The following is a 115,343-nucleotide window of genomic DNA, read 5'->3' on the forward strand; positions in this document are numbered from 1 at the left end:
TTACCGCTAACACTCTGGTAACCTAAAACCAAACCCAAGCCTAAAACCGGTAATGTCGCGATTTTTAGAATACGACTCATGGCCATAATCTAGTTCGTGTCAGCGCGAGAAGCAACTGATTTTGTGCTTTATTTAATTTCGCGATGAACGGTGCGACGACGCAAAAAAGGATTATATTTTTTCTTTTCAATCCTTTCGGTTGTCGTCTTTTTATTGCGTTTGCTTTGATAGCGCGAAACAGGTTTTCCCTCTTTTTTCGCTTCCGTGCATTCTAAAGTAATAATTTCTTGCGGCATAACTTTTCCTAAAAACAGGTTAATGTGAAGTTTCTTGAGAATATTTCAATAAAAAATATTCCACACTATCCACCAAAGCCTGCCAAGATGCTTCCACCAAATTCTCGGAAACACCCAAAGTGGCCCACTCTTTTTCACTAGCGCTGCTGCGAATCAGCACCCGAGTTCGCGCCTCAGTGCCTTGATTGGAATCGATAATACGAACTTTATAATCTTGAAGCTGAATCTCTTGGATTGAAGGATAAAACTTAACCAAAGCCGCACGCAACGCATTGTCCAAAGCGTTCACCGGCCCGTCACCTTCCGCTACGGTATAACATTGCTGCCCTTTGATCTTTAATTTCACAGTCGCCTCAGCCACTTCATAATGGTGTAAAGGACTTTTGCGAATGGAGACATGATACTCTTCCAATTCAAACCAGGGTTGATGATGTTGGATCGCTTTGCGCACCAACAACTCGAACGAAGCATCGGCCGATTCAAATTCATAGCCACGCGCTTCAAGCGCTTTAATCTGTTGCAAAATCGCTTTGGTTTCAGACGCTTTTTCTTCCAACGTGATTCCCATTTCACGCGCTTTCATGAAAATATTAGTGCGTCCCGACAACTCACCCACCAAAATGCGTTGATGATTACCCACACGACCGGGTTCAATATGTTCAAACGAACGCGCCACTTTATTGACCGCATTCACGTGCATGCCACCTTTGTGCGCAAAAGAAGTCTCACCCACAAATGGCGCTCGGATATTGTGATGCTGATTAGCAATATCATCCACAAATAATGATAACTCTCGCAAACGCGCTAAATTTTCGTCACTGACTACGTCCTTATTTAATTTCAATTTCAAGTTGGGAATCACACTGGTTAAATTACAATTTCCGGTGCGCTCTCCATAGCCATTCATCGTGCCCTGCACCTGCTCAGCGCCCTCTTCAATGGCCGCTAAAGCATTGGCCACTCCCAAATCACTATCATTATGGGTATGAATGCCCACACGGGTTTTTAATTGCGTTTTCACCTCACGCGTCATTCTGGCTACTTCCGATGGTAAAGAGCCTCCATTTGTATCACATAAAACAAGAAAATCCGCACCGCCTCGTTCCGCAGCCTTTAAACAAGCCAAAGCATAATCTGATCGATCTTTGTAACCGTCAAAAAAATGTTCCGCATCATAAATCACTTCCCGACCCGCTGCTTTCAAAAAACGGACAGTGTCCTCAATCATAGCTAAATTTTCTTCAGGCGTGGTTTTTAAAATTTCTTCCACATGCAACAACCACGATTTTCCAAAAATAGTCACAACCGGCGTGTTCGCATCTAACAAAAGTTTGACTTGCTCATCATTTTCCACAGGCGTTTTAACACGACGCGTGCTACCAAAAGCAGCAATCTTGGCGTGATGCCAACGATGATTTTGCGCCACCTTAAAAAACTCAATATCCTTTTCGTTTGATCCCGGCCAACCGCCCTCGATATAATCCATGCCAAACAAATCCAAACGTTCGGCAATCGCCAATTTATCGGCTACCGAGAAATTGATACCCTCGCCCTGCGTGCCATCGCGCAAAGTCGTATCATATAAATAAACTGCTTTTTTCATGACTCCAAGCATCCTATGCCAAAAATCGAAACTCGTAAAGAGAGACGCGTTTAAACGCTTGATAAATTTTATTCCACCCTTTTACCAATTTTTCTTTGCCCTTTTTCTCACTTAATCTACGTTAACTCCGTGGCTGTGACCTCTTCCAACTATCTTGTTTTAGCGCGAAAATATCGTCCGCAAACGTTTGACCAAATTTTAGGTCAAGATCATATCGTTCGCGCGCTGAAAAATGCCATTCAACTCAAACGCATTGCGCATGCCTACCTCTTTGTCGGACCACGCGGAACAGGCAAAACCTCTACCGCTCGCATTATGGCAATGGCTCTAAATTGCGCTGACGGACCTAAAATCGATTTTGATCCTAACGACTCCCACTGCCGAGAAATTGCTGAAGGCCGAAGTTTAGATGTGCGAGAAATTGACGGTGCCAGCAATAATGGCGTAGAACAAGTGCGAGAATTGCGCGATGATGTGCGATATTTGCCGCAGAACAGTCGTTACAAAATTTATATCATTGATGAAGTGCACATGCTGACTGCTGCAGCCTTCAACGCGCTACTCAAAACGCTGGAAGAACCTCCAGAACACGTAAAATTTATATTTGCCACAACCGAAGTGCAAAAAGTGTTGCCCACGATTCTTTCGCGTTGTCAACGGTTCGATCTTCGTCGCATCCCTTCTGAACTCATTGCTCACCACTTACAATGGATTTGTGAACAAGAAAAAATCCAAGCCGAACCAGCTGCCTTAGATGCCCTAGCCCGATTTGCGGAAGGTGGCATGCGCGATGCCCAATCCGCTTTAGATCAACTCATCGCCTTTTGCGGCAAAACCATCAAAGAGTCTGACGTATTGGAGGTTTTCGGCCTTCCACCACAAAGTGCAGTTATCGCATTAGCAGAAAATCTTTTAAAAGGCGAGGCGGAACCCGCTTGGCGTTTGATTGCAGAACTCGAACAACAAGGCAAAGATCTCACACGTATTTTAAACGATTGCGTTTCGCATTTACGTTCTTTGCTCATTTATCAACGCGCCCCGACACTCAATGAAAAAGAGTTAAACGACGAACAAAAGAAAGTTTTTGAAAAGCAGAAAAAACTACTTTCATCCGCCAAATTGTTGCGGCTTGTTGAATTTTTATCCAATCTGGAACCTAAACTTCGTTATGCGCTCACTCCCAAAATTCAGCTAGAAGTGGCGATTGCCTCTGCGTGTGAAATTCCTAGCGAAATTGAAATCGATCATTTGATTGCCCAACTCAAAAACAATAATTTCTCTGCTTTGCCTGAATCCCATTTACCGCTTACTACGAACTCAGCTTCTACCACTCCTCAAGCAATCTCTTTAGAGGAAGCCTGGAAACAGGTTGCTCAAGAGTTAACACCCTTAGTGCGAAACAGCTTGTCCATTACCTCTTCTCAAGATCAATTGCTGATTGAAGCACCAGCTTCTACTTTAAGTTTATTAAAAGGTTCCAAACAAGATCAACATTTGCAAGCGCGTCTCAACGAACTCACTAATAAAACCATTGTTGTAGAATTAAAAGAAAGTGTGCCCGCTCTGCGCCCAACTTCGCCTGCGCCTCAAAAAATTTTATCTCCCGAACCTCAACCTCAAATTTTAACTGAAGAAGAATTTAAAAATGATGCTCTCATAAAAGAAGCGCTCGAACGGTTCGGCGCTCGAATTATAGAAATCAAGAAAGGAAAAACATCATGAACATCGCCAAAATGATGAAACAAGCCCGCGATATGCAGGATAAAATGCAAAAAATTCAGGAAGAAATCGCCGCCCAACATTTCGAAGCCGATAGCGGCGGGGGCGCAGTAAAAGCCAAAGCCAATGGCGAAGGACAGCTTCTGGAAATTAAAGTGTCGCCCGATGTGTTATCGCAAAATGATCCCGAAATTTTGGAAGATCTTATTCTGACTGCGGCCAATTCGGCCATTAAAAAAGGAAAAGATCATGCCGCTCAACGTATGTCATCCTTAACTGCAGGACTTGGTTTGCCAGGATTTTAAACATTAGCCATAGAGGACACAGAAAGAAAAAAACTTCTGTTTCTCACCTCTTCCTTCACGTGATCGACCTACCGCCAACTTTAAAACAGTTAATCCATGCATTGCGACATTTACCGGGAATCGGCACGAAAAGCGCAGAACGCATGGCGTTGACTTTGTTGCAAACCTCGCAAACTTGGCCAGAAACTTTGGCAGAAAATTTAATATCGGCGCGTCAAAAAATAAAACCTTGCAAACAATGCGGCTTTTTTTCGGAAGAACATGATTTATGCGAAATCTGTCGCGACCCTCAACGCGATACGACATTATTATGTATCGTTGAAACGCCTCATGATATTTTACCTATCGAACGATCCAATATTTATCGCGGCCTTTATCATTGTTTGGGCGGAAAACTTTCCCCTATTGAAGGAAGAGGGCCAGAAACCTTGCATTTCGACACGTTATTTCAACGCTTAAAAAAAACGTCACCGCAAGAAATTATCTTAGCCTTAGGCACCGATGTCGAAGGAGAAATGACCGCACTATATTTGCTCGAACAACTTCGCGATCACTCTATCACTATTACTCAACCCGCGCATGGTCTGCCTTTAGGCAGTTCACTCGATTTGGCTGATAGTTTAACCCTTAAACGCGCTTTGCAAGATCGCAAAAAAGTAAATCCTTAACTTTATGACACCGCTCACAATTTGGTGTAACGCAACTCTGAAGGATGAAGCGACTCGACTCTTAACTCAATCGCTTGGCGAACATCAGCTATTGCTTTCACAACATCACGCAGCAACCGTAGTGGAGGCCACACCGGCAGACGCTAATTTTTATCAAGCGCAAATTCTTTTTGGCCAACCTGATCCCGATGCCGTCCTAAAAACGACTCAGTTGCAATGGATTCATCTCAGCACCGCAAGTTACACACGTTACGATAACCCAACTTTTAAAAATTTTTTACGAGATAATCATATTCTTTTTACCAACAGCTCTCACGTTTACTCAGAACCTTGCGCACAGCACGTTCTGGCCATGATGCTTTCCCTCACTCGACAATTACCCACAGCTCACGAAAATCAACGCAGCGCACATGGTTGGCCGTTTCACCAAATTCGCGCTAACTCTCATTTACTAAATGGACAAAGCGTTCTTTTTTTAGGATTCGGCGCCATTCCCAAACGTCTCGTTGAACTATTAACACCGCTTCACGTTAAATTCATAGCTTTTAAACGAAATGCTATGACTTATCCATTCGTTACCTTTACCACTTTAGAAAATTTACCTTTTGCTTTGAAACAAGCCGATCATGTAATCAACGCATTACCCGATAGCGCATCCACCTACCATTTCATGAATGCAGACCGTTTTTCGCAAATGAAAAAAGGCGCGCGTTTTTACAATATCGGACGCGGCCCCACAGTAGATCAAGAAGCGCTGGTGCACACATTAAAAAGCGACCATTTGAACGCAGCTTTTATTGATGTCACAGAACCCGAACCCTTGCCGCCTAATCATCCCCTGTGGCAAACTCCGAACCTTTTTATCACTCCTCACACCGGAGGCGGTCATTCCAACGAAGAGGAGCGATTAGTTAAACATTTTATTAATAATGTGAGAGCCTTTGAAGCCAGTCGTCCTCTCCAAGATATTGTCCCCTTAATTTGATACAGTTAAAAATGCTAAGCTGGCAATTTCGCAAAAGTTTGCTTCATTACTTTTATGTCCTTAAACATTGTTGAACTCCAAAAACTCGATCAGTCAAATTACATTCATCCCTTTACCGATCATTTGCCTATGCACCAAATGGGCACTCATCTCATCCAATCCGGTGAAGGTTGTTTTTTGATCGATCAAAATAATCATCGTCTCTTAGACGGGCTCGCAGGGCTATGGTGCGTCAACGTCGGCTACGGCTGTAAAGAAATTATTGAAGCGGTAAACCAGCAAATGCAAAAACTGGCTTATTATCCTTCCTTTTTTAATACCGCAACCGAATCAGCCATTCAATTAGCCAATCGCATTGCTCAACTGGCCCCTACCCCTCGCTTAAAACACACGATCTTTTCTGAATCGGGATCAGAAGCTAATGAAACTGCTTTAAAAATTATTTTAAATTATCAACGTTTGCGCGGACACCCGAAGAAAACAAAAATTCTCACACGCACTTTTGCTTATCATGGCGTCACTCTCGCGACCACTAGCATGACAGGCCTTGCCTCTTGTTTAGACCCTTTCGGTTTACCTTTGGCAGGTTTCATTCATGCGCCAGGCCCCTATCATTACCTCGCCAACACGCCACTTGATCCCGAAGCATATGGCCAATGGTGTCTGGAGGAAACGGAAAAAATTATCCTTAAAGAAAATCCTGAAACGATTGCCGCTTGTTTTGCAGAGCCTATTCAAGGCGCGGGCGGAGTTATTGTGCCTCCACCTGGTTATTTAAAAGGGTTGCGAGAATTATGCCGCAAATATGATATTCTTTTTATTGCGGATGAAGTTATTACCGCTTTCGGTCGCATGGGCTGCTGGTTTCTTAGCAAAATTTGGAATTTGGATCCTGACATGATCACCATGGCCAAAGGCATCACGAGCGGTTATTTGCCCTTAGGAGCCACACTGGTAAGCGATGAAATCATTAACCTCATTTATCGCAACGGCTACTTCGCTCATGGTTATACTTATAGCGGTCACACCACTTCCTGCGCGGCGGCTTTAGCCAATTTAGATGTATTAGATAAAGAAAAAATTATCCCACGCGTCGAACAAGAAACGGGCCCTTATTTCCAAAAACGTTTATCGGAATTCACAGAGCATAAAGCCATTGGCGAAGCGCGAGGTTACGGTCTCATCGCAGCCTTGGAAATCATCCCTAAAGAAGGCAAAGCTGCTCTTTCGCCAACTGCCAATTTAGGGGTTAAAGTTGCCGCATTGGCACGTGAAGAAGGGGTCATTGTCCGCGGTATTCGCAATTTAGTAGCCATTGCACCGCCCTTGATTATTTCAAAAGAAGAAATTGATTATTTATTTGATGGCGTTAAACGTGCACTTAATCGTTTATATTAATTTTTAGTTTTTTGTTTTATGAATTTACCGTTTTCTTTTTCTGTTAATCCCAAACTTCCCGAAAAGCTCGAGCCTCTTCGCCAACTTGCTTACAATATGTGGTGGTCTTGGAATACCGATGCACGCGCGCTATTCGAAGAATTAGATCCGGAACTTTGGAAAAATTCTGGTCATAGCCCCGCTACATTATTACGAAAAATTAAGCAAAATAAATTATTGCGATTTGCCAAGGACGAGGGTTACTTGCAACAACTCAATGCTGTTTCGGAACGATTGCAAAATTACTTAGCGCGTCAAGACCGCTGGTTTACGCAAACTTATCCAGAGCAAAAAGATTTTTTGGTGGCTTATTTTTCAGCAGAATTCGGTTTCCATGAGTCCTTACAAAACTATTCTGGCGGTCTAGGCATCCTCGCTGGCGACCATTGCAAATCCGCTTCGGATTTAGGAGTGCCGCTCGTTGGCGTAGGACTGATGTATCGTCAGGGTTACTTCGTTCAGCAACTTAATAAAGAGGGTTGGCAAGAAGCGTTTTATAAAAATTTGGATTTTCACGATCTTCCTGTTGTGGAAGCTACCGACGCAGAAGGAAAACCAACACGCGTAACCGTAGACTTGCCAGGTCGCCAAGTGCAAATCGGCGCATGGCAAGCGACGATTGGGAATGTGCGCGTTTTCTTCCTCGACACTGATCTCCCAGAAAATACTGATGCGGATCGCAAAATCACCAATCAACTTTATGGCGGTGACCATGAAATGCGAATCCAACAAGAAATCGTTCTCGGCATCGGCGGCAGACGTTTTTTAAAAGCAATGGGACTTCGTCCTACCGTCTTTCATATGAACGAAGGTCATGCCGCTTTTTTGGCACTCGAACGCATCCGCCAACGCATGCTCGATGATCAAATAGATTTTTATACCGCGCTTCAAACCGTAGCCGCTAGCACCCTCTTTACCACCCACACTCCAGTTCCAGCAGGGAATGATGCTTTTTCCCCGCAACTCATGCAGATTTACTTTGCCGATTATGCGCGAGATTTGAAAATTGATTTTGAAGAATTTTTAAAATTCGGTCGTCCTTGGTTAGCGGAATCGCACCAACCTTTCAGCATGACCATTCTCGCCCTGCGCCTTTCGCGATTCTGCAATGGCGTGAGCAAAATTCATGGCGGCGTTTCCCGAGAAATGTGGCAAAATGTTTGGTTTGGCGTACCTGTGAATGAAATCCCTATTGGCCATATCACCAATGGCATTCATACTCAAACCTGGATTGCGCACGAATTAAAAGAGTTGATCCAAAAACAACTGGGCGATTGCTGGGAATGCAACCTCTCCAATCCTGAAATTTGGAATCCGATTTATCAAATTCCTGATGAAACGCTTTGGAAAACCCACTTGCAACTTAAACAACGATTCGTCGAATTTGCGCGTAAAAATATACGCAACCAAAAAATTCGAATTCAAGAAAATGCGCGTTCTGTTCGCGAAGTTTCCACGTTCCTCGATCCGAACCGTCTCACCATAGGTTTTGCACGTCGATTTGCCACTTACAAACGCGCTACCCTTCTTTTCCGTGACACAGAACGTTTAGCGCGCCTCGTTAATCACCCCGATTATCCCATTCAATTTGTTTTTGCCGGCAAAGCGCATCCCGCTGATGACGGAGGCAAACGTTTGATCCAAGCCATTTATCAAATTGCTAATCGCCCCGAGTTTCGCGGTCGCATTGTATTTTTAGAAAATTACGACATCAACGTCGCGCGCCACATCTACCACGGTGTCGATGTTTGGTTAAACAATCCTGTTCCTCCTTTAGAAGCCAGTGGAACAAGCGGCGAAAAAGTGGCGCCCAACGGCGTCGTTAATTGCAGCGTTCTCGACGGTTGGTGGGCCGAAGCCTGGCAACGTTACGTGAACGGCTGGGCCATTGGCGAACCCCTCCACACGCACGATCCCGAAGTGCAAAACGATTCCGACGTCGAAGCGTTATACGCCTTGCTCGAACACGAAATCGCGCCGCTTTATTACCAGCGTCAAAATGATATTCCCAAAACATGGTTACAATTGATGAAAAATTCCATCGCCACTATCACTCCCACCTATAGCACATTCCGACAAGTCCAGGATTACACCAACCTTTACTATGTTCCTTCTCATCAAAAAGGAGTTGCTTTTGAAGCCAATCATTACGAAGGCGCCAAAGCTTTAGCTGAATGGAAAGCGCAAATACGAAATGCCTGGCCGCAAATTAAAATTACACAAATCAAACTTTCCACTCCCTCGCCCGTTCAAAACTTCACAGTTGGCGAAAATTTCACTCTCAGCGCCAAAGTGGAACTCGGTCCACTAACTCACGACAACGTAATAGTGGAAGCTTATGTGGAATCCATCGACGGTTATCATACCTACGTTTTTGCTATGATGCACCAAGGCGATAACCGTTATGAAGGAGTGATCGAAGCCAAAGAAAGCGGACAATACCGTTACAACATTCGCGTCCTGCCTTATCATCCGCTCCTGGTGCAAAAACATGAACTGCGCCTGATCAAATGGGCTGCTTAAGTGAAATTTCAAATTTCAAATTTCAAATTTCAAATTGCGACTCCTGGTTACTGCTATCTCATTGGTGCTGGTCCGGGCGACCCCGAATTACTAACCCTTCGCGGCCAAGCTATTTTACAAAAAGCAGACGTCATTGTTTACGACTACCTTTGTCATCCTTCCTTACTACGTTGGTCAAAACCCGATGCAGAACTTATTTTTGCTGGAAAACTTTCCGGAAATCCAACACTGAAACAAGAAGAAACCAATCAACTTCTGATCGAAAAAGCCAAAGCGGGAAAAATCGTTGCACGCTTAAAGGGTGGTGATCCCTATATCTTTGGGCGCGGCGGAGAAGAAGCAACAGAACTCATCCAAGCGCAAGTTCCGTTTGAAGTCGTTCCCGGCGTTTCTTCCATTAACGCTGTGCCCGCTTACGCAGGCATTCCCATCACCCATCGCGATTACTGCTCTTCATTTCTTGTCGCAACTGGTCATGTCGATCCCAAAAAAGGAGAAACCCTTTTGGATTACTCCCTAATCGCTAACTTCACAGGCACTCGCATTCTTTTGATGGGCGTTGGCAAATTGCGAGAAATCACCAATAAACTTATGGAAGCAGGCGCTAATCCTAAAACCCCTTCCGCCGTGATCCAATGGGGCACGCTTGGTCGCCAAAAAACCGTTTGTGCAACTTTAAAAAAACTCGCTGATCAAGTCGAAGCCCAACAACTCACCGCTCCTGCCGTCATTATCCTGGGCGATGTCGTGAACCTCAGAGAAACATTAAACTGGTTTGAAAAAAAGCCCCTTTTCGGAAAAAAAATCCTTATCACCCGCGCACGAACTCAAGCCGGAGAATTAGCCCAAAAACTACGCCTACTTGGCGCCGACGTTTTGGAATTGCCCCTAATCAAAATCACTCCTCTTATTGACTCCGAACCCCTACAAAACGCCGCCACTACATGCACGCATTATGATTGGCTAGTTTTTACCAGCCTCAATGGCATCGAAACTTTCTTTCAACAATTTCAAAAACTTTCTTTAGATATTCGACAATTAGCTCCTCTGAAAATTGCTGTGGTAGGAAAAGAATCAGCCAAAATTTTAGCTCAATACTATCATTTGCAAGCCGATCTCATCGCGCCACAATCCACTTCGCAAAGCTTAAGCCATGCATTGACCCAACTCGATCTTCGCGACAAAAAAATTCTTCTCATACAAGGCAATCGCGCCTCGCCCGAACTTCAAAATAATCTCACTCAACACAGCGCTCAAGTTAATCAAGTGGAAGCCTATCGCACCGAATTAGAAATGCGCGACATTTTTCAAACCCGTCCGCGTTTAGAAACCGAAGGTGTCGACTGCATCGTATTTACTAGCGCCTCAACCGTGGAACATTGGCATCAACTCAAACTCAAACTTCCCAAACCTTGGCAAGCCATCAGCATCGGCCCTATCACAACCCAAAAACTCCAACAACTGAGTTACACTTCCATTCTTCAAAGCCAAGAACCCTCACTGGATGGAATAATTTCAACGATTTTAAATCAAACGATTTCCGCTAAAGCTTGAAGTTTTGTTAATTAAGCGACATCTTACTTTTATGCCTCTTGTCAATGAGTTGCTGACGTTGGCGCAACAAGCCAATTGCCGGAGCACGGAAGAATGCGAAAAAGCATTAAAGCTTGCCGCAGAACAACAGCGTTCTTTGGTGGGAGCAGTTTTGGATGAAAACTTGGTGGAGGAAAACAAATTTCTTCAAGCGATTTGCGAGTGGTTGGGATTAACTTACTGGCAAACTCCGGTAACAGCCATCGCGGCACCGTTGCGCGAAAAAGTGCCAGCTCGCATTGCGTTGCGACATCAAGTATTGCCCGTGGAATCGCATGACAACACGCTTTCCATTCTCACTTTTGATCCGTTTAATTTTATTGCGCGACAAGCCGTCAATCAAGCCGTGCCTGAAAAAGTGAATTGGTCCATTGCGCCGCGCAAATTAATTCAACAAGCGCTTCGTCAAGGCTACGGGATTGGCGCCGATGTGTTTGAGCAATTGTTAGAAGGCCGCATTAATGATGATGCGCTGGATAATTTAAAACAGGAAACCAACGTGTTGGATGCGGAAGATCCCGAGGCGTCTGTGGTCAAATTTGTAAACCAAATTATGCGCGAAGCATTAGAGCAACGCGCTACGGATATTCATGTTGAGCCTTTAGAAGATGATCTTCGTATTCGTTATCGTATTGACGGCGTTTTACATGATGTGCCAGTTCCGCCCCAGATTAAACTTTTGCAAGCATCGGTAATTTCTCGATTAAAAATTATGGCTCATTTAGATATTGCCGAACGACGCATGCCGCAGGACGGTCGCATTAATTTAGAGTTGGAAGGCAAACCGATCGACGTGCGCGTCGCGACAATTCCATCTGTTACAGGAGAATCGGTAAGCCTGCGTTTGTTGGGACAGATGCATTTTGATTTTCAAGGCTTAGGTTTAGAAGAAGAAGATGAAACAAAAGTAAAAAGTCTTCTAAAATTGCCAAATGGCATTATTCTCGTAACAGGGCCAACTGGCGCGGGTAAATCGACAACGCTCTATACATTCCTCTCGAGTTTGAATACGACAGATCGTCGTATTGTTACTATCGAAGATCCGGTAGAACATAAAATTCCGGGCGTCATTCAAATTGCGGTAAAACCGGAAATCGATCTCACTTTTGCTCGCGGACTGCGCAGTATCCTTCGTGGCGATCCGAATGTGGTGATGGTGGGAGAAATGCGCGATTTGGAAACGGCAGAAATTGCGATTCGTGCAGCGCTCACGGGTCACCTGGTTTTAAGCACTTTGCACACCAACGACGCGATTGGGGCCATCACGCGTCTCATTGATATGGGCATCGAACCTTTTCTCGTTGCCTCGTCAGTGCGCGCGTTTATTGCACAACGTCTCGTGCGCGTACTTTGTCCGATGTGTCGAACTTCTGGCGATTATGATGAAAATTATTTGCATCAAATTGGTTTCCCTAAAGAGCATGTTTCAAAAATTCGAAAAGCTGCGGGTTGCGAACATTGTCATAACACCGGTTATGTGGGGCGCACTGCTATTATGGAGGTTTGCACGATGTCCACTCGCATGCAGGATCTCGTAGTGGGACGACGTCCTACTTCGGAATTGGTGGAAACCGCCTTGCAAGAAGGCATGCAAACGTTGCGCGCGGCAGGTTGGAAAAAAGTGATTCATGGCAAAACCACCATTGAAGAAGTATTGCGAGTCACAACAGCGGATGTCGAAGCTCAGGATGAGTAAAAATTTTTGTGAATGAACACCTTTACCTATCGCGCTCTGGATAAAAGCGGCAAAACGCGCACGGGCGAATTAGTGGCCGCCACCAAAACCGAAGCTTATCGCCAACTCGATAAAGAACAGCTTCAACCTCTTTCTTTGACTTTAAAAAGTGGCGCGGTTTCTCTGTCAGCAGCCGATGCAAAAACGGTTCCTTTGGGTTCGCTGAAATTAAAACGCTCTCAAATTATTACTTTCACAGAAGAGTTAAGTGATTTGTTGGATGCCGGCTTGCAATTAGAGCCAGCGCTTCGGATCATGGAACAACGCGACGAATTATCTTCCTTAAAAGATTTGACGATTGCTTTGCGTCAACAGTTGCGCGAGGGCATTAGCTTTTCCAAAGCATTGCGTGCTTCGAGCAAAAGTTTTGACGATCTTTATTGCAACTTAGCACAAGCCGGCGAGTTGAGCGGCGCGCTGCCGCAAATTTTACGGCGTGAACACATGCATCTCATCGCTATGCAAGAATTGCAAGGACGCGTAGCACAATCTTTAATTTATCCGGCATTTATTTTTGTGGCAGGTGTAGGTTTGCTTTTTGTTTTCATGACTTTTTTAGTTCCACAACTCACTTCACTTTTTCAAAGAACACAAAAAAAACTGCCTTTAACTACTCAGCTACTCATTAGCACAAGCGATTTTCTCGCTCATTATTGGTGGGCTATTGGGGCGCTAGTTTTTTTGCTAGGACTGGCATTTTGGCAAACAATTCAAAAACCCGCCGGGAAACGATGGTGGGACGAGTTTCGTTTGAAAACTCCTGTCATCGGCGATGTGTTGCGTGCCAAATTTTACACGCAATTTTCTCAAACCCTGGCAACTATGGTTAGCAACGGCATCCCGCTTTTGAATGGATTGCGTCTCATGCGCGACGCCACGCCCAATGTTTTTTTGAATAATTTATTGGGAAATATTATCGAAATCGTAGGCGAAGGTGGGAGCTTGTCTCGCGCGATGCGAAAGGTAGGACATTTCCCGCCCATGATGATTGATATGATCGTGGTGGGCGAACAAACGGGAGATTTAGGTGTGGCATTGAATAAAGTGGGATCGCGCTACGATAAAGAACTCAAAAAAAATACTGAACGCATTGCAGCCATCATTCCTCCGGTCATTATCATCGTGCTCGCGTTGGTAGTTGGCGCAGTAGCCGTGTCAATGATCACAGGCATTTTTGATGCGGTTTCCGGAATGCGTGGCGGACGATAAATGTCTAAGTGTGGACTATTTTGATAAGCCTTTTACTCATTTACACTCGAACTTGATTTTGATAATGATTTTGACATGAAATTTAAGGTAATGGGGTTACTTTTACTTGGTGCAAGTCTGGCAAGTTTTGCGCACGCCGATCGTTATGCAAAAAGTTATACCTTAGATTTTCCTTATCGAGGGGATCGTAATATTCCTCGTTGGCTTAGTGTGGTGAAGGAACCTAAATCGCCACGTTATCTGACATCGCAAAGTTTTGGAATTCGTCCTCAGGCTAATGCCGATACCGATTTAGCGATCACGATTTTTTTTAATGAAGGATCAGGCGGTTTTTTACGCGTATTTTGGGAGGGCCTCAATAACAATACCGAGATGCTGGCACCCAATCTTTATGACAACATTGGCATGCCCAACCAAAAAATGTTGCTAGTCCGACGTTCCACACTTTCTGGCCCTGGAAAATTGGTTTTTCAAACCACCGAATCCACAATGAATATCCGACGCATTCATTGGGAATGGGTTAAAAGCCAGACCATTCCCATGAGTCATGATTTGTCTTTGGGCGTGGCTTATGTAGACGGCTTTGGACGTTCTTATAGTGATGCTGAAGTTTATCAGTTTGAAACAGGCGCAACCGGCGATTTCTGGCGAAGTTCCATTATTAACGCGATGCTCGTCGAAAAAGCGGAGCGAATCGAAGAAGGGGCTGCATTAGATTTCGAAATTCAATCTCCTGCTGACATTGCTCGCCTCGAAACTCAAATCGCTGGACTCGCTCCGGAAGAAAAAATAGGAGTTTGGCTTAATCGCCGTTATTTGGGCGAAATGGCAACTCAAGTTCCAGACTTGGCCGATCCTGGCTATCAACGCGATGAGGCTGGAGATTTAACTTATATTGGTTGGCGAAAAGGCAGTTTTTTCTTTCCTCCCGATCAATTAATCGTCGGCGCAAATCAACTGCAATTGGTGCGCTGGGCTAATTCACCATTAAAAATTTCACAGCCGCTAGCAATAAAAAACACAATTTTACAAATAAAATATAAAGTCGCGACGTCTAATCCCACAACGATGCAAACAACAACACAACCCATCCAAGCGCCAACGACGGAGCCAACCCCACCGTCTTTTCAGATTAATCCTCAATTGACTCGATAACTTTTATGAAAATTCATTCTATCAACCGATTCGCTCATCAAGCCGCTTTCACTCTCGTGGAAATTATGGTGGTTATGGGCATCATCGCTGTTCTCGCGGGATTAGCAATTAATAAAATTGTGGGAAACGTCGAGGCCGCTAAATTGCAACGAGCTGATGCAGATATTACCACGATTAGCACACAGCTAAAAACTTACGAAATGCTTAATTTATTTTATCCCACCTCACAACAAGGACTTCAAGCTTTAGTCACGCGGCCAACTGCCGAACCTGTGCCGCGCCGATGGCAACAGTTGCTTCAAGAAGTCCCCATGGATCCTTGGGGCAGGCTCTATCAATATCGCTATCCTGGCGCAAAAAATCCTTCTAGTTTTGATCTCTACTCCCAAGGCCCTAATCCCGAAGATCCCTCGGACGATATCGGAAATTGGAAATAAATTTGTTAAAATCAATTTCATGTTTATCTAAGTCGAAAAATTCACAAGGGTTCACCCTCATCGAAATCCTTGTCGTTCTTTTCCTTGCTTCACTTATTTTCGCCGCAGTGCTTCCCACCGCCAGTAATTTATTATTGCAAGAACAAGTGCGAGGCACCGCCAGAAAAATCTCTCTATTTGCTAAAACCGCAAGAACTCAGGCTCTCACCGAACAACAACCTTACCACATCATTTTTGCAAAAAATACTTTCACCATTAGCCCTTTAACACCCCCTAAAAAAGGGGATCCTCATCAAGGTATCACAGAAAGCTATCAACTATCTAAAGAAATCCTTTGCCAAATTCGCTCCTGGGAAGAAGTAAAATGGAGCAAAACGGAAAAATTTGAGTGGATATTTCAACCCACCGGTTTATGCGAGCCGATCCGAATTCGTTTCAGTAAAGACAATGCTTGGTATGAAATGGAGTTCAACCCTCTCACCGCCAACACGCAAAATGAATCTTACTATTTTCCTTAATGAAACCTTTCGCTCACTCCAAAATAATAACGCCTCAAAAAGAAAAGGGATTTATGCTTTTCGAGGTTATGGTTGCGGTGACTGTCTTTGCTTTTGCCGCATTGGGATTAGCTAACACTATCAATAAAACGATCGATTCTGCCATCGCCTTACAACGAGAAGCTGAGGTGCGCTTAGGTCTGGAAAGTAAACTGGCTGAGCTTAAAGCTAAACCCTTACAAGTCGCTAAAATTACCGATCCACCCGATGCCCGAGGCATCGTTTACGAAACTGAAGTGCAAACCATGCAAGTTCGCAATGAAAAGGATCTTCTCTTGAGCGGTTTTTATCGTCTTACCGTGCGTGCGCGCTGGAAAGATAACGAACAAGAACAGGAAGCTTTTGCCGAAATCTATGCGCTACAATAAAAAAATAAAAATAGCCAAGCACGCGGGCGATCGGGCTTTTACCCTGGTTGAAATCATGGCAGCTCTTCTGATCCTAGCTTTGATTACAAGCGCGGTTTTTGCTATTACTCGCGCTGCTTTGCAAGCCAGCGCAAATTTGGCCGAAACCCAAGCTCATCGTCAGCAAATCATGGGCTTAATTGAGTTGTGCAACGAAAATTTTCGCAGCCTTCCCGGTAACGCTTTTTTTGAAACACGTCGCTCACAAGAAGGTCAACTCGAACTCCTATTTGTCGATGCGCCGCGCGCCTTTGCCTGGGGAAATAAAAGTGTGTATGGCAATAGCATCCTTTCTATCCAACCTCAACCCGGCGGACTTTTTTCTTTAGTTTTAATTCGAGAAAAAACGCAGAAATCCAAACTTAGCGTCAATCCTAATGAAAAACCCGAACAACAAAGCCTTATCTTAATTCGCGATCTTTCAGAAATTGCCTGGCGCTTTTTCTACGCGCCAACTAGTCAATGGATTAATGAATGGACCTATCGCGACCTGCGTCCAAGCTTAGTAGAATTAAGTGTGACACCCGCCGGTGAGGAAACTCCCATTCGCGCTGTCTTTTGGGTGCCATCTGTAAAACGACAAGTCGCGATATGAAATTATTGAAACAGAACTCATCTCAACGAGGCATCGCTTTATTGCTAGTGATTTGGGCTATTGTTACCATGTCGGTTGCGATTTTGGGCGTTGTGGAATTTGTAAAACTGGATCTTAACGAAGGCTCAGTGCGCAGCAAAGATTTTCGTGCCCGACAACTTGCCGAAAGCGGATTAGCCTTTGCGATGCATCCTCAAATTCGACGCAATGACCCGCTTTTAAGACAGAAAGTAGGATTTTTAGAGAGATTTGAAGTTCAAGTAAGCACAGAAGAAAGCAAACTCAACATCAATCGTTTACTCAAAGAAAAAAATGACAGCGGCATTCTTCAGCGACTTTTTGAAAACTGGGGATTGAGCGATAAAGAAAGTGTCGCTGTTATCGATTGCTTAAAAGATTGGGTTGATAAAGATGACTTGCGCCAAATAAACGGAGCGGAAAAAGATTATTATGAAGAATTAGGCTACGACAGCTATCCACCCAATCGAAGTTTTCTCTCTATTTCTGAAATGGAATTAGTTAAAGGCATGGATTTAGTTGCAAAAGCAAAACCCGATTGGGCTTCTTACTTTACGATCTGGGGTGCTGGCAAGTTGGACGTCAACGAAGCTTCCGAGGAACTGCTACGGATCGTGTGTGAAGTTTCCGCAACCCAAGCTAACACTCTTATCAAATTTCGAAGTGGTGCCGACCGCAAACTTAACACTTTGGATGACGTGGAAATCAAAGATGGCAAACAGGCTTGTATCATTATGGGAGTGCCAGAAATTCTGCGTAAAACGGTGGCCGATCGCCTTACCGCGCGCGGCTCCACAAAACGCATCATGAGTAAAGGTTACGTAGGCGACTATTTGCGATCGATCGAAGTGGTATGGCGCACTTCGGATGGTCCTCGCCAATTTTTAGAGTGGCAGGAATATTAGTTACTGATAAAACCAAGAGCGACTCAGGCAGTATGAAGCGACAAAAAACATCAAAAAAAGCAGAGAGTAAAATTTTGCTTTTACCAGCGGTAGAAGGCTGGACACTTTGGGAAGTTCTTCCCAATCATCTTCCTGTTTTAAAACAAAACCTCGCTGAACTGAGCAACTTCGTCAAACAAGAAAAAGCAGAAAAAATCATTTTAGGTTTTCCTGTAAGACAAGTTTTCTGTTTTTCACTTTGGCTGAGCACCGAAGATAAAACTTTATTACCCGATTTGATTTTCACCCAACTCGAACGTCGTGGTTTAGTAACTCGATCACGCGAAGAAACCATTTTTGATTATCGAGTCATCGCTACGGAAGCAGGAAAATCGTTAACGCTCGTGGCTATTTTACCCAGCCAACTGCCAGAAGTTTACCTTCAAAATATCGCAGAAACTTACGATGTTTCCGCACGTTTTTATCCTTTGGAAAATAATCAGCTAACTCTCTGGCGAGAGATCGGGCAACTTGTGATTGCCATCACTCGCAATGATGAACTGGTTCACTTCCAAACCCTGAGCGCTTCGGAAATTAATGCTGCGACCATTCAAGAAATGCTTTGTCTTTATTTAGAACTGGAGTCGCAACAGATCATATCAGAAATGCACGGTGTCACATTGTGGGGCAATTTCTCCAACGACGAAATTCAAAAGATTCAAAATACGTTTCATATCACACCGAAAGCTGAGGAAATGCCGACCCCTTGTCTTCCCAAGCAGTTTTTTTCCCTAACCCCGCATACCGTTCGAGAAATTCAAACACTTCATGCTAAAGAAGAGAGAAATCAAAAAATTCTCAAAATGGCGCTGGCAGGTTACGGGCTTTTTTTAGGATTATGGATTTTGCAATTACTCTTTTTTTATGGTCGCGTCTATTTGATTCATCGCGAAGTCAAAAAAGATGCTTCTTTAGTGCAATCGCTAAAAGAAACAGCTACTCGTTGGAATGCATTAGGAACTGCACTGCAACCCGATCATTACGCGGCGGAAGTCTTATATCAATGTGCGCGACTTTTACCACAAGAAGGCGTGCGCTTTACCTTATTCGAAGTCAATGAATCCGGAGTCGTCTTGCGAGGAGAAGCTACCAGTGTAGCAGCCGCTTCAGATTTCTTTGAAAAATTAAACAAGAACGATCAACTACTCGCTTATCAATGGCAAATGCCGACTCCAGCCATTTTGCCAAATGATACTGCTCAATTTCAAATTACTGGAAATTCTTTCAATGCGCCCACTCAACCCCAATGAACAAAAATTAATCGCCGTGGCCTCCCTCGCTCTTGTGATCGTGGCCAATGGACTCCTACTGTCTTTCCTTTTCAAAAAACAAAAAGGTTCACACATCGCATTGGCTCAGGCCCAAGCAGAACAAAAAGATGCTCAACTTTGGTTAAAGGAAAAAGAGCTCTGGCAAACGCGACAGCAATGGCTCGACAAAAATCAACCCATAGCTGCGGCCCAGGAAGACACTAAATTATTAACTCAAATCGTTTCCAGTGCGCGTGAAAAAAATCTGGAAATTCAAGAACAACAACTCATCGGCATCACTCCCACCGCTTATTATAAAGAGGCCACTGTTCGTCTGAAAGTTGTGGGGACTTTACAAAATTTAGTCGACTGGCTCGTAAAACTCCAGCAACCAACCAATTTCCAAGCCATTTCCAGTTTCAATCTTCGCAGTGATTCTGACACTACGAAAGTCCGTTGCGAACTTCAATTATCTCGTCGTTATGCGCCATAAATCGAATTCACCATTTATCAGAACAAATTTCATCGAAAGTGTGAAATTAAGTTTTCTATTTTTGATCGGTATTTTTATTTTCATTTCGACTCACGCCACTTTATCAGAATCCGCCATTCCTCAGGGGTTTGAAGTCAAACGTTATGAAAGCATCTGGAAACGTTCCCCTTTCACCCTGGAATCGGTTGTTCCCGAATTACAAAAGGGGTTTGCTACCGATCTCTCTTTGGTTGGCACCTCAGTGGTTGGCACGAATAATTATGTGATGTTGCTCGACAAAAAAACTTCAGATCGCTTTCTAGTGTCCGAGACCTTGAATCACAAAGGCATTTCTCTCGTCTCAATTCAGCGAGATGATGATCCTACCAAGGTTAGCGCAACGTTAAAAAAAGGAGCCGAAACTTCGATTATTAAATTTGATCCAACCGCCTTAAACAATATGCCAAAACCACCGCCCATGATGACTAATCGTCCACTTAACATGCTCAATATGCCTCCTAACATGACCAACACAACACCCAATGTCATTCCATCCATGAATCCGGTCGATCCTAAAAAATTTATTCGCAAACGATTCCCAATTCCAGGAGAATCGCCTGATGGTTCAGACGAAAATCTTAAAACGAAAGAAGCTCAGGAAAGACAAAAAGAGGAATAATTAATTATGAAACAAATTGCTTTTATTTTTTTTCTGTCCCTAGCCGTTTCGCTAAAGGCCCAAACCAACACCAACGCAGAAACCAATTCGGCAGAAACTCAGCCGGCCACAGAAACGAATCTTTTTCCTAACGCGGAAGAAATTCCTGCTTTAGATCAAGGCGAATCGACCATACCCGATTTTCCTATTAACGAACCCCTAGTCGATTTGCAATATCCCAATAATCCCATTCAAGATATCATTGCGATTTACGAGCAGCTTACCGGTAAACGCGTTATTAAAGATCCTAATCTTGCTGGCCTTAATTTCAGCATTATGGCCAATCAAATTCCAAAAAGCGAAGCCATTCGATTGATCGAATCAGCCATGCTACTCAATAATTACGCGATTGTTCCTGCGCCTGATAACAGTATTAAAATATTAAACTTAGCGGGCAAACAACCGCGCAATGAAGGAGCTCCGATTTATGCCAATGCCAATGATCTTCCTTTAGGCGAAAAAGTTGTCAGTTATTTCATGCCTCTTGATCATTTAACTCCGGCAGAAGTCGTGCCCATTTTTCAACAAGCCATCCCTCCCCATGCCTATGGCGTTTATGTGCCCGTCCCTAATGCACAAGCCGTTATTATTACAGAAAGCTCTGCTGTGATCCGCCAACTCATTGCTATGAAGGAATTGATTGATGTTCCGCCCACAAAAATGGTTTCTAAATTCGTCACATTAACACGCACGGATGCAACGACAGTGGCCGAAGCCATCACAAAATTATTAGAAACTCGTAAAACGGGAGCCGCTCAACCTGGCGCGCCCACTGCTGGCACACCTGCTGTTGTAGAAGCGCTTTTTGATCAAAAAGCTCAATCCGAAAAAAATCCCACATTAACAGATGGCGACGCAAAGCTTGTTCCCGATCCTCGAACCAATCGAATCCTCGTCATCACGAAAGTTTCCAACTTTGCTTATATCAAAAACCTTATTGAAGAATTTGATAGCGCAACAGAGCTAGCCGATCCTCTTGAACTGCAACTGAAATATATTTCCGCCTCAGAACTCCTCCCTATTTTGCAAGATCTTTTGAAAGAAGACGAAAAACAAAATGCCACTCAAACTACCAGCGCAGGCAATCGTAATACACCCGATCGACAACAGCAAAATCCCACATCCATCGGCTCTTCCGGAGAGGGCAGCCTCAATCTCAGCGACCGCCTATCCGCCCCCACAGAAAATCAAGCGCCAGAAGCTATCACTGTGGGTAAAACCCGAATCATCGCTGACAATCGCCAAAACACTTTGCTCGTGCTAGGACCTCCCGGAAGCCTCGACAAAATCCAAAGCGTCGTAGAAAAATTGGATCGTCGACCTTTGCAGGTTTATTTAGCCACGGTGATTGGTCAACTTGCTTTGAACGATACTATGGAACTCGGCTTCGATATTTTACAAAAATTTGAATCATTCGGAAAAGAAAGTGGTGGCTTAGCGGCAAGTTCATTAGATCGAACGGTGCCCACTCTTGAACGTCCTTTATCTTCTATTGCGAACCCTTTGAGCCTAGTAAATAATGGCGCATTTTCTGCTTTAGCCGGTCTTAATGTGTATGCGGCCATTGGCTCAAGTTTAAATGCTTATGTGAAAGCTTTACAGGGCACAGGTCGTTTTAAGGTTATTCAACGTCCTTTCATTTTCACTTCAAATAATAAAAAAGCGACAATTCTCTCAGGTGAAGAAGTGCCCGTTCCTACCGCCACGGTTGGCTCTTTGGTAGACTCCACGAATAACCAAGCATTAAATGCGTCCATTCAATTCAAAGATGTCGCATTGAAACTTGAAGTCATTCCATTAATTAATTCCGAAAAAGAGGTAACCCTTCAAATTGCTCAAATTAACAACGTTCGCAGTGGCTCTGCTAACGTCGCGGGCATTCAAGTGCCAACTATTGCCAAGCAGGAACTGAACACTTCTGTTACTGTTTCTAACAAATCGGTAATCGTTTTGGGTGGTTTAATCCGCGAAGAAGCAAGACGAGATACAACAGGTATTCCATTGTTGAGCAAAATTCCTGTGCTGGGAGCGCTTTTTCGCGAAACCCGAAAAGAAAATGTTCGTTCCGAGCTAATTATCCTTATCCAACCCACCGTCATCCAAGATGGACAAGATCTCGCCGAAGCTAACCAGGAAGAAAAAGCTCGTGCGCCCTTTATCAGCCCTGAAACTTATCAAATGGCTGAGCCCGAGGCATTGCGTCTCCGCATTGATGAAGAAAAATTGAAACTTAAAAAGAAAAAAGAAAAATCGCGAAATCGCGAATAAAATCCACTTGCAAGCCAAAGCTGACGCGATACGTTGATAGCATGGTTCACAATAGAGAAAATCAGGTCATCGGCTACAATTCCAAAATAGAAGGCAATGTCGTCATAACCACATTGGATGCGGCAATTAACTGGATCCATAAAAATTCTCTTTGGCCGATGCCGATGGGTTTGGCTTGTTGCGCGATTGAATTAATGGCTGCGGCTTCTTCCCGATTTGACATTTCTCGATTTGGCGCGGAAGTCATGCGATTTTCGCCCCGCCAATCTGATCTTTTGGTCGTCGCTGGCACGGTAACCTATAAAATGGCGCTTGCGGTTAAACGGATTTACGATCAAATGCCTAACCCCAAATGGGTCATCGCTATGGGCGCTTGCGCTTCTTCGGGCGGCATGTATCGCAGTTATGCCGTCTTGCAAGGCATCGACCGTTTATTGCCTGTGGATGTTTATATTTCAGGTTGTCCACCGCGACCTGAGGCATTATTGGACGGGCTCATGCGTTTACAAAACAAAATCGGATCGGAACGTTCTTTTCTCGCTCAGAAAAAATAGCTGATTTAAAATCCATGACCTTAAAAAATGTTTTAGAAACTTTAAGCACTCAATTTTCTGATTGTCTTACGTTATTGCCCGAATTTCGTGGAGAAACCACATTGATTCTTACCGACAAAAATCGGATCGCAGATTTAGCTACGCAATTAAAAATGCAACACGGCTTTGATTATTTAGTCGATATTTCGAGTATTGACAACTTCGGCCAAGAACCTCGCTATGAAATCGTTTACGAATTTTATTCCTATAAAAATGGTTATTACCTTCGAATAAAAACTGTCGTAAGCGAAGAAGACATTCAATTACCCACATTAACTTCCGTTTATGCAACAGCCAATTGGCATGAACGCGAAATTTATGACATGATGGGAATTCAATTTACAGGTCATCCCGATTTGCGTCGCATCTTAATGTGGGAGGGTTATCCTTACTTTCCTTTGCGCAAAGATTTTCCTCTGGAAGGTTTATCGAGCGAAATTCCCGACGGCCCTTTTACCGCCCCTGCCCCAATGGAAGGCGGCCCCTTTGTTACGGAACCCGCCACTCATATTTCAGAACGCGAACCCCGCTCAAAATCGCCTTTACCTCAATCGTAATTTCCCATGAAAACATCATTCGAAACCTCTGATCTTGCTTCGCGTTACGCGCTTCATGCGGAAACTTACAATCAAACTGCGCCTGAAGGTGAAAAATTGATTTTGAACATGGGTCCCTCCCATCCCAGCACACACGGAGTTTTGCGATTGGTAGTGGAGTTAGATGGAGAAGTGCTCACTAAAGCCGTGCCCGATGTAGGCTTTTTGCATCGCGGCGATGAAAAAATTGCTGAAAACATGAATTATAATCAATTCGTGCCCTACACGGATCGTTTGGATTATATCGCTCCTTTATCTAATAACGTTGCCTACGCCTGTGCTGTCGAAAAATTGTTAGATTGGACTTTACCAGCGCGAGGCCAGGCCATCCGCGTATTGTGTTGTGAAATGGCACGAATTTCCTCCCACCTTTTGGGTGTAGGCGTTTTTGCGATGGATTGCGGTGCGATGACAATTTTTCTCTACACCTTCACCGAACGCGAAAAACTTTATACCCTGATTGAAAAGTTAACTGGCGCTCGCTTTACCACGAGCTACACGCGCATTGGCGGCATGACACGCGATCTACCGGACGGATTTATCGGCGAACTGAAAAAGTTTCTCGATGAACTTCCCAAGCGCATTGACGACATTGATAAATTAATTTCGCGCAATCGTATTTTTGTGGATCGCACAAAAGACATTGGTGTGATTTCGAAAAAAGATGCTATTGATTTTGGTTTAACTGGACCCAATTTACGCGCTTCCGGTTTTAATTTTGATTTAAGAAAAAAACAACCTTATCTGGGCTATGAACAATATGAGTTTGATGTGCCAATTGGTTCCGTCGGCGATTGTTACGATCGCTATTTTTGTCGACTGCAAGAGATTCGCGAAAGCATCAAAATTTTACAGCAGGTAATTAAAAAACTGCCATCTGGCCCAATTAATGTGGAAAATTATAAAAGCGCGCTTCCTACTAAAGAAAAAGTGCTCACGAAAATGGAAGAACTCATTCATCATTTTATCGTGGTAACGGAAGGACCCAATGCACCGCCTGGAGAAATTTATTTTGCTGCAGAAAATCCTAAAGGCGAGCTCGGTTTTTATATTAATAGCCGCGGCGGAGGCGTTCCCTATCGACTTAAAATTCGCGCACCTTCGTTTGTGAATCTAAGCATCTTATCAAAGTTGCTTCCAGGCAATATGATTAGTGACGTTTCGGCTATTTTAGGTTCTTTAGACTTTGTGATGGGCGAATGCGACCGTTGAGGTTATAATATAAATATGAAAAAAATAAAATCTCTTATCACAATTAGTTTTGCGATTGTCATGATGTTCGGCTTAGTGGCTTGCTCTAAATTGACTGCTGAAAATTATGCGAAAATTGAAAACAATCAGACTGAAGAAGAAGTTATTAAGATTTTAGGCAAACCCACCAAAGTTGAATCCGGCAGTTTTTTAGGAGTAACAGGGACCACTTACCTTTATAAGAAAAAGGATAAAGAGGTGAAAATTTCTTTTGTAAATGGCAAAGTTTTTGCAAAAGAAGGTAGTTTATAATATATGCCTCAATTTCGTCCTGAGTTTCTAGCTAAAGTGGATGAAGCCATTGCGCATTATCCTGCATTTAAACGGAGCGCTTCGTTGCCGCTACTGCATCTTTGGCAAGAAGAGTTCGGTTATATTTCTAATGAAGGCATTCATTGGATAGCGGAAAAGTTGGGTTTGCAACCCATTCAGATTTTGGAGCTAGTAACTTTTTATCCGATGTTTCGTCAAAAACCGTTTGGCAAGTATCATATTAAAGTTTGTCGCACGCTATCCTGCGCTTTGGGCGGCAGTTCTGAATTGCATGAGCGCTTTAAAAAAACGTTGCGAGTAGAGGGCGATCCTCATGGTCCGATTCATTCACCTGATGGAAAATATACTTTGGAATTTGTAGAGTGTTTAGCAAGTTGCGGAACAGCGCCGGTTTGCATGATTAACGACGATTTTCATGAGAAGGTGGATTCTCAAGAAAAGATAAATGCTCTCCTTGCGAAATGTAATTAATATGGCAGTGGAAGAAAAAAGATTAATTTTTAAGCATATCGATCAACCGGGTTACACGATTGATATCGACTGTTATTTACGCAATGGCGGTTACGAAATTGCTAAAAAAGCGTTAACCTTAAAACAAGCCGATATTATTAACGAAGTAAAAGCTTCAGGTTTGCGAGGTCGTGGGGGAGCGGGTTTTGGTTGCGGATTAAAATGGAGTTTTATTCCTCCTACCAACACAAAACCGGTTTATTTGATTTGTAATGCCGACGAATCCGAGCCTGGCACCTTTAAGGATCGTCAGATTATTTATAAAGATCCGCATCAACTTTTAGAGGGCATGCTGATTTCGTGTTATGCCAATCGCGTTTCGTTGGCTTATATTTATATTAGAGGCGAATTTCCTGATGGCGCAAAAATTTTAGAGCGCGCCATTGAAGAGGCGAAAAAGCACAATTTTTTAGGCAAAAATATTTTGGGCAGCGATTACTCGCTGGAAATTTATGTGCATCGCGGTGCAGGCGCTTATATTTGCGGCGAAGAAACGGGCCTCATTGAATCGTTGGAAGGAAAGCGTGCTTACCCGCGCATTAAACCACCCTATTTTCCTGCGGTGCTAGGACTCTATCAATGCCCAACCATCGTTAATAATGTCGAAACGCTTTGTCATGTAAAACATATCATGGCCATAGGCGGTGCAGAATATGCCAAACTCGGCACGCCGAATAACACTGGCACACGCATTCTTTGTGTCAGTGGAGATGTTAATAAACCAGGTTATTATGAATTTGAAGTCGGTAAAATTACCTTGGGCGAATTGATTTATGATGTCTGCGCTGGCATTCGAAATGGCAATCAACTCAAAGCAATCATTCCTGGCGGATCTTCAGCTAAAGTTTTGCGCGCGGATGAAACGTTTAAAATCAAACAAAAACAGGCGGATGGCTCGATGATAGAAAAATCTATCACCATCAACGACATTCCCATGGATTTTGATACCATGGCTGCGGCGGGTTCCATGGCGGGTTCTGGCGGTGTAATTGTGATGGATCACACACGCGACATGGTCGAGGCGCTAGCTAATATTAACGAATTTTACGCTCACGAATCCTGCGGCCAATGCACACCGTGTCGTGAGGGTTCGCTCTGGATGAAAAAAATCACCACGCGCATGACACATGGCGGTGCTCGGAAGGAAGATTTGGGCTTACTCAAAAATGTCGCTGACAACATTGCAGGCCGAACAATTTGCGCTTTCGGTGAAGCTTGTTCTTGGCCAACTCAAAGTTTCATTGCAAAATTTCCTGAAGAATTTGAAAACAAGACCAAAACTGAAACTTTATCAGAACCGATTCGAACTGCTGCTTGATTTATGATCGCCCCAACTGAAACTGCTAAAGAATTTGTTAACATCCAATTGGATGGCCAGTGGGTGCAAGTGCCCAAGGGCATGAATGTGATCGAAGTGGCGAAAGCGTTTGGGAAGTTGATTCCGCATTATTGTTATCATCCAAAATTGCAAGTGGTGGGAAATTGTCGAATGTGTTTGATCGAAATGGGCACGCCCAAGATGGGACCCGATCGCAAACCAATTCTTGGCGCGGATGGCAGACCGGAAATTGCTTGGATGCCACGGCCACAAATTGGTTGCGCGACCAATGCGACGGAAGGCATGGCGTTTCGCACAGACAGTCCTTTGATTCAAGAATGTCGCAAAGGTGTGATGGAGTTTTTATTAATTAATCATCCGCTTGATTGTCCGATTTGCGATCAAGCGGGAGAATGCCAGTTACAAGAATTTTCTGTGGAGTTTGGAGGCGAGAAAAGTCGATTTGTCGAAAATAAAGTTAAGAAACCGAAGCGCGTGGATTTAGGTGAACGCATTGTTTTAGATGATGAACGTTGTGTTTTATGTTCACGATGCATTCGTTTTACACGCGATGTGGTAGGTGATGATTGTTTGGGGTTTGTTTCACGAGGTAGCCATACCGTTCTCACAGCGCATCCTGACAAGCCGTTTAACAATAATTATTCGCTCAACACGGTTGATATTTGCCCTGTCGGCGCGCTAACGAGTAAAGATTTTCGCTTTAAAATGCGTGTGTGGTTTCTGAAAGAAACGCCTAGTATTTGCACCAGTTGTGGCACAGGTTGTAACACAGTCATTGGCTCACGGGAGGGGGTTGTTTATCGCCAAACACCTCGGGAGAATGAAGCGGTAAATCAATGTTGGATGTGCGATTATGGTCGATTAAATTTTCATTATTTGAATGATGAGAAACGTTTGACTCAACCACAAGTCCGCGTGAAACAGGATTTTTTTCCAACGGATTGGGATGATGTTTTATCGCAAGTTGCCTCCAGTTTAAAAAATGTTTCCCCCAATGAAATTGCGATTTTAGCTTCCGCACGCATGACGAATGAAGAGTTGTTTTTGGTAAAGCAATTACAAAAACAGTTGGGCGGCGATGCAGTTCTGTTGGATATTTTGCCACGGCCTCAAAAGACGGATCATCTTTTGGTGTGTGATGATGGCAATCCGAATTCTCAAGGCGCCCAATTATTTGGAGTTTCTCAAAAAGGGAAGAAGCTGGAAACTTTGCGCCAAGGAATCGCATCTGGTAAATATCGCTTGGTTCTGGCTCTTCATGAAGATTTAACGAAGCTTGGAGTTTCTTCGGAAAATCTGAGTAAAATCGAATCTTTAATCAGTTTAAGTCTTTTATCGAATGCCACAACCGAAGCATCCCATTTTATTTTGCCAGGCGCAGGATTTGCTGAAAAACGGGGTTCGATGATTAATGTGAAAGGTCGATTGCAAAGGTTAAATAAAGCCACTGCAACGCCAGTTGACGCCAAGGAAGATTGGGAAATTTTTAATTCGCTCATTGCTCGATTGGGTGGCAATTCATTTTCTTCGATTGAAGAGGTTTTTAAAGAAATCGCCGCGACTTGTCCTGCTTTAGCAAATTTGTCGTTAAGCAAAATCGGGGATCAAGGCATTGCTTTGAATTTCAATTCTTAAGAACGCCACACTTGTTGTCTTACACTGACTACTGACAAAAACTTTTGTCCAACGCCAATTTTTAAGTATACTTTTTAGTTCATGATAAGGAAATTAAAGCTGGACTTGCATGTCCATTCTTACTTCAGCGCCGATAGCGTGGCGGATCCTGAAGAGATTATCGCTGTTGCCAAAGGAAAAGGGTTAAATGGCATTGCCATCACAGATCATAATACAAGTGAATGCGTCGATTATCTCTTGCAAAAAGGCTTGATGCGAACAGATGGGCTTCCGGTAGATGATTTCTTAATTTTGCCCGGTCAGGAAATTACCACTTCAGAAGGACATCTCCTGGCACTTGGGGTAGCCTTGCCTAATAATCTTAAGGGCATCACACCTCAAGAGGCTATTAAGTTGATTCATTTTAATGGCGGTTTGGCAGTTCCTCCCCATCCTTACGATCTTTTTCGTGCCGGGATCCGAGAAAATGTTTTGGAAATATTGCATTTTGATGCTTTGGAAGTTTTTAACGCCGCTACCACTTTTAAGCGCTATAATCGTCGCGCCTTTGATTACGCAAAAAAAAGAGGGCTTCCCATGACTGCCGCTAGTGACGCACATCATCCTGAAGCTGTGGGCACAGCTTATAGTAGTTTTGAAACTAATGATTTTTCTGTTGCAGGCATTTTACAAGCGTTGAAACAAGGTGGCGAACTCAATCAAAATTATTTAACGCCCAAGGAAGCCTTCAAAAAAACTTGGAGCAATTGGTTTCGTTTGAAAAGAAAACCAAAACCCTTGGTCAGAGCTTAATCCGAACCCACTCGTTCATTCATTTTTCGGCAAATAATAATAAATTATTTGCATTTCTTGAAATCTATTTTCTATTACTAAGACAAACTTATGAAAAAATATTGCTATTTTCTTGTTTGTTTTCTCATTATTATTTCGTCCTTTGCATCCCCCCAATGGTATTGGTCTAAAACACTCAGCTGTTCGAATTGGACAATGGGACAAGCCGTATGTGTCGATAAATTAGGCAACGCCTATGTTGCAGGGAATTATACAGCCCCTATTACTTTTGGAAATTTTATTTTACCCTTAAATGGTCCTCAAGATTTCTTTATCGCAAAATATAACTCTCAAGGAAAATTATTGTCTCTTCAAAGAGGGTCTTTGGGCAAAGGCAGCGAAAAGGTAACTTCCATTGCCGTAGATGATATGGGTCACAATCTTTATGTCACAGGCTCTTTTGCCGGCCAGGGAAAATTTATTGATAAAGTTTTTAATGCAAACGGCAACAGCGATATTTTTATCGCGAAATATGATATCACCAGCAATTTGAAATCGATCTGGGTTCGGCAAATTGGTGATTCAACAATGAATAATAATACCGATCAATGGAGCCAACTTGGCATTGATGCTAAAGGCAATTGCTACATCACAGGAACCTATCGTAATGATATTTTATTTAATTCAAATCCCTTCATTTTATTAACAAGTTCAGGCGAAACAGACGTCTGGGTAGCAAAATTTAGTGGTGAGAATGGTGCTTGCCAATGGGCGCAACGAATTCAGGGCAATGCTAATGCCTTCGATCGTTCCCACGACATTTGTGTTTCGCCCCAGGGAAACAGTTACGTCGTAGCTCGTTGCACGGGCAACGCAATCGAAGTGGACAATTTAAAAATCAATACCCTTCAATCCCAAAGTCTTGCGATTGTTAAATATAATCCTCAAGGCATTCCTCAATGGACCATTCCGATCGGGGCGGGCGATGCAGGCTCTATAGAAAATTTTTTCGAAGCAAATATTGCTATCGATTCTTCCGAAGAAAATTTATATGTTTCTGGAACTTTCATCGATACATTGAACATAGGCAATAAAACCATCTCTATCCCATGCGAACTATTTTCTTGCTCGCAAAACACATTTCTCGCAAAATTTTCTCCTCAAAATGGAAACTTCGAATGGGTCCGCACAGCTCAACCTAACGATGGTATAGCCAGAAACGATGGACTCGCGGTTGATGACATAGGCAATGGTGTTCTAGGAGGATGGTTTTTAACCTTTAGCAACAATCCTAAAACGCTTGTTTTCGAAAATACGATCTCCGAACAAAATAAGGATATTGATATTACCCCATTCATTGAACGCATTTTTATTGCGAAATATAGCTCCACGGGATCCCTGTTATGGGTCAACGCCACAAGCGGAGGCACACCCGATGCCTTAGCTCAAGTTACAGGCAGCTTCTTAAGAGACATCGCAGTCAATCCTCAAGGCAACGTTTTTTCTACAGGCGAATTTACTAACACCGACATTCAATTTGGCAATTTACCCCCCCTTCCTCTTTCTGAACCTCAAAGCAGTCAGCAAATTAGTTATTGGATAGGCCAATTATCCGACTCTATTATTTTCGAATCTTTCCCTTAAATCAAAACCCACTCATTCTTCTTACTCCAAAAAGCGTTTCTTTTCGCTATTTTTTATTTCCCTCTCACAAAAGGAAGTTTTACCAAACCAAACATAACGATTTTTAACTATTATATCGTAAATCTTATCACGCCACAGATGAGGAATCACTCTTATTAACCAAGCCATCGTTTTCCAAAAACCTCCTAAAATAAAAAAGGCTTTAACAACGGCGTCGGATTTTCGAAAAATTTTTTCTTCGGGCGCATTATAATTTTCAACCCAAACCATAGAACTTAATTCTTCGCCCCAATCACTCCTATGCCTTTCTCTAACTTTTCGAGCCGTTTCCCCATGCAGCGGCGCAAAATAAAACTGCTGGCGCTTATCTCGTGAAATAAAAAAATGCACACCACGATCACACAATCCACACTCCCCATCAAAAAGTAAAAGAAAGGAAGGCAAAGTTGCTTTCATATCTAAAAGAATATGGCTGGGGCCGGGATTGAACCGGCGACACGCGGATTTTCAGTCCGCTGCTCTACCAACTGAGCTACCCAGCCTTGAAATGGTGAAAATCAAACTAAAAAAGTGTTAGCCATGGAGCAAGCTAATTATAGTCAAAATCTTAAACAACCCAAAACTTCACCAGCCAAATAGAGCGAACCAGTAATTAAAACAGGCTCACCTTGAAATCTTAACCAAGCCTGCTGGAAATTAGAAAAGATGGCCGTGTCACAATCTTTAACAGCAAAACAAGAAGCCGCGATAACAGGCTTCAAAGCACGAGAACTCATGGGAGCAACTAACGCCACTTTTTTAATAATGGGCAATAATTGATTAACCATGGCATCAATATTTTTATCAGCTAATACTCCAAAAATAAGATTAATCTTCGCCTCACCAAACAAAGAACGATATTGTTGAACCAAACCTTCAATCCCTGCTTCGTTGTGAGCTCCATCTAAAATAGCTAAAGGATCTTTCTGTAAAAACTGAAAGCGAGCAGGCCAAGTGACTGTTTTTAACCCATTCACCACAGCTTCCTCAGAAATATTAACCCCTGACTCGCGCAATTGGCACACCATTTCCAAAACCACAGCCGCATTTTGTCGCTGATGAGACCCCAACAAACTCAGAGAGTAAGATGTGCTTCGATAAGAAAATTGCTGCCCCTCACACGTTTCACTTTCTAAAAAAATATTTTTCTGATTAACAAAAAAACAAAGAGCCTCTTGTTCCTCAGCACGCTGTTGAATGACTTGCTTAACCTCTTCGACCTGTGGCGCACAAATCACCGGAACTTTCTTTTTAATAATACCAGCTTTTTCTGTAGCGATTTGACTTAATGTTGTGCCCAACCATTGGGTGTGATCAAAAGAAATCGCAGTTAAAATGGAAAATTTAGGTTGCACAATATTGGTAGAATCCAATCTACCACCCAAGCCTGTTTCCCAAATTACCCAATCTACCTGAGCCTCCCGAAAAGCCAACAACGCTAAAGCCGTCGTAATCTCAAAAAAAGTTGGAGTATGCAAAGAGGCATTCGCCTCAACCTCAAAAAGAGCGGGCTGCAACGCTTCATAAAGTTCCATTATTTTTTCTTCTGATAAAGGAACTCGATTAATTTGAATTCTCTCTCCAAAAGAAATCAAATGCGGTGAAGTAAAAAGACCCACTTTATAGCCCGCCTTTTGTAAAATCGCTGCCAACATCGCTGCCGTAGAGCCCTTGCCATTCGTGCCAGCAATATGAATGAAATTTAAATCTTTCTCTGGGTTGCCTATTTCACGGGCTAGGGCATGCATGGTTTCCAAACCCAATTTCACTCCCAATTGTTTTCGGGCAAAAAGCTCTTTCAAGAGTGAGGCTGACATGAATGAAAAGAAAAAAGTAAAGTTAAGCGCGAGCCGAAAAATAACGCAAAAATTTCGCTAACATATTACGCATCTGTTTTCGAGACACAATTTTATCAATCAACCCGTGCGCTAAAAGAAATTCAGCCGTTTGAAACCCCTTCGGCAAATCTTGTCTCGTTGTTTCCTTAATCACACGTGGCCCGGCAAAACCAATCATCGCGCCCGGTTCTGAAATAATCAAATCTCCCAACGTAGCATAGCTCGCCGTCACCCCACCTGTAGTTGGATTCAACAAAACGGAAATATACGGTAATTGAGCCTGCGACAACTTCAACAAAGCTCCACTCACCTTTGCCATCTGCATCAGACTAAAACAACCTTCATGCATTCGCGCTCCACCTGAACATGAAAAAATAATAACCGGCGCCTCCTTTTCCAATCCTCGCTCCACAGCGCGCGTCAATTTTTCACCTGCCACCACACCCATGCTTCCTCCCAAAAAAGAAAAATCCATCACCGCCACCGAAACCTCCTGATTCTCCAACATCCCAACTCCCGCAATCACCGAATCCGAACGCTTCCCCTTTTTAAGTTCCGCAGCCAACCGCTCAGAATAATTGGGAAACTCCAATGCATTCGCAGCACGCAAATTACTATCGCACTCTTCAAACGTTCCCGGATCCAACAAACTTTCCAAACGCAAATAAGGATCCATCGCAAAATGATAATCACACTTCGGACAAACAAAAAAATTCTCTTCCAACTGCTGATTAAAAATCATTTCTCCGCACGAAGAACATTTCGTGCAAAGCCCCTCTGGGATCTCTTTCTTCTTCGCAACTGTTACCAATGGCGTTTGATACGTGGGTTTTTTAAAAATAGTGGAAGTTTTCATCCGCGTGCTATTGTTAATACATCTACCTTTCTTGCGCCATGCTCTTTTAGCACTCGCGCACATTCATTGACCGTGCTACCGGTTGTAAACACGTCATCAATCATCAGATAATCATTATCGCGAACTTCATAGCCTTTTGCCAAGCGAAAAGCATTATGCACGTTTTTTTGACGTTCACGTCGATCCAAATGCGTCTGCGTTTCCGTCTCTCGAATTCTTCGCAAACAATTCCAAACAGGCAATTTAACACTTTTAGCAAGTTCTTGAGCCAAAATTTCAGCCTGATTAAATCCTCGCCACCGTTTACGCCGGCCAAACAAAGGCACCGGCACCAAAGCTTGATAGTGAGAATCTTTAAAAAACCGAAAAAAACCTTCCTCCAACCATTCCATCAAAGCAACTCTTAACCAAAACCGACTTTCATACTTAAAATGATGAATGACCTCACGAACCGAGCCACGACTTAAATAAAAAGCGCGTGCCCGATCAAAATAACAAACCATCGACGCACAATTCGAACACGCCCAACCACTTATTTCGGCACAAGCAAACGGCTGACCACAACAATCGCAAAAAGGCGCCTGCAAAACATAGCAGCCCTCTCGCACTTGCGGCCTAGGAAAAAACAGGTCAACAATCGGCTCCCAAAGTATTTCGAGTTTTTTTGCCATATAACAATAAACCCAGAAACAAAATAACTAACAAAACCAAACAATCCACACCATCTAATAAATTTTTAGGAAGCCACCCCTTCCAAGGACCCTTTATATAATTTACCAAATCCGGCGCACTTTTGATTGATAACACCCAACCCGCATGCAACCCAACCCCCCACCAAATCGAACGAAACAACACAACCCCCATCGCCAAAATAATTCCAATCACAAAAAGAATCATCCAACGCAACCCATTTCGAGAATCGGAAAAAAAATAACCTGGCACACTCAACACATAATCCCAACCCGAATGCCAGCTCACCTGATAACCCTCACCAAATCCCTGCGCCGACAGAAAATGCAAAGAAGCAAAAACCAAAGCGCTAATAACTACTGCTTTTTTAAGCGATAATCGCAAGCGCAACTCCTTTAAAAAAACGCCTCGAAACAAAGGCTCCTCTAAAAAAGCCACCATCACCGCTGAAAAGAAAAACCCCAAAAACCGACTCCATTTCAAATCAAAATCCCATTCTCGAATTCCAAAAGCCATCTGCCATCCCAACAAAACCCCCACACATCCCAGACCCAACAAAAATCCGAAAAACAATTTCCGAGCCCCACTCTGAAAACCAAAATCCTCCCCACGCCGATAACCTTTTTTAATCAAAAGAGGAACCAAAATAAAAAGCGTTGAAATTAAAAAAATCCGATTAAAAACTCGTCGAAACGAAACCTCCTCCAACCATTGTGGACCTTCCCATATAGCATTAACTCCTTGCACCCCTTGATAAATCCAAGGTGACAAAACAATTGCCAGCACTGGAGCTAACCCCAACCACCACCACGAACAAACACGTTGCGACATGCACCTACTATGACACGAAATTCATCGCCATTTGGCAAACTGTTTTTTTAAAAGCAAGATCGGAATAGAGATCCCCGGGTCAAACCCGAGGATGACATCGATCGGAATGAATTTCTTAATCCGTCTCCTCCTTTCATGGTATCTGCGAGTTTGCGATAAATGTCAAAGCTCTCATAGTTTAAGATGTTGATTGCACCCATTGTCATCCTCGGGTTTGACCCGGGGATCCAATCTTTTTGAATTCTTATTTTCGTTAACAATATACCCTGTTGCCAGTTTTTAGTCGCTCGCAAGCTATTTTTCGTATGCTAAAAAACTTTTTCTCATTGCAGGTCGTCTCAACTAATCTTAAAATTAGAAAGTGCGTTACTTCCATCGACTCGCTTGTTTCATTGGCTTATGGCTTAGCCTAGGAATCAGCACGCTTATGGCAGCCGACCCAGGCGATCTTTATCTTCAATTCTATTTCCAATTGCAAGAAGCTCAGAAATCCGAAAAAAGTGGCGACGCCTCCAACGCCCTGCGTCTTTACCAACTTTCTTACAGCCTACTCAATCGCATTAAAGAAGATTACCCTGACTGGCGGCCAGACTTAATCAATTATCGTGGCCGATTTTGTCGCGAACGAATCAATGCTCTGCGTGGAAAATCTAACGCCCTTACCCCTAGTTTGGTGCCCTCCAACGGTTCCTCAGAAGAAGTCAGAAACTTAAGAGAAACCCTCATGAGCCAGGAAAATCAACTTGCGGAAACACGTAAAACTCTTGAGCAAACACGTATTTCTCTAGCCGATTTACAAAAAGAGCTTAATGAAAGCCGAACTAACCAAGCCACTTTACAAAAACAGCTTCAAGACAATCAAGCCGAACGAGAAACCCTACAAAGCCAACTCGCCACGGCTCAAAAAGATTTCCAGGAACTTTCCTCACAAACCACCGATTCGCGCGTGGAAAAATTAACCACTCAACTCGAAGAAGCGAAAAAAGAAAATCAACAGAATCAAGAAGAACAAGCCAAACTTTTGGAAAAAATTTCTCTAACTGAAAAAGAAATCGCCGCGCTTAAAACAGGCTCTCAAGTTAGCAAGGAAGCGGATCAAAACGATCTCACCGCCCTAAAAGAAACTCTAAACGAAAAAGAAAAACAACTCGCCGAACTTCAAGAACAACTCGAAGCTACGAAAAAAAATCTAGAAACATCACAACAAGAAATCGCCGCGTTGCGTGCGGGAGAAATGGATCAACGCGTCACCCAACTCTTGGAAGAAAATGCGCAACTCAATGAAAAACTAAAAATTGCTGCTGCTCAGCTGACGCCCGACACCAACACCCTTTCCAATCCCGACATTGAAACGTTAAAAAACCAACTCGAAAGCATAAAACAACAATTAATCAGCGCCGAAACACAAAATGCTGAATACGAAAAAACAGTTTCTTCCTTGCGCGAACAGCTCAACGCTCAAAAAGAAAAATTCTTATCTATGGAGCTCACCCTCCAACAAACTAGCAGCAATAGCACCTTATCCGCTCAAGCCAATTCGCTCCAACAAGAAAATGAAGTCTTACGCAACATTATCGATCGCCAAATGAAAGAAGAAGCTCGTCGTGAAGCTGCTAAAAAAATCGCTCTCGAAGAATTAAAACAACTCAAAGTGCAATCCCAAGTTCTCACTAAACAAATAGAAATTTTGGCCTCTCCCACCCTGATGCTTTCAGAAAATGAACTCGCTCTACTTCAACAACCTGCCCCCACACCTATTGCTAGCCATCAATCGACTGATCTCGATGACGAAATTCATCCCACACTGCTTCCTCCTCGCACCATGGAAGCCACTGCTAAAGAAGCCAAAGCCTTTTTCAACACTAAAAACTACGAAAAAGCGGAAGAAAAATTTCAAGAAATTCTCGATCGCTATCCCGACAACGTTTACGCGCTTTCCAATCTTGGCGTCGTTTATTTTCAACAAGCAAAATATAAAGAAGCAGAAGCCACTTTAAGCAAAGCCGTGAAATATGAACCCAATGACGGTTTTTCTCACTCCATTCTTGGCATCGTTTATTACATGACTCAACGTTATGATGATGCCATCAACACCTTAACACGCGCCGTCACCTTGGATCCGAAAGATCCTCAAACTCGCAACTATCTAGGCATCGCTTGCTCCCAAAAAGGCTGGCTATCCGTTGCGGAACAAGAAATTCGCAAGGCGCTAGAGATTAATCCCAATTATGGCGAAGCCCATTTTAACCTTGCCGTCATTTACGCTTCGCAAAAACCGCCTGCTAAAGAAATCGCTAATCAACATTACCAACAAGCCATGAACTTAGGCGTCAAAGCCGATAAAAATCTGGAAAAAATGTTGCAATAATTAGGCGCTCCTTGATTTAAATGAACTCGCCAACCTCAATCCAAGACACCCTTTGGATGCGTCGTGCCATTACCTTAGCCCAAAAAGGCATAGGTCTCACCAGCCCGAACCCTTGTGTGGGCGCTATTTTAGTTAAAAACAATCGAGAAATTGGGAAAGGCTTCCACCAACAAGCAGGAAAAGATCACGCTGAAATCGTAGCGATTGCCAATGCTCGAAAACGAAACAAAAGCGTTCGACATAGCACGCTCTATGTCACCTTGGAACCTTGCTCAACCCACGGCAAAACTCCACCTTGTGTCGATGCCATTATTCAAAGTGGCATCGCTCGAGTCGTGATCGGCGCCACCGATCCTAATCCGCTTCATGCCGGTCGCGCCTTTCGAAAACTTCGAGCACATGGCATTTCAGTTACTTGTGGCATTTTAACTGAAGAATGCGAAGAATTGAATCGCGCCTTCAATCATTGGATCACCACTGGACAACCCTGGGTCATCGCTAAAATTGCAATGAGTTTAGATGGTAGAATTGCTCCACATCCCAAACACAACTCTCGTCGCATTACTTCCCCAGAAGCCATTCGCCGCTCTCATTTTTATCGTCTCAGAGCCGATGCTATTGTGATCGGCGCTGAAACCGTGCGCACCGACAATCCCCGACTCACCGTGCGCTTGGGAAAGCTTTCACACAAAAAAAAACAACCCTGGCGCGTGATCATTACCCGCACGGGTCGCATTCCAACTCAAGCCCATCTTCTTACTGACCGCTATCGCAATCGCACGCTTATTTTTGCGAATCAGCCTTTGCAACATAGCCTCAAACAACTTGGAAAAAACGGAGTCACATGCATTTTGCTCGAAGGCGGAGGACAACTTCTCGCGAGCGCTTTCGAAGCCAATCTGGTTCATGAAATCGCTTTTTTTATCGCACCCAAACTAATAGGCGGCAGAACACTAGCTTTCTTCACACATCAATATTTCGGGAAAAAAGGCCTCGCATTAAAAAATTTTTCCTTCGAAAAAACTGGATCTGATCTATTATTGAAAGGTTATGTTCACCGGACTCGTTGAAGAAGTTGGCCAAGTTATCGCCTTTAAAAAAGAAGCTGCGCAAATTCATTTTGTGATTCAAGCCCCCAAAATTGCTCCTTTACTTCATATCGGTGACAGTATTGCTGTTAACGGTTGTTGTTTGACCGCAATAAAAATTCAAGATCATCAACAAATCATTTTTGATTTACTAAACGAAACCTTAGTTCGCACCAATTTTTCGCAATTAGAAACAGGTCACCGCGTTAATCTAGAAACTGCAGTTAAACCTACCACTCATCTCGGAGGACACTTTGTCAGCGGCCATGTGGACACAACGGCTTACATTCTAGCGCTAGAAAAACAGGCCACCGAATGGAGTCTGGAAATTGCGATTCCTCAAAATTACGAACGCTACACGGCTAACCAAGGTTGCATCGCCATAGACGGCATCAGCCTCACCATCGCCGAAACATTGCCAGGAAAAATTCGATTAGGCATTGTGCCTCACACCTGGAATCACACGAATTTAGCTTATCGAAAAATAAAAGATCAGGTAAATTTGGAATTTGATCTTTTAGCAAAATATACGGAAAAAATATTAACCTCACACACTGCATGCTCGAAACCCTAAACCATCTTCTTCTCCTACAACAACACGACAAAAAAATTCGTGCGTTGCAACGTCAAAAACAAAATTTACCTTTGGAACAAACTCGCCTCCAACAACAACTCACCCATCAACAACAAAGCCTGCAATCTCAAAAATTAGAAGCGCAAAAAATCGAATCAAATCGAAAAAAACTCGACCTCGATGCGCAAACTCAACAGCAACATATTTTCAAATTACGCAGCCAACTGCAACAAACCCGAAAAAATGAGGAATACAGCGCTCTGTTGCACGAAATCGAGCAAGCCGAAAAATCCATTGTTACTTTAGAGGACGAAGAACTCGTTCTGATGGAACAATACGAACAAGCTATGGCGCATTGGAATGAAGAAGCGAAAAAAAATAGCTCCAAAGAAAAGGTTTTTCAGGAACAAATGAGTCAAATGAAAGTTCAGTTGGAAAGCGTGGAAAAAGAGCTAAATCAATTGCTCGCCGAAAGAAGCGCTTATCTTAAAAATATTCCTGAAGATATTTTGAATCGTTATGAACGATTACTCCAAAGCAAGGACGACGCCATTGTGCCTATAGAACATCGAACCGTTTGCGGTGGGTGTCATTTAACTCTCATGAGCCAAACATTGCTCGACTGCAAAACGCAAAACAAAATGGTAAGTTGCGAAAACTGTGGTCGTTTTCTTTATTGGCCTAACTAAAATAACGCAAAACTTTCTGTCGACCCAAAGTTGCTAGAGAATTCTTACACCTTTGGCGCTTCGTAAGTCATGCCGAATGCTTCGGCAACCGGTTTACAGGTCACTTTGCCATCTTGCACATTAATGCCACCCACTAACTGAGGCTGGCGCTGACAGGCTTTGGCCAATCCATTATCGGCTAAATTTTCGATGTAAGGATAAGTGGCATTGGTCAAAGCTTGAGTCGCCGTGCGCGCATAAGCGCCCGGCATGTTGGCGACGCAGTAATGCACTACGCCTTCTTCCATATAAACTGGTTCTTCGTGTGTTGTCGGTCGCGAAGTTTCAACGCAACCCCCTTGATCAATCGCAATATCCACCAGCACAGTGCCCGGTTTCATAAGTTTCAACATATTACGAGTAATCAACTTGGGCGCGCGCGCGCCCGGCACCAAAACTGCACCCACTAACAAATCTACCGTAGGCAATAATTCCTCCACATGCGCTTCACTCGAATAAAGCGTGTGAGCCGTGTGAAGTGTGATATCTAAAAAACGCATGCGTTCGGCGTCTACTTCCAAAATTGTAACATCCGCACCCAATCCGGTTGCCATACGCGCTGCGTTAATCCCCGAGCTGCCACCACCAATCACCACGACTTTGCCCGGTAATACACCCGGGACACCACCAAGCAAAACACCTTTTCCACTCTGATGCTTGGCCAAAAAATAACCTCCCACAATAATCGACATGCGTCCGGCAATTTCGCTCATCGGTTCCAACAAAGGCAAACGACGATTTACTTCAATCGTTTCATAAGCTACTGCCGTGCATCCCGATTTTATTAACGCTTCGGTCAACGGTCGCGCAGCCGCTAAATGTAAATACGTAAAAAGCAACTGACCTTTTCTTAGCAAGTTATATTCGGAAATGAGCGGTTCTTTCACCTTAACAATCATCTCTGCCTTTTCAAAAACAGTGGCATGCTCCTCGATGATTTGGGCGCCAGCTCGCACGTATTCTTCATCCGGATAGCCTGAGCCAGCGCCGGCATTGCGCTCAACCAAAACTTGATGACCGCGTTTAATGAGTTGATAGGCCGCTGAGGGAAGTAATGCGACTCGATTTTCTTGTGCTTTAATTTCTTTAGGGACACCGATAATCATAAGTGTCAGCAGATTGACGAGAATTTTTAGAACGTAAAGGCAAATTAATCAGAAGTCACCAACCCTAAGCCAACTTCGCTAAAACTTCATCAGCAATTTCACTATTGGCGTAAACAGCTTGTACATCGTCATGATCTTCCAATGCTTCGACCAATAGTAAAACTTGTTGGGCAACTTGTTCATCGCTCACCGTCATCGGATTGGTAGAAAGATAAGTGAATTGACTTTTTTCCACAGGCAAATTGGCTTTTCTCAACTCGGCTTCCACCGCATACAATTTTTCCGGCAATGTTGTCACTTCGAAATTTTCATCGCCCAGTTGCACATCCTCAGCGCCCGCCTCCAGCGCGGCATTCATGATCTGTTCTTCGGTTGTAGATTTTTGGGGAATTAGGATCAGGCCTTTACGCTGAAACATCCAAGCCACACTTCCTGGAGCGCTCATGTTTCCCGCATTTTTTGTGAAAAGGCTGCGAATTTCGGCAGCGGTTCGATTTTTATTATCCGTAGTCGCTTCCACAAGCAAAGCAACGCCGCTAGGACCATAACCTTCATAGGTCATTTCCTCATAACTTTCCCCACCTAACTCACCTGAGCCTTTTTTAATCGCGCGATTAATGGTGTCATTGGTCATCGACTCAGCTTTGGCATTGGCAATTGCTTGTCGCAATCGCGGATTAAAACCCGGATCGGCCCCGCCCAATTTGGTTGCCATCGAAATTTCTCGCGCTAATCGGCCAAATAGTTTTCCTTTCTTCGCGTCCGATGCGCCTTTCGCTCGCTTGATTTTTGCCCAATGTGAATGTCCTGCCATGACACTAGTGTAATCGAAAATAGGAACATCCGTCAACTGACAGACTCAATTGGCTTATTTTAAAAATATCTTAGGATCGAGCTAATGAACTCTGCGAATCTACATTCCCCAACCTGAATTATTTATAATAGAATTCTCTACTTTTCTAAAACCGCTTTGTGTTTCTTTTCCCAATTGATCAAAAGCTCGATCCAGTTTTACAGCGCCTGCCTCCACAGCGTTTTCTAAGTTGGCTCGCGAATCAACGGATTGACCAACAACAGTTGCTCCCAAATCAACAGCGCCAAAAACCAAAGTATCAACCTTATCGGCTACTTCAGCCCCACCATTAATAATAGGCCTAAAATAAGGGTGCAAAGGATGTTCAGGAAGACGACCTTGCACAGGATCACTACCTGTAATCCCAGATGCCACTATAAAGCCACCCCCAACTATCACATCTTTACCCACCTCAGCTTCAAAAGCTACCGCTGCATTCTCAAATTCTGCCATAAGTGAAGCCAATTCTTCACTGGCATTAGTAAATTGGCCAAGCACTTGAGCAATAGCCTCTTTGCTGACACCCTCTCCTGTTCTTGCGGCAAACTCCATTGCCCTTATGTAGGCAGCAGCAGTAGCATCATTGATCTTTTGGGCAATAGTAACTAGCTTTTTCGCTGAAGCCGCACAAGAGCTTCCCTCTGAAGCGGCAACAATGGCTTGAGTAGCTCTAAGTAGATTAGCCGCATTATTATTTGCAAGACCAGCTCTTGTTACAATAGAAGAAAATGTTACTGCAGATCTACTCCCACTATTAATAAGGCCATTAGTCAGACTCATTTCTTCATAAATGCCTCTAATAGCTACATTCACGTCAGCTATTGCCGCTAAACGCACTCCTCTTGCAGCTTCTGCCACTTCAGCAACACGCGCCAATTTTGCCGCCTCAGCTGCGGTATCAACTTCAGGAGCTATTCCAAACAAACGACCCAAAAGTCGCATAACTTTACCTTTAGCCATATTGGATCCTTCTGTTGAAGTTTAAATTTATATTTTCCCTATAACTAGGTTAACTAGTTTTAACTCATTAATAAGAGTGCTGTCAAATTTTATATCGAATCGTCTATCCTATTCAAACCAACAGTAATTTGAGGCTAATATTTTATCGCCAGTTCCCATATTCGAGCTGTTTAGGGAGAAATTTTGGGCACAGGATCGGAAGCTACCGGCGAATTCGGAGTCGCGACATTCGGTGTTTGTTTCGCAGCATCTTGTTGAGCCTCTAGAACCTTCCATGCCGCTTCCACATTGGCTCGCATCCTGGCAATTTCGGCTCGTGTCGAAGCTTGAGGAATCGGATCATCACATTTCGGTTGATTGGGCATGTTAGCATACTGAACACCTACCACTCCCAATTCTGTCATCGCTCCAGCTCCTGACCAATCCAAAACATCCGGCGATAAACCCATCATTCCTGTATCGGGCCCTTCTTTTAAACTAGCCCACACCTTTTGTCCAAAGGAAGGTTCTTTTCGTCTCGCTTTTTTCTCAACTTCACAATCTACTTTGAGACGAAATTCCAGGTCATCTATTAAATCCTCAGCAGCTTGAACTTCCTCTGGTTTCAAAGCCACAAGTGTTGCTCCTGTTCCACCCACGATTGCTACAATGCGAGCTGCTTGTTGCTCAAATAGCGCGTTAGCTATTTCTAACGCGGCTACAGCATGTTCCGTAGCGCGGATTATGTCATCGCAATCTTTAACCGCTTGCTCTAATAATTTCGGAAGATCATCAATTTTTTTATTTTTAATGGCTTGCATGACTCCCTCATACGAATCCACCCCACGCATTGCACCGTTTTGATATTTATGAATCACATCGGCAACAGCTTCAAAAGTGGCAAGCTCTTTCTTTATAATTTCATAAACTTCGTCAGGTATCCCAGATATTTTAGAAACCTTATCCAAAAATAACGAAAATTCACCATGTCCAGCTTGCATGGCTTCTAAAAGAGCTCCAAATGCCTCTCCTCCTTCCAAAATACCAGATTCTGCATTTGTCGAAAATTGCACTAATTTATCAAAATTTTGGCTCTGCAACCTCAAATTTGCAGGATCTCTAGAAAGTAGTCTGGCAGCATCTAACGTTTCTTGTCCCTTCTTAAATGTTTCAAGTGCAGCTCTGGCATCGCGCGCGAAATCCTTAGCTATAAGCACGCGGCCTGCCGCGCGTTCTGCAATAACTCGAGCTAACAATCTAGCTGCTGGCGTCATAAATTCACATTCCTTTTCTACTGCTTACTATTGTCTCAAACTTCCTAACAATAAATGAAAGGCAATTAAACACCGATGTTTCCCTGTGTCAAATGCTACTTGGCTTTCGGCTCTTCAGCTATTCAGTTGAACTTGTCATTTATTACTTGTCACTAATCTCACCATTGACACCTTCCCTTGCTTCTCTATAATCACCCCCAATTATGGCAGTACCTCTCTCACAAATGTGGGCGGTAAGTTCTTATGTGATCAAGCAAAAGCTTAAGCGCAATAAGCATTACCCCCTGGTTCTAATGTTAGAACCGCTTTTTCGCTGCAACCTGTCCTGTGCCGGTTGCGGAAAGATTCAATATCCCGATCACATTCTCAACAAACGTCTCACGCCCGAACAATGCTGGGCAGCCGCTGAAGAATGCGGAGCACCAATGGTTTCCATCCCGGGCGGTGAACCGCTCATTCATCCAGAAATCGATAAAATCGTCGAAGGCCTTATCGAACGCAAAAAATATATCTATCTTTGCACTAATGCGCTGCTTTTGAAGCGTAAACTTGACCTTTTCAAGCCCAGCAAATATCTCACCTTCAGCGTTCACATGGACGGTCTCAAGGAAGAACATGACATGGCCGTCTGTCGCGATGGCACTTATGAAACAGCCTATGAAGCCATGAAAGAAGCGCTCAAACGCGGGTTTCGTGTTACCACCAACACCACCTTATTTGATGGGGCCAATCCCGAACATGTGCAAAAATTCTTCGATGAAATGATGAAGCTGAATGTCGAAGGCATGATGCTTTCTCCCGGTTACAGCTACCAAAAAGCGCCCGATCAAGAACATTTCTTGCATCGTGACAAAACCAAAAAACTTTTTAGCGAAATTTTCAAGGGTCGTAAACGCTCCTGGCGTTTTAATCTATCACCTAATTTCATTGAATTTTTACAGGGCAAAATCGACTACGATTGCACACCTTGGGGCAACCCAACCTACAACATTTTCGGTTGGCAACGACCTTGCTATCTCTTGCAGGAAGGTTACGTAAAAACCTTTAAAGAACTCATCGAAAAGACCGATTGGAGCCAATATGGTCAACACAGTGGCAACGCAAAATGTCGCGATTGTATGGTGCATTGCGGTTACGAAGCCACTTCAGTCAATGACACCTTTGGATCACTTTCCGGTTTCATTCGCACGGTGAAATCAACCATCGCTTATAGCTAGCGCTTTTCATCCATTTTCTTTTATTGAGTTTATGCCACAAGACATTAAAACCCATGGCCATCGCGAAGCATCCCTTCAAGGCAGAAATTTTCAACCCGCCTCTCCTCAAGAAACTGCAGAGGCTATCGATCAAGCCTTTGATTATCGTGGCGATGTCACTTTGACCTTGAAAGACAATCAGGTAATAGAAGGTTATCTTTTCAATCGAGACGCTAATCAACAGCAGGTTGAGATTTTTGTAAAAGGCAACGCTTCACCACTTGTTTTGAATTACTTCCAAATCGCAGGCATCGCTTTTACAGGTGAAGACACCGCGAATGGAAAATCCTGGGAAGCCTGGATGGCCAAAAAAGCCTCGGAACGCACTACGGAAGCCGAACAAGCGCGTCAAGCGGCCATCGCACGGGGTGAACTTTAGGAAAAGCTGTAAAGCTATTAGCTAATGGCTAATCGCTACTTTGCGAAGTACCATTATAACTTCTAGTCCACTTTTCCCAATAAACTCAATCTCGATAGGAAAATCGTAATCCTGCTTCATTCGCAAAAACATTTCTAAAATTTCGCGCTGGGTCCAAACGTGAAAATGAATATTAACCTTTTTTTCGATATATTTTCCAATACGACGCTGTAATTTTTCGGGATCTTTAACTTGTTCGATCACTCGCAACCATTCTTCATAATGTTCACGATCCGAAACCTCTGGCCCCACTTCATAATCCCGTTTCAAATGTTCAAAGGGCGTAATTTTTCGATCTTTATCAAACGTGAAACGTTTATCGGGAATCGCTAAATATAAAACGCCTTCCAGCTTTAAAACACGCAACATGTGAAAAATGGCGCCAATCGGATTGCGACAATGTTCGATCATATGGTTCGCAATCACAAAATCGCAACTTTCATCCGCTACTTTCGCCAAACGCTCGCCATCATCCACCAAATCCACAGTCACCTTAGGTTTGTCAGCCACATCGGAATAAAATTTATGCACTTCCTCCGTGCTAAGCCGATCGACATAACGCACTTTGGCATTGTGATAAACTTTTAAGGGCTGATGAAGTCCGCCAATCTCAATGCCTTCTCCTTGAATGTAATGATAAGAAGCAAAATATCGCTTTTTTTTGACGATCTCCCTCCAAGCCTCTTCCTTCGATTCTTTTTTCTGATGAGTTTTAGAGTTTTTGCCGAAAAACAATCGCTTGATGTTTCGTAGCACGAAACAAGATTAACTTTGGATGGAAAATTTAGTCAACCCCCAAACTTTTTATTTCCAAAAAAGCTAAGGAGTTGGAGAACTAGGCTGAGGCCCTGGTGAGGTCACAAGAGCTGAAGATCCATTAGCAGCCGCTTTCCAGATTCCTTCCATGTTTCCACGATTTAACCCCGCATCAATTTCTGCGTTATCCATCGCCTGATTTTCTGCGTCACTTAAAACGGTTGCTGCACGTGATTGAGTGGTAGACATAACGCTATCCCTATTATCGCTAATCGCATTAATAACTGCCGCACTACCCGTAATACCCGCAGCAATTGAGTAACCTGCTGCGGAAATCGCCTTTTCCCTAGCAATGTTTCCCATTCGTAGCGTTCCCACAGCCAAATTAGAAGGCTCCCCTCCGCGGGCTGCTACTTCCAACATTTTCGTTCGAGTTGCCGCACCTAAGCGAAATGCATGCCAAGCTCCTCGAACTCCCACCGCTCCTCGAATTGCTGTTGCAACCGCCGTAACCCCCGCAACAACTGTTAAGGGAGAAATCATAACCATTTCTTTTCTTTGATGCTTAGGAACAGACATAAGTTTAAGTAAATATCATTTTCAAAAATTTAAAATAATAATATTAAAGATTAAAAATTATTATTAATTATCACATTGTCAAAATTTAACTTTCTAGAATAGGCACCTGCGACCAAGGCCTGCATTGCTCTAAACGTCTTTCCCCGGCGGCCAGCTCCCATACCGAAGGTTCTTCTGGCCTAACTTCTCCTGATCGGATTCTTTCTTGCGCTTTTTTCGCGACGTCACTCGTCTCTTTTATCAAAGAAGCCTTAGGACACCAAAATTTATCAGCTGTCGCCACCTCAGGCGCAAGCGGTTTCACTACCTCAGCGGCATCCGCCTCTCTACTAGCTAGAAAAACTGTTGCACCGACCCCTGGAACGCCCGCTAATTTCGCAATTTTTTCAACATCGCTAATCGCAGCATCTACAAAACCGTGATATTCATTAGAAAGTTTCAAAGCATAAGCTTGAATTTTCTCAGCCATTTTTTCGGCAAGCTCAACAGCTTCAGGACTCGCTCCAGTGCTTTTAAGATTATTCACGTGAGTACGAGCCAATATTGCCAATTCTTCCACCCCTTCAATAGCATTTCGATAATTAGCCGATAAGGCTTGTGCTTCGGTTATAGCCGCTCGAACCCCAGCCATGGAATAACTTCCATTAATAAATTGATCACTAAGGCTTCTGGTAATTGCCCTGATATGTAAAAAAGCTTTATCCGCCTCTTGAGTCAATTTTGCTAAACCTCGAGCCAACATTTTAACATGAACAACAACCGCCATACAGCTTCAACATCCTTAAAATTAATTTTAATGATAAAACTGATTTTAAAATCAATTTAAAGGCAATGAACCACACAATTGAGATTTGTCAAATTTGAGAATGAATATTATTTCAAAACCCGTCCTAGCTTTAAATAATGATCTTAACCCGCTCGTATTTTTCTAAGCTTCTCTCACTAACACTCGCCACTATTTTTCGCCGGCAAATTTCTTATATTCCTGGAGAAACTTTGTTCTGGGAAAGCGTTGATTGATTAACAGAGGGCGCATTGCCACCCGCAGAGGCCCAAACACCATTCATATTTCTTTCACGAAGCGCAGCATCAATCGCTTCATCGTCTGTTTCACGGAGTTCTTTAAGAATGGATGCTACTTCTTGATGATTTGTTAACATTTCGCTGGCTGTTCCAGAACCCGGAACCATAGCTAAAGCAGCAGGAATTAAAATGCTATCAATAGCAGGTTCAATAACCTTTTCCTCAAGAGCATCCCAACCCGGTAGAGGGACAAAAGCAATAACTCCTCCAACAAGATGGGCAGGTGATAAAGAACTCTCAACCGCCCCCTCTGCAGCAATTTCAACGATTCTCTCCTGATGTTTCTTCAGTAATTCTAGCGGCACCGACTCTGCGGTATTATTGGTAATAAAAGTATTAGCTTCCTGGAACGCCTTGATCGCTGCCTCTCTCGTAACACGAGCTATCTCCTGGATTTCTGCGTAATTAGCACCTCGAGCGACAGCTTGATTAGAAGCATTCGTCACTATTCTATCAATTATTGCAGATCTTTGGGCTAATATTTTAACCATCTCCTTTCTACTACCCGAAGTTATTAATTTTCCTACCACTTCATTCGCTGCTGAAGCAGCAACGGTTGCCGTTCTTTGAGCAGTCACACGAGCTGCCTCATTTACTACAACTTCCGCCGCAACTCTCCTCGCAACCGCTTTTTCAAAAACTTTTTCTACTATCCTAGCAATGATAGAAGCACTCATACCCAATAATTTTAATTACAAAAAAAAATTTATTAAAGTTTATTTTATAACAAAGCATAGAACTGCCATTGACCTTATTATTTTACTCCAATAAATTAATCTTCGGTGAAATTCATTGCCCGTCATTATCAAACTCAGCAGTTGCTTAAAATTGAAATTGAGCAAGATATTTATTCTCAAATACAAGTTTTAAACAGCTCGGAAACTGCGCCCTGGATCGCACCGAGTTTGGTTGATATTCAAATCAATGGATTTGGCAGAGTCGATTTTAATCAAACGATTTCTGCACAAGAATGGCAACAAGCTTGTCAATCGCTTTACTCTCAAGGCTGCACCCATTTCCTAGCCACTTTTATCACGACCCATATCGACAACTTAGAAAAATTATTAAAAAATGTAGAAAAGTTGCGACAAGAAAATCCGTTAAATTGCGTAGGATTCCATTTGGAAGGTCCGTTTCTCAATCCTGAACCCGGCTATCATGGTGTTCACGATCCTCAAGAGATGATTCCCTGCGATCTGGAACTTTTTAAAAAATGGCAATCACTTGCCCCTCACGCCATTCGTTTAATCACACTCGCGCCTGAGATCGAACCCAAAAAATCGCTCCCTTTTATTCGAAGCGTGACTCAACAAAACATTCGTGTGGCCATCGGTCACTCATCTGCCACCGGCACTCTTTTACAACAAGCCGTCGAAGCTGGCGCAACAGGCTGGACTCATTTAGGAAACGGTTTACCTCAAGAAATTCACAAATTTGAAAATCCCATTTTTCACGCCTTGGCGCAACCCGAATTGTTTTGCTCTTTGATTCCTGACGGCGTCCACTTGCCAGCACACGCTTTTTCCGTCTTCGCGAAAGCGCTAAAGAACCGTTTACTCCTTACCACTGATGCCACAGCCGCAGCCGGCGCCGCGGCAGGTCATTATACTCTGGGTAAAATTTCCATCACTCGCGATAAAGGAGTTCATTCTCGAGAAACCGAAACTCAAAAACTCGCTGGTTCCACTTTAACTCCGTTTGAAACAGTTTTTCGTGCGGCAAAATTATCAGATAAGCCCTGGCAAGAAATGTGGGACGCTTATTCCACACGGCCCGCACAATGGTTAGGATTCCACTCTCACACCATTGAAAAAAATAATGAGGCCAGCTTTTGCCTTTTTACCGACCAACCCCGCCCCCATTTATTAGCCACCGTGCATCAAGGAAAATGTGTTGGGGGGAAAATAAAAAATTAAACTAATTGTGAAATATCTCTTGCTTTTTCTAAAAAATGGCGGAAATTTTCTCCATTATGAGTATCTCAAAGGGAGACCCCCAGGGCAAAACAAGCGGCATTATAAATCCCCAAACCGGTTTACCGATTGAACCAGATTTCGCTCTTCAGCAGAGAGATATATTAGAAACATTATTAGAGCCTTATTGCCAAGATTCAGAACTAATTTGCGATCCAGAAGGTGAATATGGCAAAGAATTTAGAGAACAAGAAAGACTTGATCAAGCGGCGGCGGCTTCAAAACAAACTCCAAACCGTGCTATCTCACCCGACGGCTTAGAGTCAAAAGGAACCGGCATTATAGTTCCACCTATAAGTTTTTAATAAATTCTCAGCATCGACTGACAGCAATTTTCCACCAAAGGAAAATGTGTTTTTGGTAAAATTACCGCTTAACGTGCCACCAGTTGCACTTCGACATTTTGTTGAACTAAAACTGATCCTTGCTTGATCGGCTTTGCTACCACTAGAGAAATAGGATTTCCCGGTTTAATAAAAGTGATTTCCTGAGGAATTGCATGAACTGCTGGCGTCAAATAACGCCCCACTCCCTGCAAGACCATTCCTTTAGTTATGCCTTCTTTTTCGGCCGGACTTTCTTTTTGCACATTAGTAATTAAAACCCCATCAATCTTAGTAAACCCTAAATTCTTAGCTAAGTCCGGCGTTAAATCTTGCACCTCCAAGCCAAACCTTTCCTTCAAAACTTCTTGAGGGCTCACTGGTTGAGCCGGTTTTTTCTCGCCTCTAGCAATCGCCAAAGCATTTTTTGCCCAACCAGCCACCACATCCCCGGGAATAGCAAAACTTCGATTTTCCGCTAAACTATTTTGCGTATAACCAATTTTCATTGAACTAATACCCACTAGCTTTCCAGCAATATCCACCAATGGCCCACCACTATTTCCTGGATTAATGATGGCTTCCGTTTGCAACAATCCCGAAATCGAGCCCACCGCACGACCTTTTCCACTCAAAATGCCAGATCGAATGGAACTTTGATCGCCCAACGGATTTCCTAAAGCAATCACCGTCTGTCCCAAATAATTCGAAGATAACTGTTGCAAATCAAAAAAAGAAAATTTTTCTTTTTCCGCTTTTTCTTCGCGAACTATTTTAATCAAAGCCAAATCACGATCCGCATCGCCATAAATATATTTCCCATCATAAGTTTTCCCATCAGCCGTGGTCACTTTCACTTTCAAATCCGCCGCTCGTTCCACCACCTTCTCATTCGTCAACAAATAACCCTCTTCATCAATCAAAAAACCGCTGCCCAAAATTTTAATAGTGGACGGATTCTTTCGATTAAAAGCGGGACCATTAAAAAATTGATTAAAAACATCATCCAACGGATCCACAAACGCGCGCACCACCAATTTTTCTGTGCTCAGATTAACCACCACCGGAATCATTTTCTTAACCACTTGCACAATCGGTTCGTTAGCGGGATCAGGCAAACCTCCAGCGTTCTCAGGCGTTGAAACTTTCTTGACCTCCGTCGCTCCCGCCAAGCTCGTCGCTGTTAAAAATAAAAGAAACTCACAAAATCGCATAATACTTTATTATTGTTAAATCATTTTTCTTTTCACTACAATCATCAATGGCGAAAAAATATTCGCTTCTTAACTCGACACCTTTTTTCTTTTCTCGCTGTCTTCATCATTTCCTTGAAGAAAAAATGATTACCGAACTGCAGCTACAACATCTGTGGTTCGAACATCAACTACCTCACCGACTTGCTACTTCAGACGGTCAATCCATCCAAATCCTTCAAACCGGATGGTGGAATCATGAGCCGGGCCCCGATTTTCGCGATGCCGCTTTCCAAGATTCAACCGGAACTATTCATCATGGCGATATTGAATTTCATATCAACGCCTCCGATTGGAAACAACATCGACACCATCTTGACCCGCGTTACAACCAGCTGATCCTTCACATCGCCTGGCACGGAAAAGAATCGATTCAGCTAGAGAGCGGTCGTCGCTTACCCACTCTCTGTCTCAGCGATCAACTCCCTGTTCCCTTGGCTGCTTTAATTCATCAACTTCCCGAAACTACAAATTCTCTTTTACCCCTAGCAACCTCAGGTATCTGCTCCAAAACACTAAAAAATCTTTCCTCACCCCAAATCACTCAACTCCTTCAAGAAGCTGGTTGGCATCGACTTCATCTGAAAGCCAATAAAATTTCTTCTCAAATTCAGCGCGACGGTTTTTCTCAAACCTTATGGGAATCGCTTGCTGAAACTTTGGGTTATAAAGAAAATAAAATTCCTTTTCGACTTCTGGCACGCCTTTGTCCCATTGCAAAATTAAAAAAATTGTCACCTCGCGACCGAGAAGCCATGCTCTTTGGCACAGCCGGTTTTTTGCCAACGATCGAAACCACCTCCTGGAAAAATGAAAACAAACGCTACATCCAATCACTTTGGCGACGTTGGTGGGCTTTAAAAATCAACACCCTGCCTCTTCATCTTTGGCACTTTCAAAAAACGCGACCCATCAACCACCCTCAACGACGCTTAGCCGCTTTGACTCAAATCGCTCAGCACTTTAACCTACTAAAAATCGCTCTAGAAAACCAATCTCCAGATTCATTCGCAAAAATTTTAGCATCCCTTCAACATCCCTTCTTTTCTTGTCACGCCACTTTAAAATCAAAAGCACTAAGCTCACCGATTGTGCTGATTGGAAAAGATCGCATTCACGAAATTTTAATCAATCTTGTCTTCCCCTGGCTCATAGCCCATAATTACGAAGACACCACTCGTATTGAAAAATTAAAAACCTCCTCTTCCAATCTACTCGTTCGCTTGACTACTCAAAGACTTTTCTCCAACAACTCTTTCAAACCTCACACTGCTTTGGAACAACAAGGTTTGCTACAAATTTTTCATTCATTTTGCGCACAAGATCGCAGCAATTGTCAAAGCTGCCGATTTCCGCAATTAGTTGAAAAATGGAGCATGATAAAAAAATAAAATTCAATTAAACTGAAAATGATAAACGTATTAAACTTAAACAAAAAATTGTTGATCGGCGTGATTCATCTAGGCCCCTTGCCAGGATCACCCGATTGGTCGCATAATCTTCCCATCCTCATCGCTCACGCCATTCGCGATGCTAAAGCCTACGAAAAAGGCGGCGCGCACGCACTCATTATGGAAAATTTTGGCGATGCCCCTTTCACTAAAAACTCTGTCGCACCCGAAACAGTTGCCGCCATGTCCACTATCGCTTATGCCATTCGACAGGAAACCTCGCTTCCTCTCGGCATCAATGTCCTTCGCAACGACGCCCACGCAGCACTCGCCATCGCCACCGCATGCGGAGGAAGTTTCATCCGTGTCAACGTCCACACAGGCGCCATGCTCACCGATCAAGGCATTATCGAAGGCAATGCCTACTACACCTTGCGATTGAAAAAAATGTTAAATCCCAAAATCCACATTTGGGCCGATGTCCATGTCAAACACGCTCTACCCTTAGCGCCTTTCCCAATCGAAGAAACCGCTCATGACACACTCGAACGCGGCAAAGTCGATGCCATAATCCTTTCTGGTCATAGCACCGGAGATCCTGTTAATTTAGATGAACTCCAACGCGTGCGAAAAAGTTGTCCTAAAGCTTCTATCGCTTTGGGCAGCGGCGTCACATTGCAAAACATCAAAACCTATCTTCCTTACGCGAACGGTTTTATTGTTGGCTCTTCATTAAAAAAACAAGGGAAACTATTCAATCCCGTCGACCCCAAACGAGTTAGCCAATTAGTTCAAGCTATCTGGAATGCTAATTAAAAATAAGCCTTGTTAATAGATTTTCCAAAATAACAGCTGTTAACAAAATTTTTAAGAAAAAATTATTGATAAAAATTTGTTTTTTTAAAAAAAGTAATTTATATATAAAACAAATTATATAAAATTAACTAGAAGGAAAAAGTTATGAAAAAAATATTATTTCTATGCTTTTTATTAAATATAAGCCATTTTGGATCAGCTCAAAATTTTGTTAATGCTGGATTAACCAATGTCGCCGAAAATGGCGATTGGGTGCAAGCTGTCGTTATGGCAGTAGCCACTGATAATAATAACAATTGTTTTGTAACAGGAGTTTACGGCAGTGGTGATTTTTCGGCTAAAAGCACTTTGGATTTTGAACCCAGTCCTCTGAAAAAAGTGGAACTACAAGGATTGGGCGATCAAATGTTTATTGCCAAATACTCCCCTTCAGGAGCACTAATATGGATAAAACAAATTCCCGCCTTTGAAGATTGCCTGCCTCGCTCAATCGCGGTCGATCCCAAGACTCAGGACATTGTTATTATTGGACAATTCATCTTTAAAATTGATTTCGATCCAGGTCCTGGCGAGTTTTTTCTTAATAACGAAGAAGAAAGCAAACAGACTTTCGTTTTAAAATTAAATAACCAGGGAAATTTTGTCTGGGCAAAACAGTTGCGAGGCAACACCAAAGCCACCGAAGAAGGAGGTGTTGATTACTCGAGACCTTTTGATCTTGTTATCAATTCTAATGGCAATATTTTTATTACAGGAGAATTTTCTAACAGCGTTGATTTTGATCCTAGTGATAAGGAATTTTTTTTGGAAACAAAACTCTTTGAAGGCAGTAACGTTTTTGTCTGGGCTTTGAATGCTTCTGGCAATTTTTTGTGGGCTAAAGAATGGGGATGGCAAGGCGGTGGAAGCACTAATTCCGGCGTGGAACGTGGTACTGCCGTGGCTGTGGATAACATAGGTCATCTTTATGTCGGTGGAACTTTTGGAAAAACCATTTTTTTTGAAATCAACAATGGAGTGCTTGCCCTTCCAAGCGCCGGTGAATCGGATAGTTTCGTTCTTAAATTAGACGCAAGCAATGGGAAAGAAATATGGGCCAAGCGCATCGGCGGTCCCGCCAATGATCTTATTAATTCCATCGAAGTGAATCGCGCCCAACAAGTAATCATCGCAGGAAATTTTTCGCAAACATGCGACTTTAATCCCGGCCCTGCTTTTTTTCCCCTTACTAGCGCAGGAGATGTCGATGGTTTTGTTGCCACACTTGATCACAATGGTGAGCTGGTTTGGGCCAAAAAGATTGGTGGTGCCAAATTTGACCAAATCGATGCTATGGCTTTAGATCGCAAACAAATTACCGAACCTTTTAGTCCTGAAGATATCGTTATTACAGGCACCTTCACCGAGAACGTCGATTTTGATCTAGGCCCAGGTGAATTTTTTATGAAAGGGTTAAGCGAAAGCACTATTTTCTACGAGAAAATGAATAGTTCGGGCAATCTTATATGGGCCCAAAAGCTAAATGGAGGCGGCGCAATTATACCACAACTGGGCCGAGGAACACGTGCAGAAGGTGTCGCCATAGACAATCTGGGTGATGTCATTTTAGGTGGCGGCTACGATGTTTCCGCTGACTTAGATCCAGGCCCCGGCTTAGCTCTCTTTACCACTCCAGGTGTGGCAAAAGTTCATTACTTTTGTGCTAAATATAATGGCGACAATGGATTGTTACGGGCCATTACCCCGCAATTCAATGAAGACATAAAAACCGACATCATTTTTCAAAATACTCTCACTGGCACTAATGAAGTCTGGTTGATGAATGGTCACCTCAAACTCCAAAGCTCCCAAATCCAAAAGGAAAACTTTTCCCCTTCACCAGAATGGCGCATTGCCGCTGTGGGAGATTTTAATCGAGACGTTAAATCAGATCTCATCATGGAAAACACCCTCACCGGTCAAAGACAAATTTGGCTAATGAACCGATTTGCCCCTGGCCAAATAAAGTCTACCGTTTCCCTTCCAGGTGTTGGCACGCAATGGCGTATTGCTGCCACAGGCGAATTTAATAATGATGGCTGCACCGACATCGTTTGGGAAAATAAAGAAACCGGGGATAGAGCCGTCTGGTTGCTCTACAACACCTCTGTCTTTTCAGGCGCATTTATCGCAACTGTTCCCACCGATTGGAAAATTGTTGGCACAGGTTTCTTCGATGATAACGAAAGAACTGATTTATTATGGCAAAATAGCAGAACCAAAGAGCGCGTGATCTGGACGATGGACGGAACAATCATCCAATCTTTTTTCTCTTTTGGAAAGTCTGGCAATTGGGAATTTGTTGGAAGCGGATTTTTTAATAACGACGATCGTTCTGACATTATTCTCGAAAACAAAGGCACATCGCAACGAGTCATCTGGTTATTAGACGACGCCAATAATTTTATCGCGCAAAAAAATGCGATCGTCCTACCCAATTTTTCAGCCGATTGGGAAGTAAGAAATCGTTAATAGATAACTCTTGTCTCAAAAACTCTCCGCACTCTCGCTGTCAAAAAAATTTGGCAGCGAGATTTTGTTATTTTCATACCCTCTTAAAAACCAAACATTGCATAATAGGTCTGCCCTCTTATAATAAAGAATCTAAAATTGTTAATTCTTATTTTTAATGAAACTTAATCTAGAAAGCACTCATATGAAGTTAAGCATCATCAAATTTTTTCTCGTTTTAACCCTAACATCGGGAATCATTACAATTAATGCAAGTAACGCCGAAAGAGTCAAAACAAGTAAAGGTTATCGCTTAGACACTACCCAATGGAAAACTGTTCCTCTCAAAGATGTTGAGGATTTTAAAACACTACGAAAAGGCGATAAAATCGCTGTTTATTGTCCCATGAAAAAGCGATACATGGTCACAACCTTACGCAATGCCGATTCAAAAGGACGCGTAAAAATTAGAGAGGCCAGATCAAGTTGGGATATGGAAGAGTGCGGCGTTGTTTTAAAACGCAAACCAGGAAAAAGAGAAGTTCAACCTATGATTGTGTGTCCTGATGGCACGCTGAATCCGACCACTTGTAAAAAGTTAGTTCCGATTAAAGAATCAAAGAAATAACAATACGATCTACATCAAACAGTTTTAAAAAAGCTTGGCTAGCAAAGGTTAGTGCCACAACTCATTATTAACTAATGCACTCCCATTCTTCAGAACATAGCTGTTGTCATTCCCATGGAGAAAAACCAAAGTTTCAACCAACTTCTGGGCGACAAATCTGGACTTGCCCCATGCATACTGAAATTCGGCAAGCACACCCAGGTTCTTGCCCAATATGCGGAATGGCTTTAGAACCGGTTTCCGCTTCGGTCGAAACCGAGGAAAAAAATCATGAACTGCAAACTATGCAAAAAAGATTTGGGATGGCTGGGCTACTTACTTTACCTGTTCTTCTATTGACAATGGGAGAAAAATTGCCCTTCATTCGAAATCTTAATCCGACTCTTTCAATTTGGATTCAATTTCTTCTAAGCACACCCGTTGTTTTATGGGCGGGCTGGCCTTTTTTTGTTCGCGCCTGGCAGTCCCTCCTTCATCGCCGCTTAAATATGTTTACTCTAATCACGTTAGGCGTCGGAGCGGCTTATCTTTATAGTATAATAGCACTTTTTTTCCCAAATTTATTTCCGCCGTCTTTTAAACATCACGGAATATTAAGTGTTTATTTTGAAGCTGCGGCTGTCATTACAGTTTTAGTATTACTAGGCCAAGTGCTAGAATTAAAAGCTCGTGCTGGAACCAGTGCAGCCATCAGAGCGCTGCTTAATTTAGCGCCCAAAACTGCGCGACGAATTCGAAATGGGCAAGAAGAAGAAGAAGTTCCTTTGGATAAAATCGTCAAAGGCGATCTGTTGCGAATCAAGCCAGGCGATAAAATTCCGGTTGATGGAGTCGTTGAAGAAGGAAAAAGTGCAGTCGATGAATCCATGATTACGGGCGAGCCTATTCCTGTGGCAAAAGAAACGGAAAGTCGTGTAACAGGTGGAACAGTAAATGGCACGGGGAGTTTTGTCATGCGCGCAGAACGCGTAGGTGAAGAAACGCTATTAGCCCAAATTGTGGAGATGGTAGCTAAAGCACAACGCAGTCGTGCGCCTATTCAACGTTTAGCCGATATTGTTTCAAGTTGGTTTGTGCCTGCGGTGGTTGTCGTGGCTTTGATCACTTTTTTAGTTTGGTTCAATTGGGGACCTGAACCACGTTTTGTCTATGGGCTAATCAATGCAGTTGCCGTGCTTATTATTGCTTGCCCCTGCGCTTTGGGTTTGGCCACCCCGATGTCAATTATGGTGGGAGTCGGTCGAGGCGCCCAAATGGGAATTTTGATTAAAAATGCCGAAGCTTTAGAAACACTTGAAAAAGTCAAAGTGCTAGTTGTAGATAAAACAGGAACCCTGACAGAAGGAAAACCCAGAGTGACAAAAGTCCATTCAATTCCGAGCATTAATGAAAATGAATTTTTAAAATGGACAGCTTCTGTAGAATCTCGAAGCGAACACCCTCTGGCTGCAGCAATAGTTCGAGAAGCCAAAGAACGAAATTTAGAACTTACAACGGTAGAACAATTTGAATCCATTACCGGAGGAGGTGTGACTGGAACAGTTTTAGGAAAAAAAATATTAATTGGTCAGGTTTCGTTTCTGAAACAGCAAAATATTACACTCCCTTCCGATTTCGAATCAGAAACCGATCAATTACGTCAACAAGGAAACACAGTTATTTTTGTGGCCGCCGACAGCAAAGTGACAGGATTTATTGCGCTTTCCGATCCTCTGAAGAAAACAACCGCAGAAGCAATCGCAGTATTGCATAAACAAAAATTAAAAATCGTGATGCTCACCGGTGATAATCCTAAAACAGCCAAGCATATTGCAGATCAGCTTGGCATTGATGAAGTGATGGCGGAGGTGAGCCCTAAAGACAAAAACGAAAAAATATTAACTTTAAAAGTGAAAGGAAATCGGGTCGCGATGGCCGGCGATGGCGTGAATGATGCCCCAGCACTCGCCGCAGCCGATGTCGGAATTGCCATGGGCAGTGGAACTGACGTGGCTATTGAAAGCGCGGGAATTACTTTGGTAAAAGGTGATTTAAGAGGAATTGCCCAATCCATTGCGCTTAGTCGAGCCACCATGCACAATATCCGACAAAATCTAATCTTTGCTTTTCTTTATAATGCTCTTGGTATTCCACTCGCAGCAGGCGTGCTTTATCCAAATTTTGGATTATTGCTTAACCCTATGTTTGCCAGCGCTGCCATGGCGCTCAGTAGCGTGTCGGTTATTGCCAACAGTTTGCGTTTAAAGCGATTTGATGCATGTTGAGAAAAAAGAAACAAAACATCATCAATTATGAATAACTCTAGGAAAAATTCTATGAAAATCTCCCTAACTGTTGTCAGTTTGTCTTTGTTCATGTTTTTATTCACGCCTTACTTCGTTTTAGGCAATCCCGAGGAGCACGAAAAACCCGATTCTTCAGCCACATCTACCAATCGAGTGATAATATATCCTGCGATCTACGAAGCTTGGCAATCCATACAAAATGCTGCGGATGAAATTGGAGATTTTATCACTTCCACCAATTTCACTCCCATTAAAGATTTACATAAAAAAATCAGCTCTGGAATAGAATATGTTCGCACGAACAGCGCTCAATTTACAGAAGAACAAGGTGAAAATTTGGAAGAAGCGTGGAATGATGTTGAAAAAGCCGCAATTAATTTGCAAAAAGCTGCGGATGAAAATTTGGTGGAACCCACCAAACGCGAATACGAAGAGCTAAAAAAAGCTTTAAAATCGGTTGAAATAAAATATCCCAAAGGTTTTCTCCATGACACGAATGGTCATGTGGCACGAGTGGTGGTTTCTGAAGTAACGACAGTACCGTCTGATTTTGCGGTAGCTGCCCAATCTTTGGAGGGAGCTCTGAAAGTCGATGACGAGGCCGAAATCCTTATTCAGTTTAAACAAAGAGATGGTTCTCCGATTTCGGTTGACGATTTAAAAAGATTTGAAAATCAAAAAATCCCTATCTTAACAGTAGATCCTAGTTTAACGGATTACCATCATAAGCAGCTTATTCCCACCAAAAATCCCGGTGAATACCAATTTAGTTTTACACCTAAAAAACCAGGCCCTTATCGTGTGTGGATCGACACCTCGCTTTTGGAGAAGAGGGAGCAAAAGTTTTTGATGATTGATTTACCCGCAGAAAGCCGAGGTGAACTCATTACCGATCGTGATTCTAACTATTTAAGCAAAACAGACGGTCTTACATTTGCTCTTACTTTAGGCAAAAATCTTAAAGTTAATGAATCAGTTTTGGGCAAAATAAAAATTACGAATGATAAAAATGAAGTCGTTAACGACCTAGAAGCCGTTATGGATGAGTATGCTCATATTGTAGCTTTTCATGAGGACTATCAAACCGTTGTGCATACCCATCCGATAGGTATTGAGCCCATCAAAGATTTGGAGAAAACGGGTGAATTGAGTTTTTACTTCACCCCCAAAAAATCTGGCCTTATGCGAATCTTCGTACAAGCACGAATCGATGGCGAAGATCAATTTGCTCGGTTTACCGTTTTAGTGCCATAATTACTTTTAAATCATTAAGCTTAAAAAATAAAGGCGCGTTAGTTGAACGCGCTTTTTTTGTTAAACACGCGTGACTAATCACATCAATAACGGTAATAAGTCGATGATCAATCAAAAGGAAAATTTATGGAATACACTCAAAATCAAAATAGCAGTGCTAAATTTATTATAATTACTATTTTTTCAATTATTGTATTGCTAGCGGCTCTTGGCTTTTTATTAGGTTGTTGGGCAATTATTCCTCCAGGCCATCGCGGGGTTTCGGTTATTTTAGGTAAAGTGAATCCTAGCGCTCTACCTGAGGGATTTACTTTTAAACGACCGTTTGTTGAAACGATTATCAAGGTGCCCATTCAACAACTTACTGTGAGCGGAACAACAAGCTGTTTTTCTTCCGATTTGCAAACGGTTAACATTGCTTACTCAGTTCTTTATCGCTTGCCTGAAAGTAAAGTCGTAGAACTCTACCAACAATTCGCGGGCGATCCTTATCACACACTGGTGGAACCTCGGTTGCAAGAAGCCATCAAACAAGTCACGGCACAATTTCGCGCAGAAGATGTCGTAAAAAATCGTGAAAAAATAAAGCAAACCGCCTTAATCAAATTACAACAAGAATTGGCCGGATTGGTCGACGTGAGAGATGTTCCCATTACTAACATTGATCTTACTGATGAATTAGAACGTGCCATCGAATTAAAACAAGTCACCGAACAACAAGCGCTCGCCAAAGTTTACGAACTTCAAAAAGCGCAACGTGATGCTGAAATTACCATTGTTAACGCCAAAGCTGAGGCCGAAGCCGTTCGTATCAAAGGCGAAGCATTAGCAAATAGCCCTCGCGTTGTTGATCTAGAAATTGCCAAACGCTGGAACGGCCAGTCGCCTCAAAGCGTTGTGGTTTCTCAAGGTGGCGCCAATGTATTACTACCCTTGAGATAAAATAACAATTTTTAAAACCATGAAAACATTTCTATTTTGTTTACTTGGCCTAACCCTTAGTGCTTTGGCCGATCCTCCTCAATCTCCCATTCCTTCGGAAGTCCTTGTGGCAACGGATCTCGTCCCGGCAAAAGATTTTAAATTATGGAAAGAAAACGATCGAAAAAAATATAATGGCACCTATTCCGGTGATGTAGGCGGCGACACAGAAGGAGTTTTAACCGTTAATTTCGAACAAAAAGTAACCGATCTTTCACTAAAAACATCTGATTTTCTTGCCGCAGGCATTTACCGACAAAAAACACCCAACACACCCGAAACTGTCGTGCTCTATAAAAATGCTCCCTCGTACGAAGACAGCGTCATCAATACAGGCCCCTTTTCTATCATTTTTGTAATTTTCGAAAAGCAAAAAGGCGCGATCATCGGCAACATTTTTTTACCTAGAAAAAAATAGTCATTTTTTTCTCATTCCACTAAATTTTGCAAAGAGATTGGATTTTAAAAATGATTTCAAATATAGTTAAACTATGATGGAAAATGTTAAACCGGTTCCAACTTACGGACGTTGGGTAATTCTTCTCACTTTAATTATTAATGGTGCAGTAGCCTACCTCTTCTTTACTGAAGGTTATCAAGGAAAGATTGGCTTTGATCTTCGAATTCTTCCTAAAATTAATGCTATCCTTAATAGCTTCACCACCGTTTTTTTACTCGCTGCTTTATTTGCTATCCTAAAAAAACAAGTCCGACTTCACTTCTACTTTATCATCAGCGCTTTCATCACCACCGCACTTTTCCTCATCACTTATTTAGTCTACCATTTTTTAGCGGAAACCACTCGCTACGGCGGTACGGGTATCATGGCAGCCCTTTACTACTTTATTCTCATTACCCATGTCTTTCTCGCCATGGTGATTGTCCCTCTTGCTCTCGTTACCTTCTTTCGCGGCATTCACAACCAAGTTCAAAAACATCGCGCCATCGCTCACTGGACCATGCCCCTTTGGCTCTACGTCAGCATCACCGGCGTCATCGTTTATCTGATGATCTCGCCTTACTATTAATCAAATAGCCAAATTAGCAACGAATCTATTTTCACCTACTAAAGGTAAGCTGAAATCAAAAACCTATCATCGTCTTCAATTATGCGAATGCGTTTCATGATTCCGTTTTCCCAAAGTAAATAATTCCAGGGTTGTTTACTTTCTTCATCAGGCATGGCGATTCGAACATTCTCCATTGCAGCTTCTGCTAAACGTTGAAATAAGGTGGTTTCATCAATATCAAATAAATATAAATCCATCGATTTCATAAAATCTCCCGAAACAGTTCCAGCCAAAGCACCATTGCGCCGAGCTTCAAGAAACGAATACCTGCCTCCCCAAAAAAGCACATCTCGAATATTAATATTGAGGCTTGCAAAAAATTGTCTTTCGGACTCTGCAGAGCCATTAAAAAGAATAGAGCAAGAAATCATTATATTTTTCCAATCAAGGTTCAAACTGCGCGTTAAAAGCAACCGCTTCATTCCACTGCTGATGAAGTGTTTCTAATTTTTCGGTTATCGCAACCAGTTCACGATTGAGTTTCATGAACTCGTTTTTATCGGCGTAAGTTTCAGATTTCTCTAAAAGGGCGGTGATTTCTTTTTGCCGAATTTCGTGCTGGGCGATTTCTTGTTCTAAGCGCGTAAAATCGGCTTGCGCTTTTTTCTTTTTGGTAGCGCGAGCTTGTCGTTCTTGGGCTTCTTGACGCTTTTGTTCTTTGGTTTTGAAAATAGAGGTTTTGGGTCTGGTTTCTTCAAGCGCTTCAGAAGGACGTTCATCACTCAATCTTTCGCCTGCGACTAGGGCATGACGCTCTGAAATAGCGTTGGTTTTTTCTAAAAAATAATCGTAATTACCCGTGTAAAAAGTGGGCACGCCCGCGCTGATATGAAGGACAGTTTTAGCGATGGAGCGAATAAAATGAACATCGTGGCTGATAAAGAGTAGCGTGCCTTGAAACTGATGAAGAGCGTCGATTAAAGCATCAATACTCGACATATCTAAATGGGTGGTCGGTTCATCCATCAATAAAAGATTGGGTGGATTCAACAAAAGTTTCACCAAAGCAAGACGCGATTTTTCTCCACCCGATAACACGCTAGTTTTTTTATAAACATCATCACCGGAAAAGAGAAAAGACCCGAGCACCGTGCGAGCTTGAACTTCGGGCACAGGATGAGGAATGCTCATCACTTCTTCCAAAACCGTTTTTTTAGGATTCAACATTTCAACGCGATTTTGTGAAAAATAACCAACATGAGTGTTGTGTCCTAATTTGCGTGTGCCTTGTTGAGGCGTCAGTTGACCACCTAAAATTTTGAGTAAAGTCGATTTGCCTGCTCCATTTGGACCGACAAATACAGTGCGTTGACCGCGTTCCGCCTCAAAATGAATGCCTTGATAAACTTTTAAATCATCGTAAGCAAAATGAATATTTTCCAAAGTAATAACATGTTGACCACTACGTGTAGGCTGTGGAAATTTGATTTTGACGCGTCTATCGGCTGATTCAGGTGCTTCAATTTTTTCCATCCGCTCAATTTGTTTGAGTTTGCTTTGAGCTTGAGAGGCTTTGCTGGCTTTAGCGCGAAACCGATCGGCAAATTCTTGTAAACGCTGAATTTCGTCTTGTTGATTTTTATAAGCCGCTAGCTGTTGGGCTTCGCGCGCGGCGCGTTCGGTTAAGTAATCGTCGTAGTTCCCGCGATATTTATTTAGTTTGCGATTTCGCAGTTCAAGAATGCCATCCACCAAAGCATTAATAAAAGCGCGATCATGCGAAATCATAAGAATAGCGCCGGGATAAGTTTGAAGATAGTTTTGAAACCAACCGAGCGATTCAAGATCGAGATGGTTAGTTGGTTCATCGAGCATAAGCAAACTTGGTTCCATCACTAATAAACGAGCCAAATGCGCCCTCATCACCCACCCTCCGCTCATTGTGCGCGCAAGCCGATTAAAATCACTCTCCCGAAAGGCCAAGCCTTTCAAAATACGTTTAGCTTTAGGATCTAGTTGAAATCCGCCTATTTCGGCGTAAGCACCCTGTGCATCATGATACACCTCTGTGTCAGTCTGTCCCGTGCGATCGCCTTCATTTAAAATTCTCCGCAAACGGCCATGCTCTGGTGTAATAGCCGTGGCGAGTTCTAAAACCGTTTCATCCGTCGCCACTGCAGTTTCTTGCGGAAGGTAACCCAAATTAGCATCACGATCTAAAATAACGGACCCCGAGTCAGGCTCTTGATTTTGTAGAATAATAGAAAAAAGTGTGGATTTCCCAGCGCCATTTGCGCCCACTAACGCAAAGCGATCCCCATCATTTACTGTCAAAGAAACCTCTTCAAACAGAGTGCGCGCGCCAAAAGACTTAGAAACTTGAGAAAGCGTGAGCATGGATAAACAAATTAAATTGATAAATTGGAGCGGGCGACGAGATTCGAACTCGCGACATCAACCTTGGCAAGGTTGCACTCTACCAACTGAGTTACGCCCGCGAATGATTATTTATTTTGCGCGCTTTTAATTGAGAAACAAGCGAATTTTTAATTTTAAGCGTAACGTTTAACAATCAACGAACAATTATGACCGCCAAATCCAAACGAATTGCTCATCGCCACATCGATTTTAGCCTCTCTAGCTTTGTGTGGCACATAATCCAAATCGCATTCAGGATCGGGATCATCCAAATTAATTGTAGGAGGAATGATTCCTGTTTCAATCGCTTTAACGCAAATCGCTAACTCTACTGCTCCTGCAGCACCCAAAAGATGACCTGTCATCGATTTAGTAGAAGACACCATCACTTTTTTTGCATGGGCGCCAAATACTTTTTTGACTGCCATGGTTTCACAAACATCGCCTTGCGGCGTCGATGTGCCATGAGCATTAATATAATCCACTGCTTCGGGATTAATCTGAGCGCGTTTCAAAGCATTTTGCATGGCTAACGCCGCGCCCGCACCTTCTGGCGAAGGAGCTGTCATATGGTGGGCATCAGCGCTTTGCCCATAACCAATAATTTCACCATAAATTTTTGCTCCACGCCGTTTGGCATGTTCTAACTCTTCTAAAACCATTACCCCTGCTCCCTCAGCCATGACAAAACCATCGCGCGCTTTATCAAAAGGTCGCGAAGCTCGTTGCGGCTCATCATTGCGAGTGCTTAATGCGCGCATCGCACCAAATCCGCCTACCGCCATGGGACAAATGGTGGATTCGCTGCCACCTGCTACAATCACATCCGCATCATCATCTCGAATCACACGCCATGCTTCACCGACTGACTGACCCGAAGTTGCGCAGGCCGTGACAACGGCAAAATTAGGACCGCGAAATCCGTATTCCATGGAGATCAATCCGGAAGCGATGTTACTAATAAGCATCGGTATCAAAAAAGGCGATAATCGGCCAGGCCCCTTTTGCATAAGCACGGTATGCTGAGCCTCTAAAGTTCCTAAGCCACCAATACCAGAGCCTACCAAAACACCGATGCGATCCAAATTTAAATTGCCGCTTAGCAAACCTGCTTCTTGCACCGCTTCTTTGGCCGCGGCCATCGCCACTTGCGTGTAGCGATCGGTGCGCTTGACCTCTTTAGGATTTTTAAAAGCAGTAACAGGATTAAATCCTTTTATCTCACCAGCGATTTGACAATCATAAGCAGAAACATCAAAAGCCTGGATTTTATCAATCCCACTTTTACCTTGAGCTAATGCAGACCAAAACTCAGGCACGGTATTGCCCAAAGGCGTTACCGCACCAAGTCCCGTCACAACAACACGTCTTCCGCTCATGATGAGAGCCTAACGGATAAAGGGTTAAAATTTAGAATTACTAAGGGTAATTATTTTTCAGCTTTATCTCGCAAATAATCAACCACATTACCTACGGTTTGCAATTTTTCAGCGTCTTCATCGGGAACTTCCACGCCAAACTCTTCTTCGAACGCCATTACTAATTCAACAGTGTCCAAAGAATCCGCGCCCAAATCCTCAATGAACTTCGCTTCGGGAACGACCTGCTCAGCATTCACGCCAAGCTGTTCTACAATAATTTCTTTAACTCTTTCTTCGAGTGTCTTATCTGCCATAGTTATCTCCTAGTTTTTACTTAGCGGGTTATTGCGTCTTTTCAATGGATTTGGCAATCGTTTTTTTCATTTTTTTTAAAAAAAGTTTTTACATCACCATGCCACCATCCACCGTTAACACCTGGCCCGTCACATATCGACCTGCTTCGGAAGCCAAATAAAGCGCCGCTTCTGCGATGTCTTTTGGCTCTCCGAAAAATCCAAGCGGAATGGTTTCCTTAATTTTATTGCGAATCCCTTCGGGTAAGGCATCTGTCATATCGCTCACAATAAAGCCAGGCGCAATTACATTACACGTAATGCTGCGTCCCGCAAATTCGCGAGCCACCGATTTCGAAAAACCAATCAAACCCGCTTTGGATGCGGCGTAATTTGCCTGCCCAGCATTTCCTCGCAAAGCAATCACGGATGAAATATGAATCAATCGACCGGAACGTTGCTTTGCCATAACCTGACTAATCGCGCGGGTCCAATAAAAAGCGCCTTTAAGATTAGTATTAAGCACGGTGTCCCAATCCTCCTCACTCATTCGCATCAAAAGCTTATCTCGTGTAACTCCTGCATTATTAACCAAAATATCCACCTTAGGAAAATCTTTAAGAATCTTTTCAATCACCGCTTCCGACTCCGCCAGATTTGCAATATCCACCCCATAAGCAATCGCTTTGCGTCCTAGAGCGCGAATTTCATCCGCCGATTTTTCAGCATTGGCCAACGTGCGACTCACACAAGCGACATCTGCCCCTTCTTGAGCAAAAATTTTCGCAATCGCCGCGCCAATACCTCGTCCCGCTCCGGTTACAATCGCTGTCTTTCCTGCTAATCTCATGATTTCTCCTAAACTTTTTCCAATTTTTCTACATTTTCTTTTACCCAAACGATTCCTTTTTCAAGCGACACGGCATCCGAAATGCTAGTGATTTGAAGCTCGGGATCAATGCGCTTTAACAATCCTGCTATGACCTCACCAGGCCCCAATTCAATAAAATGAGACACCCCTTGTGCTTTCAAATAGCGAATGCTTTCCTCCCAACGCACGCTTCCTGTCACTTGTTCTAAGAGCAACGAGGCAATCGCTTGAGAATCGGAAACCGATTGTGCGGTGTAGTTCGCTACCACAGGAAACTGTAGCTCTTCCCAAGACACACCCGCCAAAGCTTGGGCTAATTCTTCACGAGCCGGTTTCATCAAACGAGAGTGGTAAGCGCCCGCTACTTTTAAGGGTAATGCTCGTTTAATCCCCATTTCCTTGGCTAAAGCTGGAACAACTTCCAAATTCGAACTTAATCCAGATAAAACAATTTGGCCGGGACAATTATAATTCGCAACATCCACATCCGATTTTTTAGCCATCTCCTGAGCTTGTTCCGAAGTCGCTCCAATTAAAGAAACCATGCCTCCTGCACTTTGTTCACACGCTTTTTGCATCGCCGCACCGCGAATAGAAACTAATTTCAACCCTTCCGAAAAACTAAAACTGCCCGCAGCCGCATGCGCAGTAAATTCACCCAAAGATAATCCCGCAGCAAAACTTGGAGTTATCTCGACTTTCGACCGAAGCGCCGCCCAACAAGCCAAGCCATGAACATATAGTGCGGGCTGACAATAACGCGTTTCGGTGAGTTTAGTTTCTGGTCCTTGGAAACAAACTTCAGTCAATTCATAACCCAAAATTCGATTCGCCTCTTCAAAAATCTCGCGACAAATCGGTTGATCCATCAAGTCCGCGCCCATGCCCACCTTTTGCGCGCCCTGTCCAGAAAACAGCAAAGCAATTTTTTGACTCATAATGCAATGATCTGACTCTTGGCAAGACCTTCTCATTTGGCAAGCTTCTTTTCCATTGCCTAAAAATCAACTTCTTTTAAAGAAAGGAAAAGATTATGTTAACTCGAGAATGGATGATCCAAGCTCCGAATTCGGAGTGCTCTCTTACTCAGCAACCTTTTGCTGAAGGCGAAATGGTTTATTCCATTTTGGAACGAGTGGGTCAAGTTTTTCAGCGACGCGATTTTAGCGAAAAAACCTGGATCGAACATGCTCCCGATTTCAAACCGCTTTGCTTTTGGAAAACAGCTTTTAAACCCCCCGCACCAGTTCAGGAAGAGACGCTTAAAAAGAATGATGCAGAGTCTCTATTGCGCAATCTCGTAAAAAAAGATGAGCCAACAACTTTAAACACTCGTTATATTTTAGCCGCCATGCTGGAACGCAAACGCATTCTCAAACAAATCGAAAAAATTCAGGAAAACGACAAAAAAGTTTTGGTTTACGAGCATGCTACCACTGGAGAAACATTTCTTATTATTGATCCTCAACTGCAGCTCGATCACCTCTTTGAAGTGCAAACGGAAGTGGCACAGCTTTTAACCCAAGCCACCAGCTAATTCCTGAAATTTTCAAACGATAACGCCACACCAAAATCTTTGGATCGCACCAAAGCAATCACGGATTGTAATTCATCACGCGATTTTCCTGTCACACGAATCTTCTTTTCTTGCTGTTGAGTCGTCACTTTTAATTTGGAGTCGCGAATAGCTTGATTAATTTCTTTAGCTTTTTCATGTTCAATGCCGCGTTTCACGGTCAATTCCATAGCCGCATGACCCGTAGAAGAGATTTGCACTTCGCCACGATCAATATTTTGCAAGGGAACATTGCGACGTGCTAATTTATTAATCACAATTTCTTGTAAGCTTCGCATCAACGTCGCGTTATCGGCGCGTAATTTAATTTTTTCTTTCTCTGTAAGAATTTCACATAAGGAATTTTTAAAATCAAATCGGGTTGCAATTTCCTTACGCGCTTGATTTAAAGCATTGTCCACTTCTTGAGCATCGACTTCTGAAACAATATCAAAGGAGGGCATATTTTTAAATAGTAACACTCTGCCCCTCCCGAGCAAGTTTCACTTCAGCAGTTAATCGACTTTTTTGGGCTAAATCTTGCAACTGATCTTCTTGTTCAGCCCAATTATCGCCATGATGAATCAACCACACTTTTTTAAGAGGCTTGGCAGCTAAATATTCGAACAAAGACTCAGGTGAAAAATGGGCCATCTCACAAATCAATCCATCCACCGGTTGACTCCAAATTTTTTCCAAATCTTCGGGTTTAGCCATATCCGCGGAATAAGCCAGTCGCTTCCCTTCACTCTCAAAAGTAACGCCATAACAATCAAAACAAACCTCAGGATAATCTCGTAAAAATCTTTCGCGCAATCGATCCAGATGGGTGGTAGCAAAACCTTTTAATCGCAATGATCGACAGGCTAAAATTTCTCCTTCTACAATCTCATGCCATTGCAAAGAAAAGCCCAATAATTCAGAAAATAATAAACGATTTTCCAATTCTTTTTTCAAAATCTTTACCAACCCAGATGACGCATAAATGGCGAGTTCGCGTTTACGTTTTTGCAACCAAAGCGCTTGAATCCAATGACTGAAATTGCCCACATGATCACTATGTGCATGACTCAACCATACTCCATCCACAATATCTGCAGATAATCCTTGTTGTTTCAAAAACCGATTCACTTCAGCGCCACAATCCAAAAGCAACGTGCCCAACTCGCTCTTAACCAACACCGCAGTATGCTGGCGGGAAGAAGAAGGATGTCCAGAAGCTGTGCCTAAAAAGCTGAGTTTCATTCTTTTCCAAATTACGCTATTTTTTTTTAATCGTCACAACTTTTTTCGTCATTGACAGTTTATTACAGTTGTCGAGATTCTTTTCCTGCATGAAAATGGTGGCAGGCTTCTGCTTTTTTCTGGTCACATTTCTTTGGGGCACTTTTTATTCCGTAACCAAGGAAGCCCTAGAACGAATCGACCCCATCATTTTTGCCTTTCTGGAAACCAGCATGACTTTGCCTTTTGCCATGGGTGTTTTAATATGGCATCGTAAAAAACTTTTTTATGAACTCTGGAAAAGTGGCATTGTTTTAGGTTTTCTTCTTTATCTTAATCTTCTCACTGCAGCGATTGCATTAACTCACACTACTGCAACCAACACCGCTTTTTTCCCTTCGATTAATGGCATTCTTGTTACCCTTATGGCATGGTTGATGCGAAAAAGTTATATTTCTCCGATGACTTGGGTTGCAGGAACCCTTTCGCTTTTGGGAACGATTTTATTGATTATAAGCCATTCCAGTTTTCATGGACAATGGCGCGGCGATTTGATCGCTCTTCTGGCACCCTTTTTTTATGCCTGCTATATTTTTCGAATCGATTACGACACCCGTGGCTTTACCCAAACACTATGGCCTCTCATTGGCATTGAATTAATTACTCTTTGCTTTCTTTGCGGAATTACCGCTTTTTTCTTTAGTGATTGGTCACATTTTCATCCCGATCTTCCTAAAGATTTTTATGTCATTGGCTATGTGGGTCTTTTAACGACTTTATTCCCCGTAATTGTTTCGACTCTGCTACAAAAATATCTTTCTCCCATTTCAGTCGCTTTTATCTTTATTTTGGAACCACTCTGGGGCGCGATGATTGCCGCCATTTATTTGGGGGAAAAGTTGAATTTCATAGGTTACTTAGGAGGAGGTTTGATTATATTAGCCAGCATGCTTAACACACTATCAAGCAGCGGACGTCAACAAACTGAAACTTAAAACTAACTCTTATTATTTGTATTATTAAGGAACCAGAACCGGTTGAGACGCTGGCGTCCTAATCGATTCTGCTATTTGAGGATTTTCCATAAGTGGATGATGAATGACCTGAAGTTGCGCTGGACTCTTGGATGCATCAAATTCTATAGAAGCATCCGGTGTTTTATCTCCAGAAGCAATTTCTAAAATATGAAATGTTAAAGCCGATGCGGCATTTTTATCGTTAGTATCTGAAACAAAAAAACCATTGCCAGCATTTTTGGGAAAATCGTTTCCCTTCGTTGTAAAATATTTTTCATGATTTCCTGCCCCCATAATCATGGTAATACCCTTAGGATTAGAAAACTGTTTTCGAGCATGGATTGCTAAAGTTTCTGGGTTAGCAAACTCCAGATCGCCTGTCTTATCAATTAATTTTGTGACAACTCTAACTTCAATACCTGCAGCAGCCGAATCTTCTTTAAGAACCGCTATTTGAGCTTTAGCCGCCTCTAAGTTTGCTTTTTCATTACCGTCTTTATAAATAACGATATCAATTTCAACTACTCCTCGTGAAGAAACTTTGCCCATTGAAACTCTTTCCATACTACCACTAATTGTTGGGTAGGTAATTTGAAGCTCGCTTCCTGGAAAAGCCTTAATCTGATCACTGACAACGCGATTTGCGGTTGTATCTTTTAACGCGTTGAAAATTAAAGGCTCTGAGCGAAATGTTGCTGGATTTTTCCCATCTTCCACACGACGAAATTCGATTTCAACCACATCCATAGGCTCATGAGTCACGGGATCATAGCTCGTTAGGAAATGCTTGCGTATTTTTACGTTATCTGGCCAATTTTCTTCCGTAAACTGAATATAAAAAGCTCTTTCAGATTGCGTGACTTCCATAGATAAATCTGAAGGAAAAGAAATATAGGTTAATTCTTTAGCACTGCCCCATTTTTTTATCGGAAAATGTTCATGAATAAACGGATTTTTAAGAGGATGAAGAGGTTGGCCATCTTGATTATAAACTTTGTTTCGATCCCAAAAATCGTAAATATAATCGCCTTTGGCTTCATAAATTTCTCCATCGGCAGTGATAAGTCCCGTAGTGGAATCAGTTTCTACTTTTTTAGGGTTTAATTTTTTATCTTTTGGGTTAATATAATAAAATTGTTCGCCTATTTTTATAATATCTTTTTGTGCAACAATTAAATAACCTTGCTTGTCATAGTAATTACCTTTTTCATCCTTCGTAAAACCTTTTTCCTCAATAACATATTTCATCTGACCCAAAGCTATTCTTCTGCGAATTTCATCTGGCATAATTCGTTGTTCGGGATCATAATTTACAAAATATGCATCTTTATATTGTCCATCGACATAGGCAACGTAACGTTCTATGCCTGGTTCAAAAGTAGGACTAGTGACTTGTAAATTTGAAATTTGCCTAAAATTTTTATCAACAAACTGGTATCGAGAATTTTGAGAAGAAATTTGTCCAAAGGCCCTAGTCGCATGTTGAGCTTTATTTTTTGGATCGTCTTTTTCTTTAGTCATAATTTTAAAATAAAACACAAGTTCTTAAAATTGCAATTTATTATGTTTTATTAATAATTTTTATATTATGGGTAATAAATCTTTATTCAATATATTGACGAACCAAAGATTAATGAACAGTTGGCACAACATTAGGCTGAGCGGGTGATTGCTGATTGCTAGGTGATGCCGCTTTATCCCAAATAATGTCCATGCGTGTTCGTCCCCCCATCTCATTTTTAATATCTACTAATAGATGATTATGACCTAATTTAATATTATCTAAATTTTGATCGGGTTTTGGGAAAACACAACTTATTTTGGAAGTTTTATCTGTTTCTTGCACGACACATTCAGGTTTAGTTATCTTTGCTGGTGAAGGAGGCGTATTCGATGTAGTTGGCAAAGCAGCCTTTTCCCAAATCAATGTCATGTCGTTTTTTTGGCCATTGCTTCTGGCTTCAACTTTCATTCCAGGAATATTTAAATCCCAATTACCTAAATTTAGTGCTTCAGAATTTTTTGGGTCTATATCATTTCCAACCATCGCTGTAACTTTTCCATTTCCATTTTCAGTTTTTATAACCTCCCATTTTCCAAGACGTTCTTCGGTAGTTGCTGGTTCTAGTGATGTGGTTTCAGTTTTCTCTGGAGTGTCGGGCTCCTCAGCGTTATCAGGCTCTTCAGTATCATGATCTGAAGAAGCGTTTAATGCTTCTCGAGCCTCTTGCTGCTCTCTCTCGAGAATGGCGCGTTCCTCAGGAGTAAGCTCTATAAGTTTTTTTGTTTCGTCATCCAACTCTATGAGAGATGGAGATGGTCCCAAAGGTTGAATATTTTGACCTGGTAAGGTAACCATAGGTTGAGCAGGCATTGGTGAGGGCATTAAGGGCGAAATTTGATCCAACGAATTTTGAATATCCGACACATCTGAATCAACAGCTTTAGAGTTGGCGAGATCAGGCTCAACGGGATTTTCAATTTCCACATTTTCAGCCAGTTCATCTTCGGCTATTGATTCATCTGGCTCAATAATATCAATCGATTGCTCGCTCTGTTGCTCTTCTCCCATAAAGTTTTTACATCTAAAAATTAAAAACTGCCCGAAATCTTAATTCCTGCTTGTTGTAAATGTCCTTCTTTAAATTGGCCAGACACACTGATTTGCGGATCAACTTGGCCCCAATTAAACTTTCCTCTCACACCCAATTCTTTAATCTCAGGTTTACCGTGATTCAAGCCCGGCTTAATGATAGGCTCAATTTCTGCATCTTTTCCTACTTTAAAAGATAATGGATTTTTAAATTTATTTTGTTGGGAAGTTTGAAATGCGTCCGAAATTCCTTTCATGTTATTCACAGCATTGGCTTGGAGGGGATTATCAGGCTGCGGTTGCATAAAAGCTTGTCGAAATTCGGCTTCTGTAGTTGGCACACCAGGCTTCGGTCCAGAAGATCCATTAAGAATTTCTGCAATGGACTTTTCAAACGGACTATTATCTTTGGGATGATAAGTTAAATCTAACCCTTGAGCGCCTGACTGCTGTTTTTCTTCTTCCATAAATTAAAATCCTCCTGAAACTGTGACGCTAGCTTTTTGGAATTCACTATTTTTGAATTCGCCTTTAGCTTCAATTTGCCCCCAATCAAATTTTCCCTTTACACCTAATTCTTTGATTCCGGGCTTACCTCCAGTAAGTTCAGGTTTAACGATAGGCTCTACCTTAACACCATCACCCACTTCGAATGACAAAGGATTTTTAAATTCAGATTTAGGAGGAGTCTGATCTTTTCCATCCTTTAACCTTTTATCCCAATAGTCATAGCTCTCAAAAGGTAAACGCCCCTTAAAGGCTTCGTCAATTCCTTGACGTCGCAGTTGCTCATTAGAAGGCAAATTAGGATTTAAATCCTGCGTAAGCTTAAATTTTTGCTCAAAAAAAGTTAAATCTTGATTCGTTTTTTCTTTAAATTGATCGGCAACTCCGAAAGAAAACGCAGATTCTTGTTTTTGATTTTGCTCATTTTCTTCCATGATCGCAAATTTATCCCTAAAAGGTAAAAGATCAAGTTGAAAAGTAAAAAGTTGAGTTTAATGGTCAGAAATGCGCATTTCGCTAAACGAAACCGTCAAATCATCAATAGCCAATCCGTGATCGTTGATGCCCTCATCATCACGATCGAACCAACGAATCCAAAAGCTTTCACCTGGCGGAATTTTAAGGTTTTGGATTTGATAGTAAACGCTCACTTGATTAGCAGGATCGTTACCATCGATTGACCCACCTTTAACGGATTGCGGACCCGTAAAACCTAGGTAATCATAACCATAAGACCATCCCATATTTTCGGTATCGGCTGTAAAGTCTTCACTGCCAACCCGATAATAACATTGAAGAAAAGTTTTTTGCGTGTCGTTATCGCGCCATTGTTCGCCTGTGTAAGAAATGGTAACAGAAGTAATAGTTTTTGAAGTACGATTGATAAAATAAACACCAAAAAAATGCTCTTCTTGATCACCCAAAACATTTCCCGCAATACTACCTAATGCTCGATCTGAAGAATCCCTTTTACCAAAATGGTAGGGAAAAGGTGTAGCCAACGATCCATCGGAAGCTGCAATAAAGCGCGGTGTTTTGGTTTTGGCACGATTTTCAGCCATTACATAATACCAACCCGGCAAAGTTTTGTTATTGATCCAAGGATTCACATCGCGATTACCAAGACTATCAAAATTTTGGGTGTAAGGTTCGGCCAAATTCGTAATTAAAATCTGGGCATTCCCCCGAAAATAAAGTCCCATCCATGCGAGAAAAAAGAGTGCTTTGAAATAATGGCTCATGGCAAGTTCTGTAACTTTTTAATCGGTTTTAATCTTGCCGCCCCAGGAAAGGATTTTAGCTTTGGCGCCTGCGGCTTCGGCTTCGGCAATTTGGTTGTTCCGAACATAGGCTAGGGAAAGGCTGGTCCAAAGAATTTGATCGTTAGGATTAAGTTCCGTAGCATTTTTGCCAGCTTGAATCGCTTCCTCATAACGCCCTAATTTCATAAGCGCCATACCCAGCGCATGCCAACCATCCACAAATTTCGGATCTTGATCGACGCATTGCTGATAAAGCTCCACCGCTTTTTCCAACTCGCCAATAGCCAGTTCACTGTTGGCAGCTTCAAAGAGTTCGTCAAGATTGGGCATGGAATTAAAAGAACGACCCTAACGGGATTCGAACCCGTGTTACTGCCGTGAAAGGGCGGTGTCCTAGGCCTCTAGACGATAGGGTCTCAGTTACAACTTTATTTATATGCCTAATTTTAGCTTAGAGCGCAAATGGTTTTTATTGTATTGAGAAAATAAAAAAATCCGATCGAGCTAAACTGATCGGATTTTTAAATAGCTCAAAGGGTCAACTATTTTACTGTCACTTCATTAAAAACATTGGTGAAAAAGGCAAAGCCAGGCGTGTTGCTTACTGTTCCTTCCACTTTGATAATCAATGTCACAGGAGAAGCTCCAGCAGCAATACCAACACCTGCTCGGGTGTCCTTGGTGCTTTGGAAAGTAAAATCAACCCCTTTCTTCGCTAACTTACCTTTAGCGACTTTAAATTTTCCGGCCGTTGTAAAAACTAAATTGGTCGGTTCATTAGTCCCTCCAAAAGCCTTATAAAAAACTTTAGTCACAGGATTGATATCTGATGACACAAACCCTTTGAGATTAAAGCCCTTAGCGCCTTGAAATTTAAGCCTTTTATCTTTCTTGGGCTTCTTGAGATCCACTGCAACTCCTGGCAACGGCGCGCTGAAAGTGATAGCGACATCGTCTATCCCTAGAAGATGATCTTCAACATTAAAACCAGCGTCATCAACATCAAACCAGCGAATGGCAAAACTTTCTCCTGGGGGAATGTTTAACCCTTCAATAGAATTTTGTATGATTTTTTGATTAGCTGGATCGTTTCCATCAAGCTGACCAATTCCTGAATTCTTAGGAGAAACAAAATTGAATTTAGGAGCCGGAGTCCAACCTACATGGACAGGATCTGCTATGAAATTAGTCCCTCCTCCCACGCGATAAAAGAATTGCAAAGATTGGATCAGATTTGTACTATCTCTCCATTGCTCACCTTTATAAGAAAGATCAACCTTTGTAATAGTATTACTAGAGTCATTGCTAAATATAGCGCCATAGTAGTCTTCTGTTAAAAAAACAAAGATAAGGCCAGCACTACTCCCTAAAGCTCTATCTGGTGAGTTATTGCTACCAAGGTTAAAAAAACCAGCAAACAATGCAGTGGCCCCATCATTAGTGGATAGTCCTGAAATAGGAAAATCATTCGTTCCATTAATCCCAACATTGTAAAACCAACCGGGTAAAGTTAAATTATTAGACCAATTCACATTGGTTGTTCCTAGACCATCAAAATTTTGAGTATAAGTCTGCGGCAAGTCACCACTAATTAAGATTTGCGAGCGTCCCAAATAAATAAAACTCAAAAAAGCTATAATAGAAAGAGTTTGTGTTATTCTTTTCATAATAATTTCCTTTGTTAAGCAGCCTTTAATAACAGAAATTAAAAATCACACAATACAAAAAAGGTTAAAAAAAACAAAAGCCGACCATTTAAATGGTCGGCCTCAGGAATTGTTAGCTAAAAATTTATTATTTCACCTTAACATCAGTGAATACGTTGGTAAAAATAACTTCATTATTATGTGCGCCACCTGTTATTTTGACAAGCAACGTCACAGGACTAGCTCCCGAAGCAATACCAACACCAGCTTTTGTTGTCTTGGTGCTTTGGAAAATATTTTTAACATTCTTTTTCTTAGCCAACTTACCTTTGGCTGCCTTAAATTTACCCGCATCAATAAAGGTCAAGTTAGTCGGGCTGTTTGTCCCACCAAATGCCGCATACGATGCTTTGGTAACTGTGTTGCTTTCCGAAAAAATAAAACCTTTAACTTTAAAACCTTTTTGCCCTTTGAACTTCAACTTTTTACCCACTTTAGGCCTCTTAAGCTCAATCGTTACGCCACTCAAAGCAGGTTTGTTGAAAGTCACCGATACATCATCAATTCCCACACCTTGATTGGTAGTGAATAAATCATCTAAATCCGACCAACGAATCCAAAAACTTTCTCCCGGAGGGATATTCAAGCCGCCAATCGAAGAGGTTAGCACAACACGATTAGCCGGATTATTACCATCCAGCGCGCCCGAGCCAAAGTTCTGTAATGTAGTAAAATCCAATGCATCTTGAGAAGTCCAACCCACATTACTAACATCAGCTATAAAATCGGTTCCCCCCACGCGATATAAAAATTGAAGCGTATGAGGAAATAGCGTGTTATCCTCCCACTGTTCTCCCGCATAGGAAATACTCACTTGATTTACCGCTTCACTGCTATTGTTAATGAACTGAGCGCCGTAAAAATGCTCTAAAACCACAACACCGGCAAATAATCCAGAAATACTACCCATGGCACGATCTGACGAGTTAGCAGAACCAAAATTATAAGTAAATGCCGTTGGAGTCACTGACCCATCCGTAGCAAACAATTGAAAAGCTTCAATATTACCTCCACCATTAGTAGAAATTTGATAAAACCAACCCGTTAGGGTACTATTATTGGTCCAATTCACACTGTTAGTACCAAAACTGTCAAAATTTTGGGTATAGCTCTGGGGCAAATCACCGCTAATTGAAATTTGCGAATGTCCCAAATGAATAAAACTCAAAAAAGCTGCAGTAGAAAGAATTTGTGTTATTTTTTTCATAGTAATTTCCTTTTAACACTCTTTATAACAAAACTAAAAAATATTCAACAAAAAAGTTCAAAACAAATAAAAAGGCCGATCCAAATCTAATTGGATCGGCTTTGCAATAATCTGAAAAATGCTAATTATTTTATCTTAACATCACTAAATGTATTAGTGAAAGTCACTTCACTAGCATCATTACTACCACCAAAAACTCTCACTAACAACGTCACTGGCGATTCAGTCACCCCTACACCAGGTTTTGTTGTTTTTGTGCTCTGAATAATGGCTTTAACTCCTTTTTTCTTAAACAGTTTGCCTTTAGTCAAAATCTTAAATTTACCCGCATTGATAAAGGTCAAGTTGGTCGGACTATTGGTCCCTCCAAATGCCGCATACGATGCTTTAGTAACTGCATTACTTTCAGAAAAAACAAAGGCTTTCAATTTGAAACCTTTGCTGCTCTTGAATTTTAATTTCTTGCCCACCTTCGGTTTCTTCAACTCAATGCTTACTCCACCCAATACGGGTGCCGGATTAATACCATTGAAGGTAATATTCACATCGTCAATCGCCAAATGATCCCCTACACCAGCATCAAAAAGGTCCGCCCAACGAATCCAAAATGTTTCACCGGGAGCAATATTTAATGAAATATTAGCATTAAGCGCCGTACGATTACCGGGAGCATTACCATCTACAGTAACATTCATCCCTGCATTATTAGGGCTGGTAAAATCAAGCGCGGGGAAAGCCGTCCATCCTATATTATTCGTATCACCCAAAAAATCACTTCCTCCAAGACGATAGAAAAAATTAATGACATGAGGCGTAGCATTATTATCTCGCCACTGTTCGCCATTGTAACTTACATTAACATTAGTAATAGTTCCTAACGAGTTATTAACAAACCTAGCACCATAAAAAAATTCATTTGTAATTTGATCCAAGATGAAAAACCCAGGTCGCGATCCCAAAGCCCTATCTGCATCGGCGGTTGTTCCCAAATTAAGAGCCGCAGGCGTAAAAAGAAATGGAAAAGTTCCATCGGATTCCACCAATTGAGAGACTACTCCAGCATCAAGGCCGTTCGTACTACGAACATACGACCATCCTGCAATAGTAGATTCATTCGCCCAAGGAACTGTATTCGTTCCCAAGCTATCAAAATCTTGAGTGTAATTTTGCGGCAAACTGCCCGTGATTGAAATTTGTGATTGTCCTAAGTGCGCAAAGCCAACCAAGCTTGCAACACAAAGAAATTGTGTGATTTTTTTCATAATTCAATTTCTCCTTTAATTTCTTTTTATTACTCCATCGAGTTAAACAATTAAACAAAAAAATGCAACAACTATAATAATAAAAGAGCCGATCCATGGATCGGCTCTTGAAATTTTTAGAAGTAAATCTTTAACTACTTTATCTTAACATCACTAAATGTATTAGTGAAAGTCACTTCACTAGCATCATTACTACCACCAAAAACTCTCACTAACAACGTCACTGGCGATTCAGTCACCCCTACACCAGGTTTTGTTGTTTTTGTGCTCTGAATAATGGCTTTAACTCCTTTTTTCTTAAACAGTTTGCCTTTAGTCAAAATCTTAAATTTACCCGCATTGATAAAGGTCAAGTTGGTCGGACTATTGGTCCCTCCAAATGCCGCATACGATGCTTTAGTAACTGCATTACTTTCAGAAAAAACAAAGGCTTTCAATTTGAAACCTTTGCTGCTCTTGAATTTTAATTTCTTGCCCACCTTCGGTTTCTTCAACTCAATGCTTACTCCACCCAATACGGGTGCCGGATTAATACCATTGAAGGTAATATTCACATCGTCGATGCCTAAGAAATGATCAGCATTTACTGTATTAAATAAGTCTGCCCATCGAATCCAAAATTCCTGACCCGGGGCAACGTTAACATTGACTGAACCATTAACAGGTGTTTGATTAGCAGGCAGATTACCATCTAAAACTCCTGCCGCTGCATTCTGAGGACTAGTAAAATCAAGCGCTGGTGTTGCGGTCCATCCTATATTACTAGGATCGCCTAGGAAATCAGACCCTCCCACACGATAAAAAAAACTAATAGTTTGCGGATTGGCGTCTGCATCTCTCCATTGTTCTCCCACATAGGAGATAGAAACATTAGTAATAGTTCCTGCAGTATTGTTAATAAAGCGTGCGCCATAAAATAATTCATTAGTATTAGCAACAGCTAAAGCTCGCGAACCTAGGGCACGATCAAGATCAGCTGAGCTACCAAAGTTAAAACCAAGCGAAAAAATTGCGTTCCCATCAGAGGCCAGAAGACTAGGCACTGTTCCTGCATTGGTTGAATTAGCCGAAATGACATATAGCCAACCAAGAATAGTGGAATTATCCGTCCAAGTAACATTGTTCGTTCCCAAGCTATCAAAATCTTGAGTGTAATTTTGCGGCAAACTGCCTGTAATTGAAATTTGTGATTGTCCTAAGTGAGCAAAACCTACCAGGCTTGCAACACAAAGAAATTGTGTAATTTTTTTCATAAAAACTAATTCTCCTTTTTTTCTTATTAATTTTGAAGTTGATTTTTTTAGAAAGTAAAAAAAACTTTGCAAGTCAAATCAATTAATTCGCCCAAATTTTTTCTCTAATTCGTTATGATTCAACAAAATAAGCGTCGGCCGACCGTGAGGACAAGTATAAGGTAAATCGCAAGCCAACAAATCTTCAATCAACCGATCCACTTCCTCATTGCGAATTTTGTCATTGGCTTTAATCGCTTTTCGACAAACCGCGCGAACGATGACTTCTTCACTGAAATGACGTTTTGCCTTCGTTTCATTGCCTTGGATTTGCAGCTCATCCAAAATATCCTGAGTCAAAGAGGCAATTTTTTCGTGAGGAAAAAAAGGAGGCACAGCTTCAATAATAAAACTATTTTTACCAAACTCCTGAATCACTAACCCTGCTTTTTCCAAAAAATCTCGGATCGATTTCAAAAAAGCAGTTTGCGAAGGTGAAAGTTCTAATGAAATAGGAACTAACAACCGCTGGCTTACCGCCACACCGGCGATTTTCTGTTTCAGCACTCGTTCGAATAGAACCCGCTCGTGAGCCGCATGTTGATCAATAATCACCAACCCTTGCTCCGATTCAGCAATAATATAAAGCCTCTGAACAATACCCAAAAGCCGCAATCTCAAAGGCCCATAATTTTCGTAACCCTTACTTTGCGTCTGAGGTTGAACCCGCGACAAAGGTAAAGGCAGATCCAAAGGCATCACCTCGGGTTGAGGCAAAGGACTTGGCACAACAATATGATTATTATTAAAAGACTGTTCAACTGCTTGGGAAAAAGCATAACCCTTATCAACAACAGGAGCCAATGGGGCAGGCACTCCATTACTCAAAGAAACCGTTAAAGGCGCAGGTTGAGGGGCTTGAAGCGCGTTTCGAATAGCAGCCACTAAAAATTGGCGAATCTGAAAATCTTCGCGAAACCGAATCTCACGTTTAGCAGGATGCACATTCACATCGACCGTTTCCGCAGGAACTTTCAAAAAAAGAACCGCAATAGGGTGTCGCCCTTTCATCAAAGCATTTTGATAGCCCTCGCGAATCGCATAATACAACGTGCGACTCTCCACAGGACGCGCATTCACAAACCAATACTCATCCGTTTTCGCACTGCGACTCACACCCGCTCGCCCAATCCAACCCTCTAAACACAAACCATGCTCCTGCGCCTTCACCAGCACTAACTGTTTCACCCATTCGCCCCCCAACACATCCTCCAAACGCCGCTCTCCCGAAGAAGTCGCAGGCAATTGATAAAGCGTTTTGTTATCGACTCGATAAGTCCATCCCACACCAGGATGCGCCAAAGCATAAGTTCGAAACAACTGCTCCAAATGTCCCGCCTCCGTTTCCACCGAACGCAAAAACTTTCGGCGACCGGGCACATTAAAAAAAAGATTTTTTACTTCGATCTGCGTCCCAACAGGCACGCCAACCTCCTTCACCGTCTCAATTTTTCCACCAGCAATAAAAACCTCTGTGCCGCCAGCCGCGCCCGTTTCTGCTGTGCGCAACCGAAACCTCGAAATCGAAGCAATACTCGGAATCGCCTCACCTCGAAAACCCAAAGTATGAATCGCTTGAATATCTTGCGTGGTTCGCACCTTGCTCGTAGCGTGCCGCTCCAGACAAAGCAATGCATCATGACGATCCATTCCTTGACCATCATCCGTCACACGAACAAGTTGACGCCCACCAACTTCCACTTCGATATCAATTTTTTTTGCGCCCGCATCAATACTATTTTCAATCAACTCTTTTAAAACCGACGCAGGCCGCTCAATCACTTCCCCCGCAGCAATCTGATTCGCCACTAATTCATCGAGAAGCTGAATGCGATTAGGCATGAAATTTGTGCTTCAACTATTTTTGAGACCGATTAATTCCAACAGCCTCGTCAAATCATCTGCATTATAATAATCCATCTCAAGCCGGCCTTTGCCCTTTTTGTCGGGATGTTGAACAATACGCACATTCGTTGTCAGATGCTGACGAAGTCGCGCTTCCAAATCGCGAAGATAAGCGGGCTGCGAAAAAGCTGAAGAAGCGCTGGAACGCACTCGCGAGCGTTTCGTTTTTGCCACCCCTTGGATCAAAATCTCCACCTGTCGCACCGAAAGATTTTCTTTTATGATGCGATCTGCAATCTGTCGCTGCAAAGAAGCTTCTTTCACTCCCAACAAAACTTTAGCATGCCCTGGAGATAAAAGATCTTGTGCCACGAAATTTTTGACGCCTGCTTCCAATTCCAAAAGTCGCAACGCATTCGCCACACTCGCGCGCGCTTTCCCCACTTTTTGCGCGATTTGGTCTTGAGTGAGATCATATTGAGTTTGCAACTGAGCATAACCTTCTGCTTCCTCAATCGCATTGAGATCTTGTCGTTGCAAATTTTCGATAAGCGCAATTTCCAACAATTCTTCATCATTCGGTGAACGCACAATCACGGGAATTTCCTGCAGTTGAGCCAACTGCGCTGCGCGCCAGCGACGTTCCCCAGCAATAATTTCGTAATGATCGCCCTTCCTACGAACCAATAAAGGTTGTAAAATGCCTTGGGTGCGAATGCTAGCAGCCAGCTCTTCCAGACTTTCTGTAGAAAAATTTTTGCGCGGTTGAAAAGGACAAGGTTGCAATAAATGATGAGAAATTTTTTGAACCGTGTCTTGCGAAGGCAACGCGCGAACCGGATTGGAATTGGCATTCAAGAGCGCGTCCAAGCCACGTCCCAGCGGCCCAGAAGATTTGGAAGATTTAGCAGGTTGAGTTGACATTGCAGAAGATTAAACTTTTGTTAAGATCACGTCAATCATGAGCCGCTGGTTATTTGTAAGTATCTTTATTTTTTGGACCATCACAGGTTGTTCATCTCACCAAGAAGAACTGCAAATTTTAAAGATTGATCAAAAAGAGTTAAAAATCGAGCTCGCCGATTCACCACAAGAATGGGCCAAAGGGCTCATGTATCGAAAAACGCTACCTAAAAATCAAGGCATGCTTTTTGCATTTCCTCAAGCGCGGCGCGCTTCGTTTTGGATGCAAAACACTTATGTGCCACTCTCCATTGCTTTCATCAATCGCGAAGGCGAAATTCTCGAAATTCATGATATGCAGCCTTTGGATGCCACGCCAATTCAAAGTTTAAGCAGCGATATTTGGTTTGCTCTGGAAGTAAATCAAGGCTGGTTTGAACGGAATGGAGTCGAAGTTGGCGATAAAATAGAAGTGAAACATAAGAAATAAAAAGCTTTTTATTTCTCTGTGTTCTCTGTGGCTTAAAGCTTTTTGACTAAATAATAAGTCGACCAGGTTTGGTGTGCCTCCAAATAAGTCATCTTTTTTCCCGAATTCAATGCATTCGGCGGCGCACTCCAAGGTTCCACACAAAGATAAGGAGAATCCAATTTCGCTGTCCAAAGCGCGCAACAGGGCAAAGTATTGCCATCGGCTTCAATGACTGTGGTTGCACCCGAATCGCGATTGACCAGTTCAAAATGAAACTGAGTAATTCCCTCATAAAAACGCGTCTGCGCCAAAGAAGAATTCAAAAGAATTTCTTTTGCTTCGGGCTTGATCGGATCCGCAGCGGGTCCACTCACCAAATAAAGTGCTTCCGCCTCCGGAACGCGCAAAAGATAAGCCGATTGCGGTGCGTCTAGCTGAAAATAAGGATGAAAACCCAAATGAATCGGCATGGGTTCCGAAGATAAATTTTTAATCTGCGCTTCAGTTTTTAATCCTGCCTCGCTCAAAGTATAAGTCAGTTGAAATTCAAAATCCCACGGAAAAAGAAGTTGAGTTAACGAATTACTAGCAAGAAAAAGTGTTGCCGAATCCGAAGTGTGATGAACCAATTTCCAAGGCAGATAACGAGCAAAACCGTGTTGCGGCAGGGTGAACGATTTATTTTGATGGTGATAAATATGCAGTTGATCGTTATGGCTCACCTTTCCCGCAATGGGAAAAAGAATCGGACTGCCAAAATAAATTTGTTTGGGGTAAAGCGACCAAGCATTTTCGGGAAAATGAATAACAGGCCGATTTTCCACCGTGTAAGAAAATAACATTCCGCCACAAGCAGGAGCAATGCGCGCTTGCTGATTTTGATATTGCAGCGTGAGAAAAGGCTCAGGCGAGTTCATTAGGAACTGAGGTTAAATCGAGTTGGAGCAGGAGCAATTCTAATTTTTGATAAGGTTCTGTACCGCCTTCAAAAAAATGAAAATAAGCATAAAAAATAGTTTCCAAATTATGCAACCAATGCGAAAGCGGCTGTTTACCCGCCTGATTGGCTACCCGAGCAATTCGAAAAGGCGTAGGCAATTTTCCCTCTGCATTGCGCGTGAAAATCGTTTCTGCTTCAGGCCTCCACTTCACTGTGTAACCAGAACTCGGCATTAACCATTTTTTATCCAATAAAATACGACATTGCACAACCAATCGAATGTGATGAGCTAGATTTACCAAAAGTCCCATGGGATTTTCTTCCTGAAATTGAAGTTGCCTCAATAAAACAATGGCGCGATCAAATCGATTTTCCACCACTGCATCGCACCACGCCCACAGACTCTCTTCGCTCGAGGGCGAAATCATTTGTTCCACATCATCCAATGTAATCTGAGATTCTTGTGCGGAGTATAAATAAACCTTTTCCGCTTCCTGTTGCAACAATCGATGATCCAAACCACAAAGTTGCACCATCGCATCAATCGCTCGAGGGTCAATGCGTTTACTCCAATTCTTAAAAAGCGTCTCCACAAAATGAGCCGCTTGATTTTCCCAATTCCTTTTTTGCCCTGTCGTTGGAAGATCGAACACTTCAGTTCGACAAAGTTTCTCTAACTGTTTGAAAGCAGTGCGACGCTTGTCAGGTTTTGGAGCCGATAGTAAAAAAAGGGCTCCCGGCAAAATCCCCTTCTCTCCTTTTTCCAAAAGCTCAATCAGCGTCTCCACCGCTTCCTGCACTGCTTCGGATCGATTAAAAGGCAGATCACTCAGAAAAGTTGCGTTCTTTAGCCAAACTAATTTTTTATCGCCCAATAAACTCGAAGTTTGTAACGCTTCCAACGTTTTTCCTAAAATTGTCAGCGTGGCATCCGCGCTGTCCACCCAACCATCCAAAATTTCTAAAGCCCACTCATTTTGAGGTGAAAGCTGTTCGCAAAGCTTTTTAGCGCGCTGCTTAACCTGAAGCTCGTCGGAACCGGTAATAAAATAAGCGGATTGGTTTACCATGTCACAATTAGACTAGATAAATCATTTCAAATTTGAAATTTCAAATTTGAAATTAAAGTTAAGTGCGCTTAACTCTGAATCTATGGAATGGCTACACGCGCCTTGGCGAATGGAATATCTCACACAAAAAGGAGAAGATCGGCGTTGGATTTTTCAGGAAATCATCCAATCCAACGAAGACGAAAAAAATCTGGTCCTAGTGAGAGCAAAAAGTTGCTTAGCGCTACTGAATAAATTTCCTTACAGCACTGCCCACACAATGATTGTGCCTTATCGTATTATCGGCGATTGGACCGATTTGTCTGAAACCGAAATGCTAGAGCTTATGACATTAAGTCAGCGTCTAATCAAAGTTATCCAACAAGAATTCAAACCTGATGGCATAAATCTGGGAGTTAACTTAGGCGCCGCAGCAGGCGCAGGCATCGAAAATCATTTGCATCTTCATATCGTGCCACGCTGGTTAGGCGATCACAATTTCATGACTGTAGTCGGCGCCACACGTGTTTACCCAAGTGAACTTCCGGAAATTTGGAGGCGGTTGAAACTTCATCTCACTTAAAACTCATCGCCTTATTAATCAACCGAAGCAAGTTTCTATCTAAATTAAGATATCTCGTTTCTTCAAAAGAAAACCATTTTAATTCATGGCTTTCATCGCTGACTTGCAAATCGTCACGTTGCGAAGCCGCAAAAACAAATCGAACATCATAATGAAAATGAGCCGGCTCCTGGCGCTTAGCATTCACAGGAATTTCATGAATATCGAGATCGATAAAAGTTTGAGAGAAAACTTTTAAAGAAGTCATCCCTGATTCCTCTAGCGCCTCACGATAAGCCACCTCCAAAATGTTCTCATTGCCATCGCAGTGACCACCAAATTGCAGCCATTTATTTAAGATGCGATGATGGTTGAGTAAAATGGATCGGTTTTCAGGATCGATAATTAGCGCACTACCAGTAAAATGAGCCGGAAAACAATCGCGATAAAAGCATCGTGGCTCATTTTGAAGTAAATGTAACATTTTGAATCGAAAATCTTCCTCATCTGAAGATAAAAACGACGCATTCTGCAAACTACTCAATAATGAAAACATATATGATATTATCTTCGATAGAATTTTTACTGCAATGATAGAACTAGCGCTTTTTAATAAAAATAGGTAATCTCACAAAAAATTATGAAATTAAAAGATTTGAAATTAGCTTTTTTGATGGTTTTTTTATCAGGCTGTGCAGCGCCTCGGCAACAATTGAATTTGCCTTATGAACGCATGATGCCTGCGGATGAAGTAACACGACTACATATTTTCTTGGATCGAAGTGGGTTCGGACCGGGTAAACTGGATGGACAACGCGGCGAATTTACCGAAAAAGCATTGGAGCGTTTTGCTCGTTCGCGCGGGTTAAAAGCTAATTCTCCTGACCAAATCGAACGTCAGTTGCCGCTTCGCCAAATCAATCCGATTTACACTTTTTACCGAATTACTCCCACTGATGCTGCTCGAGTCGGCTCTTTGTCTGAAAAAGTGGAAGATCAAGCCAAACAGCGCGGATTGCCTTACACCTCTTTACTGGAATTCGTGGCGGAACGTTATCATAGCGATCGCGCTTTTATCCGAGCCATTAATCCCGGGAAAAATCTAAATCAACTTCGCGTGGGTGACACGGTTCGGGTGCCAAATGTAGCGCCTTTTCAAATCGAAACCTTGCGACAAAACGGTTACCTAATTCCAGCTAATCCCGCATTATCCAATCGCCATGTGGAAGTTAATCTGCATGCGCGCATGTTAGAAGTTTTTGAAGGAAAGCGACTCATCGCGGCTTTCCCCATTACTCCCGGCTCCAGCTCCATTCCCGCGCCGCGCGGAAATTGGAAAATTGTCGTAATGGCTTCGATGCCTTATTTTCGACATGACGAAAAAATGTTAAACGAGGGCATTCAAAGCACCAACTTTCATCAGTTACCACCTGGCCCGAATAGTCCTGTAGGCGTCATGTGGATGGGTTTGAATCGTCGAGGCATCGGACTGCATGGCACCAACAATCCTGAAACCATTGGCCGCGCAGCAAGTCATGGATGCATTCGTTTAGCCAACTGGGATTCCGTAAAGTTAAGTCGACTCGTCTCAGTAGGCACACCTGTGATCATTCGTTGATTTGAATGAAACTTGATTGCGTCTAAGATAAAGAATATGAATCGAACTATTGCTCGCATCGCTTGGATTGTTGGAATTTTACTTTTACTCCTTATCATTGCCGTGGGATCGGCAAATTATTATATCAACCAACCCGCTTTCAAAACGCGCGTGGAAAAAATGGTGTCAAAAGTGGTCAAAATGCCGGTAAAATTTGACGCATTAAAAATCCGTTGGGACGGCATCCGAGTTAAAAATCTTACCCTGCCCTACGCCGATGGCAAAAGTCAGACTCCCTTTGCTCAAGCTAAAAACCTAGGACTTTCCTTTTCTTTTTTGCGTTTGCTAACAGGAAAAGTGGTTTTAGACGCCATTATTTTGGACGCCCCTCGCATAACGCTCCAAGAATTTTCAACTGGAAAAGGCAATAAAATAGAACTCCCGAAAAATCCTAAAAAAGCCGAAGAAAAAAAATCGACAAACGAACAAGAAAATCAAACACCAGCACTTCCAGAAACTGAAGAACCTTCCTTGCCCACTCAAGCCCCTAAACAAAATCGTTTTGGCATCGATGAAGTAGAAGTCGCCGATGGCATGTTTCAATTTTTGGATAGCAAACAAAAAGCCAAAGTGCGCTGTGAAGGCATTCAAGCGAGTGGAGATTTTCTTACTGCTCCCAACGAATTGCAAAGTCAAGGCTCGCTAAAAATTCAAACCATTGTAATCGATCCCAACATCGAGTTAACTCATTTTAAATCACCTATTACCTATACCAACGAAGTTTTGCTTTTACCCAATTTTCAAAGCGATCTTTATCAAGGAAAAATTTCTGGCCGTTTTCGCGCGCGTTTTAATAAAGAACAAAAACCGTTCCGCAGCAAAATCAATGTCACAGACTTTGATTTGAAAAATTTTATAGAAACACGCAGCGACAAAAAAAGTCCAATCGCCGGCAAAGGCAATCTTAATTTTGAAGGGCAAGGCGCTTTCGAAGACGCCAAAAACATCACAGGAAAAGGCGATTTTCTTGTAAAATCTTTTGAAGCAGAAGGTCTAAAATTTTTTCGTGAAATAGGAAGTGTAATCGGTGTTCCGGGCTTAGCCGATATTACTTTTGATGAAGTGATCGGAAATTTTTATATCAAAAATCAACAAGTCATTATCGAAAGGGTAGAAACTCGACCTAAAAGCAACACAACTTTCATGGAAGGCCAAGGCATCATCGATTTTGAAGGAAATTTAAATTTCAGTGGCTCAATCACACTGAATTCCGGTTTAATTGGAGGACTTGGTCAACTATTGAACAAAGTCAAAATTAAAAGCAAAGAAGGCACGATCACCATTCCCTTTAAAGTTACCGGAACAACAGAAAATCCAAAAGTCCAAATTATTTCCTTCGACGGAGCTGGGGAAGCAATAAAAGGGCTGCTGGATTTGATCCCGGACATTAAATTTTAAAAATCTTATTTGCGAGAATAAGTTTCTAACGTTTCGCGATCGGTTTTCAACTTTTCCCAAATACCCAGCACCGTTTTAGCTTTTTTACTTAATTCCAATAAAGAGCCTGCAGACACTGTTCCTCCTTTTTGCAAACGTTGCCACATCACCAAATAATCCATCAAATTATCCTTCAATTCAGAAGTGCGAGGATGCAGTTTTAATTGAACACGTTTCAGTCGAGACAACGAATTTTCTACAGTTTCCTCTGGAATCGAATAAAGCGTTTGGCGCGAACCATACTGCGCCTGAGTAGAAGCATCATAATATAATGATTGCCAAAAAGGATTCAAAGCCACGAAAATTTCATCCAAAGAAGCTAAAAAAGAAAGTGTATTTGGCGTTTTTCCCTCAGCTCGCCGTAAAAGGTAACGAGCGGAAAGATGATTCGGGGCAAGCTCCAGCACTTGACGCAATATCGCTTGAATACGCGGCACTTTTAAATAAGCCTCGCTTGTTCCCATAGCAACTTTTTGCACCGAACTAAAAAGTTCAATGGCTTGATTTACTTTTTCTGGTTTGTCCACGCGCGCTAAAGCCAACGCATCCTCCAAAGTTGCTACAGAAAAAATTTGAATTTCACTCAAACTTTTTAAAGGGTAAAGCAAACCCATATCATCAATATCTTCCTCATTCGCAGTTGGAATAGCGACAAGCTGACAACCTGCCAAAGTTGCGCCACGGATTTTTTCAGGCGCTTTTCCTATTTTGCGCACGTTGTGATCCACCGTGATATCGCCTGTAATCGCAAACAAGGAATCGATTTTAATATCTTCCAATAAAGAAAGTAGCACCAATGTAAAAGCGGTGCCGGCAGAGCCCCCATCTTTATCACTATATTTATCGTCAAAACTTATCTTGATTACCCGCCCCGATTCCCAAACCGGATGCAACACCTTTACCGCCCGCATGGCTTCATCCAAAGAAATTGTCATATCTCGGCCCACTGCCCGATTAAATAAACAATAAGAAGTAAATTTCGGATCACCTTTTTCCACCGTAGCTATGATTTCCAAGGTGCCTCCTTGAAATTGACCATCCGGTTGCTGTCGTACTACCAATCCATTAATAGTGCTTTGCGACCGAACAAAGGATGCTGCACCTTTTTGATCCCCCTGCACAACTTCCGGCGCTTCCAATAACGAAGTCACGCTCGCTTCATCCACCACTTCTGACCAGTCAATCCAAGAAACGCTTCGCTTGAGTTTTTCTCGCTCTACAATAGCTGACTCATTGCGAGGATCCATTTCCACCACCAGATCCAGGAGATAATTGGCCAACTTATCATCATTTTCTGTACCACTTTTACGCAACTGCTGACTGGTAACATAAAGTGCGGTTGCTAACTCTGAACCATTCAGCAATTTTTCAGGCGATTTAGGTTTCAAACCGCGCGTTAATTGATAATTTGCAACTACAGCCGCCTCATAGTTAGGGGCTAACCGCAAAGCAATCGCAAAAATTTTACTACAAAACACTGCGTCCTTTCCTACAGGATCCGGTCTAGAAATTGCGGCCTGGGTTAATGTGGCAGCTGTTTGATCTTTTTCTTTTTCATTTAAACTTATTTTTGAGAGATCGAAAATTTCTCGATTAAGATTTGGCTCTTGATAAGCGCCCCACGATGAAAGGGTAACACTGAAACAAATAAACAAAAACAACCGCATAAGAATATTTTAATACTCAAAATCAACGATTGCGAGTCAAGAAAAGCTTGTTAGAGTAAGACACTTTTATTTTTTATGATGACTTCGGCCCAAATTCGTCAAAGTTTTCTCGATTTTTTTCGATCGAAACAACACACTATCGTGCCTTCTTCGAGTCTCATGCCGGACTCGCCCAATTTGCTTTTTACCAATGCCGGCATGAATCAATTCGTTCCATTTTTCCTAGGACAAAAAAACTGCCCTTATCGTCCCGCACGCGTCGCCGACACACAAAAATGCATTCGTGCCGGCGGCAAACACAATGATTTGGAAGACGTGGGATGGGACACTTATCATCACACTTTTTTTGAAATGCTGGGCAACTGGAGTTTTGGCGATTATTTCAAAAAGGAAGCGATTGAATGGTCTTGGGAACTCATTGTGAAACATTGGAATTTCCCTCCCGAACGACTTTACGCCACCGTTTATCAACCTGGTAAAGGCGATCCATCCGAATTTGATCAAGAAGCATACGAAATCTGGGAGCACATTTTTCGCGCAGCCAAACTGGATCCCAAAATTCATATCGTAAGCGGAGGCAAAAAAGACAATTTTTGGATGATGGGCGACACGGGCCCTTGCGGTCCTTGTTCCGAAATCCATTTCGATTTAACGCCCCAAGGAGACTCCCAAGGCAAACTCGTTAATCAAGGCGACGCGCGATGCATCGAATTTTGGAATCTAGTTTTTATTCAATACAATGCAACCGCCGATGGACAATTGCATCCTCTCCCCGCACGTCACGTGGACACGGGCATGGGCTTTGAACGCGCTGTAAGCTTGGTGCAGGGAACGCAAAATTTCCAATATTTTGATCGCTTAGCATCAAATTATGATACCGATATTTTTCGGCCCATTTTTTTATCTTTGGAAAAATTGTGTGACAAAAAATATACGGGCTCCTTACCCGCTTCTCGTGGGCCAGGGGCAACAGCACAAGAAAAAGTCGATGTCGCTTTTCGCGTAATCGGTGATCATATGCGAACGCTGAGTTTCTCCATTGCAGACGGCATTTTACCCTCCAACGAAGGACGAGGCTATGTATTACGCCGAATTTTGCGTCGTGCGGTGCTTTACGGAAGAAATTTAGATATTAAAAAGCCTTTTCTCGCTCAACTTGTGCCCGTCCTCATCGAACAAATGGGATCGGTATTTCCTGAGCTCCATCATAATCAAAATCAAATCAAAACTATTTTACGCGGAGAAGAAGAAAGTTTTCACCGAACTTTGGAGCGTGGCATGACTTTGTTTCACGAGGCTCTCAATCAACTTCATAATCAAAAAATTTTTCCAGGCGAAGTGGCATTCGAACTTTATGACACTTACGGTTTCCCATTCGATTTAACGGAACTTTTAGCTCAAGAAACCGGCGTTTCTGTGGATAAAATAGCTTTCGAATCGTACATGGAAATACAACGTAAACGATCCCAAGCTGCACAAAAGAAAACAACCATTGAAGTCACTGAAGTCTTAGACCAAGATGCCACACTCTTTGTCGGTTATGATCGTTTAAAAGAAGAAAGTCACATTGTCGCCATTAAAGATAATCTTATCGCAGTGGAGCAAACACCTTTTTATGCAGAAATGGGTGGACAAGTAGGAGACCAGGGATTGGGCGAAGCTTCAAATTTGAAATTTGAAATCTCTAACACTTTCCAATCAGCTCAAGGCACATTTTGGCACGAATTAAAAAAGCCAATTCCCTGCCAAATCGGAGACAAAATAAAATTAACAGTAGACTCAAAAAGGCGCCAACTCATTCAAGGCCATCACAGCGGCACACATCTTTTGAATTGGGCATTACGAAAAACGCTTGGATCTTCACTGAAACAAAAAGGTTCTTACGTAGGACCAGATCATTTGCGATTTGATTTTTCTTACCATCAAGCAGTGGAAGATAAAAAAATCAAAGAGATCGAATCACAAATCAACGATCGCATCAAGCAAGGTGACGAAGTGAAATGGTATGAAGAAAGTTATGATTTGGTGAAAAATGATCCCACTATTTTACAATTTTTCGGAGAAAAATATGGTGAGATTGTAAGAATCGTAGACATCGGCGGCTACTCAAAAGAGCTTTGCGGTGGAACACATGTGCGCAATACAAAAGAGATCGGCTTTTTTAAAATTATTTCCGAAAACGCCATCTCAGCAGGAGTGCGACGCATTGAGGCAGTCGCAGGGGATGCCATTTTTAATTATTTAACAGAAGCCGAAAAAAAACAAAATGAACGTTTTAACACATTGCAACACAAACGGGTTTTCTCAGAAACATTGCCCGAATTAAATCTCACACCCACCACCTCTCTTTCTCCTGAAGAAGTCTGGGAACAATTCGAGAAACGAGAAGAAATATTGCTAAAATTGGAGGCTGAAACACGCGAATGGGTCAAAGAACAACAAAAGTTAGAACTCGTCCGTTTTAAAGAGGAAGCCTTTGCCATTGCTCAAGAAATTTTAATAGAGAACAAAGACAAGCCCTACATAAAAAATCTCGGCGAACGAGAAATCAAATTATTACCATTCATTATCGATGGCTTGAAAGACAAAATGAAACAAGTCGTAGTTTTAGGAGCGCAACAAAAAGGACGCGCCAACATCATAGTTTGGGTGCCACCAACGCTAGTGGATCACTTTCATGCGGGAAAATTAATTCAAACCATTATCCCTTTTGTAGGTGGTAAAGGCGGCGGTCGACCCGATTTAGCTCAAGGCGGTGGCGATCAAGTCGAAGGCTTAAATGCAGCTTTAGAAAAAGCAAAAGAGTTGGTGATGTGAATTTATGAAACGAAAAGCGCCCCATAGCAAAGCAAGTTTTGATTCGATCGAGTCGGTCATTAAAGATATTCGCTCTGGCAAATTAGTGATTGTCGTGGACGATGAAGATCGTGAAAACGAAGGGGATTTAGTGGGAGCAGGCGCGAAAGCCACAGTAAATTCTATCAATTTTATGGCCACGCATGGTCGTGGTTTAATTTGCGCGCCAATCACCTTGGCTCGCGCAAAACAGTTGGGTTTGCAGCGTATGGTGTTAGATAATCGTGAAACATTCAAAACCGATTTTACTGTTTCTGTGGATGCCGCACACGGAATTTCAACGGGCATTAGCGCTTCGGATCGTGCCCATACTATTCGCTTGCTTGCCAGTAAACGATCCAGTCCGCGCGATTTGGTACAACCTGGCCATATCTTTCCTTTACAGGCAAAGGAAGGGGGTGTGCTACAGCGCAGTGGCCACACGGAAGCAGCTGTAGATTTAGCACGATTAGCGGGTCTTGATCCCACAGGGGTGATTTGCGAGGTGCTTAACGAAGATGGCAGCATGGCGCGCTTGCCACAGTTGCGTCTCTTTGCCGCCAAGCATCACTTAAAAATTTGTTCGATTAGCGATTTGATTGAGTTTCGACGTCGCAAAGAAAAATTAATCGAATTGGAACAGGTTGTAAAAATGCCTACGGATTACGGCAATTTTACTTTGCATTTATTTCATTCAGTATTAGACGGCCAACATCATATCGCACTGGTAAAAGGAAAAATCGACAGTCGCAAACCTATTTTGGTTCGAGTGCATAGCGAATGTTTAACAGGCGATGTGTTTGGCTCCAGGCGATGCGATTGTGGTCATCAACTGCACGATGCTTTGCGTTGTATCGAAAAGGCTAGCAACGGAGTTTTGGTTTATATGCGTCAAGAAGGACGCGGAATCGGTTTTGCTGCTAAAATGCATGCCTATCGCTTACAAGAAAAAGGATTGGATACAGTAGAAGCTAACGTGAAATTAGGTTATCCCGCCGACTTAAGAGAATATGGTTTAGGCGCGCAAATTTTGTATGAGTTGGGCGTGCGTAAAATTCGTTTACTCACTAATAATCCTAAAAAAGTGGTGGGATTGACAGGTTATGGTATGGAAATTGTAGAACAAGTCCCCATCCAAACCAAACCCAATCGTCACAATAAAAAATATTTGAAAACGAAACAAAATAAGTTAGGACATTGGTTATAAAAGTTATGTTCATTTTGGCATCAAGTGCAAGCACTGTTCATCCCCTAGCGCTAAGCCCCTTTGTTTTACTACTTGGCATGATCGCTTTAATGCCTTTTATTAATCGGCATTGGTGGGAACATCATTATCCCAAGGTAGCAATCGCCTTAGGATTAATCAGCGTCATTTATTATGGATTCGCTTTGAATAATTGGACGCGAGTTCTTCACACGGCTCATGAATATGTCAGTTTTATTGCGTTGATTGGTTCTTTATTTGTCGTCGCGGGCGGGATTCATATCGTTGTGAAAGGAGAAGCCACACCCTTTCGAAACTGCATTTATCTGTTGATCGGCGCTATCTTAGCAAATTTTATTGGCACCACGGGCGCATCCATGTTACTGATTCGACCCTGGATTCGCACTAATCGTTATCGCATTACCACTTTTCATATTGTTTTCTTTATTTTTATTGTGAGCAATGTGGGAGGATGCTTAACACCGATTGGCGATCCGCCTTTGTTTTTAGGCTATTTAAAAGGAGTTCCTTTTTGGTGGGTGTTAGAACATTGTTGGGAGGCTTGGATGATCAGTCTTTTTGGCCTTCTAGCGATTTTTTATTGTTTCGATCGTCATAATTTTTTGCGCGCTCCCAAAGAAGTGCGAGAAATGGAAACGGCCAATGAAGAATGGAAAATAGGTGGATTACATAATTTATTTTTCTTAGCGGTCATTTTAGTGGCTGTCTTTATTTCCCAACCACTTTTTTTAAGAGAAGCCTTAATGATAGGAGCTGCAATCGCTTCTTATTATTTAACGCCAAATTATGTGCATCGAGCCAATGACTTTACCTTTATGCCCATCAAAGAAGTGAGTTGGTTGTTTATTGGAATTTTCGCAACAATGATGCCAGCTTTGGATTATTTATCCGTTCACGCACAACAGGGTAACATTCCTTTGCATTCAGAAATGCAATACTATTGGTTAACCGGAATGCTCTCCGGCATTTTAGATAATGCACCCACTTATCTCACCTTCTTGGCAGCCTCTTTAGGAACTTTTGGATTATCCATGGAAAAACCGAGTGATGTCATGATTTATATCACACAACACGACCATCATCTTGTGGCTATTTCGTTGGGTGCTGTTTTTTTTGGCGCTATGACTTATATTGGCAATGGTCCGAATTTCATGGTCAAATCTATTGCCGAAACAGCTGAAGTCAAAGTGCCCAGCTTTTTTGGTTACTTTCTGAAATACAGCGTTCCCATTTTGTTGCCGATTCTTTTAATTATCAGTCTGATTTTTTTCTATTTTCGATTTTTTTAAGAGATATTTAATTTGTTTTTTCGTTCCATCCAACGACAAATTACAATGCAAATCTCATAAAGAATCAACATTGGCACAGCCATCGCGCTTAAGGTAAAAAGATCAGAAGTGGGAGTAATCATAGCTGCTGCAATAACAATCACAACAATAGCATGACGCCGATATTTTTTTAAAAAAGCGGCATCCACAAACCCTAGCTTAGCTAAAATTAAAATAACAATGGGCAATTCGAACGATAACCCGAGCCCTAAAAGCATTTGCACACAAAATGCGATATAGTTTTTGGCTGTCCATTCCGTGGTATAGCCCATGCTAGCGCTGTAATTATGAAAAAACCGTAGAGTTTGGGGTAGCAACAAAAAATAACAAAAAGCAACACCTAAAGCAAAAAGCAAGCTACCTACTATAAACGCTGGCAACAGCATTTTTCTTTCTTGTGCTGTAAGCGCCGGCAATAAAAAATTGCCCAAAAAATATAACACAAAAGGAAGCGCAAAAACAAAGCCCGAAAAAAAAGCCGCTTGCAAACTCAACGTAAACGCATCCGCAACGCCTAAAACCCTAAGGAAATGAGCAGGATCAAGACCTGCCCAAATCAAAGGAAGATTAAAAAGTTTAAGAATCGTTTTAACAAAAACAAAACTGGCAAGCATCCCCACGATAATGGCAATGCCACTTTTGATAATCATCCGCCTCAAATCCTCCAGATGACTCAAAAAAGGCTTGGGCTCATCATGCATGGGGAATATTAGATATCGCTTGTAATCAAGCGCTCTTTATTTCATCACAACACCAATTTCTGCACGACGATTCTTTTGATAAGCGGCTTCATTGGCGCCGGGAACAGCCGGTTTTTCTTCGCCATAGGAATGTGTGTAAATCCGATTTGCGGCAACGCCCAGACCAATCAAATAAGCTCGCACAGACGTTGCACGTTGTTCGCCCAAAGCACGGTTATATTCCAAAGTGCCTCGTTCATCGCAATGACCTGCAATTAAAATAGATTTGCTAGTATTTTGAAAAAGCCAAGTGGCAATGCGATCCAACTTGCCTCTCTCTGAAGGGGCAATCGTGCTGCTATCCGTAGCAAAATAAATCGTGCCATTTTCTTTTCCGCCAGCGCGAAAAGTAGAGTAATCCACATCTTGATCGGGATTAAAATCGCCGCGTTGCGGTAGTTCGCTCATGTCGGTGTAATCACCATCATAAGTTCCCGTGCCAGCGCTGGAATCGTAGGGTTTCGAACTTTTACAAGCCGGCAAAAAAAGCGCAACTATCGGAAGAAGGAGAAGTAGATTTTTTTTCATTTTATTTTTATTTTAAGAATTTATTTGGAGCAACTGGGTTCCGTGCATTGACTTAGCCCAGTTTTGATTTCATAAGTTTCCAGAGAAAAAGTGTCTAACAAAACCAATTGGCCATTGCGAGAAAAAACAAGGTGACGCGAATTGCGAGTCCAACTGGGATCTTCGTTGTTGGAACTTTTAGTGAGTTGACGCGTCTGTTGTGTCTGCAAATCGTAAAGACAAATTTGAAAAGAACCCCCAATGCGAGCATTGAAAGCAATTTTTTTTCCGTCAGGTGACCAAACCGGCTCAGTCGCGTAGAGGAAACCCGTGTTTAATCGCTTCATGTCACCACCCTGAGCCGAAGCGATATAAATTTGAGGGGATCCTCGATCGTCACTAGCAAAAACCAACGAATCGCCATTAGGCGACCAACTGGGCGAGGCTTCAGCACCGCGCGTTTTGGTAACGCGAACCAAAGAACCACCACTTGCGCTCATGGTATAAATTTCAGGATTTCCACTTTTGCTAAGAGTTAGCGCAAGACGACTACCCGATGGCGAAAAAGCTGCTCCAGAATTTAACCCAGGAAATCCCGCAACACGATTGCGCTGGCCAGTTTTCAAATCAACCACATACACATCAGGGTAGCCACTTTTATAAGAAGTATAAGCCACTTGGCTAGCATCGGGAGAAAAAGCGGGCGAGCCACTGATGCTTCGATCACGAGTAATTTGACGAACGGCAACGCCGTCCAAACTCATCACATAAAGTTCTTTAGCGCCGGTCGCCTTAGAAATAAACGCAATTTGAGTGGTAGCGATACCGGGAGAACCTGTAATAGCTTGAACGATATCGTCGGCAAATTGATGAATCGTATCCCGAATATTGCCCATATAAGAGCGATTGAACATCACTTGATTTTGTCGCGCTTCAATTAAACGACTTTTTAAAGTGCTATCTTCCAATACACCTTCCACTCGGTAACGCGCTTGACCTTGAGAAACCACCTCAATCACGCCCGATTGTTGTAAATCTTTCATCAAAATATTTTTACCATCGGAAGAAACTTGAAAATTTTCGATAGAAACCGGAGCTTTTCCACTTCCAGTAATGACAACTTGAGCTTGAACACTAACAATTAAGAAAAGAGAGATAACACAAATAAAATAACGCATAACTTTTTTCTATAGCGACTTTTTTTTAAAATTCAAAAACAATAGAAATATCAGCAAATTGAGCGCCTAAAACCTCAGGCAAAGGCGCGCCTACGGATTTTACCTTGCGAGCAACCTCTTGAATGGAGTGATCAAATATAGCATTGCCTGAGCTTTGCTCCAAAGTTGTTTTTAAAATATTTCCGGATTTTCCGACTCGAATTTTTAAAATCGCAGCTAACTTATTATCGGCCCCCAGAGCGGGTTGATTCCAGGATTGGTAATAAACATCGCGAATTAAAACAAAATAAGCATTGGCCTCAGAAGTTTCTTTCACCCCATTCCAAGCACCGGATTGACCATCGGCTGAAGCACTAGCAACTCCTGCCTTACCCACCCTGCCTTGAAGACGATTTTTAATGTCATTTGCATTCATGGCAGAATTTTCAACCGGAGAAACTTGTGTGGACGCAGAAACGGGTTTGGAAGAGGCTACACGAGAAGAAGCGGGACGTTTGACTTCTTTGAGATTAACCGAAAGCGCAGAATTTTGTTTGCTAGGAGCAGACACTGAAGGTTTTACCATTGGCTTTGAAACAGGTTTAGGCACAGGTGCGATTGACGGTTTTTCTGGCTTCGGAGCTAGCGCTTTTACAGGTAAAGGCACGGGCGAAGCAACACCCGCATTCCCTTTAACCAAAGCCCCTTGTGGTAATAGCTGAAGGAGAGGCATTTTTTTAGGCTGACGAAATTTTCCTCCTAAGAAAAGCAATGAAATCAGAAGGAAATGCAAAACAGTGACCCACCCTAAAACAGATTTAAAATTAATATTCTCCCGAGCGCTCATAAACTCTGCCATCAATTTTTAATCCTCCACTCGCGTGATAAGACCAAACTGAGTAACTCCTGAACGCTGCAAAGCATCTAATACTTCAATAATTTTTTCATAAGCCAAATGTTTATCAGCTCGAATACCAATAGCCACTTTCTCATCTTGAACCTTAAGTTGATGCAATCGCGCTTCCAGCATGCTCAAAGGAACCGCTTCTTTTTCTAAAAAAATTTCGCCTTGTTTATTAATGGAAATCATTTTGACCGATTGAAGATCTAAAGCGGAAGGTGTCGGACTGCTAGAAGGAGTCGCAATAGAAATACCTTGTTCGAGCAGTGGCGTAGTAATCACAAAAATAATTAAAAGAACAAAAGCCAAATCTAAAAGCGGCGTGATATTTAATTCCGCCAGAGAAGAAAAGCCCGTCCTTTGCGAAAACCGTTTCATGACCGAATTTCAAGATAATGATGTTCCAACGCCGCAGCCAATTCTCCAGCAAAATTATCCATTCCAACCGTGAGCGCGCGAATGGTTGACACCAAATAATTGTAACCAAACATTGCAGGAATCGCGACCAACAAACCGGTCACAGTCGTCGTGAGCGCCCCTGAAACTCCGGGTGCCATCGCAGCCAAATTTGCGGCTCCTGCCATGGCAACACCCGTGAAAGTGTCCATTACGCCCCAAACCGTTCCCAGCAAACCTAAAAAAGGCGCACCACTCACTGCGGTTGCCAACAACACCATTTTATCTTCCAATTTTAACGCACTTTCGCCCACCGCTCGTTCCATAGCCGATTTCACCGAATTCATGGCAGTGGTTGAAATTTTATGAGTGCTTTGAATCCGATCAATAAAAGTGTCATCCACTTCAGTCGAGCCCGTTTTTTGAAAAGCTAGCTCTCTACAACCTGCACGAAAAATCTGAAAAAGTGGTGAACCCAAATAATGAAAAGGTTTTGAAAAAAGTGTCAAAGGATTAGGATCTCTTCGAAAATCCTTCAAAAATTGCGCATTACTACGATGCGCCTTTCGCACTTCCAAAAGTTTAGCAACCATCACCGACCAACTAAAAATGGATCCGATTAACAAAAGGATAATAACCATTTTGCCTTCGAACGTGGAAGCTTGAAACGCATACTGCAAACGATTGACTTCAGCGAGTGGCAAAAAAAGTGGGAACATAAAAAAAGTTTTTAGCATAATTCACGGCACATTCAAGACAGGGAAATGATATGAATTTCATCCCGCCGAGGCGGAATCAAATTCTAAGGTTTAAGCTCCAATCGGCGCAGGATTTAAACCTTCAGGAAATTGGAAATCTCCTTTGTCTTTTTCTCCTTTCTTCTCTCCCGAAGCACTGGATGAAGAAGATTCCGATTTTGGCGGAGTCGGTTTGGAAGGAGGATTAATAAGACGACCATGCTCCAATATTTCTTTGATATGCTGACCATCAAGTGTTTCGTATTCCAACAGCGCCTTAGCAATGGCCTCAAGTTTATCGCGATTTTCAGAAACTAATTTTTTCGCGCGTGAATAAGCGTCATCAATCAACTTCTTCACTTCATGATCAATTTCGCGCTGTGTTTCTTCGCTGTAACTGCGATTACGACCAATATCGCGGCCTAAGAAAACAAGATCCTCACGCTCATCATATTGAATCATGCCCATTTTTTCGCTCATGCCCCATTCACAAACCATCTTGCGAGCATACCACGTGGCTTGTCGAATATCGCCGCTAGCTCCACTAGAAATGTCGCCTAGAAAAACTTCCTCCGCCACGCGTCCACCCATGGTCACACAAAGATCATCAACCAGCTCTTTACGACGTGTGTTATAACGATCCGCTTCTGGCAACATCATCGTCACACCCAAAGCTGGGCCGCGCGGAATAATGCTCACTTTATGCAAAGGATCGGTGTTCTCCAAAAGCAAATTAAGAATGGCATGACCCGCTTCGTGATAAGCCGTTGTCTTCTTTTCCTCCAAAGTCATAGCCATACTGCGTCGCTCCCGACCCCAACGCACCTTGTCACGAGCCTCCTCCAACTCAGGTTGAGTCACCGCGGCTTTGCCATATTTCGCCGCCAAAAGCGCCGCTTCGTTAATCACATTAGCTAATTCCGCGCCCGAATAACCTGGAGTGCCACGAGCAATTACCGCCAAATCCACATCGGCAGAAAGTTTAATTTTTTGCGCATGCACCTTAAGAATTTCTTCGCGCCCTTTGATATCAGGCAAATTAATATGCACTTCGCGATCGAATCGACCCGGACGCAACAACGCGGGATCTAAAACATCTTTGCGATTTGTTGCAGCAATAATAATGATCCCCTCCTGAGTATCAAACCCATCCATCTCCACTAATAACGCATTCAATGTTTGCTCTCGCTCATCATTGCCACCCCCCACGCCGTGCCCGCGAGAACGCCCTACCGCATCAATTTCATCAATAAAAATCAAGCAAGGCGCATTACGTTTCCCCTGCTCAAAAAGATCGCGCACACGCGAAGCACCCACACCCACAAACATCTCCACAAAATCAGAGCCGCTAATACTAAAAAATGGAACATCCGCTTCGCCCGCAATCGCTTTTGCCAACAAAGTTTTACCCGTTCCTGGAGGCCCTACCATCAAAACCCCTTTGGGAATCTTACCGCCCAACTTTTGAAATTTTTTAGGATCTTTCAAAAATTCTACAATCTCTTGAACTTCCTCTTTCGCCTCTTCCACACCCGCTACATCTTTAAAGAAAACGCGATTTTTATCTCGCGCCACCATTTTGCTTCGACTCTTTCCAAAATTAAATGCGCTTTTACCCGCCATTTTAATTTGCTGACGAAACATGAAATATAAAATAAGCAAAATCAAAAGAACCGGCAAAAAACTGAAGAGCCCAGAAGCCAACCAGTTAGTGCTATAAACCATTTTTACTGGCACTTTGGAATCGTTCAGAGTCTGATATAGATCGCGATTAAAATTGAGATTGATCGCCACCCAAAAATCCCTTTCTTTTCCGTCCACCACATATTTGCCGCGCAACTTTTCTTCGCCCGTGGAATTATCCACAACAATTTCCACACTTTTAATGCGATCTTCTTTTAAAGCAGTTAAAAATTCCGGTTGATAAGAAAGCTCTTTGGAGAGATTAGCCGCGCCCTGACGCGCATAAACAAACAACAACATCAGCAGCATCGCCAACGAAAAGAGCAATAGACTCCTCCAATTCATCCCGCCATCGCCCCGATTCGGATCGCGTCGTGGCGGTTTTGGAAACTTCGGTGGTTTAGACTGTGGTGGTAAATTTGACATCGGTTGCAGTATAGCCAGATTTTATTACGGCACAACTGTTGATTTGACGTATCTTATCTGCCAAAGATTTGATTTTTAATCGTTTCAAGAATGAAAGCGAAAGACAAAAATTTGCGGGGCCTGGATTTGAACCAGGGACCCCGCCTTGGCGGGATTATGAATCTAACAAGTTCGGTTTAACCCAGTCATTTGATAAAAGCCGTTGCCTGTCTTTTGCCGTTTAAGTTTATTTTCCAGTTTTCTCGCTTCTGATAAAGTCATGGTTGCACTTTGCCAAATGAGTTGCCATGGACCTTTATTTTTTGTCCACCGTGATTGATTATTGTTATGTTGGGCAAGTCTGACTTCTATATTTTCTGAAATGCCAATGTAATAACGATTCTTTGGATTTTGCAGAATGTAAACCTGATACATATAAAATAATGCAGAGTTTATATTTTGAACTAGAGATCCCGCAGAGGCGGGATTATGAGCCTAAAAAAATTGCGGGGCCTGGATTTGAACCAGGGACCTTCAGGTTATGAGCCTGACGAGCTACCAGGCTGCTCCACCCCGCGATTTAAATTAATTATGCTGATTTTTCTTTGAGAAGCAAGGCTTCTATTTTAAAAGCACCAAAGAGCTACTCCCGCCTAGGCGGGACTCCACCCCGCGGTTATTTAAAAGTATGATGATTTTTTTGAAAAAGGCAAAAGATTTCGCTAAATCTTGAAAAAAATGAATCATCTGAGTATTCTCTAAGTCTCAATTCTAAAGATTATTATGTTTTGGATTATTTTTATTGGTACGATGGCAATTTCTTTTCTCGCTGTCATGCGAGTCAAGGCGACTTATTTGCGTTACTCTCGAGTGCCTGCGAGTTCAGGTTACAATGGCGCAGAGGTGGCTCATCAGATTTTGCGAGCGGCTGGCATTGATGATGTCGAGATTTGTGAAAAACGGGGAACATTAGCCGATCATTATGATCCTATTCATAAACGTTTGGTGCTTTCTTCGGAAAATTATCATGGCACTTCCGTCGCCGCATTGGGAGTGGCGGCTCATGAATGCGGTCATGCCATTCAACATAAAATTGCTTACGCTCCATTAAAATGGCGTATGGCAGCGATTGGCGCCACCACGTTTGCCAATCAAATTGTTTTATGGATTCCTATTTTAGGCATGTTTACAGGATTGATAGCTCCTTACACAGGGCTATTAATCATGGCGATTGCTTGGGGGATTATTATGTTGTTTAACTTGGTTACCTTACCCGTAGAGTTCGACGCCTCACGTCGGGCTAAAGTCATTTTAGGAAAAATGAGCTTTATCCAAGAGGGCAAAGAGGCACAAGGCGTAAATAACGTTTTAAATGCCGCAGGTTGGACTTATGTCGCAGCCTTTATTACATCACTGGTTTATTTCTTGTGGTATTTATTGCCGTTATTAGGTGGCGGACGTCGTAATTAGACTCACTAAAATTTTAAGAGTTTTTCTTTTTTAAACGCGATTTTCGCACGAGTGAACGCAGAGGTTGTTCACTCAAAGAAACTTCTCGTTGCCCTAAAGAAGTCGCGCATCCGATGCATAAATAATCGTAAATTTCTTTATCCGGCAAAACGAGCAAAAGCTTTTCGCGAACCGGCATGGGTTTTTGGCATTTCGGACAATAAAGTTGAGAGGCGGTAAAGGAGTCAAACTGATCCATAGCGCTTAAAAAGCTTTAAGCAACCATGGCTTCGGTTTCAATGTGCTCAAGAATATCGTGAAGCACTTGATAAGGCCATTGTGTGGCGTCAATCGAAACTACTTTATCTTCACCGTAATGATCCAAAACCGGTTTGGATTCTCTTTCGTAAGTCATCAATCGTTTGCGAATAATTTCTTCATTAGCATCATCCAACCGATTTTCCTTAAGCGCGCGCCGTTTTAAACGCTCCACCAACTTACTGCGATCCGGACAACTGAGATGAAAAAGTCGTTTCACTTCGGCGTGTTCATCCAAAATTTTAGCTTGGTTCACGTTGCGAGGAATCCCGTCTAAAACCAGGTGGTCAATTTCTGGTTTGAAGCGACCAAGAATAATCATGTTATGAATCTGTTGCTGCCAAAGTCGCATGGTAATATCGTCTGGCACGAGTAAACCTTGACTGGAATACTCCAGATAAACTTTTCCAATATCAGAACGCAAATCAATCGAACGAAACACGTCGCCGCAAGCGAGATGAAAAAAGCCGGGAATATTGCCAAGAATTTTTCCCTGAGTTCCTTTTCCAGAACCAGGCGAACCAAACATAAGGAACACTTTTATTTTTTTCATGCGTCACAATAAGTTTTGTCGCCCATTCAAGAAGTGTGCAAGCAAAGAATTCACTTTTTCAAACAAAAACAAATCTTAAAACAAAGAGTTCCTTTGCTTCTCTCACTCTAGCGCTGAAAAAACAGTCTTAAGGAACCAAAGCCGCTTTGGCAGTAAAAGGATCAACCACCACAGAAGAAGTCGGATTTTTATCCAACGTCGGCGAAGCTAAATAATATTTCGCTCGGTCTGCGTTAGGGCTATGCTCAGCATGGCGATACTCCTTACCTGGCTCCAAATAACCAGAAGAAGTTAACATCATCTTCATCACCATCTCTTCAGTGTCATGGACATTATACCCTTGATTTAAACCATTACTTACTGTTGCTTGATCTACAAAAAAACTATTCCTCACATTTTTTTGAGGATCAACAGAGTGATACACAGTGCCATGATTGCCTCCGCCCATAATCATCGTAATGGCATTAGGACTCGATGCATAACCCTTAGCAATCGCGGCTAACTTTTCTGGGGAAGCGTTATTAAGCCCTGTCGGCTTCTCGACAAAATGAACATTAACTTTAACTGCAATCCCCATAGGAGCTAATCGAGATGCGACATCGTTGAATAATTGATCTTGAGCCAATTTTAGGCTGGCCTCTTCATTACCATCCTTAAAAATCACCAAGTTAATTTCCTGAGTTGCTTCTGCTTTTGGCCCACCAATAGGAATCTTCACCTCTTTGCCGTCGATCGAATTGTAAGAAACCACTAGTTGGCTACCGGCTAATGCTACCAATTGATCATTCACGGCGGCATTCAACTTATTGTCTCGATAAGAGCTCAATGCCAAAGGCTCTGAAACGTAAACCCCAGATTCTTTCGCATTTTTATCCAAACGCAAAACAACTTTAATTTTATCCAACGGTTCATGAGTTACCGGATCAGTGCTAGTCAGAGTGACCTCAAACCTTTTTTGATGAGTCGCAGCCAACTCGGGAAATTGCATTTGTAAACGAAAGGCCCGCTCAGAATCGCTGGGATTAATAGGGTTAGGTTCCTGATTTCTATCCCAACCTACTTTATCAAGATTGGTAAAAGGATAAAGCTCTTCGACAGCTTGATTTTTTATTGGAAAAACTCTATAGCCTTCCATCTTTTTTATTTCCACCACTTTATTTTTTTGAACTATTTTAATGTTTTTAAGACTTTCGAAATCAGTTAATTTTCCTTCTATGGTCAATTCTTGCTTCCTAATCGATCCTTTATAACGATTTATTTCAGTATAAATCTCATCCTTATTAGGATAGGTGTAATAAAGTTCTCCCTCCTGCTGAAAAATTTTATCCCCAACTTTATAAAGATTGGGAGCTATGCCAGGCATATAAGGCTCTTTTTCAGCAAAATAGATTGCTTCACCCTCCCCTTCATTAAAATAAAATTGATCTCCAATTTTGGTGATATTTCCTTTTTCAACTAACAAGTAACCTCTGCTATCATAAAAACGAGCCGCATATTCAAAACGACCATCATCATATTGCATTGCTCCTTCCAAGCCTAATTTCGCTTGTTCTTTAAGAAATTCTGGAGAAAGGCGAGTGGCTTCGTCATAATTAGCAAAGAAAATCTGCTTGATAGTATGCTGGCTTCCATAAGCCGATTTAGAATAGGCATAGATATAACGCCCTGCCCCCGGCTCAAAATCTGTATTCGTTACCTGCAATCCAGCTTTGAGGGGTTTTCCTTGCCTATCCAAGAGTTGCACAGGAGGCGTGTCAAACTCAGCGAATACTTTATCTAATCGGTTACGATATTCTATTTTTTCTTTTTTACCCATAAGTTATTAATTTAAATTTACTTTCGCTTGAAAAATAAAAAAATCAAGGAGTTAAAGCCGGCTGTTGAGTGATTTCGGTTGGCGATTTTGCGAATGAAGAAGCTTTCATGGCCTTAACTACATCAGAAGTTAAAACAAACTCATTCTTGGTGTCATACATATTAACATCAAGCCCCGTAGTAATTTTGACAAGAGCTTTTAACGTATAATCATCTGTTAACGGCCTTTGGGGATGACCATCCGGCGCCACAAAAAAACTATTGAGCGATTTAAGGTCACTTGAATTATCCCTCAAAAAAACCAAACCCTGATTATCCTGCCCCGGTGTCATCATCATTTTAATTCCTTTCGATTGGGGAAATTTTTCAGTCAAACGCACTGGAACACCTGCACGAGATAGCCCCGACCTACTAATATCCATATCAGGTTTATCTGCCGCAAAAATATTCACCTTCAATTGAATACCATGAACACCCAATTTTTGCTTCGCATAATCAATCTGCTCCTGGGCTTTTGCTAAGCTATAACTTGTATTCTTATCAATCGGTATAAAAAGATCTAACTCAATTACCTTCTCCACGGCCACCTCACCTACAGGAACCGTAACGGTTTCTCCTGCAATAGTAGAATAAGACAAGGTCAAGCGATCACCTGGCTCTGCTTGGTAATAAGAAAAGGCTAACGGGTCAGAAATAAAAGTGCCGTCCGCTTGCCTCTTCAAAATAATATCCACTCGATTGGAAAGCCTGCCATCAAATGAATTAATGTTTAAAGATACTTTTACTTCCTCAAGCGTCTTGGTCTCATCCCAAAATGTATCCTTCATACGGACATAAAAGGCTTGAGACGTCTCCTGAGGGTTAACATCGCCCCCGCCAGAAGTATATCGACTATTTACTCCCGTTGGTTTACCAAAAGGATAATATATTGCCATGGACTGATTTTGGATTGGTCGCAGCAATTCACCTTGGGCATTATAGACTTTATTATTGTCTATATAATCAAAATAAAGATCCCCTCTCTTTTCATAAAGGTCACCTTTATTATTTTTAAAGAAATTTTCTGTGTCTTCTTGCTTCAGCTCAGAAACGTTTAATTTTTTTGCATTCGCATCAGGATAATAAAAATTGTTACCAACTCGAGTAATCTGCTTTTCTGCGACTAAAAGGTAACCCGCTTTAGTATAAAGGTTTCCATTATACGCAAAAATGGCGCCATTATGTTGAGATTTTGCCAAATTAAGAACCTTTTTATCCAAAGAAAGTTTCAACGCAGAATTATAATCCACGTAATAAAATTTTCCATCCAGTTCATAACAAAAATAAAATCTTGTTTCCTTATTAAGATCAGCAATTGCGACCTGTTTTGTCGTTTCAAGACTATTGTTTAACAGGCTGAATTTTGGCCCCTCATAATTCTTAAAAATTTGCGCCATACGCTGATTAGAATCTGTGGAGTTGGGTCGACGTAGAGCAGGTGGAACGGTTGAATTTTCAGCCATAAGTTAAGTAATAAAACACAAGATTAAAAAATTTCAATTTAGTTTTATTTTAAAAACCTTATAAAGTTCCCAAATGGCGCGCGACCTCTTGCACATCCTTATCCCCACGACCGGAAAGATTGACTAAAATCATCTGATTCGGCGACAGTTTTTCCGCCAATTTCATACCATGTGCCACGGCATGCGCCGACTCTAACGCTGGAATAATTCCCTCCCTTCGAGAAAGCAATTGAAACGCTACTAATGCCTCCTCATCCGTTGCATACACATACTCCGCACGCCCCAATTCACGCAAATAAGCATGCTCCGGTCCAACTGCAGCATAATCCAAACCCGCCGAAACCGAGTGCGTATTGAGAATTTGCCCATTTTCATCCTGCAAAATATAAGAGCGCGTTCCCTGTAAAACTCCTACACTACCTCCATGGAATCGCGACGCATGACTGCCCGGACGAATTCCAATTCCGCCCGCCTCGACACCTACCAATTTCACCTCAGCATCCCGTAAAAAAGCGGTAAAAATACCAATCGCATTACTGCCTCCCCCTACACAAGCTACAATATATTCCGGCAAACGATTTTCCTTTTGCAAAATCTGCACTCGCGCCTCATCACCAATCACCCGCTGAAAATCGCGCACCATCTCAGGATAAGGATGCGACCCATAAGCCGTTCCAAGAATATAGTGCGTCGTCCGAACATTCGTCACCCAATCCCGCATCGCCTCGTTCACCGCCTCTTTCAACGTGCGTTGCCCCACCGTTACCGGCATGACTTTCGCGCCCAAGAGCCGCATCCGCGTCACATTCAAAGCCTGACGCTGCATATCCACCTCACCCATATAAATCACACACTCGCACCCAAACTTCGCCGACACCGTAGCTGTCGCAACCCCATGCTGACCCGCACCCGTCTCAGCGATGATCCGTTTCTTACCCATCCGCTTCGCCAAAAGAATTTGGCCAATCGCATTATTAATTTTATGCGCACCCGTATGCAGCAAATCCTCCCGCTTCAAATAAATCTTAGCGCCTCCCACATGCCGCGTTAACCCTTCCGCAAAATAAAGCGGTGTGGGTCGACCCACATAATTTTTCAACAAATCATTTAGCTCCTGTTGAAAATGAGGATCCGCCTGCGCGCGCCGATATTCTTTCGTCAACTCCCTCAAAGGCTCAATCAACGTTTCCGGCACATACATCCCACCATAAATTCCAAAAAATCCTTGTTCATCAGGAACCGTTCGCGTTGGCGTCATAGAATGGATAGATTACGCACTTTCGCCAATTGCTCAAGTGAGCAATTTCACACAAATCACCACTGACCTAACACCACAATAAAATTACCTTGCCTTACCTTTCCCTTAGATTACAATAAATAAACCTACTATGAGTTACTTAACTAACGAAATAGGAGGAATTAGGAAATCAAACGAAGCTAAAACGATTCCATCGGAATCTTACTTGCTACAGTTCATTAGGAAATTTACCTCTCCCAAAAGAGACGTAAGTTATTTAACCAAACAACTCAAAAAAAACCAAAAATACTATCGCGCCACTTTCAAAAAAGTTGAGCGTGAAAGCATTTTAAATGACATCGCTCAAATAAACGCCGAAGCCATTGACGACGCGCTTGCCATTTATGATGAAGCCACTGCTATGAGAGCGGAAGCAGAAACAGTTCTTCAGCAACTGCCCAAATCAGAACAAGCTATTGAACCAATCATTCAAAAAACGCTGCACGAAATAATGACTTCCAACGATGAAATCATAAAAACCGCTCACACCTTATCACAAATTTATTGCGATTATGAAGCAACGAATTTGGAGTTTGATTTAGATCGCAATAATGCCACCTTAAGCCAAACTCGAAATCAAGCGAATCGAATCCTAGCAACACACGAAAAAATCTCCAAATGGCATCTCACTCTTTATACCATAAAAGAAAAATACAAAACCCACGAACATCAAGTAAAAAGTCTTACGGAAAAAATCTTTCACAAAACCAAAGCAACACGACGCGCATTAACCAAAAGAAAAAAAATCGCAGAAAAGCGAATGAAAAAAACAGAAAACTCATTGACGAACGCTTTGCGCGATTTTGATCGTGCCAGAATGAAAATAGAGTCACTATCGACTGAAATCGAAGCACTTAAGTCACAACAGAACTTGGAAGGTTGGTGCAAAACAGATCTCTCACCTGCTAGTTAAACAAGTCAGCTTCATCCGATGTCATCCTGGGGCTTGAACCATAACTATCCGAAGTGCTTCAATTATCTCTCACATAACTAAGAAAAACCTCTTGTCATTCCCGACTTGATCGGGAATCCATTCTTTATATCTCTGGATCCCCGGGCCAAGCCCAAGGATGACACCCAAAAAGGTCCCATTTTTCAATGTAGCCTAATCTTTAATTTAAAAAGCTTATAATCTAGGAAATTAAGAAAGAAGCCTTGTAGACTTTTAAGCCTTATCTCGACAAATCCGAAAAAATTCCTTCAACTTTACCGCATCTTTCTTTCCCGGCTCAAATTCCACCCCACTATTCACATCTACCGCATAAGGTTGGACCTCCTCAATAGCTCGAGCCACATTCTCTGCATTCAAACCGCCCGATAAAATAATGGGCGTCTCCACCCGATCGCGAAATTTCGTGGCCAACTCCCAATCAAATGTCTTTCCCGAACCACCATAACTTTCCGACGGCGTGTCCAACAAAAACGCGTCCACTTCATAATCCCGCACTTGCGCGTGAGAAAATTCTCGACTCATCGAAAAAGCTTTAATTTTTTTAATACCTTTTACCTGCGCGATAAATTCCGCTGATTCACTACCATGAAACTGCCAAGCATCGATTGGAAATCGTTTCTGCCAATCCTCCAATTGGTGCAACGTTGTATTCACTACCACCCCAACTCGCGTGACGAACGGCGGCAATTTTTCTAACCAACTCGCGATGGATTCATAATTCACATAACGCGGACTTTTTTGATAAGCAATAAAACCCAGCGCATCCGCGCCCGCTTCAATCGCCGCCCATGCATCGCGTTCATTCGTAATGCCACACACTTTCACTCGTGTCATAACTCTCCTAACAAATCCCGAATTACTACTCGCACATCGGTCGCCCGCATCAACGTTTCCCCCACCAAAATCGCATCCACTCCCGCCGCCTTCACAAACGTGACATCCTCTCGGGATCGAATCCCACTTTCCGAAACCAACACCACATCCGAAGGCGCTTCCTCTGCCAACTCCAATGTTGTTGTTAACGAAACATCAAACGTTTGCAAGTTACGATTATTAATTCCGATCAAATCCGCCCCCAAATCCAATGCGCAATCCATTTCTCGCAAATCATGCACCTCCACCAAAACATCCAGCTGCAAATCACGTGCTTCCTGATAAAGATCGCTTAATTCGTCCACACCCAATCCCGCCACAATTAACAAAATCGCATCAGCCCCCGCCACAATCGCTTCATAAATCTGATTACGATGCACCATGAAATCTTTCCGCAACAACGGCAAACTCACCTTGGCGCGCACCGCTTTTAAATCCATCAAATGTCCGTGAAAATATTTTTCATCCGTCAAAACCGAAATCGCATGCGCTCCTCCAAATTGATAATCGAACGCCTGTTGCGCCGGATCCACTTCCGCCTGAATCACACCTGCAGAAGGTGACGCTTTTTTAACTTCCGCAATCAACCCTAAATCCACTTGCTGCAAAGCTTGACGAAAACCGCGAAAATCATTCCTCTTTAACGCAAGCTTTTTCAACTCGTCAGCATGCGCTTCTAAACGCTTCACCTCCTCGCGTTTCCACATCATGATTTCGTCCAACTTATTTTTCATATCTCTTTATCTAATGTTTGGAAGAAGAAAGGCATCTATCAAACCCAAAACCACCATTAAAAATCTTCCTCACTCTCGTCCGCTCGCGTTTTTCCTCTCAATTTCGCTTCAATAAATGCATCAATGTCTCCATCTAACACGCCTTGCGTGTCGCTGGTTTTTTCGCCCGTGCGCAAATCTTTCACCATTTGATAAGGTTGCAACACATAAGAGCGAATCTGCCTACCCCAACCAATCTCCCCTTTCGCGCCATAATATTTTTCCATCTCCGCACGACGCTTATCCATTTCCATTTCATACAATCGCGACTTCAAAACGCGCATAGCTGTCGCACGATTTTTGATTTGCGAACGCTCATTTTGACACGTCACTACTAATCCAGATGGTAAATGCGTAATCCGCACAGCAGAGTCTGTTGTGTTCACACCTTGCCCTCCCGCACCTTGCGAGCGATACACATCCACACGAATATCTTTATCTTCAACTTCAATTTCCAAATCATCTTCAATTTCTGCAATCACATCCAACGCCGCAAAAGAAGTATGACGTCGCGCATTCGAATCAAACGGTGAAATTCGCACTAAACGATGCACGCCCCGCTCGCACTTCAAATAACCGTAGGCTAATTCCCCTTTCACAATAAAAGTAACACTTTTAATGCCCGCGCCTTCACCTGGAATTAAATCCGTCACCTCCACCTTAAACCCGCGGCACTCCGCCCACCGTTGATACATGCGAAACAACATATTCGCCCAATCACAACTTTCTGTGCCACCCGCGCCCGCATTCAAACTACAAATTGCATTGAGCCGATCATGCGACCCTCCTAACAAAAAATTCAGCTCAAGCTCATTTAAATTTTTAATCAAAAGATCTTTTTCTTGTGCAAACTCTCGCTGTGAAGCTTCGTCATCGACCTCCTCGGTCATCTCAGCCAAAACAGGCAAATCCTGAAACTGTCGTCCCAAAGCCTCAAACGGTTCCAACCGATTTCTCAAACTAGACGCTTCCTCAATCACTTGTTGTGCCTGATTTTTATTTTCCCAAAAGGCAGCCTCTGCCATTTGGCTTTCCAACTGCCTCAATCTTGCTTTAGCAGTTGGCTCGTCAAAGAAACCTCCTGAGCTGCTCGTAACGCTCCTGCAACTCCGCCCATTCGGTAGAATCGATAAAACTCATAAGTAAGAAATACTCCCGTAATTATGAAACACAACAAAGAAAAAAAATGCCCGCCTCGCAAAAACCAGGTCGGGCGCGGATCGCGTGGCACTAAAACTGTAGCGCGAAGAAACCCTTCCACCTCCACTTTTTTACCTTGTTCGTCTGTTAAAAGTTGTACCACTCTTCCATTTCCATCAATAACACAACTCACACCGGTATTAGCGCAACGAATCATCGGCAAACCCGTTTCTACACAACGAAACACTGCATTCAAAACATGCTGCCAAGGTTCTGAGGAATTTTTAAACCATCCATCGTTTGTTAAATTTACCAATAAACGCGCTCCTTCCTTCACTCGTTCCCTTGCCAAATAAGACATAGTGTCCTCAAAACAAATCAAAACCCCTAAAGGAATTTTTTTATCTTTTTTCGTCCAAGTTAAAATTCCCGAACCTTTTCCCGGTTGATAATCCAGGGGTATCGGAATCCA

The 115,343-nt window shown here is 42.5% G+C and carries 114 protein-coding genes and 4 tRNA genes (1 of these 118 running past the window's edge); 57 read left to right on the plus strand and 61 right to left on the minus strand.

Annotated elements, in window-relative coordinates; all coding sequences use genetic code 11:
- Window positions 1-128 precede the first annotated feature (128 nt).
- Both rpmG and cimA read right to left on the minus strand, forming a co-directional pair.
- On the minus strand, window positions 129-296 hold the full coding sequence (rpmG, locus tag K1X66_07895) for a 50S ribosomal protein L33 (GenBank protein ID MBX7158290.1): 168 nt from the start codon (window positions 294-296) through the stop codon (window positions 129-131).
- Window positions 297-315: 19 nt separating this feature from the next.
- Window positions 316-1,899, minus strand: coding sequence for a citramalate synthase (gene cimA, locus K1X66_07900; protein ID MBX7158291.1), 1,584 nt, complete (start codon window positions 1,897-1,899; stop codon window positions 316-318).
- Between the two features lie 129 nt (window positions 1,900-2,028).
- On the opposite strand from cimA, the gene dnaX reads away from it, so the two are divergent.
- From dnaX to K1X66_08040, 28 genes are all read left to right on the plus strand, one after another.
- Window positions 2,029-3,621 (plus strand): DNA polymerase III subunit gamma/tau, encoded by a 1,593-nt coding sequence (dnaX, locus tag K1X66_07905; protein MBX7158292.1) that lies wholly within the window; start codon window positions 2,029-2,031, stop codon window positions 3,619-3,621.
- Window positions 3,618-3,923, plus strand: coding sequence for a YbaB/EbfC family nucleoid-associated protein (locus K1X66_07910; GenBank protein MBX7158293.1), 306 nt, complete (start codon window positions 3,618-3,620; stop codon window positions 3,921-3,923). Before dnaX ends, K1X66_07910 begins: the two co-directional genes overlap by 4 nt.
- Window positions 3,924-3,985: 62 nt before the next feature.
- A complete protein-coding gene (gene recR / locus K1X66_07915) occupies window positions 3,986-4,591 on the plus strand; it encodes a recombination mediator RecR (protein ID MBX7158294.1) in 606 nt (201 codons plus the stop codon).
- 4 nt (window positions 4,592-4,595) lie between these two features.
- A complete protein-coding gene (locus K1X66_07920) occupies window positions 4,596-5,576 on the plus strand; it encodes a D-2-hydroxyacid dehydrogenase (GenBank protein ID MBX7158295.1) in 981 nt (326 codons plus the stop codon).
- 54 nt (window positions 5,577-5,630) lie between these two features.
- Window positions 5,631-6,974 (plus strand): aspartate aminotransferase family protein, encoded by a 1,344-nt coding sequence (locus K1X66_07925; protein ID MBX7158296.1) that lies wholly within the window; start codon window positions 5,631-5,633, stop codon window positions 6,972-6,974.
- Window positions 6,975-6,992: 18 nt separating this feature from the next.
- Window positions 6,993-9,536, plus strand: coding sequence for an alpha-glucan family phosphorylase (glgP, locus tag K1X66_07930; protein ID MBX7158297.1), 2,544 nt, complete (start codon window positions 6,993-6,995; stop codon window positions 9,534-9,536).
- The gene (gene cobA, locus K1X66_07935) at window positions 9,537-11,090 is read left to right on the plus strand and encodes a uroporphyrinogen-III C-methyltransferase (protein MBX7158298.1); all 1,554 of its coding nucleotides are present in this window, start codon (window positions 9,537-9,539) and stop codon (window positions 11,088-11,090) included.
- Window positions 11,091-11,121: 31 nt separating this feature from the next.
- Window positions 11,122-12,825 (plus strand): GspE/PulE family protein, encoded by a 1,704-nt coding sequence (locus tag K1X66_07940; protein ID MBX7158299.1) that lies wholly within the window; start codon window positions 11,122-11,124, stop codon window positions 12,823-12,825.
- Between the two features lie 12 nt (window positions 12,826-12,837).
- Entirely contained in the window at window positions 12,838-14,073 is a 1,236-nt protein-coding gene (locus K1X66_07945; GenBank protein MBX7158300.1) for a type II secretion system F family protein, read from the plus strand.
- Window positions 14,074-14,148: 75 nt separating this feature from the next.
- The gene (locus K1X66_07950) at window positions 14,149-15,228 is read left to right on the plus strand and encodes a hypothetical protein (GenBank protein ID MBX7158301.1); all 1,080 of its coding nucleotides are present in this window, start codon (window positions 14,149-14,151) and stop codon (window positions 15,226-15,228) included.
- Window positions 15,229-15,233: 5 nt separating this feature from the next.
- Entirely contained in the window at window positions 15,234-15,665 is a 432-nt protein-coding gene (gspG, locus tag K1X66_07955) for a type II secretion system major pseudopilin GspG (protein ID MBX7158302.1), read from the plus strand.
- Between the two features lie 2 nt (window positions 15,666-15,667).
- On the plus strand, window positions 15,668-16,183 hold the full coding sequence (locus K1X66_07960; GenBank protein ID MBX7158303.1) for a prepilin-type N-terminal cleavage/methylation domain-containing protein: 516 nt from the start codon (window positions 15,668-15,670) through the stop codon (window positions 16,181-16,183).
- Window positions 16,184-16,236: 53 nt separating this feature from the next.
- Entirely contained in the window at window positions 16,237-16,590 is a 354-nt protein-coding gene (locus K1X66_07965; GenBank protein MBX7158304.1) for a hypothetical protein, read from the plus strand.
- A complete protein-coding gene (locus K1X66_07970; GenBank protein MBX7158305.1) occupies window positions 16,577-17,224 on the plus strand; it encodes a type II secretion system GspH family protein in 648 nt (215 codons plus the stop codon). Before K1X66_07965 ends, K1X66_07970 begins: the two co-directional genes overlap by 14 nt.
- Window positions 17,221-18,147: a general secretion pathway protein GspK gene (locus tag K1X66_07975; GenBank protein ID MBX7158306.1), complete on the plus strand. Its 927-nt coding sequence runs from the start codon at window positions 17,221-17,223 to the stop codon at window positions 18,145-18,147. The genes K1X66_07970 and K1X66_07975 overlap by 4 nt, the downstream gene beginning before the upstream one ends.
- Window positions 18,148-18,179: 32 nt before the next feature.
- Window positions 18,180-19,436: a hypothetical protein gene (locus K1X66_07980; protein MBX7158307.1), complete on the plus strand. Its 1,257-nt coding sequence runs from the start codon at window positions 18,180-18,182 to the stop codon at window positions 19,434-19,436.
- On the plus strand, window positions 19,414-19,929 hold the full coding sequence (locus K1X66_07985) for a hypothetical protein (GenBank protein MBX7158308.1): 516 nt from the start codon (window positions 19,414-19,416) through the stop codon (window positions 19,927-19,929). Before K1X66_07980 ends, K1X66_07985 begins: the two co-directional genes overlap by 23 nt.
- Before the next feature lie 40 nt (window positions 19,930-19,969).
- On the plus strand, window positions 19,970-20,587 hold the full coding sequence (locus K1X66_07990; GenBank protein MBX7158309.1) for a hypothetical protein: 618 nt from the start codon (window positions 19,970-19,972) through the stop codon (window positions 20,585-20,587).
- Window positions 20,588-20,593: 6 nt separating this feature from the next.
- Window positions 20,594-22,894, plus strand: a complete 2,301-nt coding sequence (locus tag K1X66_07995; GenBank protein ID MBX7158310.1) for a hypothetical protein — start codon at window positions 20,594-20,596, stop codon at window positions 22,892-22,894.
- Window positions 22,895-22,935: 41 nt separating this feature from the next.
- Window positions 22,936-23,448, plus strand: a complete 513-nt coding sequence (gene nuoB, locus K1X66_08000) for an NADH-quinone oxidoreductase subunit NuoB (GenBank protein MBX7158311.1) — start codon at window positions 22,936-22,938, stop codon at window positions 23,446-23,448.
- A gap of 14 nt (window positions 23,449-23,462) precedes the next feature.
- A complete protein-coding gene (locus K1X66_08005) occupies window positions 23,463-24,044 on the plus strand; it encodes an NADH-quinone oxidoreductase subunit C (protein ID MBX7158312.1) in 582 nt (193 codons plus the stop codon).
- Window positions 24,045-24,050: 6 nt separating this feature from the next.
- Window positions 24,051-25,295, plus strand: coding sequence for an NADH dehydrogenase (quinone) subunit D (gene nuoD, locus K1X66_08010; protein ID MBX7158313.1), 1,245 nt, complete (start codon window positions 24,051-24,053; stop codon window positions 25,293-25,295).
- Between the two features lie 15 nt (window positions 25,296-25,310).
- The gene (locus K1X66_08015) at window positions 25,311-25,586 is read left to right on the plus strand and encodes a hypothetical protein (GenBank protein ID MBX7158314.1); all 276 of its coding nucleotides are present in this window, start codon (window positions 25,311-25,313) and stop codon (window positions 25,584-25,586) included.
- 3 nt (window positions 25,587-25,589) lie between these two features.
- Window positions 25,590-26,078 (plus strand): NAD(P)H-dependent oxidoreductase subunit E, encoded by a 489-nt coding sequence (locus K1X66_08020; GenBank protein ID MBX7158315.1) that lies wholly within the window; start codon window positions 25,590-25,592, stop codon window positions 26,076-26,078.
- Between the two features lies 1 nt (window position 26,079).
- Window positions 26,080-27,435, plus strand: a complete 1,356-nt coding sequence (gene nuoF, locus K1X66_08025; GenBank protein MBX7158316.1) for an NADH-quinone oxidoreductase subunit NuoF — start codon at window positions 26,080-26,082, stop codon at window positions 27,433-27,435.
- A gap of 3 nt (window positions 27,436-27,438) precedes the next feature.
- Window positions 27,439-29,091: a molybdopterin-dependent oxidoreductase gene (locus K1X66_08030; GenBank protein MBX7158317.1), complete on the plus strand. Its 1,653-nt coding sequence runs from the start codon at window positions 27,439-27,441 to the stop codon at window positions 29,089-29,091.
- Between the two features lie 81 nt (window positions 29,092-29,172).
- Window positions 29,173-29,883 carry a PHP domain-containing protein gene (locus K1X66_08035; protein ID MBX7158318.1) on the plus strand — a complete coding sequence of 237 codons (711 nt, stop codon included), beginning with the start codon at window positions 29,173-29,175 and terminating at the stop codon, window positions 29,881-29,883.
- 195 nt (window positions 29,884-30,078) lie between these two features.
- A complete protein-coding gene (locus tag K1X66_08040) occupies window positions 30,079-31,506 on the plus strand; it encodes a hypothetical protein (protein MBX7158319.1) in 1,428 nt (475 codons plus the stop codon).
- Window positions 31,507-31,527: 21 nt separating this feature from the next.
- Here the strand turns inward: K1X66_08040 and K1X66_08045 are convergent, their stop codons facing one another.
- From K1X66_08045 to K1X66_08070, 6 genes are all read right to left on the minus strand, one after another.
- Window positions 31,528-31,962, minus strand: coding sequence for a DCC1-like thiol-disulfide oxidoreductase family protein (locus tag K1X66_08045; protein ID MBX7158320.1), 435 nt, complete (start codon window positions 31,960-31,962; stop codon window positions 31,528-31,530).
- A 13-nt stretch (window positions 31,963-31,975) separates the two neighbouring features.
- Window positions 31,976-32,048 (minus strand) — tRNA-Phe (locus K1X66_08050).
- 57 nt (window positions 32,049-32,105) lie between these two features.
- Window positions 32,106-33,362 carry a bifunctional folylpolyglutamate synthase/dihydrofolate synthase gene (locus tag K1X66_08055; GenBank protein MBX7158321.1) on the minus strand — a complete coding sequence of 419 codons (1,257 nt, stop codon included), beginning with the start codon at window positions 33,360-33,362 and terminating at the stop codon, window positions 32,106-32,108.
- 22 nt (window positions 33,363-33,384) lie between these two features.
- Window positions 33,385-34,239 carry an acetyl-CoA carboxylase, carboxyltransferase subunit beta gene (gene accD, locus K1X66_08060; protein ID MBX7158322.1) on the minus strand — a complete coding sequence of 285 codons (855 nt, stop codon included), beginning with the start codon at window positions 34,237-34,239 and terminating at the stop codon, window positions 33,385-33,387.
- A complete protein-coding gene (locus tag K1X66_08065) occupies window positions 34,236-34,910 on the minus strand; it encodes a ComF family protein (GenBank protein MBX7158323.1) in 675 nt (224 codons plus the stop codon). The genes accD and K1X66_08065 overlap by 4 nt, the downstream gene beginning before the upstream one ends.
- A complete protein-coding gene (locus tag K1X66_08070) occupies window positions 34,870-35,760 on the minus strand; it encodes a CPBP family intramembrane metalloprotease (protein MBX7158324.1) in 891 nt (296 codons plus the stop codon). The genes K1X66_08065 and K1X66_08070 overlap by 41 nt, the downstream gene beginning before the upstream one ends.
- 427 nt (window positions 35,761-36,187) lie before the next feature.
- Here K1X66_08070 and K1X66_08075 point away from each other — a divergent pair, with 427 nt between their 5' ends.
- From K1X66_08075 to K1X66_08090, 4 genes are read left to right on the plus strand one after another with little or no spacing between them, the layout of a single operon-like run.
- On the plus strand, window positions 36,188-38,128 hold the full coding sequence (locus tag K1X66_08075; protein ID MBX7158325.1) for a tetratricopeptide repeat protein: 1,941 nt from the start codon (window positions 36,188-36,190) through the stop codon (window positions 38,126-38,128).
- 38 nt (window positions 38,129-38,166) lie between these two features.
- Window positions 38,167-39,198 (plus strand): bifunctional diaminohydroxyphosphoribosylaminopyrimidine deaminase/5-amino-6-(5-phosphoribosylamino)uracil reductase RibD, encoded by a 1,032-nt coding sequence (gene ribD, locus K1X66_08080; protein ID MBX7158326.1) that lies wholly within the window; start codon window positions 38,167-38,169, stop codon window positions 39,196-39,198.
- The gene (locus K1X66_08085; GenBank protein MBX7158327.1) at window positions 39,179-39,790 is read left to right on the plus strand and encodes a riboflavin synthase; all 612 of its coding nucleotides are present in this window, start codon (window positions 39,179-39,181) and stop codon (window positions 39,788-39,790) included. The genes ribD and K1X66_08085 overlap by 20 nt, the downstream gene beginning before the upstream one ends.
- A complete protein-coding gene (locus K1X66_08090; GenBank protein MBX7158328.1) occupies window positions 39,775-40,479 on the plus strand; it encodes a hypothetical protein in 705 nt (234 codons plus the stop codon). The genes K1X66_08085 and K1X66_08090 overlap by 16 nt, the downstream gene beginning before the upstream one ends.
- 44 nt (window positions 40,480-40,523) lie before the next feature.
- On the opposite strand, the gene ald is transcribed toward K1X66_08090, so the two are convergent.
- The 4 genes from ald to K1X66_08110 form a co-directional block, all read right to left on the minus strand.
- The gene (gene ald, locus K1X66_08095) at window positions 40,524-41,624 is read right to left on the minus strand and encodes an alanine dehydrogenase (protein MBX7158329.1); all 1,101 of its coding nucleotides are present in this window, start codon (window positions 41,622-41,624) and stop codon (window positions 40,524-40,526) included.
- A 64-nt stretch (window positions 41,625-41,688) separates the two neighbouring features.
- A complete protein-coding gene (locus K1X66_08100; protein MBX7158330.1) occupies window positions 41,689-42,438 on the minus strand; it encodes a YebC/PmpR family DNA-binding transcriptional regulator in 750 nt (249 codons plus the stop codon).
- Between the two features lie 99 nt (window positions 42,439-42,537).
- Window positions 42,538-43,437: a hypothetical protein gene (locus K1X66_08105; GenBank protein ID MBX7158331.1), complete on the minus strand. Its 900-nt coding sequence runs from the start codon at window positions 43,435-43,437 to the stop codon at window positions 42,538-42,540.
- Between the two features lie 170 nt (window positions 43,438-43,607).
- The gene (locus K1X66_08110; GenBank protein ID MBX7158332.1) at window positions 43,608-44,690 is read right to left on the minus strand and encodes a hypothetical protein; all 1,083 of its coding nucleotides are present in this window, start codon (window positions 44,688-44,690) and stop codon (window positions 43,608-43,610) included.
- A 203-nt stretch (window positions 44,691-44,893) separates the two neighbouring features.
- On the opposite strand from K1X66_08110, the gene hpnH reads away from it, so the two are divergent.
- The gene (gene hpnH / locus K1X66_08115) at window positions 44,894-45,907 is read left to right on the plus strand and encodes an adenosyl-hopene transferase HpnH (protein MBX7158333.1); all 1,014 of its coding nucleotides are present in this window, start codon (window positions 44,894-44,896) and stop codon (window positions 45,905-45,907) included.
- Between the two features lie 31 nt (window positions 45,908-45,938).
- Window positions 45,939-46,325 carry a hypothetical protein gene (locus tag K1X66_08120; GenBank protein ID MBX7158334.1) on the plus strand — a complete coding sequence of 129 codons (387 nt, stop codon included), beginning with the start codon at window positions 45,939-45,941 and terminating at the stop codon, window positions 46,323-46,325.
- 21 nt (window positions 46,326-46,346) lie between these two features.
- On the opposite strand, the gene K1X66_08125 is transcribed toward K1X66_08120, so the two are convergent.
- The 4 genes from K1X66_08125 to K1X66_08140 all read right to left on the minus strand — a co-directional run bounded on the left by K1X66_08125 (window position 46,347) and on the right by K1X66_08140 (window position 49,459).
- The gene (locus K1X66_08125) at window positions 46,347-47,120 is read right to left on the minus strand and encodes a class I SAM-dependent methyltransferase (GenBank protein ID MBX7158335.1); all 774 of its coding nucleotides are present in this window, start codon (window positions 47,118-47,120) and stop codon (window positions 46,347-46,349) included.
- A gap of 63 nt (window positions 47,121-47,183) precedes the next feature.
- Entirely contained in the window at window positions 47,184-47,663 is a 480-nt protein-coding gene (locus K1X66_08130; protein ID MBX7158336.1) for a hypothetical protein, read from the minus strand.
- Window positions 47,664-47,784: 121 nt separating this feature from the next.
- A complete protein-coding gene (locus tag K1X66_08135; GenBank protein ID MBX7158337.1) occupies window positions 47,785-48,465 on the minus strand; it encodes a hypothetical protein in 681 nt (226 codons plus the stop codon).
- A 211-nt stretch (window positions 48,466-48,676) separates the two neighbouring features.
- The gene (locus K1X66_08140) at window positions 48,677-49,459 is read right to left on the minus strand and encodes a hypothetical protein (GenBank protein ID MBX7158338.1); all 783 of its coding nucleotides are present in this window, start codon (window positions 49,457-49,459) and stop codon (window positions 48,677-48,679) included.
- 105 nt (window positions 49,460-49,564) lie between these two features.
- On the opposite strand from K1X66_08140, the gene K1X66_08145 reads away from it, so the two are divergent.
- Window positions 49,565-50,698, plus strand: a complete 1,134-nt coding sequence (locus K1X66_08145) for an amidohydrolase family protein (GenBank protein ID MBX7158339.1) — start codon at window positions 49,565-49,567, stop codon at window positions 50,696-50,698.
- Window positions 50,699-50,733: 35 nt separating this feature from the next.
- Window positions 50,734-51,060 (plus strand): hypothetical protein, encoded by a 327-nt coding sequence (locus tag K1X66_08150; GenBank protein ID MBX7158340.1) that lies wholly within the window; start codon window positions 50,734-50,736, stop codon window positions 51,058-51,060.
- Between the two features lie 68 nt (window positions 51,061-51,128).
- Here the strand turns inward: K1X66_08150 and K1X66_08155 are convergent, their stop codons facing one another.
- Window positions 51,129-52,292: a trypsin-like peptidase domain-containing protein gene (locus K1X66_08155; protein ID MBX7158341.1), complete on the minus strand. Its 1,164-nt coding sequence runs from the start codon at window positions 52,290-52,292 to the stop codon at window positions 51,129-51,131.
- 125 nt (window positions 52,293-52,417) lie between these two features.
- Here K1X66_08155 and K1X66_08160 point away from each other — a divergent pair, with 125 nt between their 5' ends.
- From K1X66_08160 to K1X66_08200, 9 genes are all read left to right on the plus strand, one after another.
- The gene (locus K1X66_08160) at window positions 52,418-53,722 is read left to right on the plus strand and encodes a DUF2851 family protein (GenBank protein ID MBX7158342.1); all 1,305 of its coding nucleotides are present in this window, start codon (window positions 52,418-52,420) and stop codon (window positions 53,720-53,722) included.
- 18 nt (window positions 53,723-53,740) lie between these two features.
- A complete protein-coding gene (locus tag K1X66_08165) occupies window positions 53,741-54,538 on the plus strand; it encodes a BtpA/SgcQ family protein (protein MBX7158343.1) in 798 nt (265 codons plus the stop codon).
- A gap of 144 nt (window positions 54,539-54,682) precedes the next feature.
- On the plus strand, window positions 54,683-57,049 hold the full coding sequence (locus K1X66_08170) for a hypothetical protein (GenBank protein MBX7158344.1): 2,367 nt from the start codon (window positions 54,683-54,685) through the stop codon (window positions 57,047-57,049).
- Between the two features lie 184 nt (window positions 57,050-57,233).
- Window positions 57,234-57,656 (plus strand): hypothetical protein, encoded by a 423-nt coding sequence (locus K1X66_08175; protein ID MBX7158345.1) that lies wholly within the window; start codon window positions 57,234-57,236, stop codon window positions 57,654-57,656.
- A gap of 74 nt (window positions 57,657-57,730) precedes the next feature.
- Window positions 57,731-59,920, plus strand: coding sequence for a copper-translocating P-type ATPase (locus tag K1X66_08180; GenBank protein MBX7158346.1), 2,190 nt, complete (start codon window positions 57,731-57,733; stop codon window positions 59,918-59,920).
- A gap of 51 nt (window positions 59,921-59,971) precedes the next feature.
- Window positions 59,972-61,195 (plus strand): hypothetical protein, encoded by a 1,224-nt coding sequence (locus tag K1X66_08185; GenBank protein ID MBX7158347.1) that lies wholly within the window; start codon window positions 59,972-59,974, stop codon window positions 61,193-61,195.
- Window positions 61,196-61,321: 126 nt separating this feature from the next.
- The gene (locus K1X66_08190) at window positions 61,322-62,137 is read left to right on the plus strand and encodes a prohibitin family protein (protein MBX7158348.1); all 816 of its coding nucleotides are present in this window, start codon (window positions 61,322-61,324) and stop codon (window positions 62,135-62,137) included.
- Between the two features lie 19 nt (window positions 62,138-62,156).
- A complete protein-coding gene (locus tag K1X66_08195) occupies window positions 62,157-62,594 on the plus strand; it encodes a hypothetical protein (GenBank protein MBX7158349.1) in 438 nt (145 codons plus the stop codon).
- Between the two features lie 76 nt (window positions 62,595-62,670).
- Complete coding sequence (locus tag K1X66_08200; GenBank protein ID MBX7158350.1) at window positions 62,671-63,204, plus strand: DUF420 domain-containing protein; 534 nt, start codon at window positions 62,671-62,673, stop codon at window positions 63,202-63,204.
- Window positions 63,205-63,242: 38 nt separating this feature from the next.
- Here the strand turns inward: K1X66_08200 and K1X66_08205 are convergent, their stop codons facing one another.
- From K1X66_08205 to fabD, 7 genes are all read right to left on the minus strand, one after another.
- Complete coding sequence (locus K1X66_08205; protein MBX7158351.1) at window positions 63,243-63,617, minus strand: hypothetical protein; 375 nt, start codon at window positions 63,615-63,617, stop codon at window positions 63,243-63,245.
- Between the two features lie 13 nt (window positions 63,618-63,630).
- A complete protein-coding gene (locus tag K1X66_08210) occupies window positions 63,631-65,583 on the minus strand; it encodes an ABC-F family ATP-binding cassette domain-containing protein (GenBank protein MBX7158352.1) in 1,953 nt (650 codons plus the stop codon).
- A 25-nt stretch (window positions 65,584-65,608) separates the two neighbouring features.
- Window positions 65,609-65,684: transfer RNA gene (locus K1X66_08215), tRNA-Gly, on the minus strand.
- A 54-nt stretch (window positions 65,685-65,738) separates the two neighbouring features.
- Entirely contained in the window at window positions 65,739-66,983 is a 1,245-nt protein-coding gene (gene fabF, locus K1X66_08220) for a beta-ketoacyl-ACP synthase II (protein MBX7158353.1), read from the minus strand.
- A 50-nt stretch (window positions 66,984-67,033) separates the two neighbouring features.
- A complete protein-coding gene (locus K1X66_08225) occupies window positions 67,034-67,279 on the minus strand; it encodes an acyl carrier protein (protein ID MBX7158354.1) in 246 nt (81 codons plus the stop codon).
- 88 nt (window positions 67,280-67,367) lie between these two features.
- Window positions 67,368-68,108 (minus strand): 3-oxoacyl-[acyl-carrier-protein] reductase, encoded by a 741-nt coding sequence (gene fabG / locus K1X66_08230; protein MBX7158355.1) that lies wholly within the window; start codon window positions 68,106-68,108, stop codon window positions 67,368-67,370.
- Window positions 68,109-68,116: 8 nt separating this feature from the next.
- Window positions 68,117-69,067, minus strand: coding sequence for an ACP S-malonyltransferase (fabD, locus tag K1X66_08235; GenBank protein ID MBX7158356.1), 951 nt, complete (start codon window positions 69,065-69,067; stop codon window positions 68,117-68,119).
- 95 nt (window positions 69,068-69,162) lie between these two features.
- Between fabD and K1X66_08240 the strand changes: the two genes are divergently transcribed.
- Window positions 69,163-69,666: a hypothetical protein gene (locus tag K1X66_08240; protein MBX7158357.1), complete on the plus strand. Its 504-nt coding sequence runs from the start codon at window positions 69,163-69,165 to the stop codon at window positions 69,664-69,666.
- Here the strand turns inward: K1X66_08240 and K1X66_08245 are convergent.
- Together K1X66_08245 and K1X66_08250 are read right to left on the minus strand one after the other, a co-directional pair.
- Window positions 69,663-70,148, minus strand: coding sequence for a YajQ family cyclic di-GMP-binding protein (locus tag K1X66_08245; protein ID MBX7158358.1), 486 nt, complete (start codon window positions 70,146-70,148; stop codon window positions 69,663-69,665). The genes K1X66_08240 and K1X66_08245 overlap by 4 nt on opposite strands.
- A gap of 4 nt (window positions 70,149-70,152) precedes the next feature.
- Window positions 70,153-70,929, minus strand: a complete 777-nt coding sequence (locus tag K1X66_08250; protein MBX7158359.1) for an MBL fold metallo-hydrolase — start codon at window positions 70,927-70,929, stop codon at window positions 70,153-70,155.
- A gap of 89 nt (window positions 70,930-71,018) precedes the next feature.
- On the opposite strand from K1X66_08250, the gene K1X66_08255 reads away from it, so the two are divergent.
- Window positions 71,019-71,903: a DMT family transporter gene (locus tag K1X66_08255; protein ID MBX7158360.1), complete on the plus strand. Its 885-nt coding sequence runs from the start codon at window positions 71,019-71,021 to the stop codon at window positions 71,901-71,903.
- Window positions 71,904-71,927: 24 nt separating this feature from the next.
- Here the strand turns inward: K1X66_08255 and K1X66_08260 are convergent, their stop codons facing one another.
- The 13 genes from K1X66_08260 to K1X66_08320 form a co-directional block, all read right to left on the minus strand.
- Complete coding sequence (locus K1X66_08260; GenBank protein ID MBX7158361.1) at window positions 71,928-73,445, minus strand: hypothetical protein; 1,518 nt, start codon at window positions 73,443-73,445, stop codon at window positions 71,928-71,930.
- 109 nt (window positions 73,446-73,554) lie between these two features.
- Window positions 73,555-74,496, minus strand: coding sequence for a hypothetical protein (locus K1X66_08265; protein ID MBX7158362.1), 942 nt, complete (start codon window positions 74,494-74,496; stop codon window positions 73,555-73,557).
- Window positions 74,497-74,516: 20 nt separating this feature from the next.
- Window positions 74,517-74,984 carry a hypothetical protein gene (locus tag K1X66_08270; GenBank protein MBX7158363.1) on the minus strand — a complete coding sequence of 156 codons (468 nt, stop codon included), beginning with the start codon at window positions 74,982-74,984 and terminating at the stop codon, window positions 74,517-74,519.
- Between the two features lie 3 nt (window positions 74,985-74,987).
- Window positions 74,988-75,458: a hypothetical protein gene (locus K1X66_08275; protein ID MBX7158364.1), complete on the minus strand. Its 471-nt coding sequence runs from the start codon at window positions 75,456-75,458 to the stop codon at window positions 74,988-74,990.
- A 57-nt stretch (window positions 75,459-75,515) separates the two neighbouring features.
- Window positions 75,516-76,265, minus strand: a complete 750-nt coding sequence (locus K1X66_08280; protein ID MBX7158365.1) for a hypothetical protein — start codon at window positions 76,263-76,265, stop codon at window positions 75,516-75,518.
- Between the two features lie 18 nt (window positions 76,266-76,283).
- Entirely contained in the window at window positions 76,284-76,616 is a 333-nt protein-coding gene (locus K1X66_08285; GenBank protein ID MBX7158366.1) for a tetratricopeptide repeat protein, read from the minus strand.
- Between the two features lie 13 nt (window positions 76,617-76,629).
- Window positions 76,630-76,702: transfer RNA gene (locus K1X66_08290), tRNA-Glu, on the minus strand.
- Window positions 76,703-76,828: 126 nt separating this feature from the next.
- Window positions 76,829-77,953, minus strand: a complete 1,125-nt coding sequence (locus K1X66_08295) for a hypothetical protein (GenBank protein ID MBX7158367.1) — start codon at window positions 77,951-77,953, stop codon at window positions 76,829-76,831.
- 127 nt (window positions 77,954-78,080) lie between these two features.
- Window positions 78,081-79,199, minus strand: coding sequence for a hypothetical protein (locus K1X66_08300; protein MBX7158368.1), 1,119 nt, complete (start codon window positions 79,197-79,199; stop codon window positions 78,081-78,083).
- Between the two features lie 125 nt (window positions 79,200-79,324).
- Window positions 79,325-80,461, minus strand: a complete 1,137-nt coding sequence (locus K1X66_08305; GenBank protein ID MBX7158369.1) for a hypothetical protein — start codon at window positions 80,459-80,461, stop codon at window positions 79,325-79,327.
- A 134-nt stretch (window positions 80,462-80,595) separates the two neighbouring features.
- Window positions 80,596-81,714, minus strand: a complete 1,119-nt coding sequence (locus K1X66_08310; protein ID MBX7158370.1) for a hypothetical protein — start codon at window positions 81,712-81,714, stop codon at window positions 80,596-80,598.
- 78 nt (window positions 81,715-81,792) lie between these two features.
- Window positions 81,793-83,595, minus strand: a complete 1,803-nt coding sequence (mutL, locus tag K1X66_08315; GenBank protein MBX7158371.1) for a DNA mismatch repair endonuclease MutL — start codon at window positions 83,593-83,595, stop codon at window positions 81,793-81,795.
- 12 nt (window positions 83,596-83,607) lie between these two features.
- The gene (locus K1X66_08320; protein MBX7158372.1) at window positions 83,608-84,522 is read right to left on the minus strand and encodes a ParB/RepB/Spo0J family partition protein; all 915 of its coding nucleotides are present in this window, start codon (window positions 84,520-84,522) and stop codon (window positions 83,608-83,610) included.
- Between the two features lie 37 nt (window positions 84,523-84,559).
- On the opposite strand from K1X66_08320, the gene K1X66_08325 reads away from it, so the two are divergent.
- On the plus strand, window positions 84,560-84,991 hold the full coding sequence (locus K1X66_08325) for a DUF192 domain-containing protein (protein MBX7158373.1): 432 nt from the start codon (window positions 84,560-84,562) through the stop codon (window positions 84,989-84,991).
- 32 nt (window positions 84,992-85,023) lie between these two features.
- Here K1X66_08325 and K1X66_08330 read toward each other — a convergent pair whose 3' ends face one another.
- The gene (locus K1X66_08330; protein ID MBX7158374.1) at window positions 85,024-85,890 is read right to left on the minus strand and encodes a hypothetical protein; all 867 of its coding nucleotides are present in this window, start codon (window positions 85,888-85,890) and stop codon (window positions 85,024-85,026) included.
- Window positions 85,877-86,983: a DNA polymerase III subunit delta gene (gene holA, locus K1X66_08335; GenBank protein ID MBX7158375.1), complete on the minus strand. Its 1,107-nt coding sequence runs from the start codon at window positions 86,981-86,983 to the stop codon at window positions 85,877-85,879. Before holA ends, K1X66_08330 begins: the two co-directional genes overlap by 14 nt.
- An 82-nt stretch (window positions 86,984-87,065) precedes the next feature.
- On the opposite strand from holA, the gene K1X66_08340 reads away from it, so the two are divergent.
- Window positions 87,066-87,545: an HIT domain-containing protein gene (locus K1X66_08340; protein ID MBX7158376.1), complete on the plus strand. Its 480-nt coding sequence runs from the start codon at window positions 87,066-87,068 to the stop codon at window positions 87,543-87,545.
- On the opposite strand, the gene K1X66_08345 is transcribed toward K1X66_08340, so the two are convergent.
- The gene (locus K1X66_08345) at window positions 87,538-88,080 is read right to left on the minus strand and encodes an NUDIX hydrolase (GenBank protein ID MBX7158377.1); all 543 of its coding nucleotides are present in this window, start codon (window positions 88,078-88,080) and stop codon (window positions 87,538-87,540) included. The two genes, K1X66_08340 and K1X66_08345, sit on opposite strands and share 8 nt — an antisense overlap.
- 84 nt (window positions 88,081-88,164) lie before the next feature.
- Between K1X66_08345 and K1X66_08350 the strand changes: the two genes are divergently transcribed.
- Window positions 88,165-89,142, plus strand: a complete 978-nt coding sequence (locus K1X66_08350; GenBank protein ID MBX7158378.1) for a L,D-transpeptidase family protein — start codon at window positions 88,165-88,167, stop codon at window positions 89,140-89,142.
- A 36-nt stretch (window positions 89,143-89,178) separates the two neighbouring features.
- Entirely contained in the window at window positions 89,179-90,579 is a 1,401-nt protein-coding gene (locus K1X66_08355) for an AsmA family protein (protein ID MBX7158379.1), read from the plus strand.
- A gap of 5 nt (window positions 90,580-90,584) precedes the next feature.
- On the opposite strand, the gene K1X66_08360 is transcribed toward K1X66_08355, so the two are convergent.
- On the minus strand, window positions 90,585-92,285 hold the full coding sequence (locus K1X66_08360; GenBank protein ID MBX7158380.1) for a hypothetical protein: 1,701 nt from the start codon (window positions 92,283-92,285) through the stop codon (window positions 90,585-90,587).
- 78 nt (window positions 92,286-92,363) lie between these two features.
- Here K1X66_08360 and alaS point away from each other — a divergent pair, with 78 nt between their 5' ends.
- From alaS to K1X66_08375, 3 genes are read left to right on the plus strand one after another with little or no spacing between them, the layout of a single operon-like run.
- The gene (gene alaS, locus K1X66_08365; GenBank protein ID MBX7158381.1) at window positions 92,364-95,102 is read left to right on the plus strand and encodes an alanine--tRNA ligase; all 2,739 of its coding nucleotides are present in this window, start codon (window positions 92,364-92,366) and stop codon (window positions 95,100-95,102) included.
- A 4-nt stretch (window positions 95,103-95,106) separates the two neighbouring features.
- Window positions 95,107-96,327, plus strand: coding sequence for a bifunctional 3,4-dihydroxy-2-butanone-4-phosphate synthase/GTP cyclohydrolase II (locus tag K1X66_08370; protein ID MBX7158382.1), 1,221 nt, complete (start codon window positions 95,107-95,109; stop codon window positions 96,325-96,327).
- 5 nt (window positions 96,328-96,332) lie between these two features.
- Window positions 96,333-97,634, plus strand: coding sequence for a sodium:proton antiporter (locus K1X66_08375; GenBank protein ID MBX7158383.1), 1,302 nt, complete (start codon window positions 96,333-96,335; stop codon window positions 97,632-97,634).
- Here K1X66_08375 and tatC read toward each other — a convergent pair.
- From tatC to K1X66_08395, 4 genes are read right to left on the minus strand one after another with little or no spacing between them, the layout of a single operon-like run.
- Complete coding sequence (gene tatC / locus K1X66_08380; protein MBX7158384.1) at window positions 97,631-98,374, minus strand: twin-arginine translocase subunit TatC; 744 nt, start codon at window positions 98,372-98,374, stop codon at window positions 97,631-97,633. The genes K1X66_08375 and tatC overlap by 4 nt on opposite strands.
- A gap of 36 nt (window positions 98,375-98,410) precedes the next feature.
- Window positions 98,411-98,941 (minus strand): OmpA family protein, encoded by a 531-nt coding sequence (locus K1X66_08385; GenBank protein MBX7158385.1) that lies wholly within the window; start codon window positions 98,939-98,941, stop codon window positions 98,411-98,413.
- A 20-nt stretch (window positions 98,942-98,961) separates the two neighbouring features.
- Window positions 98,962-100,098 carry a DPP IV N-terminal domain-containing protein gene (locus tag K1X66_08390; GenBank protein MBX7158386.1) on the minus strand — a complete coding sequence of 379 codons (1,137 nt, stop codon included), beginning with the start codon at window positions 100,096-100,098 and terminating at the stop codon, window positions 98,962-98,964.
- Window positions 100,099-100,123: 25 nt separating this feature from the next.
- Window positions 100,124-100,513 (minus strand): TonB C-terminal domain-containing protein, encoded by a 390-nt coding sequence (locus K1X66_08395; protein ID MBX7158387.1) that lies wholly within the window; start codon window positions 100,511-100,513, stop codon window positions 100,124-100,126.
- Here K1X66_08395 and K1X66_08400 point away from each other — a divergent pair.
- Complete coding sequence (locus K1X66_08400; protein MBX7158388.1) at window positions 100,512-100,799, plus strand: hypothetical protein; 288 nt, start codon at window positions 100,512-100,514, stop codon at window positions 100,797-100,799. The genes K1X66_08395 and K1X66_08400 overlap by 2 nt on opposite strands.
- Before the next feature lie 143 nt (window positions 100,800-100,942).
- Here the strand turns inward: K1X66_08400 and K1X66_08405 are convergent, their stop codons facing one another.
- From K1X66_08405 to K1X66_08425, 5 genes are all read right to left on the minus strand, one after another.
- Window positions 100,943-101,356, minus strand: a complete 414-nt coding sequence (locus K1X66_08405; GenBank protein MBX7158389.1) for a biopolymer transporter ExbD — start codon at window positions 101,354-101,356, stop codon at window positions 100,943-100,945.
- Window positions 101,353-102,111: a MotA/TolQ/ExbB proton channel family protein gene (locus tag K1X66_08410; protein ID MBX7158390.1), complete on the minus strand. Its 759-nt coding sequence runs from the start codon at window positions 102,109-102,111 to the stop codon at window positions 101,353-101,355. The genes K1X66_08405 and K1X66_08410 overlap by 4 nt, the downstream gene beginning before the upstream one ends.
- 72 nt (window positions 102,112-102,183) lie before the next feature.
- Window positions 102,184-104,139 (minus strand): ATP-dependent zinc metalloprotease FtsH, encoded by a 1,956-nt coding sequence (ftsH, locus tag K1X66_08415; GenBank protein ID MBX7158391.1) that lies wholly within the window; start codon window positions 104,137-104,139, stop codon window positions 102,184-102,186.
- Between the two features lie 243 nt (window positions 104,140-104,382).
- Window positions 104,383-104,634, minus strand: a complete 252-nt coding sequence (locus K1X66_08420) for a GIY-YIG nuclease family protein (GenBank protein ID MBX7158392.1) — start codon at window positions 104,632-104,634, stop codon at window positions 104,383-104,385.
- Between the two features lie 69 nt (window positions 104,635-104,703).
- Window positions 104,704-104,777: transfer RNA gene (locus tag K1X66_08425), tRNA-Met, on the minus strand.
- A gap of 205 nt (window positions 104,778-104,982) precedes the next feature.
- On the opposite strand from K1X66_08425, the gene K1X66_08430 reads away from it, so the two are divergent.
- Window positions 104,983-105,669, plus strand: coding sequence for a zinc metallopeptidase (locus K1X66_08430; GenBank protein ID MBX7158393.1), 687 nt, complete (start codon window positions 104,983-104,985; stop codon window positions 105,667-105,669).
- A gap of 13 nt (window positions 105,670-105,682) precedes the next feature.
- Here K1X66_08430 and K1X66_08435 read toward each other — a convergent pair whose 3' ends face one another.
- The 5 genes from K1X66_08435 to trpB form a co-directional block, all read right to left on the minus strand.
- Window positions 105,683-105,907, minus strand: coding sequence for a cytoplasmic protein (locus K1X66_08435; protein MBX7158394.1), 225 nt, complete (start codon window positions 105,905-105,907; stop codon window positions 105,683-105,685).
- A gap of 15 nt (window positions 105,908-105,922) precedes the next feature.
- Window positions 105,923-106,519: a nucleoside monophosphate kinase gene (locus K1X66_08440; GenBank protein ID MBX7158395.1), complete on the minus strand. Its 597-nt coding sequence runs from the start codon at window positions 106,517-106,519 to the stop codon at window positions 105,923-105,925.
- 127 nt (window positions 106,520-106,646) lie between these two features.
- On the minus strand, window positions 106,647-108,335 hold the full coding sequence (locus tag K1X66_08445; GenBank protein MBX7158396.1) for a hypothetical protein: 1,689 nt from the start codon (window positions 108,333-108,335) through the stop codon (window positions 106,647-106,649).
- A 43-nt stretch (window positions 108,336-108,378) separates the two neighbouring features.
- The gene (locus K1X66_08450) at window positions 108,379-109,836 is read right to left on the minus strand and encodes a hypothetical protein (GenBank protein MBX7158397.1); all 1,458 of its coding nucleotides are present in this window, start codon (window positions 109,834-109,836) and stop codon (window positions 108,379-108,381) included.
- 58 nt (window positions 109,837-109,894) lie between these two features.
- The gene (gene trpB / locus K1X66_08455; protein ID MBX7158398.1) at window positions 109,895-111,094 is read right to left on the minus strand and encodes a tryptophan synthase subunit beta; all 1,200 of its coding nucleotides are present in this window, start codon (window positions 111,092-111,094) and stop codon (window positions 109,895-109,897) included.
- A 130-nt stretch (window positions 111,095-111,224) separates the two neighbouring features.
- Here trpB and K1X66_08460 point away from each other — a divergent pair, with 130 nt between their 5' ends.
- Entirely contained in the window at window positions 111,225-112,046 is an 822-nt protein-coding gene (locus tag K1X66_08460; protein MBX7158399.1) for a hypothetical protein, read from the plus strand.
- 252 nt (window positions 112,047-112,298) lie between these two features.
- On the opposite strand, the gene K1X66_08465 is transcribed toward K1X66_08460, so the two are convergent.
- The 4 genes in view from K1X66_08465 to lnt are tightly spaced (at most 56 nt apart) and all read right to left on the minus strand, a layout consistent with a single transcriptional unit that may run on beyond the window.
- Entirely contained in the window at window positions 112,299-112,919 is a 621-nt protein-coding gene (locus K1X66_08465) for a phosphoribosylanthranilate isomerase (GenBank protein MBX7158400.1), read from the minus strand.
- Window positions 112,916-113,692: an indole-3-glycerol phosphate synthase TrpC gene (gene trpC / locus K1X66_08470; GenBank protein ID MBX7158401.1), complete on the minus strand. Its 777-nt coding sequence runs from the start codon at window positions 113,690-113,692 to the stop codon at window positions 112,916-112,918. Before trpC ends, K1X66_08465 begins: the two co-directional genes overlap by 4 nt.
- Before the next feature lie 56 nt (window positions 113,693-113,748).
- On the minus strand, window positions 113,749-114,858 hold the full coding sequence (gene prfB / locus K1X66_08475; protein ID MBX7158402.1) for a peptide chain release factor 2: 1,110 nt from the start codon (window positions 114,856-114,858) through the stop codon (window positions 113,749-113,751).
- Window positions 114,774-115,343, minus strand: the final stretch of a protein-coding gene (lnt, locus tag K1X66_08480) for an apolipoprotein N-acyltransferase (GenBank protein MBX7158403.1). Its footprint extends 1,035 nt past the window's final position; the window shows 570 of its 1,605 coding nt (coding positions 1,036-1,605); its start codon lies off the right edge, out of view; the stop codon is at window positions 114,774-114,776. Before lnt ends, prfB begins: the two co-directional genes overlap by 85 nt.

This window comes from Verrucomicrobiia bacterium (genome assembly GCA_019694135.1).
GTDB lineage: Bacteria > Verrucomicrobiota > Verrucomicrobiia > JADLBR01 > JAIBCM01 > JAIBCM01.

Coding starts and splice junctions, on each gene's coding strand:
- rpmG (MBX7158290.1), bottom strand. CDS start 296: ATGCCGCAAGAAATTATTACTTTAGAATGCACGGAAGCGAAAAAAGAG.
- cimA (MBX7158291.1), bottom strand. CDS start 1,899: ATGAAAAAAGCAGTTTATTTATATGATACGACTTTGCGCGATGGCACG.
- K1X66_07910 (MBX7158293.1), top strand. CDS start 3,618: ATGAACATCGCCAAAATGATGAAACAAGCCCGCGATATGCAGGATAAA.
- K1X66_07920 (MBX7158295.1), top strand. CDS start 4,596: ATGACACCGCTCACAATTTGGTGTAACGCAACTCTGAAGGATGAAGCG.
- K1X66_07925 (MBX7158296.1), top strand. CDS start 5,631: ATGTCCTTAAACATTGTTGAACTCCAAAAACTCGATCAGTCAAATTAC.
- glgP (MBX7158297.1), top strand. CDS start 6,993: ATGAATTTACCGTTTTCTTTTTCTGTTAATCCCAAACTTCCCGAAAAG.
- K1X66_07940 (MBX7158299.1), top strand. CDS start 11,122: ATGCCTCTTGTCAATGAGTTGCTGACGTTGGCGCAACAAGCCAATTGC.
- K1X66_07945 (MBX7158300.1), top strand. CDS start 12,838: ATGAACACCTTTACCTATCGCGCTCTGGATAAAAGCGGCAAAACGCGC.
- K1X66_07950 (MBX7158301.1), top strand. CDS start 14,149: ATGAAATTTAAGGTAATGGGGTTACTTTTACTTGGTGCAAGTCTGGCA.
- gspG (MBX7158302.1), top strand. CDS start 15,234: ATGAAAATTCATTCTATCAACCGATTCGCTCATCAAGCCGCTTTCACT.
- K1X66_07965 (MBX7158304.1), top strand. CDS start 16,237: ATGCTTTTCGAGGTTATGGTTGCGGTGACTGTCTTTGCTTTTGCCGCA.
- K1X66_07970 (MBX7158305.1), top strand. CDS start 16,577: ATGCGCTACAATAAAAAAATAAAAATAGCCAAGCACGCGGGCGATCGG.
- K1X66_07975 (MBX7158306.1), top strand. CDS start 17,221: ATGAAATTATTGAAACAGAACTCATCTCAACGAGGCATCGCTTTATTG.
- K1X66_07980 (MBX7158307.1), top strand. CDS start 18,180: ATGAAGCGACAAAAAACATCAAAAAAAGCAGAGAGTAAAATTTTGCTT.
- K1X66_07985 (MBX7158308.1), top strand. CDS start 19,414: ATGCGCCCACTCAACCCCAATGAACAAAAATTAATCGCCGTGGCCTCC.
- K1X66_07995 (MBX7158310.1), top strand. CDS start 20,594: ATGAAACAAATTGCTTTTATTTTTTTTCTGTCCCTAGCCGTTTCGCTA.
- nuoB (MBX7158311.1), top strand. CDS start 22,936: ATGGTTCACAATAGAGAAAATCAGGTCATCGGCTACAATTCCAAAATA.
- K1X66_08005 (MBX7158312.1), top strand. CDS start 23,463: ATGACCTTAAAAAATGTTTTAGAAACTTTAAGCACTCAATTTTCTGAT.
- nuoD (MBX7158313.1), top strand. CDS start 24,051: ATGAAAACATCATTCGAAACCTCTGATCTTGCTTCGCGTTACGCGCTT.
- K1X66_08015 (MBX7158314.1), top strand. CDS start 25,311: ATGAAAAAAATAAAATCTCTTATCACAATTAGTTTTGCGATTGTCATG.
- K1X66_08020 (MBX7158315.1), top strand. CDS start 25,590: ATGCCTCAATTTCGTCCTGAGTTTCTAGCTAAAGTGGATGAAGCCATT.
- nuoF (MBX7158316.1), top strand. CDS start 26,080: ATGGCAGTGGAAGAAAAAAGATTAATTTTTAAGCATATCGATCAACCG.
- K1X66_08030 (MBX7158317.1), top strand. CDS start 27,439: ATGATCGCCCCAACTGAAACTGCTAAAGAATTTGTTAACATCCAATTG.
- K1X66_08035 (MBX7158318.1), top strand. CDS start 29,173: ATGATAAGGAAATTAAAGCTGGACTTGCATGTCCATTCTTACTTCAGC.
- K1X66_08040 (MBX7158319.1), top strand. CDS start 30,079: ATGGGACAAGCCGTATGTGTCGATAAATTAGGCAACGCCTATGTTGCA.
- K1X66_08045 (MBX7158320.1), bottom strand. CDS start 31,962: ATGAAAGCAACTTTGCCTTCCTTTCTTTTACTTTTTGATGGGGAGTGT.
- K1X66_08055 (MBX7158321.1), bottom strand. CDS start 33,362: ATGTCAGCCTCACTCTTGAAAGAGCTTTTTGCCCGAAAACAATTGGGA.
- accD (MBX7158322.1), bottom strand. CDS start 34,239: ATGAAAACTTCCACTATTTTTAAAAAACCCACGTATCAAACGCCATTG.
- K1X66_08065 (MBX7158323.1), bottom strand. CDS start 34,910: ATGGCAAAAAAACTCGAAATACTTTGGGAGCCGATTGTTGACCTGTTT.
- K1X66_08070 (MBX7158324.1), bottom strand. CDS start 35,760: ATGTCGCAACGTGTTTGTTCGTGGTGGTGGTTGGGGTTAGCTCCAGTG.
- K1X66_08075 (MBX7158325.1), top strand. CDS start 36,188: ATGGCAGCCGACCCAGGCGATCTTTATCTTCAATTCTATTTCCAATTG.
- K1X66_08085 (MBX7158327.1), top strand. CDS start 39,179: ATGTTCACCGGACTCGTTGAAGAAGTTGGCCAAGTTATCGCCTTTAAA.
- K1X66_08090 (MBX7158328.1), top strand. CDS start 39,775: ATGCTCGAAACCCTAAACCATCTTCTTCTCCTACAACAACACGACAAA.
- ald (MBX7158329.1), bottom strand. CDS start 41,624: ATGATTATCGGTGTCCCTAAAGAAATTAAAGCACAAGAAAATCGAGTC.
- K1X66_08100 (MBX7158330.1), bottom strand. CDS start 42,438: ATGGCAGGACATTCACATTGGGCAAAAATCAAGCGAGCGAAAGGCGCA.
- K1X66_08105 (MBX7158331.1), bottom strand. CDS start 43,437: ATGGCTAAAGGTAAAGTTATGCGACTTTTGGGTCGTTTGTTTGGAATA.
- K1X66_08110 (MBX7158332.1), bottom strand. CDS start 44,690: ATGACGCCAGCAGCTAGATTGTTAGCTCGAGTTATTGCAGAACGCGCG.
- hpnH (MBX7158333.1), top strand. CDS start 44,894: ATGGCAGTACCTCTCTCACAAATGTGGGCGGTAAGTTCTTATGTGATC.
- K1X66_08120 (MBX7158334.1), top strand. CDS start 45,939: ATGCCACAAGACATTAAAACCCATGGCCATCGCGAAGCATCCCTTCAA.
- K1X66_08130 (MBX7158336.1), bottom strand. CDS start 47,663: ATGATTTCTCCCTTAACAGTTGTTGCGGGGGTTACGGCGGTTGCAACA.
- K1X66_08135 (MBX7158337.1), bottom strand. CDS start 48,465: ATGGCGGTTGTTGTTCATGTTAAAATGTTGGCTCGAGGTTTAGCAAAA.
- K1X66_08140 (MBX7158338.1), bottom strand. CDS start 49,459: ATGAGTGCTTCTATCATTGCTAGGATAGTAGAAAAAGTTTTTGAAAAA.
- K1X66_08150 (MBX7158340.1), top strand. CDS start 50,734: ATGGCGGAAATTTTCTCCATTATGAGTATCTCAAAGGGAGACCCCCAG.
- K1X66_08155 (MBX7158341.1), bottom strand. CDS start 52,292: ATGCGATTTTGTGAGTTTCTTTTATTTTTAACAGCGACGAGCTTGGCG.
- K1X66_08160 (MBX7158342.1), top strand. CDS start 52,418: ATGATTACCGAACTGCAGCTACAACATCTGTGGTTCGAACATCAACTA.
- K1X66_08165 (MBX7158343.1), top strand. CDS start 53,741: ATGATAAACGTATTAAACTTAAACAAAAAATTGTTGATCGGCGTGATT.
- K1X66_08170 (MBX7158344.1), top strand. CDS start 54,683: ATGAAAAAAATATTATTTCTATGCTTTTTATTAAATATAAGCCATTTT.
- K1X66_08175 (MBX7158345.1), top strand. CDS start 57,234: ATGAAGTTAAGCATCATCAAATTTTTTCTCGTTTTAACCCTAACATCG.
- K1X66_08180 (MBX7158346.1), top strand. CDS start 57,731: ATGCACTCCCATTCTTCAGAACATAGCTGTTGTCATTCCCATGGAGAA.
- K1X66_08185 (MBX7158347.1), top strand. CDS start 59,972: ATGAAAATCTCCCTAACTGTTGTCAGTTTGTCTTTGTTCATGTTTTTA.
- K1X66_08190 (MBX7158348.1), top strand. CDS start 61,322: ATGGAATACACTCAAAATCAAAATAGCAGTGCTAAATTTATTATAATT.
- K1X66_08195 (MBX7158349.1), top strand. CDS start 62,157: ATGAAAACATTTCTATTTTGTTTACTTGGCCTAACCCTTAGTGCTTTG.
- K1X66_08200 (MBX7158350.1), top strand. CDS start 62,671: ATGGAAAATGTTAAACCGGTTCCAACTTACGGACGTTGGGTAATTCTT.
- K1X66_08205 (MBX7158351.1), bottom strand. CDS start 63,617: ATGATTTCTTGCTCTATTCTTTTTAATGGCTCTGCAGAGTCCGAAAGA.
- K1X66_08210 (MBX7158352.1), bottom strand. CDS start 65,583: ATGCTCACGCTTTCTCAAGTTTCTAAGTCTTTTGGCGCGCGCACTCTG.
- fabF (MBX7158353.1), bottom strand. CDS start 66,983: ATGAGCGGAAGACGTGTTGTTGTGACGGGACTTGGTGCGGTAACGCCT.
- K1X66_08225 (MBX7158354.1), bottom strand. CDS start 67,279: ATGGCAGATAAGACACTCGAAGAAAGAGTTAAAGAAATTATTGTAGAA.
- fabG (MBX7158355.1), bottom strand. CDS start 68,108: ATGAGATTAGCAGGAAAGACAGCGATTGTAACCGGAGCGGGACGAGGT.
- fabD (MBX7158356.1), bottom strand. CDS start 69,067: ATGAGTCAAAAAATTGCTTTGCTGTTTTCTGGACAGGGCGCGCAAAAG.
- K1X66_08240 (MBX7158357.1), top strand. CDS start 69,163: ATGTTAACTCGAGAATGGATGATCCAAGCTCCGAATTCGGAGTGCTCT.
- K1X66_08245 (MBX7158358.1), bottom strand. CDS start 70,148: ATGCCCTCCTTTGATATTGTTTCAGAAGTCGATGCTCAAGAAGTGGAC.
- K1X66_08250 (MBX7158359.1), bottom strand. CDS start 70,929: ATGAAACTCAGCTTTTTAGGCACAGCTTCTGGACATCCTTCTTCTTCC.
- K1X66_08255 (MBX7158360.1), top strand. CDS start 71,019: ATGAAAATGGTGGCAGGCTTCTGCTTTTTTCTGGTCACATTTCTTTGG.
- K1X66_08260 (MBX7158361.1), bottom strand. CDS start 73,445: ATGACTAAAGAAAAAGACGATCCAAAAAATAAAGCTCAACATGCGACT.
- K1X66_08265 (MBX7158362.1), bottom strand. CDS start 74,496: ATGGGAGAAGAGCAACAGAGCGAGCAATCGATTGATATTATTGAGCCA.
- K1X66_08270 (MBX7158363.1), bottom strand. CDS start 74,984: ATGGAAGAAGAAAAACAGCAGTCAGGCGCTCAAGGGTTAGATTTAACT.
- K1X66_08275 (MBX7158364.1), bottom strand. CDS start 75,458: ATGGAAGAAAATGAGCAAAATCAAAAACAAGAATCTGCGTTTTCTTTC.
- K1X66_08280 (MBX7158365.1), bottom strand. CDS start 76,265: ATGAGCCATTATTTCAAAGCACTCTTTTTTCTCGCATGGATGGGACTT.
- K1X66_08285 (MBX7158366.1), bottom strand. CDS start 76,616: ATGCCCAATCTTGACGAACTCTTTGAAGCTGCCAACAGTGAACTGGCT.
- K1X66_08295 (MBX7158367.1), bottom strand. CDS start 77,953: ATGAAAAGAATAACACAAACTCTTTCTATTATAGCTTTTTTGAGTTTT.
- K1X66_08300 (MBX7158368.1), bottom strand. CDS start 79,199: ATGAAAAAAATAACACAAATTCTTTCTACTGCAGCTTTTTTGAGTTTT.
- K1X66_08305 (MBX7158369.1), bottom strand. CDS start 80,461: ATGAAAAAAATCACACAATTTCTTTGTGTTGCAAGCTTGGTTGGCTTT.
- K1X66_08310 (MBX7158370.1), bottom strand. CDS start 81,714: ATGAAAAAAATTACACAATTTCTTTGTGTTGCAAGCCTGGTAGGTTTT.
- mutL (MBX7158371.1), bottom strand. CDS start 83,595: ATGCCTAATCGCATTCAGCTTCTCGATGAATTAGTGGCGAATCAGATT.
- K1X66_08320 (MBX7158372.1), bottom strand. CDS start 84,522: ATGTCAACTCAACCTGCTAAATCTTCCAAATCTTCTGGGCCGCTGGGA.
- K1X66_08325 (MBX7158373.1), top strand. CDS start 84,560: ATGAGCCGCTGGTTATTTGTAAGTATCTTTATTTTTTGGACCATCACA.
- K1X66_08330 (MBX7158374.1), bottom strand. CDS start 85,890: ATGAACTCGCCTGAGCCTTTTCTCACGCTGCAATATCAAAATCAGCAA.
- holA (MBX7158375.1), bottom strand. CDS start 86,983: ATGGTAAACCAATCCGCTTATTTTATTACCGGTTCCGACGAGCTTCAG.
- K1X66_08340 (MBX7158376.1), top strand. CDS start 87,066: ATGGAATGGCTACACGCGCCTTGGCGAATGGAATATCTCACACAAAAA.
- K1X66_08345 (MBX7158377.1), bottom strand. CDS start 88,080: ATGTTTTCATTATTGAGTAGTTTGCAGAATGCGTCGTTTTTATCTTCA.
- K1X66_08350 (MBX7158378.1), top strand. CDS start 88,165: ATGAAATTAAAAGATTTGAAATTAGCTTTTTTGATGGTTTTTTTATCA.
- K1X66_08355 (MBX7158379.1), top strand. CDS start 89,179: ATGAATCGAACTATTGCTCGCATCGCTTGGATTGTTGGAATTTTACTT.
- K1X66_08360 (MBX7158380.1), bottom strand. CDS start 92,285: ATGCGGTTGTTTTTGTTTATTTGTTTCAGTGTTACCCTTTCATCGTGG.
- alaS (MBX7158381.1), top strand. CDS start 92,364: ATGACTTCGGCCCAAATTCGTCAAAGTTTTCTCGATTTTTTTCGATCG.
- K1X66_08370 (MBX7158382.1), top strand. CDS start 95,107: ATGAAACGAAAAGCGCCCCATAGCAAAGCAAGTTTTGATTCGATCGAG.
- K1X66_08375 (MBX7158383.1), top strand. CDS start 96,333: ATGTTCATTTTGGCATCAAGTGCAAGCACTGTTCATCCCCTAGCGCTA.
- tatC (MBX7158384.1), bottom strand. CDS start 98,374: ATGCATGATGAGCCCAAGCCTTTTTTGAGTCATCTGGAGGATTTGAGG.
- K1X66_08385 (MBX7158385.1), bottom strand. CDS start 98,941: ATGAAAAAAAATCTACTTCTCCTTCTTCCGATAGTTGCGCTTTTTTTG.
- K1X66_08390 (MBX7158386.1), bottom strand. CDS start 100,098: ATGCGTTATTTTATTTGTGTTATCTCTCTTTTCTTAATTGTTAGTGTT.
- K1X66_08400 (MBX7158388.1), top strand. CDS start 100,512: ATGGCAGAATTTTCAACCGGAGAAACTTGTGTGGACGCAGAAACGGGT.
- K1X66_08395 (MBX7158387.1), bottom strand. CDS start 100,513: ATGAATGCAAATGACATTAAAAATCGTCTTCAAGGCAGGGTGGGTAAG.
- K1X66_08405 (MBX7158389.1), bottom strand. CDS start 101,356: ATGAAACGGTTTTCGCAAAGGACGGGCTTTTCTTCTCTGGCGGAATTA.
- K1X66_08410 (MBX7158390.1), bottom strand. CDS start 102,111: ATGCTAAAAACTTTTTTTATGTTCCCACTTTTTTTGCCACTCGCTGAA.
- ftsH (MBX7158391.1), bottom strand. CDS start 104,139: ATGAATTGGAGGAGTCTATTGCTCTTTTCGTTGGCGATGCTGCTGATG.
- K1X66_08420 (MBX7158392.1), bottom strand. CDS start 104,634: ATGTATCAGGTTTACATTCTGCAAAATCCAAAGAATCGTTATTACATT.
- K1X66_08430 (MBX7158393.1), top strand. CDS start 104,983: ATGTTTTGGATTATTTTTATTGGTACGATGGCAATTTCTTTTCTCGCT.
- K1X66_08435 (MBX7158394.1), bottom strand. CDS start 105,907: ATGGATCAGTTTGACTCCTTTACCGCCTCTCAACTTTATTGTCCGAAA.
- K1X66_08440 (MBX7158395.1), bottom strand. CDS start 106,519: ATGAAAAAAATAAAAGTGTTCCTTATGTTTGGTTCGCCTGGTTCTGGA.
- K1X66_08445 (MBX7158396.1), bottom strand. CDS start 108,335: ATGGGTAAAAAAGAAAAAATAGAATATCGTAACCGATTAGATAAAGTA.
- K1X66_08450 (MBX7158397.1), bottom strand. CDS start 109,836: ATGGCTGAAAATTCAACCGTTCCACCTGCTCTACGTCGACCCAACTCC.
- trpB (MBX7158398.1), bottom strand. CDS start 111,094: ATGACGCCAACGCGAACGGTTCCTGATGAACAAGGATTTTTTGGAATT.
- K1X66_08460 (MBX7158399.1), top strand. CDS start 111,225: ATGAGTTACTTAACTAACGAAATAGGAGGAATTAGGAAATCAAACGAA.
- K1X66_08465 (MBX7158400.1), bottom strand. CDS start 112,919: ATGACACGAGTGAAAGTGTGTGGCATTACGAATGAACGCGATGCATGG.
- trpC (MBX7158401.1), bottom strand. CDS start 113,692: ATGAAAAATAAGTTGGACGAAATCATGATGTGGAAACGCGAGGAGGTG.